The following is a 112,540-nucleotide window of genomic DNA, read 5'->3' on the forward strand; positions in this document are numbered from 1 at the left end:
GCCCCGCTTTTCGTTGCGGGGTCTACATGATCGCGCCGCTGCTCCGCTGCGCGGGCGTGCCGCGCTCGGCCCGCTCCGCCGCGGTCCACTTGTCGACGGCGGTCTGCCGCGACGCCGACGGCTCAGGCACGTCGATGTCCAGCCCGTCGATGGCGAACTCCTTGAGCCGCACCCGCTCGTAGGCGTAGGTCTTCGGGAACGGGTGGGTGGCGTTGAAGCCGATCTTCGCGCCGAAGTAGTCGGGGAAGGTCGGGTTCAGGCCGTGGCCGAACGCCTCCGGCACGGTGATCACGCCGGTGGTCGGGTTGAGCCGCGTGGTGAGCGCCCACTCGACGTCCGAGGCGTCCCGGATGTTCACGTCCTCGTCCACGACCGTGACCATCTTCAGCGGCGGGAACGCGGCGAACGCCGACATCACCGCGAGCTGCGCCCAGCCCGCCCGCTTCTGCTGGATCTGCACGACCGCGTGGTAGAAACCGCAGCCACCGTGCGGGAAGTAGACGTCGAGGATGCCCGGCACCTGCTTCTTCACCGACGACAGCACGGAAGCCTCGCCGAGCACGCCCGCCGAGTTCCACACCTCCTTGCCGCACAGGATGGTCTGGAAGACCGGGCTGGCGCGGTGGTGGACGGCCTTCACGTGCACGACCGGCCGCGGCGCGACCCGTGCGTAGTAGCCGGTGACCTCCGCGAACGGGCCCTCGTCGGCCACCTCGCCCGGGGTGATCTCGCACTCCAGCGAGTACATGGCGTGCGCGATCAGCTCGACGCCCGGCAGGTCACCTCGCACCAGCTCCACCGGGTCGCCGTGGAACACCGACGCGATGCCCAGTTCGTCGGTGTCCGGCGGCGCCGCCTCGGCCGGCGTGACCGCCGCGAAGTGCACGCCCGGGCCCACACCGATGTTCAGCGAGAACTTGAGGGTCTCGCCCCGGTCCTTCGCGTGCTCCAGCGCCAGCTGCAGGTGGCGGCCCGCGTCGATGTTGATGTGCAGCCGGTCCCGGTCCACCAGCATGAACCGCTGGATCGACGCGTTGCGCACACCCGTCTCCGGGTCGGTCACCACGACCACGCCCGCGTCGATGTACGGCCCGCCGTCAAGCTCGGCGTGCGTGGGGATCGGCAGCTTGAACAGGTCAACGACCGGCTGCGTGTACTCCTTCACCGGCCCGGTCTCGACGACCAGCGGCTCGACCGCCTTGTTGAACGGGTCGGCCTGCCACTGCTGCACCTTGCCGGCGATGTGGGAGGCGAGCTGCTTCTCCCGCGCGCCGATCAGCTCCGCCAGCAGCTCCCTCGACCAGTACAGGCCGGTGAACACCGGATGCTCCTGCCCGCGCACGTTCTCGAACAGCACAGCCTGCGCCTTGCCCTCGAAGTGGGACGCGACGCTGGCCAGCTGGTGCACCGGGTCGACCTCGGATCGCACCCTGATCAGCTGCCCGGCCTTGTCCAGCGTCTCGATGATGAGACCGAGGTCGTGCAGGGGGCTTACCGGCATTCTCAGTCTTCTCCCCATCTACGGACGAGGTCCGTCTCGATGTCGAAGTAGTCCAGCACCCGTCCAATGGTGTGGTCGATGATGTCGTCGAGCGACTCGGGTCGCGTGTAGAACGCGGGTACCGGCGGCATGATCAGCGCACCGTCCTCGGCCGCCGCCTGCATCGCCTTGAGGTGCGCGATCCGCAGCGGGGTCTCGCGGCACATCAGGACCACCTTGCGGCGTTCCTTCAACGCGACGTCGACGGCGCGGGTGAGCAGGCTGGTGGTGTTGCCGTACGCGATCTCCGACAGCGAGCGGATCGAGCACGGCGCGACGACCATGCCCAGGGTCCGGAAGGAGCCGGACGAGATGGCGGCGCCGATGTCGTCGCTGGGGTAGTACACGTCCGCCAGCGAGCGCACGTCCTCGAGCTTGAGGTTCGTCTCCTCGAAGATGGTCCGCTTGCCGCTGCGGCTGATCACCAGGTGCGTCTCGACGTCGACCTTCCGCAGCGCCTCCAGCAGCCGGATCCCGTAGACCGAACCGGACGCGCCGGAGATGCCGACGACCATGCGTCTCGAGGATATGGACATGGCTTACTCCGCTGCTGCTTCTACCGGCACCGCTCTTTCGGGCTCTTCGACCTGGTCGTGCTCGCCCGCGGTGCCGTAACGCAGGAGGCGTGCGACCTCACCGCGCAGGTGGACGAACTCGTCGGTCTCCTTGGTCGTGATCTGGTCGCGTTCGGTGCCGAGCGGCACGGGCAACGTGGACACGACGGTGCTCGGCGCCTTGGACAGCACCAGCACCCGGTCGGACAGGTAGACGCTCTCGTCGATGTCGTGCGTGACCAGCAGGACCGTGGTGTCGTACTCGCGGCGCACCCGCAGCAGCAGGTCCTCGAGCTCGGCCCTGGTCTGGGCGTCCACGGACGCGAACGGCTCGTCCATCATGAGCAGCGCCGGCTGGCAGACCAGCGCACGGGCGATCGCCACGCGCTGCTGCATGCCGCCCGACAGCTGCCAGGGGTACTTCTCGACCGCGTCGGCGAGGCCCACCCAGCCCAGGGCCTCGTCGACGACCTCGGCGCGCTTCTTGCGCGGCATGCCCATGGCCTTCAGCGGGAACGCCACGTTGCCGCGCACGGTGAGCCACGGGAACAGCGACTTGCTGTACTCCTGGAACACGAACGCCAGCTCCTGCGGCACGCCGTCGATGGCCTCGCCCTTGAACCGCGACTCGCCCTCGGTGGGCGCGAGCAGGCCGGACACGGCCCGCAGGAGGGTCGACTTCCCGCAGCCCGACGGCCCGACGATGCAGACGATCTCGCCCTTCTCGACGGAGAAGGTGATGCTGCCGAGCGCGGTGTGTGCCTTCGCGCCCGATCCGTACGTGTGGCTGATGCCGGTCACGTCCAGCATGGACGGTCTACCTCCCGGTGAGACTCTTCGATCTGGTGTGCCAGCCGATCACCCGGTTCTGCACGGCGAGCAGCAGTACATTCAGGACATACCCGAGTATGCCAAGCAGAACGATCGCGGCCCACATCTCGTCGTACGTGAAGTCGCGTTGATCGCCGATCATCTGGTATCCGATGCCGTTGGTCGAGCCGACCAGCTCCGAGATGACCATCAGGATCAGGGCGAGCGACAGGCTCACCCGTAGGCCGGCGAAGATCTTCGGCAACGCTGCCGGGAGCACCACGGTGGCGAGGAAACGGGGCTTCGACAGCCGCATGCTCCTGGTCGTCTCGACAACCGTCTCGTCCAGCGTATGCGCACCGTCAATGGTGTTGAGCAGCACCGGCCAGATCACGCCGAAGATGATCGTGGCGAGCTGCATGGGGGTGCCGATGGGGAACAGCACCAGGAACACCGGCAGCAGTGCCGGTGGTGGGATCGACCGCAGGAACGAGATGGTCGGCGAGAAGTAGTCGTGCAGCTTGTCCGACCGGCCAAGCACGAGGCCGAGCACGATGCCGACGATCCCGGCCGCCGCCCAGCCGCCGAGCAGGCGCAACAGGCTGGGCACGATGTCGCCGAACACCGCTTCGGACAGCCACAGCTGCGACGCGGGGCCGCTGAGCCACAGGTCGACCATGGTCTCGCCGATGGTCACGGGCGGCGGGAAGAACGGGTCCTCCGCGAGCACGGTGGCGACCTGCCACGCGGCGACGAAGCCGGCGAACACGACCCACTTGCCCAGCGCCCCGAACGCCCGGCGGCGTCGGCCGGTGCTCTTGCGCGTGACCTTCTTGTCCGTGGTTTCAGCTGTGAGGGTCATCGTGCGCGGTCCCCGTCCGACCAGTTGACCCAGCGGCGCTGGACCCACTCGAAGATCATGTTGATCACGAAACCGATCACGCCGGCGACGAAGGTGCCCGCGATCGCGAGATCCATCTGGGCGCCACCCGTGCCGGTCTCGGTGATGAAGCTGCCGAGGCCGCCCGCACTGCCCGCGAGCACCTCGGTGCTCACCACGAGGATCAGCGCGATGCCTGCCGAGATCCGTACGCCGGTGAGCACGAACGGCGTGATGGCAGGCAGCTTGACCTGCGTCAACATCTGCCGCCGCGTCAGGTTGAACGCCTTCGCCGTGTTGATCTGCACCGGGTCGATGTCACCTATCGCGTGCACGGTGTTGAACAGGATCGGCCACACCGCGCCGAACACGGCCAGCGCGATCTTCGCGTCCTCCGAGTCACCGAGCGCGATCAGTGCCAGTGGGATCAGCGCCACGGACGGAATCGGCCGCAGGAACTCGACGATCGCGCTGGTGGCGGAGCCGATGACTGGCACGCTCCCGAACAGCATGCCGAGCGGGACCGCGATGAGCGTCGCGATGACGATCGACACGGCCCAGCTCGAGACCGTCTCGACCACGTCGACGGAGAACTCGTAGTCGTTGAACATCTCGACCAGCCGGGCACCGATCACCGACGGTGGTGGGAGCTGGTTGGGGTCCACCAAGCCGGAACGGCCGACGAGCTCGCAGAACGCGAGCACGCCGACCGTTCCGAGGATGTTTCTGACCAGGCGTGACATTCGGATCGGTTACTAACCGTTCTCGGACGGCATCGTCACGACCAGCGGCTCGACGTCGAGCTTCTTGTCCAGCATGTCGTACGTCACCAGCAGGTCGGCGACGCGCTGAACGCGCTTCGGGTCGATCGTGGTCGGGAACTGGCCGATCTTGACGATCGCCGCGGTCTCCGGGTCCATCTTCGCGAACTTCGGCAGCGCCTCTTCGACGTTCTTGCGGTCGGCGGCCAGCTGCTGGCCCTTGAGCAGCGCACGCTGGAACGCGGCGATGGTGTTCGGGTTCTGCTCGGCGAACTCCCTCTTCGTGGCGAAGCCGGACAGCGGGAAGTTCTCGGTCGGGCCCGCGCCAGTCATGTCGAACACGATCTTCGCGCCGATCTCCTTCTGCGCGGCCGTCACGAACGGGTCGATCGTCGCCGCGGCGTCGATCTGGCCGTTCTTGATCGCGGCCGCCATGTTCGGGAACGGCATCTCGACCAGGTTGTCCTTGATCTTGTTGAAGTCCACGTCGTTCGCGTCGAGCACGGCGCGGAGCAGCAGCTCGTTGATGTTGCCCTTCGCGTTGACCGCGATCTTCTTGCCTTCGAGGTCCTTCGGGCTGTCGATCTGAGAGTCCTTGCCCGCGATGACGGAGAAGTTGCTGTTCGGTGTCGACAGGTACGACTCGCCGATGAACTTCATGTCGACGTTGCCGGCGGCCTGGGCCTTGATGAAGGAGACCCAGTTGCCGAAGGTGATGTCGAACTCGCCGGAGACCAGCGACGGGATCGCGAGCGCGCCACTCTGGATGGTGATGGGCTCGACCTCGAGCCCCTCGTCGGCGAAGGCGTCGTTGAGCAGTGCGAGCTGAGCACCCGCACAGTCGATGCCGATCATGACACCGACCTTGAGGGTGGTCTTCTCCAGTGGCCCGGAGGCCGCGGCCGCGTTGTCGCCGGAGCCCTCTGCCTCATCGGAACCACCGAAGAGGCCACAGCCCGCCGTGAGGGAGGCCGCGAGGAGGGTCGCCAACAGTCCGACCGCGCGGACGGACCCGCGCCTGGTCCGACCGACTCTGCCTGGACGATTCATTGTCTTGCCGTCTCCTGCCTTGAATTTGTGCGGCGATCGAGCGTTGGGAAATGTCCCTCGTCCACGGGCTGCCCCTGCACCGTGTTAAAGGGCGACCTGTTGTATACCCGCAGGGAGGTATAGCCACCCGTTCGGGTACTGTCAACAACTTGTGATCACAAAGAGTGACTACTTGGTCGCTGCGGCTCGGTAGTCTAGGAGCGGTGGCGAACATCTGGTGTGAGTGTGTCGTCTGCCACTTTGCAAGCGTCAAGAGTTTTGACTGGTCCAGTCCACCCAGGGCCAGGTGGCTGATCTTGGGTGAGGCCGGCACGCGGAACGGCACGAAAGCGCCTACCTGCAGGTTCGTTGTACGTCTGAGCAGTGGTCCGGAGCGAGGGGTTGTCGGGGCCCACCGCGCGGTGCTGAACGGTCGCCCGTGGTCCGTTCTGTGCGTCCGTGGTGGTACTCGTCCCCTTGACCGGTGCTGCCTATACGGGAAAGCTGTGCGCCGCAGTGTCAGCCACACGGGTGAGATTGCTACAGAAGTGTGCGATTGACTGACGGCGTCTTGGGAGTGTGTCCGGAGTGGCCAGGGACAGTGCGTTGGGCGGTGACAGTACGACCGACAGCGCCGTACGGCGAGCCAACGCAGCAATTCGCGCCGAGCAGGCGTCAGGTCGGCCGGGCAAGCGCAGGCGGTTCCGCCTGAGTGAGTGGCGGTTGCCCACGAAGCTGATGGTCGTGCTGCTGGTGCCGACGCTCGCGGCGCTCGCGTTCGCGGGTCTGCGGGTGTACACGCAGATCAAGCAGGCGAACGACCTCGACTACCTGCTTCAGCAGGTCGAGCTGCACTCGAAGGTCTACGTGGCGGCCGACCAGATCCAGAAGGAAGGTCAGGTCGTCGCCCGGTTCGCCGCGGCGGGCCAGGCGGGCGACCGGGCGCCCATCGACGCCCAGCAGCAGGCGACCGACGACGCGGTCGCCGACGTGCGCGACGCGGCCGAGGCCTTCTACGGCGAGTCCGAGCCGAACGTCCGCACCGAGTACGAGAAGATCTTCTTCCGGCTCGACAGCCTCCAGCCGCTGCGGGACGTGGCGACCTCGTCGGAGTTCGACGGCATCGCCGTCGCCTCCATCTATGCCGACATCGTGTCCAACATCCTGCAGGTCGGCCAGCTCGCCCGCTCCGACGTCGGTGGCGGCCAGCTGACCCCGCGCCTGAACGCGCTGAACGCGATCGCGACCGCCAAGGCGCAGATCGCCCAGCAGATCTCCTACCTCGCGGTCGCCGCCCAGCAGAACACGATCCAGACCAACGACCTGAACGAGATCCAGGCGGCCGTCGCCAGGCACGACTCGGCGCTCGCGACGTTCAACAACATCGCGACGTCCGCCGAGCTGCAGCGCCTGAACGACACGCTGGTGGGCCCGGCGGTCGACCAGCTGAAGCAGAACCGCCAGCAGATCCTCGTCCGCGGTGAGAACGGCCAGAGCCTCGGTGCCGACCCGAACACGGTCGTGCAGGCAGGCACGAGCACGCTCGGCCTGTACCGCACGATCGAGCTCGGCGAGCTGTCCGACCTGCGGGACTCGATCTCGACCCTGCGCAACGACCAGCAGGAGGCCACCCTCCGCGACGCGGCGATCGTCCTCGCGTTCCTGCTCCTCGCGGTCCTCCTGGCGCTGCTGGTGGCGCGGTCACTGCTCAAGCCGCTGCGCGTGCTGCGGTCCAACGCACTCGACGTCGCGTACTCGCGACTGCCGCAGACCGTCCGCCGGATCCTCGCCGACCCGGACCCGGTCGCCGCCTCCAAGAACGCCGTCGAGCCCGTGCCCGTGTTCACCAGGGAGGAGACGGGTCAGCTCGCCCGCTCCTTCGACGCGGTGCAGGAGCAGGCGGTCCTGATGGCGACCGAGCAGGCACTCCTCCGCGACAACATCAACTCGATCTTCGTCAACCTGTCGCGTCGGTCGCAGGCACTGGTCGAACGCCAGCTGGCGCTGATCGACCGGTTGGAGCAGGACGAGCAGGACCCGGACCAGTTGGCGTCGTTGTTCGAGCTGGACCACCTCGCGACCCGTATGCGGCGGAACTCGGAGTCCCTGCTGGTGCTCTCCGGCACCGGCCTGTCGCGGCAGCTGTCGCGGCCGGTGCCCGCCTCCGACGTGGTCGGCGCGGCCGTGTCCGAGGTCGAGCACTACGCCCGCATCGAGGTGGCCTCGGCACCGGACGTCGCCGTCCAGGGCCGCGCGGTCTCCGACCTCGTGCACGTCATCGCGGAACTTCTGGACAACGCCACCTTCTTCTCGCCGGCCGACAAGAAGGTCATCGTCCGGCTGGCCATGACCCGCAAGAAGGAACTCGCCATCCAGATCACCGACCAGGGCGTCGGCATGTCGGACGACGAGATCGCGGCCACCAACGCCCGTCTCGCCGACCCGCCGGACCTCGACGTCGCGGTGACCCGGCGAATGGGTCTGTACGTGGTCGCGCGCCTGGCCAAGCGACACAACGTCACCGTGCGGCTGCGGGACAACGAGGACATCGAGGGCGGCCTGATCGCCCGCATCAACGTCCCGGCCGACCTGGTGCAGCCGATCGGCGCCGCGCCGAGGTCCATGGCCGCGCCGTCCACCACCGGCTCGCTGGCCGCCATCGCCGAGCAGACCAGCACGGAGGCCCAGCTAAACCCGCCGACCAACGCCCCGACCCGCAACAGCGGCATCGCGGGCGCGTTCACCGGCGGCATGCCCCGGATCCGCCCAGAGGGGGCACAGGTCCCCGGTGACACGACGCAGGACCGCACACCGGCCGAGCTGTCGAGCTACCCGCCGTTCGACCCCGGGCTCGAGGGCGGCGCCGAGGCCACGGCCAACGGCATGCCGGCCGCGGAGCCGCACGCGCCGCAGAACGGCCGCCACGACATCGAGGACACCGGGACGGCTCTCTTCGGCGACCCGCTGCCGGAGCCCCCGACCGACGAGCCGACGGTCTACCAGCCGTACGTGGGCGGCGGCACGTCGCCGACCGAGGCGGAGCTGAACGTCGACGCGCCGACCGAGCGCCTGCCCATCTACGAGGCCGTCCTGTCGCAGTGGTTCGAGGCCGCCGACACCGGGTCCGCCCCGCCGCGAGAGCCCGAACCGGGCGCCGACACCGTCGTGAACGGCAACGGGCACAATGGGAGCGTCAACGGCAACGGTCATGCGCAGCGTGAGGCCGAGCCCGTCGAACCCACCCCGTGGACCTCGCCGGGTGACGACGGCTGGCTCGCCGCGCAGGCTCTGCTCGAGGACAAGGCTCCGGACACCACCACCAACGCCGGCCTGCCCAAGCGGGTGCCGAAGGCGCACCTGGTGCCCGGATCGGCCGCGCCGAGGCACGAGGCGAAGGAGACGACCGGGCCGCAGCACCCCACGGCGCCGCCCCTTCCACCACGTTCCGCTGACGCCGTGAGGGGCCGCATGTCAAGCTTCCAACAGGGCGTAAGGCGGGGGCGCCACGCGCTCATCGAGGCATACGCTGGTGACCAATCCGGTTCGGAGCAGAGCCGTCAAGACGAGGAGCAGGAGTGACGACCGCGTCCGCACAGCAGCCCGGCAGCTTCGGGTGGCTTATCACAGATTTCGTCCGTCAGGTTCCTGGCGTGGCGCACGCCGTGGTCGTGTCAGCAGACGGCCTGTTGCTGGCCGGGTCCCAGGGACTGCCACGTGACCGCGCCGAACAGCTGTCCGCCGTCTCGTCCGGCCTGGTCAGCCTCACGCAGGGCGCCGCGAGGTGCTTCGAGGCGGGTGGCGTCAACCAGACCGTGGTCGAGATGGACCGCGGGTACCTGTTCCTGATGTCGATCTCCGACGGTTCGTGTCTCTCCGTGCTGGCGGCGCCGAACTGCGACATCGGGCTGGTGGCGTACGAGATGACGTTGCTGGTCGAGAGGGTCGGCCAGCAGATGACCCCGGAGCTGCGAGCACAGCTTCAGGGCGCTCAGCGCAGGTAACGGGGAGTAGACATGCCGGAGAAAGGGTGGGAGGACCTCCCCGAGCACGACGTCGGCGAAGCGCCCAACAGGTTCGACGTCGACGGCTTCCGGGCCAGGCTTTTCGGTGGCCCGGGGGCGACGCTGTACGGGGACTCCGGGATTCCGGCGCAGTCGACATGGGACAGCAAGGAGATTCCCACGGTCGGCCGGGACGGGGTCTCCGACAGCGGGGTTCGCCACAGCGGTGCGCACAACAACGTCTACAACAGCGGTGTGCACAACAGCGGGGCGTGGGGTGCCGAGGAACTCCTCGGCGGCGACGCGAGGGGCGCCGGTGGCTCCGCGTCGCACGAGACCGGTTCACTGGTTCGTCCGTACACCAGGACGGGCGGCCGGACCCGGTCCGATTATGATCTTGCGATCGAGGCGCTGGTGTCGACCAGCGAGCGGGGGAAGTCGCCGGACGCGGCGGTGCTGCCGGAGCACAGGTCCATCTGTGGCCTGTGCCTGGACACCAGGTCCGTCGCGGAGGTGGCCGCCCACCTGCGGCTCCCGCTCGGCGTCGCCAGAGTGCTGATTGGAGACATGGCCGGTATGGGACTGGTCCTGATCCATCAGAGCGGCATGGTCGTCGGCGACCGGCCGTCGATCGAATTCATGGAAAGGGTGCTCAGTGGTCTCCGCAGGCTCTAGTCCCCTCGGCCAGCGTGGCGGGTCCGCACCGCAGCCGACGACTTCGGCGAAGATCGTGGTCGCTGGTGGTTTCGGGGTGGGTAAGACGACTTTGGTCGGTTCGGTGTCGGAGATTGTTCCGTTGACGACTGAGGCCGTGATGACCGAGGCCAGCGTGGACGTGGATGACCTGTCGAACACCCCGAACAAGGTCACTACCACGGTTGCGATGGATTTTGGTCGTGTGTCGTTGGACAGCGATCTGATTTTGTATTTGTTTGGTACGCCGGGTCAGCATCGGTTCTGGTTCATGTGGGATGACCTGGTCCGGGGTGCTATTGGTGCGGTGGTGTTGGTGGATACCCGTCGTCTGGCCGATGCGTTCGCGTCGATCGATTTCTTCGAGGACCGCGGGTTGCCCTACATCGTGGCCCTGAACTGTTTCGACCGGGTGCTCCACCACCGGATCGATGATGTGCGGGACGCGTTGACGATCGAGCAGACGGTGCCGATCGTGACGTGTGACGCCCGGGATCGGGAGTCCACGAAGGAAACCCTCATCACGCTGGTCGAACACGCCATGCACCAGCGGATGAGCGCCCGCGCGGGCTGACAGGACACGTAGCGAGTCTCGCTCTCGGCACACGGGAGCGAGACTTGTCAGTTTCAGGCCCCGCTACTCATTCGCCATGGGCCCGGCGCGCGTAGTACGCCATCGACCGTGTCGCCTCGTGCGCCGTCGCCAGGTCGCCGCGAGCCAGAGCGCGCAGCGCGTCCGCAGCGCGGCTCACACCCATCAACGCGTCCAGCATCCGCTCGTGCTCGTCGTCGGTGCGGGTGAGATCCAAGCGGGACAGCAGGGCGCGCACACCGCCGTCGATGGTGTCCGCCCGCGCCAACAGGTCCGTTGCCATGACGGGACGGTGCACCCGTCTGCTCGAACCCCGCTCGAGACCGGCTCAGCTCTCCACGAGCGACGCCGAGGTGATCCGGTGCAACGGGTACTGCCGCACCGCCCCGTGGGTCACGTCCCGCCCCTCGAGCACCCCGCCTCCGACGCGGAACGGGTCCACCACCCGCTGGCTCGCCACGCCGCGCGAGTCGACGAACCCGATCCACACCTGGCTGTTCTGCTCGATGGCCTCCCGCAGCAGCGCCAGTGTCGCGGCCGTGTCCGTCGCCCCCGTGCCCGCCGTGAGCGACACCGTCCGCCCGCGCTTGGTGCCCGCGGCCATGTCCCCGGAGCGCAGCTGCTCGACCATCGCCTGCAACCGTTCCGGCGAAGCCGGTGCCATGGCGCCGGGACGTCGTGACCTGGCCGGTGCGGGCAGCCGCAGTCCCGACGGCCGCAGGTCCAGCACCTGACCGTGCGCGTCCTCGGCCGCGGGCGCGAAGCCCGCTCCGCGCAGCTCCTCCAGCACGTCCGCCAGCGGCACCGGGCTGACCAGTACGGTCGGCGCGATCTTCCGCAGCTCCAGCCGGGCCGCGGCCGGGTGTGCGGAGACCTCGGCCAGCAGCACCGGGTCGTCGCAGCGCAGGAACGACGCGGCGGTGCCACCACGCAACCGGCCGTGCCGCCGCGCCACGTCGTCGATGAGGTAGGTCAGCGACTGCGGCACCGGCGTCCGCGACCGCGTGCCGAACAGTTCGTGCAGCTCCTCGGCCGTCCGCCCGGCGTCGAGGGCCCGCCGCACCGACGACTCCGTTACCCGGTACACCGTCGCGCTGCCCGCCGACTCGACGTCCGCCACCTGCCCGATGTCGACCGCCAGCGCGGGTTCCAGTGGTCCGGGCGCGACGACCGTCAGGTCGGCCTGCACCAGGACGTGGTCCAGCGGTTCCGGCATCGAGTCGGCCATCCGCTTCGCGGCCGCGGCCGGACCGTCGTCCAGCAGCGCCCGCCCGGCACCGGTCAGCGCGCCGAGCGCCACCAGCCCCATCGTGGTGGCCTCGGAGAGCGTCCACCGCACGATCTCGTCCCGCAGCCGCCCACCGCGCCGCGGCGCTCGCCACGCCAGCACGGCGGCGAGGTCGTCCGGTGCCGCGACGCCCGTTCCCGCCCGGAACTCGGCGAGCGCCGACAGAATCCGGCGGCGCTCCGCGGGCGCGGGCGGGCGCCGCAGGTCGTCGGACAGCGGTGCCAGCACCTTGTCCTTCGCGTCCCGCATGCCGGCGAGGCCCGGCAGCCGGGGCATGTCCAGCCACGCCGCGGCGAGCGTCGCCCACTGGTTCGCCGGGGTGGCGGTCAGCCACGGGTCGACCACCGTGGTCGGCATCCACTCCGGTGTCGTCGCCGACGCGCTGTCGGCGACCATGCCCGCCGCGAAGAGCACCTCCGCGATCAGCCCGACGCCCCGCTCGTCGGTGTCCAGCTCGCGGGCGAGCTTGCGCAGGTCCCGCACGCCGAGCCCGCCCGCCTTCAGCACCCCGGCCGGTTCGGCCGACCACAGGCGGACCAGCATCTCCGTGCGGCGCAGGAACTCCAGGGCCTCACCGGCGGCCGTGGCGTCCACAGTGGACGACTGGTGCTGTTTGGTGGCGGGCGCCGGTTCGTCCAGCTTCACGGTCCCGAGCGGGCTGTCGCCGCGGATGACGAGCGCCACCTGCCTCGGCAGCTCGACGGTCTCGGCGTCGCGCCGCAGCAGGAGCCCCATGGCCAGCAGCCGCTGCACCGGGGTGGTGGCCTCGTCGAGCGGCACCTCCACGCCCGCGTCCTTCGTACGGCCCAGCGGCGAGCCGTGCGCGAGCGTGGTCAGCAGCCGCCGCTCCGCCTCCGGCAGCTCCGCGAGCATGCCCGCGATGTTCACCCCGTCCAGCGGGGGCGACGGCCTGCCCAGGCCCGCGGGGAACAGCCCACCCGCCTCCCGTGCGGCGGGTGCCACCGACAGTTCGTCCGTGCCCCACGCCAGCGCGAGCCGCACCAGCGTGTCCAGCGCCTCCCGGACGCGCAGCGGGTCCACGTCCCGCCCGACGATCTCCCGGACCCGCTCCTCGGTCACCGGCGCCTTGTCCGCGTCCGCCACCACCAGGGCGTCCAGCACGGCGAGCGTGAAGGTGTCGAGTCCTTCGGCGGCCCTGGTCACCGAGGCCCTGGTCGCGGCCCGCGCCGCCAGGACCACGGAATCCGGCGGCGGGGGAGTGGCCAGGTCGGGGCGCGCGGACAGGAGGGCGGCCAGCGTGGCGTCGTCCTGGGCACGCAGCCAGTCGTTGAGCGTGAGACCGGGCACCGGACCACGGTATACGCGACGGATGGTGGACCGCGCTCCGGTAATCTCTGGACACCCGAGCTGAAGGAGGACGCGTGGCCAAGAAGGGCGCCAACGACCACCGCATCGACCCGCACTGGCCTGCGGACGACGACCACGGCAACCACCCCGTGAGCGAGCTCGCCGCGGACCGCCAGGGCGCGCTGGCTCCGTGGGGTGACCTGGTCTTCCCGCTCGATTCGGTGCCGTACACACACCCGCAGACCGAGATCAACAAGTAGGTCCCCGACATGCCGGTTCCAGGTCCTGGCTACTCCATCACCGTCCGCGTCGAGGCACCGCCGTCGGCGAGTGCCGCGGGCGACCTGACCGGCGCGGCCGGCCGGGCCGGCGCGGTGATCACCGCGTTCGACGTCGTCGAGTCCCACTCGGACCGCATCGTCGTCGACATCACCGCGAACGCACACTCGTCCGACCACGCCGAGGAGATCACCGCCGCGCTCGAGGAGCTGCCCGGTGTCTCCGTCCGCAAGGTGTCGGACCGGACCTTCCTCATCCACCTCGGCGGCAAGATCGAGATCGCGTCGAAGGTCCAGCTTCGCAACCGCGACGACCTGTCCCGCGCGTACACGCCGGGCGTGGCCCGGATCAGCCAGGCCATCGCGAAGAACCCGGCCGACGCCCGCCGCCTGACCATCAAGCGGAACACGGTCGCGGTCGTCACCGACGGTTCCGCGGTCCTCGGTCTCGGCAACATCGGCCCGTCCGCCGCGCTTCCGGTGATGGAGGGCAAGGCGGCGCTGTTCAAGAAGTTCGCCGGCGTCGACGCGTGGCCGATCTGCCTGGACACCCAGGACACCGAGGAGATCATCCGCACGGTACAGCTGATCGCGCCCGTGTACGGCGGCATCAACCTCGAGGACATCGCCGCGCCGCGCTGCTTCGAGATCGAGGCCCGGCTGCGTGAGCTGCTCGACATCCCCGTCTTCCACGACGACCAGCACGGCACCGCGATCGTGGTGGTTGGCGCGCTGCGCAACGCGCTGCGGGTGGTCGGCAAGGACATGGCGGACGCCAAGATCGTGGTGTGCGGCGCGGGTGCCGCGGGCTCGGCGATCATCCGGCTGCTGCTGCAGAAGGGCCCGCGCGACATCATCGCGGTCGACGTGAACGGCATCGTCCACCCGGACCGTGGCGACCTCGACCCGAACCTGACGTGGCTCGCCCAGAACACCAACCGCGACCTGGTGACCGGCAAGCTGACCGACGCGCTGGCCGACGCGGACGTGTTCATCGGCGTGTCCGCGCCGAACCTGTTCGGCGCCGAGGCGGTCGCCACCATGGCCAAGGACGCGATCGTGTTCGCGCTGGCCAACCCCGACCCGGAGATCGACCCGCTCGAGGCGCAGAAGCACGCCGCGGTGGTGGCGACGGGCCGCAGTGACTACCCGAACCAGATCAACAACGTCCTGGCGTTCCCCGGTGTGTTCCGCGGCCTGCTGGACGCCCAGGCCCGCGGCATCACCGACACGATGCTCCTGGCCGCGGCGGACGCCATCGCGGACGTGGTGGACGGCGACCGCCTGAACGCGTCGTTCATCGTGCCCAGCGTGTTCGACTCGGCGGTCGCCCCCGCGGTGGCCGAGGCCGTCGCCCGCGCCGCGGCTGGCTAGCATCGACTATGTGAGCGACCTGACGCACGTCGACGAGTCGGGTGCCGCGCGGATGGTGGACGTGACCGGCAAGTCGGTCACGTCGCGAGTCGCGGTGGCGTCCGGCCAGGTGCACACCACGGCCGAGGTCATCGGCCTGCTGGCGTCGAACGGCCTGAAGAAGGGCGACGCGCTGGCGGTGGCCCGCGTCGCCGGGATCATGGGCGCCAAGCGGACCCCGGACCTGGTCCCGCTGTGCCACCCGCTGGCGATCACCGGCGTGACCGTCGACTTCGACCTGGGTGCGGACTCGGTGGCCATCACCGCGACGGTCCGCACGAGCGGCCAGACCGGTGTCGAGATGGAGGCGCTGACCGCGGTGACGGTCGCCGGCCTCACGCTCCACGACATGATCAAGGCCGTCGACCCGGCCGCTGTGCTGTCCGAGGTGCGTGTCGAGCGCAAGGAGGGCGGCAAGACCGGGGTCTGGACCCGACCGGAGGGCCGATGAGCACCGCTGTCGTCATCGCTGCGTCGAACAGAGCCGCCGCCGGTGTGTACGAGGACACGACCGGACCCGTGATCGTCGCCTGGCTGCGTTCACGCGGGTTCGAGGTGCCCGATCCGGTGGTGGTCCCGGATGGTGAGCCCGTGCTGGCGGCGCTGCGGGACGCGGTCGGTGCCGACGTGGTCATCACGACCGGCGGCACGGGCATCAGCCCGACCGACGCGACCCCGGAAATGACCCGGCGCCTCCTCGACTACGAGATTCCCGGCCTCGCCGACGCCATCCGCGACGCCGGTTTGCCGAAGGTCCCGACGGCCGTGCTGTCCCGCGGCGTGGCCGGTGTCGTCGGCCGGACGCTGGTGATCAACCTGCCTGGCTCGTCCGGCGGCGTGAAAGACGGCCTCGGCGTCCTGGAGGGTGTGCTCTCGCACGCCGTCGACCAGCTGCGCGGCGGCGACCACAAGCCGGTCTCCTGGCCCGCCGCGCAGGTCATGCGTGCGGAGATCAGCGAGTCGCCCATCTCCGTGGAGGAGCACGCCGCCCTGGTCGGCGACGACGCCGCCGGTGCGGTGGTCACGTTCGCGGGCGTGGTCCGCGACCACGACGGCGGCAAGGGCGTCACCACTCTCGACTACGAGGGCCACCCGAGCGCGAAGTCCGTGATCGAGGCGGTGGCCGCCGACGTGGCCGCGCGCCACCGGGGTGTGCGGGCGGTCGCCGTCAGCCACCGCATCGGCCCTCTCGCGATCGGTGACGTGGCGCTGGCCTGCGCCGTGGCGGGCGAACACCGTGCGGAGGCGTTCGCCGCCTGCGCCGACCTCGTCGACGACGTGAAGGCCCGGCTGCCCATCTGGAAGCACCAGACCTTCACCGACGGCACCGACGAGTGGGTCAACTGCCCCTAGTGTCCCGAGTCGAAGGTTCGGCATCGCTGTCCCGACGGCCCAGCGGAAACCTGGATCCGCCGACAAGCGCACCGACTTCCGACTCGGGACACCACCCGGTCACTGACCGGGTGGCGAGTAGATGCCGACGTGGTTGCCTGCCGGGTCGAGCAGGTGCGCGAAGGTCAGACCGTTCGGTGTCGTCGTCGGCGGGTCGACCACCTTGCCGCCGAGTTCCTCGGCCTGCGCGGCGGTCGCGGCCACGTCCGACACGACCACGAAGAACGTGGCGCGGTTCCGAGTGCCCGCGGACACGCCGCCCTGCGGACCGTTCGCGTTCTTCGCCGTGACGACCCGGTAGCCGGGGCTGTCGGGGTCGTTGGCGAAGGTCCAGTCGAACAGCGCGCCGTAGAACTGTTCGGTGCCCTGGGTGTCGTCGGTGTCGATCTGGAACCAGTCGACGGTGCCGTGTGCCATGTGGTGCCTCCTCATTTCGTGTGTGGCACCACGATCGGACTCGTCGGCGACAACGTCCTGTCGGTGTTTCCCGGCCGAATCACGTGAATGCTGTGGCCTGCGTCACGTGGTAGGGCAGGTTGAGGTCCTCGGTAGGGCGGTCGGGCACGGACTCGCCGGTGTCGTGGACGGCGACCACCCGGTCGAGCCGGAAGGCTCGCAGCTGGTCCCGCAGACGGCACCAGCCGACCAGGTACCAGTACTCCTCATTGGCGACGAACATGACGGGCTCGACGAGCCGCTCGGTCGGCGTGCCGCGTTTGTCGACGTAGTCGAGCCGAAGCACGTGCCGTGCGGCCAGCGCGTCCTCGATGACGACGGGAATGGTCGGTGCCTCGGTCTCCGGGAACAGGAAGCCGACCCGGCCTGCCAACTCCCGCGTAGCCGATGCCTCGTTTGCCGGCATGGCCGCCATGATCTTGCGCAGCGCGCTGCCCGCGGCCCGCGCGAACGGGGAGCCCGCGGCCTGTTTCAACGCGACCGACACGGCGACCGCCTCGGCAGGGGTGAAGTTGAGCGGCGGCAGCGTACGCGCCGCGTCGATGGCGTAGCCCCCACGCCTACCGGTGTCGGCGTAGATCGGCACGCCGACCTGCTGCAACGCGCTGATGTCACGCTCGATGGTGCGGACGCTGACCTCGTACCGGTCGGCGAGTTGGCGGGCACTGCGCCGCAGCGGCGCGGCCGCCCGCAGGTCCTCGACGATCCCGTACAGCCGGTCCGTTCGGTTCATGGGCCGGACCGTAGCCCGCACCACCGACAAAGAAGGACTCCACCGCCGGGGGATCGCGGTGGAGTCCTTCTCCCGTGAACCAGCTAGCTCACTTGGTGGCGATCTTCTGACCGGGGACGATCAGGTTGGGGTCGCCGATGAACTGCTTGTTCTTCTCGTACAGCGCCTGCCAGCCGCCGGCCACCTTCTTCTCGGTGGCGATCTTCGACAGGGAGTCGCCCGCGACGACCGTGTAGTCGCCCTTCGGGTTCGACTTGACCAGCACCGGAGCCGCCGGGGCGGCGGCCGGGGCCGGAGCCTCTTCGCGCTGGGACTGGACCGGCGCGCTCTGCTGCTGCTGCTGCTGCGGAGCGGCACCGCCGCCACCGCCGCTGGCACCCGCGCGGGCGCCGCACACCGGCCACGCGCCAATGCCCTGCGTCTCCAGCACGTTGTTCGCGACCCGGATCTGCTCCTCACGCGACGCGTTCGCCGGGTTGCCGGTCCCGCCGTTGGCCTCCCACGTGCTCTGCTTGAACTGCAGACCGCCGTAGTAGCCGTTGCCGGTGTTGATGCTCCAGTTGCCGCCGCTCTCGCACTCGGCGATCGCGTCCCAGTTGACGGGGTCGGCAGACGCGAAGGCGGGAGCCACCGCCAGTGGCGCACCGACCGCGACGCCGGCAACGACGACGCGAGCGATGGTGCGACGAAGGGAGGTAGACGGCTTGCGGTGAATGCCTCGATACGCCATTTCTGTCTCTGCCCCTGCGTCCACCAAAGGGTCGGTAAGACCCTGTGTCCCGATCCGGAGGCTTTCTTTCAGTCGGGGGATATCTCCTTCGTGCCCGCCGGATCGGGATGACGCTCCGGGCACTTGGGTCCTGCCAGTTGGTCGGGGCCAACCAGAGAGCGACGGTACGTATCCAAAAGCATCTTGCAAAATTGTAAGGGCTGTGACCGTCGTCACAGTAACACTATTCGGGGTACTGCGATGAGACGAGTAATCGCAGGTCAGAGCCAGAATTGGGGCTGTTATAACCCCGTGATCACAGCTGGATAATTCACTCTTGCTGAGTGGTGTGTCACGTTGCGGAAGCATGTCTGAAGGCTAGGGCGACTGCGTGCTGAAATCACTCCGTTACCTGCTGCAAAGGCCGGGTCAATGTCCGCGCGGAATGATCTCCCATGAAGGAGGGCAGTAAGGGGCGCGACTATGGCGCCGTTCCCATGCCGTCGTCGGCTGGTAACCGTCCTTGTCGATCACCTTGATCGTGCCGCAAGTCACCATTCACCGCATCTTTTCGCTATCAGCGGACAGTTGTGCGGAACGTGAGAGTGTGCGCCCGCATTGCACGACGACGATCAATGGGCAGGCCACGGCGTGTCGGGGCCGCGTTCGGTGGGCCCGGCCGAGTGGCCGGGCGGTCGTCAGGTCAGTGTGCGGTGAGGTGCGTCAGCCGCCGGCGAACGGGGGCAGGATGTCCACTTCCGAGCCGGCCGGGATGGGCGTCGACAGGTCTCGGACCGCCACGCCGTCCAGCAGGAAGCTGCAGGCCGTCAGTACGCGGGTGAGTTTCTCGCCGTGCCTCGTGCCGAGGTCGGTCACCAGGGCCTGCACGGTGGCGTCTTCAGACACGGACACGGTCTCCTCGGAGAGGCCGACCGCGCCTCGGGCGCCCGCGAAGTAGCGCACTCGGACGGTGGTCACACCTCACAGGTTAGCCGCGCTTCGTGGTTCCGCGTTTGCGGATATATCCTCGCTCTCATGCCGCAGTTTCGGATGTCCGAGGCAGCTCGACTGCTCGGGGTCAGCGACGACACCGTTCGCAGGTGGGTGGACGGCGGGCAGTTGTCCGCCGGTGTCGACTCCGCCGGTCGGAAGGTCGTCGACGGTGCCGCGCTGGCCGCGTTCGCGCGGGACAACGCCGCCGACGTGCACGACCCGACGAGCGTGGGGCGATCCGCGCGCAACCGGTTCGTCGGGCTCGTCACCAACGTCGTCGCCGACACCGTGATGGCCCAGGTCGAGATCCAGTGCGGGCCCTACCGAGTCGTGTCACTCCTGAGCGCGGAAGCGGTCCGCGAGCTGGGGCTCGAGCCCGGCTCGCTGGCCGTCGCGGTCGTCAAGGCGACCTCCGTCGCCGTCGAGGTCCCCTGAGGAGGTTTCATGCGCAAGCTGGGTGCGACCGTCGTTGCCGCCGGGCTCCTGCTGGCCGGATGCTCGTCGTCCGACGCGGGGGCTGCCGACGGGACGGGCGCGCGGACGCTGACCGTGCTCGCCGCCGCCTCGCTCACCGACTCGTTCACCGCGCTGGAGGCGACGTTCGAGGCCGAGCACCCGGGGGTGGACGTGAAGATCAGCTTCGCCGGGTCGTCGGCGCTCGTCCAGCAGATCACCAACGGCGCGCCCGCGGACGTGTTCGCCTCCGCCGACGAGAAGAACATGAAGAAGGTGACCGACGCCGGGCTGGCCGCGGGGACGCCGGTGGTCTTCGCCACCAACGAGCTCGCCATCGCCGTGCCGCCGGACAACCCCGCGGGCATCGCCTCCTTCGCCGACCTCGCCAACGACGGTGTCGTCGTGGTCGTGTGCGCGCCGCAGGTGCCGTGCGGTGCGGCGACCGAGAAGATCGAGCAGGCCACCGGGAGCACGATCACACCCGTCAGCGAGGAACAGGACGTCAAGTCCGTGCTCAACAAGGTCCGGACCGGCGAGGCGGACGCCGGTCTCGTCTACGTCACCGACGTGAACTCCGCGGGCGACAAAGTGAAGGGCATCGCCTTCCCCGAGTCGCAGGCGGCGGTCAACGCCTACCCGATCACCGTGCTCGAGGACGCGCCACAGGCTGACCTCGCCAAGGAGTTCGTCGACCTGGTCACGAGCGAGACGGGCAAGGCCGAGTTGGAGAAGGTCGGGTTCGTCGTCCCGTGACTACCAGCACCAGCCGGAGGCGGACCAGCACCGCGGTTCCCGCGCTGCTCTGGGTTCCCGCCTGCCTGGCGCTGGCGTTGGTGGTGCTGCCGATCGTCGGGCTCGTCACCCGTACCGATCTCGCGGACTTCCCCGCGCTGGTGACCTCCCCGTCGGCGCTCGCCGCCCTTGAGCTGTCGTTGCGGACGGCGGCCGCGTCGACGGTGTTGTGCCTCGTGCTCGGTGGCCCGCTGGCCGTCGTGCTCGCCCGTGCGCACGTGCCCGGCATCCGACTGCTGCGGGCGGTCGTGCTGCTGCCGCTGGTGCTGCCGCCCGTCGTCGGCGGGCTCGCGTTGCTGTACCTGTTGGGGCGCAACGGGTTCGCCGGGCAGTTCTTCGACTTCCTGTTCGGCTGGCGCATCCCGTTCACCACCGCCGCGGTGGTGATCGCGCAGACGTTCGTCGCCATGCCGTTCCTCGTGGTGGCGCTGGAAGGTGCGTTGCGCACCGCGGGGGAGCGGTACGAGACGGTCGCCGCGACCCTGGGCGCGCGGCCATGGACGGTGTTCCGCCGTGTCACCGTGCCCCTGCTGTTGCCCGCGCTCGGGTCCGGTCTCGTGCTGTCGTTCGCCCGTGCGCTCGGCGAGTTCGGCGCCACCATCACGTTCGCCGGGTCGCTCGAGGGCGTGACCAGGACACTGCCGCTCGAGGTCTACACGCTCGGCGAGACCGATGTGGACGGCGCGGTCGCGCTGTCGTTGCTGCTCGTCATCGTCGCTGTCGTGGTCATCGCCGTGGCCCGGCCCCGAGCCGTGGAGGGCCGCCTGTGATCGACGTCGACGTCACCGTCACCCGCGGCGAGTTCCGGCTGGAGGTCGCGTTCGCCGCGGCACCGGGCGAGGTGGTCGCCGTGCTCGGGCCCAACGGTGCGGGCAAGTCCACGCTGCTCGACGTGCTCGCCGGGCTGATCAGGCCCGATCAGGGGCATCTCGTCGCCAACGGCAGGACACTTGTCGACAAATCGACGTTTGTCCGTCCCTGTGACCGCCGGGTCGGGCTCCTCTCACAGGACCCGCTGCTCTTCCCGCACCTGACCGCACTCGGCAACGTCGCTTTCGGTCCGCGTGCCCTCGGGGACAAACGCAACGCGGCGGACGAGAAAGCGCGAGCGCTGTTGACCGAAGTGGACGCGGCGCCGCTGGCGGACCGCCGACCGCGAGCCATGTCCGGCGGGCAGCAGCAGCGCGTCGCGCTCGCCCGGGCCCTCGCCGCCGACCCCGCGCTGCTGCTGCTCGACGAACCCTTCGCCGCCCTCGACGTCGACGCCGCGCCCGCCCTGCGCGGCCTGGTCCGTCGCGTGCTGCGCGCCAACCAGGACACCCAGGTCGTGCTCGTCACCCACGACCCGCTCGACGCGCTCGTGCTCGCCGACCGCGTGCTGGTCCTCGACCAGGGCCGCATCGTCGAGCAGGGCGCGGTGAAGACCGTCCTTTCCGCACCGCGCACCCCGTTCGCCGCACGCATCGCCGGACTGGACCTGATCGCCGGGGTCGCCACCGCGGACGGCCTCGTCACCGCCGACGGCACCCCGGTCGCGGGCGCGCACAGCGAGGACGTCGTCGAGGGTGAACCGGCTGTGGCCGTGTTCCGCCCAGCCGCGGTGGCCGTCCACACCGAACGGCCACAAGGCAGCCCCCGCAACGTCTTCCCCGCCACGGTCGGTGCCCTCGAACCACGCGGTGACGTCGTCCGCGTGCGTGCCGTCGGCCATCCCGCCAGCGGCCCCGCCGACGGACTCACCGCCGACCTCACCCCGGCCGCAGTCGCCGACCTCGCCCTGGCCCCCGGCGACCCGGTGTTTCTCGCCGTGAAGGCGGCCGAGGTGGATGTTCACGGCGTAGCCGCGACAATGGAGGCATGGCCGAACCGCGCAAGTGGACCTACCTGATGGACATGGACGGGGTGCTGGTGCACGAGGAGCACCTCATCCCGGGGGCGGACAAGCTGCTCGAAGAGCTGCGCGCCAAGGGCAACCAGTTCCTCGTACTCACCAACAACTCCATCTACACCCCGCGTGACCTGCGGGCGCGCCTGCACCGCACCGGCCTCGACGTGCCGGAGGAGTCGATCTGGACCTCCGCGCTCGCGACCGCGAAGTTCCTCGACTCGCAGCGCCCGGACGGTTCGGCGTTCGTCATCGGCGAGGCCGGCCTGACCACCGCGCTGCACGAGGTCGGCTATGTGCTCACCGACCGCGACCCCGACTACGTCGTGCTCGGCGAGACCCGCACGTACAGCTTCACGTCGATCACCACGGCGATCCGGCTGATCGAGCAGGGCGCCCGGTTCATCGCCACCAACCCGGACTCGACCGGCCCGTCCCGAGAGGGCTCGCTGCCCGCCACCGGCTCGGTCGCGGCACTGATCGAGAAGGCCACCGGCCACGCGCCGTACTTCGTCGGCAAGCCGAACCCGTTGATGATGCGGTCCGCGCTGAACGCCCTCGGTGCGCACTCGGAGTCCACCCTCATGATCGGCGACCGCCTCGACACCGACGTCCGGTCCGGACTCGAGGCCGGTTTGCGCACGATTCTCGTGCTCACCGGCATTTCGAACCCGGAAACGGCCGAGCGATTTCCCTACCGGCCCAGCCGGGTCATCGATTCGGTCGCTGACCTGGTCGGGAACGTGGACGACCCGTTCCCGGCCTGACGGCGGCAGCTTTTTGCCGACTGGGAAGCGGACGATTTCGGCCTGGCATAGTGTCGCGGTGTGCAGGAAGAAGGACCGTCGACCTACGTGGTCGGTGACGTGCACGGGCATCTCGACGAGTTGCTCGCCGCGCTCGCCGACGCCGGGTTGGTCGACGACGAGGCGAACTGGTCCGGCGGTGAGGACCACCTGTGGTTCCTCGGTGACTTCGTGGACCGTGGGCCAGACGGCATCGGCGTGATCGACCTGGTCATGCGCCTGTCCGAAGAGGCCGCCGAGGCGGGCGGCCAGGTGCAGGCGCTGCTCGGCAACCACGAGATCCTGCTGCTCGGCATGCACCGCTTCGGCGAGACCGAAGTCCCGTCCGACTTCGGTCCGCGCAGCTTCTCCCGGAGCTGGGAGATGAACGGCGGCCAGCTCACCGATCAGGAGGCGGTCACCGACGAGCACATCGAGTGGCTCACGTCCCGTCCCGCGGTCGAACTGGTCGGCGACCACCTGCTGATGCACTCCGACACCCTCGAGTACCTGGTGTGGGGCGGGGACATCGAGGAGATCAACGAGAACATCCAGGACGTGCTGGCGTCCGACGACATCGTGGAGTGGTGGGAGGTGTGGCGGCGCCTCACCACACGCCACGCGTTCCGCGGGCCGAACGGAGCCGATGTCGCGACGCGGCTGTTGACCGTGCTCGGCGGTGAGCAGGTCGTGCACGGGCACTCGGTGATCGCGGACCAGCTCGGCATCGCCCCGTCGATGGTCGACAGCCCCTACGAGTACGCCGGCGGCAAGGCGCTCGGAGTAGACGGTGGCGTGTTCGTCGGCGGGCCGTGTCTCGTGGTCGAGCTGCCGTGGTCACCGCCCGAGTTCGGTGACGAGACTCCTTAGCCAGCTCTCCCTGAGGGCGGGTTCGCCCGCGGTGGCCCGGGCCACCGCACGACGCCCCTCCCGGCCGCGCCCGTACCGCACGAGCGCGACGGCCTCGGCGAGCGCCCAGCCGGACCGCTCGCCCCTGCCCGGCCCTTCGTCGTCGGCGTACCAGGTCGCGGGACGGAACGACCTCGTCAGCTTCGTCTGGTGGTCGCCGAAGTAGGACCAGACGACGTACGGCAGCGACACGTTCTGGACCGCGCGGGCCGGCAGCCGCGCGGTCCACTCGGCGTGCTGCTGCCAGCGCCAGGTGTTGGGGCTCGTCTTCCCCTGGACGGTGACGCCGACGAACCGCAGCTGTCGCCGGATCACGTCCCATGGTTCGCGAAAATCCACTATCCAGTTGTCAAGCAGCGTGAACAGGTCTCTGAAGGTGTTGCCTCGGTGCACCACGTCCACGAACGTCACCGCCTCGCGGGCGAGGGATGCCGGGGTGATGCCGTGCTCGGCCAGCACCTCGCGAGCCCGGGAAGCGTGCGCCTGGGTGAAACCCGGCGAACGACAGCGGCAGGCGGGTCACCCGGTTCGGCACGGCACCGCTCAGCAGGTCGAACATCGAGTCCAGTGACCTGCCGACGAACACCAGCCGTGCGTCGCCGCCGCGGGCGAGCACCTTGCCGGCACAGGTCACCAGGTCGTCGAGGAACCACAGGGAGGGTTCGCCGACGCCGTCGAGCAGTGACCCGAGCTGGTCGGGAGTCACGAGATCCCAGCGGAACGGGGGCATGGGCGCATTGTGTACGGCGCGGTGCGCCTACGGCGGGTGCATTTCGCTCACCTCCTCGGAACGGTCGTTCTTCGAGCTGGTTTCGAACATACGCACGCCACGAGCCTCGCGCCTCAGTTGCGCGACACGAGCCCGAGCGAATGGGACTTTCGCGCGAGAATCTCTGCCGACGGGCAGGTCAGGCCAGGTTGAGCAGCAGGTCCAGGCCGGTGATGTTGAGCATGCGCGCCACGTGATCGGGGAGACCGGTCAGCGTCAGGCGGGCATCCTTGGCCGCCGCCAGGCGGTGGGCGCGGACCAGCGTGGACAGTCCGGTGGAGTCCAGCACCGAGACCTCGCCGAGGTCGACGCTCAACTCCGTGCCCGGGCCCGCGGCGTTGATCAACTCGGTCAGCTCGGAACGCAGCGCGGGCGCGGTCTGCACGTCCACCGCGCCCGCCAGCCGCACGTTCGACCCGTGCACGGTGATGGCGAGGCTCATCGCCACCCATCTTTGTCGACCGAGGCGAACCTGTGTTGACGAACGTTGAGCGAGACGTGCCACAGATGTAGACATACCGTGGTGCCAGTCACTCCCGGGAGGCTCACATGACCACGCCAGCGGTGCCGAGCTACGTGTCCGGTCCGTCCGAGAAACCGCTGCTCGGCGACACCATCGGTGACAACCTCGACCGCGCCGTCGCGGCCTGGCCGGACCGGGAGGCGCTGGTCGAACACTCGACCGGGCGCCGGTGGACGTACCGGCAGTTCGCCGACGAGGTCAACGCCGTCGCGCTCGGGCTGGTGGACCTCGGGGTCGGCAAGGGCGACCGGGTCGGCATGTGGGCACCGAACTGTGCCGAGTGGACGTTCACGCAGTACGCCACCGCCAAGATCGGCGCCATCCTGGTCAACATCAACCCCGCCTACCGGGTGCACGAGCTGAAGTACGTGCTGAACCAGGCGGGCATCCGCACGCTGGTCGCCGCGCCGAGCTTCAAGACCTCCGACTACGCGGCCATGATCGACGAGGTCCGCGGCGACTGCCCGGAGCTGCGGGACGTGCTGCTCATCGGACGTGAGGAGTGGACGTCCCTCGTCGCGATCGGGCGCGGTGGCTCGGTCGCGCACCTCGCCGAACTGCAGGCCGCGCTGTCCGCCGACGACCCGATCAACATCCAGTACACGTCCGGTACCACGGGGTTCCCGAAGGGTGCGACCCTCTCGCACCACAACATCCTCAACAACGGGTTCTTCGTCGGCGAGATGTGCTCGTACACCGAAGAGGACCGCATCTGCATCGTTCCGCCGCTGTACCACTGCTTCGGCATGGTCATGGGCAACCTCGCCGCCACCTCGCACGGCGCGTGCATGGTCTACCCCGGGCCCGGCTTCGAACCGAAGCTCACGCTCGAGGCCGTGGCCGCCGAGCGGTGCACCTCGCTGTACGGCGTCCCGACGATGTTCATCGCCGAGCTGGCCGAGCCGGGGTTCGAGTCGTACGACCTGTCATCGCTGCGGACCGGGATCATGGCCGGTTCGCCGTGCCCGGTCGAGGTGATGAAGCAGGTCATCGAGCGGATGGGCATGGCGGAGGTGACGATCGCCTACGGCATGACCGAGACGTCGCCGGTGTCCACGCAGACCCGCAAGGACGACTCGCTCGACCGCCGTGTGTCCACTGTGGGCCGGGTGCTGCCGCACCTCGAGGTGAAGGTCGTCGACCCGGAGACCGGGCTGACCGTGCCCCGTGGCACGCCCGGTGAGCTGTGCACCCGCGGCTACTCGGTGATGCTTGGCTACTGGGAGCAGCCGGACAAAACGGCCGAAGCCATCGACAAGGCGCGCTGGATGCACACCGGCGACCTCGCGGTGATGGACGACGATGGCTACCTCAACATCACCGGTCGCATCAAGGACATGGTCATCCGCGGCGGTGAGAACGTGTACCCGCGTGAGATCGAGGAGTTCCTCTACACGCACCCCGACATCCTCGACGCCCAGGTCATCGGCGTGCCGGACGAGAAGTACGGCGAGGAGCTGATGGCGTGGGTCCGCATGAAGGAAGGCGCGGCGCCGTTGACCGCCGAGGCCGTCCGCGAGTTCTGCACCGGCAAGCTCGCGCACTACAAGATCCCCCGTTACGTGCGGGTGGTCGACGAGTTCCCCATGACCGTCACCGGAAAGATCCGCAAGGTGGAAATGCGCGAGGTTTCCGTCGAGTTGCTCGGGTTGCGGAAGGCGGCCGCCACGAAACATGCGTGATCCAGGTCACATCGCACAACGTGGTCTGACCGGCCGCGTCTCCTTTGCTGTGGGAGGGCCGCGAGGGGAATTCCCCGCGGCCGGTTGCGATTAATTCTGGGGAGAATCACGTGTTCAATTTCGTTGCGTCCGCGCTTGCCCTCTCGTCGGCGGTTTTCGGCCTGGCTCCCGCGAATTCGGGGGCCGCGCCCGCGGACCTCGGTGAGCGGCAGCAGGTCGTGCACGCGGACCTCGGCGGTGACGCGCAGAGTGCCTACGCGGACCTCGACGGTGACGGCCGAGCGGACCGGGTCACGCTGCGGACCGTCGACGGCGACCTGGACGAGCAGATCCTGACCGCCAGGGTCGGCGGCGAGCGACTGACCGCGACGGTGCCGTCGGGGCTGATCGCCGGGCCGCAGCCGATGCGGGTCGTGGACGTCGACGCGGACGGCCGCGACGAGGTGATCGTGACGGAGCTCGTGGGCGCCAACACGAACCACTACGGCGTGTGGGGGCTGTACGGCAACGCGTTGGCGCCGGTCAAGCTCGCCGACGGCACACAGCTGCGGCTCATGGAGGGCGGCGGCCTCGCCGCGATCGTCCGCTACGGCTGCACGGACGACCACGACGGCCGCCAGCTGATCCAGACCAGCGGCCAGGCGGTCGACATCGACTACACCCTCTACGAGGGGGAGTACGTCGTGTACGTGGTGGACGGCGGCGTCGCCAACGAGGTCGCGCGCGTGCCCGTGAGCGGGCCGAGGGACACGCCCGGCTTCTACGCGGACCCGACGCTCTGTCGCTGACTTTCCGACATCGCCGCCTGCGCGAGCTCGACGAATTCGCGCAGGACGGCGGTGTGGCACACGAACTCCATCCCGTCGGCGGGAGTGCCGAACTGGAACTCGATCTCGTCGCCGTTGACGCGGTACGAGATCGAGCACCCGGGTCTGATCGAGACCCATGAGCTGACGCGCACATCCTGGCTCATTTACACTCCCGCTTCACTATTTTGTCGTTTCCGTGTCGGTTGTTCTTCCCTGTTTTCCGAACGGTAGTTTCGGGTCCGGCGGTAGGCCTGGAATTGCGATTGCGGAAAGAGCTGGGACATGGGTGGGGATCGGAAAGCGCCGCGGGCGCGGGACCGGATCATCGGGGCGCGTCTGCGGGCGATCAGGAAAGAGCGGACGGACCTTTCCCTGGAGCAGGCGGCGGCGCTGGCGCAGTGGTCGCCGAGCACGATGTCGCGGATCGAGACTGGGAAGCGGCACATCTCGTCGGAGGACGTCGCGACGATCTCGACGATCTACAAGTTGCCGTTGGCGCTACGGGAAGAGCTGGTCGAGACGGCTCGGGCGGGTCACGGGTCGGGGTGGTGGGACCTGCCGTTGCCCGGGGTGCCCATGGACATGGGGGCCATCGCCAGCTACGAGGCGGAGGCGATGCGGCTGACCGACTGGTCGGTGAACCTGGTGCCCGGGCTGCTGCAGACCTACCGGTACGCGGTGGGTCTGATGCGATCAGGTGGGGTGGCGGCGGAGGTCATCGAGGCGCGGTGGATGGCTCGCCTGCGCCGACAGCAGATTCTCGGGACCGTGGACTACGTCGCCTACATCGGCGAGGCCGCGTTGCGGACTCCTTTCGGCGGGCCCGAGGCGCTGCGCGAGCAGCTGCGGCACCTGATGGGGGCGCGGGATCGGGGAATCGGAGTCCGGGTCGTGCGAGAGCATCAGCCTCACTCGCTGGTGCTCCACTCCTGGTTGCTCATGGAGTTCGCGAACACCAGCCCTGTCGTCAACGTAGAAGCCAGGAACGGCAGCCTCTACCTGCACGACGAGATCGCCGAGACTTATCTCGACCTGGTTGGCAAGCTGGAGAGGATCGCGCTGTCCGCACCTGCAAGCGTGGCGATGCTGCGGCAGGTTCTCGAGGAGGTATGAGCATGTGGCGTAGGTCCTCGCGGTCCGGGGAGACTGGCAACTGCGTCGAACTGCGTGGTGATCTGGCTGCCGTCAGGGACAGCAAGTCGCCGCGGGTGGTTCTGGCGATCTCGGCGGGGGCCGCGCGAAAACTGGTCGGCTTCCTTCGCGCGCGTCCCTAGACTCCGCGATGTGAGTTTGATCAACATCGTCGACGTGGAGGCGACCTGCTGGGAGGGACAACCACCGCCCGGGCAGGTGAGCGAGATCATCGAGATCGGCCTGACCGTCGTCGACCTCGCCGAGGGCACGCGCCTGGGCAAGCACCGCATCCTGGTCCGTCCGCAACGCTCACAGGTCAGTGCGTTCTGCACCGAGCTGACCTCGTTGACGCAGGAGGAAGTGGACTCGGGCATCACCTTCGGCGAGGCGTGCCGTCTGCTGGCGACAGCGCACGAGAGCAACCGGCGGGCATGGGCGAGCTGGGGTGACTACGACCGCAACCAGTTCACGCGCCAGTGCCGGCACGGCGGCACCGAGTACCCGTTCAGCGCCGACCACACGAACGCCAAGCTCCGGTTCACCGAGGCGCATGGCCTGCGCAAACGTCCCGGCATGGCGCGGGCGCTGGAGGTCGCCGGGCTGCCGCTGGAAGGCCGTCACCACCGCGGTGACGACGACTCCTGGAACATCGCCGCACTGGTCCTCCACCTGCGGAGCAGGAACGCCTGGTGACTGCTGGTCACCACGCTTCCCAAGGCCCTGACCAGCGGCGCAGCATGAATCCATGCTCACGAAATCCGCTACCACGACCATGCTCCCCGTCTCCGACATGGACCGCGCCGCTCACTTCTACGGCACGACCCTCGGCCTGGAAGCACGCGACACCACGCCCGACGGCGGTCGCGTGTTCGCCGCCGGTGGCGACGCGATCGGCCTGCTGCCCGCCGAACCCGGCGCGCAGAGCGGCCACACCGTCCTCAGCTTCGAGGTCGACGACATCGAAGCCGAGATCCACGACCTGGAAGGCCGCGGCGTCACGTTCGCCGACTACGACCTGCCCGACCTGAAGACCGTCGACCACATCGCCGAGATGGGCGGCGAGAAGGCCGCCTGGTTCGCTGACAGCGAAGGGAACATCCTCTGCCTCCATCAGCGGGCATAACCGGCTACCCCCTTCACCGCGAAGTGGCATAGGCTGGAATGACGCGTCCTGGGTACGCCCTGGGGCGCGTTCATTTGTGTGTGGAGGTGACCGTTGTGCCGACCGGAAAGGTCAAGTGGTACGACTCGGAGAAGGGCTTCGGGTTCGTCACACAGGACGGGGGCGAAGACGTCTACGTCCGTTCTTCCGCCCTGCCGGCCGGGGTGCCCGGCCTGAAAGCCGGTCAACGCATCGAGTTCGGCGTCGCCGACGGTCGTCGGGGTCCGCAGGCACTGTCCGTGCGGCTGCTCGACCCACCGCCGTCGGTCGCCGAGGCACGGCGTCGCCCGGCCGAGGAACTGCACGGCCTCGTCGAGGACATGATCAAACTGCTGGAGGCGAAGGTCCAGCCGGACCTGCGCCGTGGCCGCTACCCCGACCGCAAGATGACCAAGCGCATCGCGGACGTGGTCCGTGCGGTCGCGCGCGAGCTGGATCCCTAACCAGTCACCTGCAGCGACCACGCCGTCCTGGTGACGGCTTCCGGACCCGCTTCGCCCTCAACCAGAACACCGCCCGCCTGCTTGACCTCCACGGTCTGCAGCTGGTCGCCCGCGCCCGGCGGGAGCGCCTCGAAGGAGGTCTCCTTGCCGGGCGCGAACGTGGCGACGGTGACCGGGGCCCGCTGCTCACCTGCCGCGGTCCGGTACTGGATGACCACAGACCACGGGGTGTCGGACACGTCCTTGGGGACGGTCACCTTCACCGGTGTGCCCGGGGGTACCGGGAGCTTGAGCATGGCGGTGTTGTCGCGCTTGCAGTTCTCGACCTTCACGTCGCAGTACAGGAACGGCTTCGCGGTCGTCTTCTTGCCCGCGATGAGAAAGTCGATCGTCGGCGGTGGCGGCTCCGCTTCGGGCGCGGACGTGCAGCCCGCGAGCACCAGCACCACCAGGACCAGCAGCTTGCGCACGTCGTGAAGCCTACGTGCGGTCCTTCGGCGGTGGCGGCGGCCCCTCCGAGAACGCGGCCTGCTGCGGTCCCGTCGGCGTCCGCCACGGGCGCACCGGGCGCTGCCCGCCGAACCACGGCAACAGCGACTGGCCCTTGCGCGTCAACATCGTCTGGACCAGGCCGAACGCCAGAAGCAGCGAGATCACCAGGAAGCCGAGCCAGAACGTCGGCGGCAGCAGCACGCCCAGCGCGCCACCGAACACCCACGCCAGCTGCAACACGGTCTCCGACCGGCCGAACGCGGACGCGCGGGACTCCTCCGGCAGGTCGTCCTGGATGACCGCGTCGAGGCTGTTCTTCGCCAGCGCGCTGGCGGTCGCACCGACCAGGCCCACGATCGCGGCCGTCGCGATGCCCTCCATCAGCATCGCGACCACCGTCGACGCGAGGCTGCCGCCGATGCACGCGAGCACGATCTGGTCAGGGTGACCGAGGTGCAGACGTGCGCCGACGCCGTTGCCGACGAAGCTGCCCGCACCCGCCGCACCGGCGATGACACCGAGCAGGAGCAGCTGTTTGAACGGCTCACCCTCCGTCTGCGCACGTACCGCGAACGCGGAGAACATCATGAGGAAGCCGGTGAGCACGCGGATGGTGGCGTTGCCGGAGAGGGCCACCACAACGTTGCGGCCCATGGGTTGTCGTCTCGGCTTCTCCGGGTGGGCCGACAGGGAGGCGGGCACCTCGCCTTCCGTCACCTCGACCCAGGCCGGGATCCGCATGGCCTGCGCCGCGCCGACCACACAGATGATCGCGGTGAACCACAGCGCGCCCGCCGAGCCGAAGAGCTGCAGCACGAGCGTCGCGACCGCGCCGAACGCGGCGCCGCCGACCAGGCCGAACGTGGTTAGCCGCGCGTTGGTCTTGGCGAGGGTGATGTCCGGTGGCACCACTCTCGGGGTGACCGCGGCCTTGAGCACCGTGAACGACTTGGACAGCACCATCTTCGCGAGCGCCGCCGGGTAGAGCAGCCAGCCGTCGAAGTTGGTGGCCATCACGAGGCACGCCAGCGCCTGGCCGACCGACGTGACGCACATGGCGAGGCGGCGACCGCGCTGGATGCGGTCCAGCATCGGGCCGATCACCGGCGCGACCAGCGCGAACGGCGCGATCGTGATCAGCAGGTAGAGCGCGACCTTGCCCTTGGACGAGTCGGCGCTCGCCGCGGAGAAGAACAGGGTGTTGGCGAGCGCGACGGCCATGGCCGCGTCGCTCGCGTAGTTGAGCATCGTCGCGTAGGTGAGCGCGGTGAGACCGGACTTGTCGGCGCCGTCGGCGTTCACCGCCCTGCGGAACGCGGCCGCCGCGTTGCTCGTGAGCTGCTTGCCGCGGATCGCGGCGACACGGGTGACCGTCAGCTTCTTCGGGTAGCCGGGGGCGGCGGCGGACGGCGGGGCCACGGCGGTCGGCTGCGGGCCCGCCTGCGGCGGCTGTTCACGGGGAACCTGCTGGCCGGGGGCGTAGCCGTCGGGGCCGTAGGTCTCCGGAGGGCTGCCGTCGTAGTCGTAGTCCATCGGCCGCGTCGGCGGCGTGGGCGGCAGCATACGGCGCGGTGGCGGCACGTCCCGCCAGTCCCGCCGCGCCGGTGGCTGCTGCGGCGGGGGCGGCGGCTCACGGCGGACCGGGCGCGTCTTGCGCAGGTCCTCCGGCTGCGGGTAGTGGGTCGGCGCCGGGATCGCGCTGGTCAGCGGCTCCTGACGGGGCTGGTCCTGGCGCGGCGGTGGTTCGTAGGCGCGTGTGGGTTGCGGTGGCTGGTGCGGTTGCCAGCTCGGCGCCTGCTGCCTGGTCCAGCTACGGCGACGCTTCTTCCCGGAGCCGCGGCCACGGCCGTCCTGCTCCTCCTGCGCGTCTCCCGAACCGGAACGAATCACACCGTCCATCCTGCCGTATCCGTGGGCCTGTCACAGACAAGACGGAACCACCCGCGCAGGGGATCCCATCACCAGGTTACGGACCCGGGGTGACAAACCTCACCCGGAACATCGTGGGCCACAACTTTCCCGTGACCAGGAACTCGTCGGTACCCGGGACGGCGGCGATGCCGTTGAGGACGTCGGTGCCGTCGCGGTCCGCCTCGGGCAGTAGACCGGTGAGGTCGACGTCCGCCGTGACCTGGCCGGACGCGGGGTCGATGCGGACGATCCGGTCGGTCTGCCACACGTTCGCGTAGACCTGGCCGTCCACGCACTCCAGTTCGTTGAGGTTGGTCAGCGGTTGGTCGTTCGTGTCGCGGACGCGGACCTCGCCCAGCTCAGCGAACGTCGTCACGTCGCGGAAGGAGAGGCGGTCGGTGCCGTCGCTCATGACCAGCCGGTCGCCGTCGTGGCACAGGCCCCAGCCCTCGCCGTCGTAGGAGGCGCGGCCCACCTCGGCGAGCGTGTGCCGGTCGCGGCGGATCGCCACGCCGTCCCGCCAGGTGATCTGCCAGATCGTGTCGCCGGCGACCGTGATGCCCTCGCCGAACAGGTCGGCGGGCAGGTCGACCTTCTTCTCGACCTCGCCGGTCTCGGGATCGACGGTGCGGATGCTCGACGCGCCTTCGAGGCCGGTGCCTTCGTAGAGGACCCCGTCGACCAGCTCCAGGCCCTGCGTGAAGGCCTGAGGGTCGTGCGGGATCGTCGCCAGCACGTCGACGGTGAGCGTGTCGTCGGCCGGCGCGGCCGGGGTTCCGGCGGAGCAGCCGGCGATGAGGAGAACGCCTGCGACGGCGAGTGGAGCCCGCACATCGCCAGCCTTGCACGACCGGCGTCGGGCGCGATCGGGCGGTGGGGCACAATCGGAGGTGATGAACGTGCAGCAGTCTGACCTGATCGACCCCGCCCTGGTGGCGGAGGTCGACCTCGCGCGTGCCGCCGCGCAGGAAGAGGCGGGCGACGAGCGCGTAGGGGACTACGTCGAGTACCAGATCGAGGACTCGGCCGCGGTCACCCACCTCTTCGAAGCCGGCAAGCCCGGTTACCACGGCTGGCGGTGGGCCGTGACCATCACGTCCGCCGGGCCCACCAGCGACGTGACCGTCAGCGAGGTGGTCCTGCTGCCGGGGCCGACCGCGCTGGTGGCGCCGGAGTGGATCCCGTGGCAGCAGCGCGTCCAGGCCGGTGACCTCGGGGTCGGCGACCTGCTCCCGACGTCGCCGGACGACCCTCGGCTCGTGCCCGCCTACGTGGCGTCCGACGATCCGGCGGTCGAGGAGGTCGCCGCGGAGGCCGGGCTCGGGCGGGTCCGGGTCATGTCGCGGCCTGCCCGGCTCGACGCGGCCGACCGGTGGCTGCAGAGCGACTTCGGGCCTCGGTCGGACATGGCGCGTTCGGCGCCCGCGCACTGCGGCACGTGCGGGTTCTACCTGCCGTTGGCCGGGTCCATGCGGGCTGCTTTCGGGACGTGCGGGAACGAGTTCTCCCCGGCGGACGGGCACGTGGTGCACGCCGAGTACGGGTGCGGGGCGCACTCCGAGGCCGAGGTGGAGCAGGTCAGTCCGGTTCTGGTGGCCGACCTCATCTACGACGACGCTCAGCTGGACGTCGAGCCGTTGGCTGTCGTCGACGAGGTGCCTTCCTCGGACGCGGTTCTCGAGGCCGTCGATGCGTCGACCGTGACTCCGGAGGGGGCCGCGGACGAGTCGGACTCCGGGGTTTCCGGTGGGGCCGTGGGTGCCGCTGAAGTGGTGTCCGCGGAGCCGGATGACGTGCGAGCCGGTGATACGGCCGCTGGTTCGGACTCCGTGGCCGGTGATGCTTCGGGTGAGCGGGAGTCTGGTGGTTCGGCTGCGGTTCCGGTGGAGCCGGTGGTTGCTGCTGTGGCTCCGGTCGTGGACGAGTCTGGTGCTGAGGAGGCCTCCGGTGAGCCGGAGGCTGCTCCGGTGGTGGACGAGTCGGCTGGTGCTGTTTCGGACTCTGCGGCCGGTGATGCCTTGGGTGAGTCGGAGTCTGGTGGTTCGGCTGCGGTTCTGGAGGAGCCGGAGGCGCCTGCCATAGCTTCGGTCGCGGACGAGTCGGCTGGTGCTGTTTCGGACTCTGCGGCCGGTGATGCTTCGGGTGAGCTGGAGTCTGGTGGTTCGGCTGCGGTTCCGGTGGAGCCGGTGGAGCCTGACGTGGCTCCGGTTGCGGACGAGTCTGGTGCTGAGGAGGCCTCCGGGGAGCCGGAGCCTGGTCCGGTGGTGGACGAGTCGGGTGCTCCCTCGCCAACCGTGGATGAGTCGGGCGTGACAGCTGAGGCTCTGGCTGACGAGGTGCCGGTTGTCGGTTCCGCGGCGGTCGAGGACGCCGCGCCCGCCGCGATCGAGCCAGTGGTCACCGACGAGACGGCCGGGAACGACGAGTCGGCCTCCCGCGAGTGACCGATCCCTTCGACACCGCCGGGTTGCGGGAGTCGGTGCTCGGGGCATGGCGGTCCTCACCCACTCGCCTTCGTGAGGACGCCAACGCCGAGGAGGACCTCGTCCTCGGCGGGTACCGGGATCGGCTGCTCATCGAACTCGCGCAGAACGCCGCCGACGCCGCCGGGAACGACGGTGTCATGCGTGTGTCGCTCGTGGACGGTGAGTTGCGTGTCGCCAACACCGGGCAAGCCCTTACCCGGCAAGGAGTCGAGGCGCTCGCGTCGTTGCGGGCTTCCGCCAAGGAGCACGGGGTCGGGCGGTTCGGTGTCGGCTTCGCCGCTGTGCTCACGGTGTGTGATGCGCCGCGGATCGTGTCCACCTCCGGTGGGGTGGCGTTCGATGTCGAGCGCACTCGGCGTGAGGCCGGGGCCGACCGGGTTCCTGTGCTGCGTCTTCCTTGGCCTGTCGACGAAACGCCGCCCGGCGGCTTCACCACCGAGGTGCGGCTGCCGCTGCGTGACGGCGTCGGCATCGACCTCGACGAGTTCCGGCGTCAGGCCCTCGACGTCCTGCTGTCACTCGACGGGCTTGCCCGCATCGAGATCGGCGGCGACGTCTGGTGGCGGGACGGCTCGGACATCCACGGGCCCGACGGAGTCACGCGATGGGTCGTCGTCCGTGATCGTGGGGAGTTGCCCTCGGATCCGTCGCTCGGCGCCGAGGCTCGTCCACAGTGGACGATTTGCTGGGCGCTCCAGGGCGGGGCCGACGGTGCGCCCGTGCCACGGGAAAGCGACGTTCTCCACGCGCCCACGCCCACCGATGAGCGTCTTTCCCTGCCTGCTCGGCTGATCGCGACGTTGCCCATCGAGCCGTCGCGTCGGCGGGTCCGGCCCGGTGATGCCACCGATCACGTGCTCGCCGCCGCCGCGCGGGCGTATCCGCGGTTGCTCGACCACCTCGAACCGGTCCAGCGGCCGAAGATCGTACCGCTGCCCCGTTTTCCGTTGTCCGAAGTGGACGAGAAGTTGCGGGACGCGGTGCTGGAGCAGTTGCGGGTGTCGCCGTGGCTGCCGTCCGCGCTCGACGACAAGCTGCTCGCGCCAGCCGAGGCGCGGCTGCTTCCCGTGCCCAGCAAGGAACTCGCCGACTCCGTCGCCTCGTTCGTGCCGGGGCTGGTGCGCGCCGAGTTCGTCGAGCAGGCGGCCGCGCTCGCCGCGGTCGACGTCGTGCGGTTACGACTGTCCGATGTGGTCGATGCGCTGACGGGGGTAGGCCGTCCCGCCGCCGAGTGGCGGATGCTCTACGAGGCGCTCGACAAGATCGTCGACAACGATCGTTCCGCCGTCGATGACCTGGGCGGGTTGCCGGTGCCGCTGGCGGACGGACGCACTGTGCCCGGGCCGCGCGGTGTTCTGATCGCCGACCTCGATCTGTCCACTTTGGAGGGTGTGCACGTTGTGCACCCCGACGCCGTGCACCCGCTGCTCGAACGGCTCGGCGCCCGGCACGGTGGTGCGGACGAGTTGCTCGCCGCCATGGTCACCGAGGTCGAGCACAGCATCGAGGACGCCGAGTCCGGATTGGACACGAGCGGTCTCGCGAACACCGTGCTGCGACTGGTGAACGAGGCCGGCCTGCGTCCCGGGGACGAGCCGTGGCTCGGCGCGCTCGCGTTGCGTGACGCGTCCGGCGAGCCCCGCCGTGCCGACGAGCTGGCGCTCCCTGGCACGGCGTTTCTCACCGTTCTTGCCGAGGATTCACCCGTCGGTGTGCTCGCGGAAGACATCGCCGCGCTGTGGTCACCGCATGTGCTCGCCGCGGTCGGGGTGCTGGACGGTTTCACGGTCGTCGTCGACGAGGCGCCGTCCGGGCCCGACCACGACCTCGCCGACGAGGCCGACTGGTGGGACGACCAGCCGGAACCACCCGAACGGCTGGAGGCGATCCGGGACCTCGACCTGGTCGCCGACGATGCGTGGCCGGCCGCGATCCGGCTGCTCGCGAGCGAGCCCGAAACGTGGCGGGTGCTGCGTGGTGGTTACACGGCGTGGTGGATCGCGCATCACGCGCTCCTGGCCGGGCAGCCGCCCGCGCACTGGCGCCTGCCGGACGCGACGTCGCTCGCCGGTCTGTACGACGTGGCGCCAACGGACCTGGAGCCGCGGCTCCAGGAGCTGATGGGCGTGCGCGCCGAGTTGGTCGTCGAGTCCATTGAGGACGCTGAGGACCTGCTCGTGCGGCTCGCGGACCCGGCCCGGACGATCACGCGCGGGGCCGTCCGGCGGGCGTACACGGCGCTGGCCGAGGCGGTCCGCGACGGCGTGGTCGACCCGGCCGACCTCGACCCGCCCGCGGAGGTGCGCACGGCCGACGGCGAGGTGACCGACAACGGCGCGGTGCTCGACGTGCCGTGGCTCGCGCCGGTGACCGACGGTTACGTGCCGGTCGACGCGGACCTGGCCGCGTCGTTGGCCGAGTTGCTCGACATCCCGCTGGCGTCCGAGGGCGCGCCGGCCGGGCCGGACACCGTGGGGTCGCCGGTGCTGTGGGCGGACCTCGGTGCGGTGGTGGACGCGTGCGACCTGGTCGGCATGCCGGTGCCGGAGGGCGGGCCGGTCGTCCACGAGGGGCTCGCCGTGGCGGGGCGGCCGGTGGCGTGGTGGGTGGCGGACGGGGCCGTCCACTGTGCGGACTCGACGGCCGGGCTGGGGCGCGCGCTGGCCTGGGTGACGCAGCGGTGGGAGGAGCGGCACCTGCTGGTGGCGCTGCTGGAGGACCCCGAGAACCACGACGTGTGACGGCCTCCGGCCCCCGATTTCCAGCGTAGCGGGCGGGACCGACAGGCGGCGGCGCCGAGACGGTGGTTGTCCACAGGTCACCCGGTTATCCACAGGTGGCCGTTGCGGGCCCGGTTTTGTCGGTGGGTGCCGGTAGGCTGGCATGGCGGGTGGCCCCCGGGATCGGGTGGGGGTTGAGGTTACGTACTGGGGGCTTGTTTTCGCTGGTCAGCGTGGGTTTGGGTTGCCCCTGCGTGGGTGGTGTCCTCGCCGGACGGGCTGATCTCGGGGACGGCTGGCAGGCCGTCTTTGTGTGCTTGCGCCCGGCATTGCGCGACGCTTCGCTCGGTCCTACCGGATGCGTTGCGCGCCTCGGCTGCCTCGGCGGTTGGCTCGGCGTTGCCATGCCATGATCGGGAAGCCGATGAGGCCCAGGATCGTCCCCGCGAGCGCCGTCCACAGCCAGATCGGCGGGAACACGTCGAACACGTACCGCCCGACGAGCAGTGCGCACAGCGCCACCAACCATGCCGCCGTCCCCACGTACACCAGCGGCGGCAGTGCCAGCAGCCGGTCGGGGAGCGGGGGAGGTGACTTCTGTGTTTCGATTCCCGGGTCGGGTTTCCCTACGTCGGACACATGCGCGAGGCTACCGGGCCATGGCAACCAGGACAGCTGCCCTCGATCGGTTCTTCAAGATCACCGAGCGGAACTCCACCGTGGGCCGGGAGGTCCGCGGCGGGCTGGTCACGTTCGTCACGATGGCGTACATCGTCGTGCTGAACCCGCTGATCATCGGGTCCTTCCCCGACGCTCCGGCGCACACCGACAAGTTCGGCGGTTTTCTCCCGATCGACCAGGTGGCCGCGGTCACCGCCTTCGTCGCCGGGATCATGACGATCCTCTTCGGACTCGTCGCCAACTACCCGTTCGCGATGGCCACCGGCCTGGGCATCAACGCCTTCGTCGCCGTCTCCATCGCACCGCAGATGTCCTGGCCCGCCGCGATGGGGCTTGTCCTCGTCAACGGTGTGATCGTGCTCATCCTCGTGGTCACCGGCGTCCGGACGGCCGTGTTCAACGCGGTGCCGCCGTCCCTCAAGGCCGCGATCGCCGTCGGCATCGGCCTGTTCATCACGCTCATCGGTCTCGTCGACGCCGGGTTCGTGCGCCGCCTGCCCGACGCCGCCGACACGACCGTGCCCGTCGGTCTCGGGATCAACGGCTCGATCGCGTCCTGGCCGACGCTCGTGTTCGTCGTCGGGCTGATCCTCACCGGCATCCTCGTCGCGCGGCGGATCAAGGGCGCGATCCTCATCGGCGTGATCGCCACCACCGTGTTCGCGATCGTCCTCGAGGCCATTGTGGACGCCGGGCCGTCGATGGGCACCAACCCCAAGGGCTGGAACCTCGGCTACCCGGGCGTGCCCGACCAGGTCGTCGACACCCCGAACCTGTCGCTGCTCGGCGACGTGAACTTCGACGCCTGGGTGCAGGTGCCGATCATCACCGCCGTCCTGCTGGTCTTCACGCTCGTCCTCACCGACTTCTTCGACACCATCGGCACCATGACCGGCCTCGGCAAGGAGGCGGGCCTCGTCGACAAGGACGGCAAGCTGCCCAACACCGGCAAGGCGCTGTTCGTCGACGGGCTCGGCGCGGTCGCGGGCGGTGCGGCGTCGTCGTCCTCGAACACGGTCTACATCGAGTCCGCGTCCGGCATCGCCGAGGGCGCACGGACCGGCCTGGCGAACGTCGTCACCGGTCTGCTGTTCATCGCCGCGATGTTCTTCACGCCGCTGTACAACTCGGTGCCGGTCGAGGCGGCCGCGCCCGCGCTGGTGATCGTCGGCGTGCTGATGATGGCGCAGATCAAGGAGATCGACTTCTCCGACTTCACGATCGCGCTGCCCGCGTTCCTGACGATCGTGGTCATGCCGTTCACGTACTCGATCGCCAACGGCATCGGCGCCGGGTTCGTGAGCTACGTGCTGATCCGCGCGGCGACCGGCCGTGTTCGCGGCATCCACCCGCTGATGTGGATCGTGGCCGCCGCCTTCGTGGTTTACTTCGCGATCGGGCCGATCAGGGCAGCCTTCGGCTGAACGTGAGTGACTGGGGTCAATTCGTGAGGTATGCTAACGAAGTGTCGAACAAGGAGCACGACGTAGCCGAGAGCTCCCTGACCAGCCGGTTACGGCTGGCGGTAGTGCGGCTCAACCGCAGGCTTCGCGCCCAGCGGACCAGCTCCTCGGTCACGCTCACCCAGCTTTCCGCACTGTTCTGCCTGTACAAATGCGGCCCGCTCACCCCAGGTGAGCTCGCGGCCAAGGAGGTTGTCCAGCCCCCTTCCATGACCAGGGTGATCGCTGCACTCGAGGAGCTCGGCTACGTCAGCCGTCGACCGCATCCCAGTGACGGCCGGCAGGCCATCGTAGAGATCACCGAGGAGGGGAGCGCGCACATCCAAGCGGACATCTCCGCGCGCGAGGCCTGGCTGGACAAGCGGCTCGCGGAACTCACCGACGCGGAACGGGAACTGCTCTCCCGCGCGGCGGAGATCATCGACCGGATGGCGAGCCAACAGGATTAGTGGCGGAAAAGAGAGAACTAACTACAGACTCGTCAACCTCTCGAGCCGGACTCGCCGAGGACTCGAAGACGCCCACCGAGCATCGGAGCATGTTCGCGGCACTGCGAGTACGCAACTACCGGCTCTTCGCGTCCGGGCAGGCCGTGTCGAACATCGGCACCTGGATGCAACGCATCGCACAGGACTGGCTCGTGCTCGAGCTGTCCGGCTACGACCCCGTCGCGCTCGGGGTCGCGGCGTCGCTGCAGTTCCTGCCGACGCTGTTCCTCACGCTGTGGGCCGGGGTGCTGGCCGACCGCGTCGACAAGCGCAAGCTGCTGGTGCTCATCCAGGCCGGGATGGCGCTGAGCGCGCTGGCGCTGGGACTGCTCGACGTCAGCGGGATCGTGCAGCTCTGGCAGGTGTACCTGCTGTGCCTGGTGTTCGGCGTGTTCACCGCGTTCGACCCGCCGGTGCGGCAGAGCTTCGTCGGTGAGATGGTCGGCCGTGAGCACCTGGCGAACGCGGTGGCGCTGAACTCGTCCACGTTCAACCTGGCGCGCATCCTGGGCCCGGCGATCGCGGGCGTGATGATCATCTGGACCGGCACGGGCTGGGTGTTCCTGGTCAACGCGGTCACGACGCTCGCGGTGATCTACGGACTGATCCGGATGAACCCTGGCGAGCTGCACCGCGTGGCGGCGCCCTCGTCGCGGCGCGGTCAGCTGATGGCCGGGCTGCGGTACGTGCGCGGGCGGCCGGACATCATGGCCGTGCTGGTGCTGGTGTTCTGCGTGAGCACGTTCGCGTTCACGTTCTTCACGACGCTGGCGATCGCGGCGGCGAACGTGTTCCACCGGGAGGCGGACGGGTACGGACTGCTGTCGACGCTGCTCGCGGTGGGCAGTTTCGCGGGCGCGCTGCTGGCGGTGCGGCGGAGCACGCGGCGCAAGCCCGGGCTGGCGCTGCTCGTCGGCGCCGGGTTCGTGTTCGGCGTGTTCGAGATCGTGGTGGGCGTGATGCCGACGTACCTGGCGTTCGGGCTGGCGCTGATCCCGTGTGGGCTCGCGATGATGACGTTCATGAACACGGCGAACAGCACGATCCAGCTGTCGACCGCGCCGGAGATGCGCGGGCGCGTGATGGCGCTGTACATGCTGGTGTTCATCGGCGGCAACCCGATCGGTGCGCCGATGACCGGGTGGATGGCCGCGGAGTTCGGCGGGCGCTCGCCGTTCATCATCGGCGGGGCGGTCGCCGTGCTGTCGACGGTGGTGTGCGGGTGGATCCTCGCACGTCGGGGCGGCATTCAGGTGCGGTCACGGCTGCCGTGGGTCCGTCGTCCCGCGGTGGCCCGCACGCCTGAGCTTGCGCGCGTTGATTAAGTTAGGCTAACCTTAGCTCGTCGCTTCGTGGTGGGAGCGGCAGTCAGTTCGGGAACAGCGAGACCCCCGCTCCGGTTCGGCAGACGGCACTGCTCGGAGTGGGGGTCTCGTCTATGAATGGCCAGGTCAAGCACACATTTCGCGCAACGACCTGAACCCAGGACCGTCACGTAAGCAGCCCCCACCCGATCCCGGGGGCCACCCGCCATGCCAGTCTACCTGGTGGGGGTGACAATCGGGGCGCTGTCGATCTTGCCTGTGGACAACTCGCTGATTGCGGCTCCGGGCTAAAGCCAGCCTGCTAGATGACTGCCCAGGTGTGGACCGGCTGGTTCGTGTCCGACAGTTCCACGTAGCGGTGCAGCATGCCGACCAGTGCCGCGTCGCGGTCCAGGCCGCGCGCTTCCAGGCTCGCGACCGTCTCGCGTTGCCAGGTCGAGCCGGTTCGCTGCGCCAGGCAGCGCTGTTCGATCACGCCGAGGTACCGCTCCCGCACGGCGTCCGAGACGCCGCAGTCACGCAGCCCCTCGTGCGCCATCGGCAGCAGGCGGCGCAGCACCAACTCGTCCGGCGGTACCCAGCCGATGCCCGGCCAGTACAGCTGCGCGTCGAACGCGTGCCGCGCACCGGCGTAGAGGTTCTCCTCCGCCGCCTGGAACGACATCTGCGTCCACACCGGACGTTCCGCGGTCGCCAGCGCGCGCTGTGCGCCGTAGAAGAACGCCGCGTTCGCGATCAGGTCGACCACCGTCGGGCCCGCGGGCAGCACCCGGTTCTCCACGCGCAGGTGCGGGACGCCGTCCATCAGGTCGTACACCGGGCGGTTCCACCGCCAGATCGTGCCGTTGTGCAGGCGCAGTTCCGCGAGCTTGGGCGCCGTGCCGTTGTCGAGTGCCTCGACAGGGTCCTCGTCGTCGATTTCCGGTAGCAGGCCGGGGAAGTAGCGCACGTTCTCCTCGAACAGATCGAAGATCGACGTGATCCACCGCTCCCCGAACCACACGCGCGGGCGCACACCCTGGTTCTTCAGTTCCTCGGGGCGGGTGTCAGTTGCCTGCTGGAACAAGGGAATCCGGGTCTCGTGCCACAGTGCCTTCCCCAACAGGAACGGGGAATTGGCGGCAATTGCCACCTGGACACCCGCGAGGCACTGCGCCGCGTTCCAGTGGGACGCGAACTCCTCCGGCGGCACCTGAAGGTGCAACTGCGCGGACGTGCACGCCGCCTCCGGCAGGATCGAGTCCGCGGAACTGCGCAGCCGTTCGCCGCGCTGGCCGGGAATCGCCGGGCCGTCCATGGACAGCACCATGTCCTCGCCGCGCGCGGCGAAGATCTGGTCGTTCAGCAGCGAATAGCGCGCGTTGGCCGACAGCCAGCGCGCCTTGAAGTGTTCGCTCCGCAACGTCGGCAGCATGCCGATCATCACCAGCGTCGCGCCCGCGTCCTGTGCCTTGAGGTTCGCGTCGGTCAGCGACGTGCAGAGCTCCGTCTCCAACTGGCTCGCCTCGTCGCCGGACAGCGGCCGGGGCAGCACGTTCAGCTCCAGGTTGTGCTGGCCCAGCTCCGTCGTGAACGACGGGTCGTCGAGCTTCTCCAGCACCACCGTGTTCGCCATCGCGGGCTGCAGCGCGTCGTCCACCAGGTTCAGCTCGATCTCGAGCCCTATTCGCGGTGGTGACGTGGAGAAACCGCCCTCCGTGAGCATTCTCGCGAGGGCGTCCAGACAACGCTGAACCTTCAAGCGGTAACGCTGGCGAGCCGATCGATCGAACGTGCCGGCCCCGACATCCTGTCCCATACCGCCCCTCCCAGCCGATCCGAGCAGTCGGCGTGTGCGCGGGAAGTTCAACCGTTACACACGGTGGAAGCTGTTACTAGGGGCCAAAACGGTGCATCGTTTCACCTCGGTTGTTACGCAGAGCAAGACATGCGTGTGCCTCACGTAACACATTCTCACCGTGTGGAACCATGATTGCGTGATTGAGGTGACCGACCCGGACGACCCGCGGCTCGACGAGTACCGCTTCCTGCGCACCGCCGACCGCAGGCCCGACCGGCCCGGCGGGCTGGGGCTCGTGATCGCCGAGGGCACGATCGCCGTGAGCCGCATGCTCGCGTCGCGCTACCCGCTGCGGTCGATGCTCGGCGTCCGGCGGAAGCTCGAGACCCTCCCGCCGGTCGACGCGCCGGTGTACGTGACGACCGCCGAGGTGATGGCCGAGGTGATCGGCTTCCACCTGAACCGCGGCGTGCTCGCGATGGCCGACCGGCCAGAGCCGCTGCCCGTCTCGTCCGTGATAGACGGTGCCCGGCGGCTCGCCGTGCTGGAGGGCGTCGGTGACCACGAGAACCTCGGCGCGCTGTTCCGGAACGCCGCCGCGCTTGGCGTGGACGGCGTCCTGCTCGGGGCGGGCTGCAGCGACCCGCTCTACCGGCGCAGTGTCCGCGTCTCCATGGGACACGTGCTCGCCGTCCCGTTCACGACGCTGTCACCGTGGCCGGACGGGTTGAAGCTGTTGCAGGACAACGGCTTCACTGTGATGGCCCTCACGCCGGACGGCGCGGCCGACCTGTCGTCGGTCGAGCCGCCTGCGAAGGCAGCGGTGATGCTCGGGTCGGAGGGGCCCGGGCTCACGCCGGAGGCGATCGCGGCGGCGGACGTGGCGGTGAAGATCCCCATGGTGGGTGGCGTCGACTCACTCAATGTGGCGACCGCGGGCGCGGTCACCTTCTACGCTCTCGGGGCGGGCCGATAGTTTCGGAAGGTGTCGATGTCGGGGATACAGCTGCGCGCGAACGGCGAGCGTGCGGTCCTGGTCGGTGACGACGGTGTCGCGGTCACCGAGCCGGACCGCCTGCCGCTGGGCACCGAGCTGACCGACGCGCTCCACGAGTGGGCCAAGGTCGCCGCGGCGGTCCGGCGCGCCGAGCCGGGCACGGCAGCGGGCGCCGTCGTGTCGCGACGGGGGCTGCAGCTGGCGGGCCGGGTGGCGACGTCGTTGGGGGTCGTCGTCCGGTACGTCGATCCGTTGTCGGGCGCGGAGGCGGTGGTCGAGCCGTCACCCGGGCCCACGCCCGTGGCCCGGCCGCGACCCGCGGAGCCGACGCCGTGGCTGCCGGGACTGGTGGTGTCGGCCGCGAGCGCGGTGCTGGTCGTCGTGATGGTGGTGACGCTGGCGGTCACGCTGGCGGAGACGTACTCGCTGCTCGCGCTGGCGTCGAACGTGGTCGTGACGGCCGGGCTCCTGCCGTCGCTGTGGCTCGTCCACCGGCAGCCGATCTGGCGGTGGGTCGCCTACGGGGTGGCGGCGGGCATCGGCGTCGCGTGGGTCGCGCTGCCGTTCGTGATCTTCTAGGCCGGGGGCAACGTCTTCAGCACGAGGTCCAGGCGTTCGTACGCGTCGTCGAACCACGAGTCGGGCATGGGAACGGTCACCGTCACCGCGGTGGCGGCGCCCTCGTCGTCCTTGATGGTGATGAGGGCGAGGTCCCGGTCCGTGAAGCGTTCGACGAACACCGAGGCGCCGCGGGCGTCCGCGCGCCAGGCGACGTCCTCACCCACGTCGAGGGCGTCCAGCGCGTCACGCCATTCCCACAGGTCGTCGCGGGAGAACCACGCGTGCAGGCGGCCTCGGACGAACGGCGTCTCGATCAGGAACTCGCCGGTCAGCGACGAGAACAGCTCACCCGGTTCGACGCCGGTGATGCGGAGGACGACCTTGTTGCCGTGTCCTTCCAGGTGGATGAGGTCGATCGGGTCGGCCATCTGTGCTCCCCAGGGTGGATGTGCGGTGGGGAAACAGTCTCACGACGGCTGTCGCCCGGCCTCCGGCCCCGGTTCGCTGGAGGTTGTCCACAGGTCACCTGGTTGTCCACAGGCAAGATCCACATCACCGGTTCTGTCGGTGTGTACCGGTAGACTGGCATGGCGGGTGGCCCCCGGGATCGGGTGGGGGTTGGGCACCGGGCGGTTTCGCGGTTTGCGCTGGTCAGTTGAGGGTCACGGCATTGTGTGTGGTGGCAGGGTGAAGGTGCCGCTGGTCGACCGGGGTGCGTGGCCGCACCTCGCGGCGGCCGGACGCCGAGCGGATCACCGCCCGCCACGTCAATGTCCGGCCGTCCCGCGTCCTGCTCAGGCCAGCGACTCCAGCCACGTGCGGTGCAGTGCCGCGAACCGACCGCCCCGGCCCTCGATCAGCTCCTCCGGGGAACCGTCCTCCACGATCCTGCCCCCCTCCACCACCAGGACGCGGTCCGCGATCAGGACCGTCGACAGGCGGTGCGCGATGATCAACGCGGTCCGGTCCGCCAGCACGGACTCCAGGGCCTGCTGCACCGCCCGCTCGGTCGGCACGTCCAGGCTCGACGTCGCCTCGTCCAGCACCAGCACCGACGGGTCCGCCAGGAACGCCCGCGCGAACGCCACCATCTGCCGTTGCCCCGCCGACAGCCTGCCGCCGCGTTTGCGGACGTCGGTGTCGTAGCCGTCGGGGAGCGCCGCGATGAACTCGTGCGCGCCCACCGCCGCCGCGGCCGACTCGACCTCCGCGCGGGACGCGGTCGGGCGGCCCAGCGCGATGTTGTCCGCGACCGAGCCCGCGAACAGGAAGTTCTCCTGCGTCACGGTCACCACCTCGTGGCGCAGCGCCTCGTCCGCCACGTCACACAGCGGGATGCCGTCGATCTTCACGGCACCCTCGGACGGGTCGTAGAAGCGGCCGACCAGCTTCGCGAGCGTCGACTTGCCCGCACCGGTCGCGCCGACCAGTGCGACCGTCTGACCGGCTGGGATGCGCAGGTCGAACGTCGGCAGCACCACCGGCGTCGTCGCGGAGTAGCGGAACTCGACCCGGTCGAAGTCGATCTCGCGGCCCGTGGTCCTCGCCGGGAGCGGCTTCGGGTCCGCCGGTTCGACGACCGTCGGTTCCTCCTCCAGGACGCCCGAGATCTTCTCCAGCGCCGCGATCGCCGACGTGTACGAGTTCGCGAACATCGCCAGCTCGTCCAGCGGGTCGTAGAAGCGGCGCAGGTACAGCATGAACGCCGTCAGCACGCCCAACTCCAGCCCGCCGTCGACGACCCGCACCGCGCCGATCGCCAGCACGATCGCCAGCGTCACGTTGCCCACCCAGCGCACGGTCATCGTGAAGCGGGCGACGACGATCAGGGCTTCCTTGTTGGCCGCCCGGAAGCGGTCGTTCAGCGCCGCCATGATCGTCTCGTTGCGGTCCTCGCGGCGGAACGCCTGCACCGCGCGCACGCCGTTCATGGTCTCCACGAACTGCACGATGATCTTCGCGATGGCGCCTCGGGTGTCGCGGTACGCGTGCCGTGACCGCAGGTAGAACCAGCGCGTCACCCAGATCAGCGGCACCAGGCCCGCCAGGACGATCAGCGCGAGCGGCACGTCCAGCACCAGCAGCATGATCGCGATGCCGACCACCGACAGGACCGCCGTGAGCAGGCCGTCCAGGCCGTCCTCCAGCAGGTCGTGCAGCGAGTCGATGTCGCTGGTCATGCGGGAGATGACCTTGCCGGACGTGTACTTCTCGTGGAACGAGATCGACAGCCGCTGCGCGTGGCGGAAGATCCGCTGCCGCAGGTCGAGCAGCACGTCCTGGCCGAACCGGCCCGCGACCTTCAGGAACGCGAACCTGGTGCCCGCAGCGCCGATACCTGACAGCAGGTAGGTACCGACGCACCAGGCGAGCACGGTCGTGTCGCCGTCGACCGCGTCCGGGATGCCGGTGTCGATGGCGATCGCGATCACCAGCGGGCCGACCAGCGTCAGGACGTTCTCGAACACGACCAGGCCGAACGCCAGCAGCGCGATGCCGAGCCGGGGTCGCACGAGCGACGTCAGCAGCCGCCGGGACCGCGCCTGCAGGCGGGCGCCGACGAGCGCGTCGATCTCCTCGTTGTCCTCGGCCGCGACGCCGCGCCACTCCTCCTCGGTCGTGGTACTCACGCGACCACCTCGCTCGGTTCTTCGTCCATCGTGGACAGCAGTGCGCGGTACTCCCGGTTCGTGGCAAGGAGTTCCGAGTGCCTGCCCACCGCGGTGATGCGGCCGTCGGCGAGCATTGCGACCCGGTCGGCGAGCTGCACGGTGCTCGGGCGGTGCGCCACCACGAGCGCGGTGACGTCGGTCAGGACACTGCGCAACGCGTGCTCGACCTCGGCTTCCGTGTGAACGTCCAATGCGGACAGTGGGTCGTCCAGCACGAGCACCGACGGTTTGCCGACGACCGCGCGCGCCAGCGCCAGGCGCTGCCGCTGGCCACCGGACAGGGACAGGCCCTGCTCGCCGATGCGCGTGTCCAGGCCCCACGGCAGGTCGTCGACGAAGTCCGCCGACGCGACCCGCAGCGCCTGACGCACGTCAGCTTCCGTCGCGTCGGTCGCGCCGAGCGCCACGTTCTCGCGCACGCTCGCCGAGAACAGCACCGGCTCCTCGAACGCGGTCGCGACGGTCGCGCGCAGGTCGGCGATGGCCAGGTCGCGGACGTCGACGCCGTCGATGGTGACCTTGCCGCCGGTGACGTCCGCGAGCCTACCGACCAGGGCGGTCAACGTCGTCTTGCCGGTGCCGGTGGCGCCGACCAGCGCGATCGTCTCCCCGGGGCGCAGGTCGAGCGTGATGCCGCGGAGCACCTCCTCGTCGCTGCCCGGGTAGGCGAAGCGGACGTTCTCGAACCGCACGTGGCCGCGTGCGGGCGTCGGCAGCGGGCGCGGAGCGGGCGGGTCGGTGATCGTCACCTCGGCGTCGCGCACCTCCCAGTAGCGGGCGGCGGCGGTCGCGGCCTGGTTGGTCTCGGCGAGCAGCCAGCCGATCGAGTCGGTCGGCCAACGCAGGTAGGTGGCCACGGTGACGCCCGCGACCAGGGTGCCGACCGTCATCGTGCCGTCGACGATCGCGAACGTGCCGAACAACAGCTGACCGCCGATCGCGATCTCCGGGAGCACGATGATCGCCGCCCACAGCAGGCCGATGACGTGGACCTTGCGCAGCTCGGTCGCGCGGAGCGCCCTGGCGTCGGCGGCGAACCGGTCGGCGAGGTGTCGGCCGCGGCCGAACGCCTTGAGCACGCGGACACCCAGCACCGACTCCTCGACCGTGGTGGCGAGGTCGCCGTTCTGGTCCTGCGCGCGGCGGGCCAGCACGGCGTACTTCGACTCGTACAGCGTCGAGATCAGGACCAGCGGCGCCGTGCACGCGAGCGAGATGATCCCGAGGACCGGCGACAGGACGAAGAGGACGACCAGCCCGACCACCAGCGTCACCGTGTTCACGATCAGGAAGATGAACGCGAACGCGATGAACCGGCGCAACGTCGACAGGTCCGACACGGCGCGCGACAGCAACTGGCCGGACTGCCACCGGTCATGGAACGCGATCGGCAGGCGCTGTAGGTGGTGGTACAGGTCGTCCCGGAGCTCCGCCTCCACGGACGTACTGGGACCGGCGATCAGGCGTCGCCGGGTGTAGAACAGAACCGCTTCGCCGGTGCCCAGTACGGCGATGGCGATGATCAGCCAGGTGAGTTGGGTGGTGTCCCGGTCGGCGACCGGGCCGTCCAGGATCCGCTGGATCAGCAGCGGGATGGTGAGCCCGCAGAGCATCGAGCCGAAGACCGCCGCGCCGGAGCCGATCATGCGGCCGCGGACCGGTCGGAGGTAGGCGCCGAGACGCCGCAGAGCTGCGATGTTGGTGCTGCGGGCAGGTTGATGTGACTGAGTTGTGCTCATGATCTCCCCACGGTGCCGCTTCGACGGTATGCGAGGCGCCCCGTGCGCGGCATCCGGTTTTCTGGTGCCAGCGTGCGACCTCCAGTGCGGTGGAGGTCAAGGCTGCGGGATCATTCGGACATGACGCGACCGGAAGAGGTGCGGTTCCTGCGCACCCAGTCGACGATGGCGTTCCCGGAGGGGCGGTTGCTGGCGCTGCGGGAGGGAGCGCTGCACGTGCTCGCGCCCGACGGGTGGTCCCGCCTGCGCACAGAACGTCCCCGCGGCACGACGTGGCTCACCCGCGAGGAGGCCGAGGACTGGTGCGAGCACCAGGGCTGGCCCCTACACCTGCTGAACGAGGTCCCCCGCACAAACCGCGTCTGACCCCAACCCCGCGAGTCGCGCGCCAGAACACCGCGAGTCGCGCGCCAGGACACACCGAGTTGTCGGTTTCGTGTAGGAGGTTCTGCACGAAACCGACAACTCGGCATGTGTGAGAGCGCGACTCGCCATGTTCTGGCGCGCGACTCGCGGTGTTCCTGAGCGCGACTCGCGGTTTGGTCAGCGGTTGCTGCGGGTGCCCAGTAGGACGTCTTCCCAGCTGGGGACGCTTGGGCGGGCCTTGCGGCCCTTCTTTCGTGGTGGGGCTGCCGGGGCCGGGGGCGGGGTTGGTTCCGCCTTCGCGGCTGGGGTTTCTTCTGCTGTTTCTTCGGTCGCGGGCATGGTTGAGCGCGCGGGCTCCTCTTCTTCTGCTGGTGCGGCCGGGGCCGGCGTTTCCGCCGGGCGCGAAGAGGTGCGCGCGGCGGGAGCGGCCTGCTCCTCGGGAATGGCTGGCATGGTCGGGCGCGCTGAGCGCGGCTGGGCGGGTTGCTTCACCGGTGGGGACGGCGGGGAAGCAGGGGTGGCCGGGGCTGTTGTCGCCGCGGCCGGTGAGGGCTCGGTCGACGGCTCGGTGGCCGGGGCGGGGTCGCTCTGGCGGGCGGGTTCTGCCTGGTGGACGGGTTCGGGCGAGCTGGCGGGTTCCGCTTCGAGACTGGGTTCTGCCTGGGGGGTCGGGTCCGCTTGGCGAGTGGGTTCTGCCTGGGTCGATTCCGTTTGGCTGGTGGGCTCGGCCTCGTGGACGGGTTCCGTTCGGTGGGCGGTCTCGGGCTCGTGGGTTGGCTCGGCCTGGCTTGATGCCGCCGCGGGGCGCTCTTCCTGGTGAGATGCAGTGGCGGAGCGCTCTGCCTCGTGAGTCGGAACCGCGGGGCGCTCTTCCTGGCGAGGCGCAGCGGCGGGGCGCTCTGCCTGGTGTGGTGCGGTGGTTGGGCGTTCCTGCTGGTGTGATGCCGCTGCGGGGCGTTCTGCCTGGCGAGGTGCGGTTGCGAGGTGCTCCGGCTGGCGGGGCGCGGTGGTTGGGCGTTCCTGCTGGTGTGATGCCGCTGCGGGGCGCTCTGCCTGGCGAGGTGCGGGGCGGCGGTCGGTCTGCGTTGGCTCCTCGGTCCAGCGCTCGGTGGGGGGTTCGGCCGGGCGGTACCGCTCGGGCTCCTGGCGGTAGCGCTCCTCCCGGTACGGCTCGGGTCGGTAGTCGCGCGGGTAGCCGCGGTCGTACGGGTCCTCGACCGGCAGTTCCTGCTGCTCGACCAGGCCGACCGGGGCCGCGGCGTCGTCGGTCAGTTCGAAGTCCTGGACGTAGTCCGGCTCCTCGACGCGGCGCGGAGGCTCGCCGCCGTTGACGGCCTGGCGCCTCGGCTCCGCCACCTGCAGTGCCTGCGCGGCCAGTTCCGTCACCGGGCGGACGGTGCGCAGGCCGCGGTTCGGGTTCGGGTCCAGGAGGTCCAGGGCGTGGTCGTCGAGGGGAGTGGCCGTGCCGCCGTGGGCGCCGGGGTGAAACGACCAGTGGGCGTGGTTGTTCGAGCGGCCCGCCGTCCACGTGAGCTGGACGACCCACTTGCCGTCCTCGCCCTTCCACGAGTCCCAGACGGCCGCGGTGTAGTCCTGGCCACGGGCGGCGAACGCCTGCGCGACGACCTCACCGAGTTCCTGGACGTCCGGTCCGTCCTCGCGGACGGGGTGCGCCCGCTGGGCCAGCTCAGCAGTGCGGGATCGCTCGAGCAGCACCGGGTACGCGAACCGCTCGACCCGCTCGGGCGGCACGCCGGCCGCTGCCGCGACCTGCTCAACTGACTCTCCCGCACGGATGCGGGACTGGATCTCACGAGGACGCATCTGGCTCTCCAGCTCGATGGCGATCTGGCCGAGTCGGGTGATGTCTCCTCTGGCCGCCGCACGCAAACGCTCGTCCGCGGGGATCTGAAAGCGTTCGCCGCGGTCGGACTCGAGGATGACGATCTTGCCATCCTCTCCGAGTCCGACGACCCGCAGCGCACGCATCGCGGCCTCCTCGAGCGCCAGAACAGACTTCACCTCGCCAGCTGCCCACGTTAGATCGGCGGGTCGCCTTGACGGGCTAGGCGCGCCGAGTAACGTGCCCCTGTTCCCACCGATCTTGCCGGTTCGGGTTCACGCACGCCAGGTCAAGCCGGTGATCTTCTGGTAGGCGTCGACGTACCGCGCGCGGGTGGCCTCGACCACGTCAGCGGGGATTTCCGGGGCCGGCGGGTTCTTGTCCCAGCCGGTGCCCGCCGCCCAGTCGCGCACGAACTGCTTGTCGTAGGCGTGTTGCGGACGGCCGGGCTCCCATTCGGACTCGGGCCAGAAACGGGACGAGTCCGGGGTCAGCACCTCGTCGGCCAGCGTCAGCTCGCCGTCGGCGGCCGTGCCGAACTCCAGCTTCGTGTCCGCGACGATGATCCCGTTCGCGGCCGCCCGCGCCGCCCCGCGCTCGTAGACCTCCAGCGTCAGGTCCCGCAGGCGGGTCGCCGTGGACAGGCCGACGGCCGCGGCCACGTCGTCGAACGTGGCCGGGGCGTCGTGACCGCCGTCGGAGACCTTGGTGGTCGGGGTGAAGATCGGCTCGGGCAGGCGGGAGCCCTCGACGAGGCCGCGCGGCAGCTCCACACCCGAGATCGCGCCCGTGGCCTGATACTCCTTCAGGCCGGAACCCGCAAGGTAGCCGCGGGCGATGCACTCGAACGGGACCATCTCCAGGCGACGGCACCGGATGGCGCGGCCCGCGAACTCGGCCGGCACGTCCGTCGCCGACACCAGGTGGTTGGGCACGATGTCGGCGAGCTGGCCGAACCACCACACGGACAGCTGCGTGAGCAGCGCGCCCTTGTCCGGGATCGGGGTCGGCAGCACGACGTCGTACACCGACACCCGGTCCGAGGCCACCAGCAGCAGGTCGTCGCCGTCCGTGTAGATCTCGCGGACCTTGCCGCTGTAAACGTGCTGCACCTAGACCCGCTCCACCAGCCAGTCGATGCACTTGGTCAGCGCGGTGACGTCGTCCGGCTCGACCGCCGGGTACATGGCGACGCGCAGCTGGTTGCGGCCCAGCTTGCGGTACGGCTCCACGTCCACGACGCCGTTGGCGCGCAGGACCTTGGCGATGGCTGCCGCGTCCGTGCCCTCGGCGAAGTCGATCGTGCCGACCACGTTGGACCGGTGCGCCGGGTCGGCCACGTACGGCGACGCGAACTCGGCCTTCTCCGCCCACTCGTACAGCCGGCGCGCCGACTCGGCGGAACGGCCGGTCGTCCACTCCAGACCGCCGCTCGCCAGCATCCAGTCGATCTGCTCGGCCATCAGGAACAGGGTCGCGATGGCGGGCGTGTTGTACGTCTGGTCCTTCAGCGAGTTGTCCAGCGCGGTCGGCAGCGACAGGAACTCCGGCACCCAGCGGCCGCTGCCGCCGATCTCGCCGATCCGCTCCAGCGCGGCCGGGCTCATCAGCGCGAGCCACAGACCACCGTCGGACGCGAAGCCCTTCTGCGGGGCGAAGTAGTAGACGTCGTAGTCCTCGGCCTTGGCCGGCAGCCCGGCCGCGGCGGAGGTCGCGTCGATCGCGACCAGCGCGCCGTCCGACCCCGCGGGGCGGGCCACCGGCACGGCGACACCCGTCGAGGTCTCGTTGTGGGCCCAGCCGACCACGTCGGCGCCCGCGCTGTACTCGATGGAGGGCGCGGTGCCCGGCTCGGCCTTCACGACCACCGGCTCGGACAGGAACGGCGTGGTCACGGCCTTGGCGAACTTCGAGGAGAACTCACCGAACGTGAACGCCTGAGCCTGCTCGCGGACCAGGCCGAACGCCAGCGCGTCCCAGAACGCCGTGGTGCCGCCGTTGCCGAGCACGACCTCGTAGCCGTCCGGCAGCGAGAACAGGTCCCGCAGCCCGGAGCGGACGCGGCCGACCAGGGACTTCACCGGCTTCTGGCGGTGGGACGTGCCCATGATGGCCGCACCGTCGGCGGCCAGGCGGGCGAGCTGCTCGGGGCGCACCTTGGAGGGGCCGGAACCGAAGCGGCCGTCGGCGGGCTTGAGGTCGGCGGGAAGCACGAGGTCGGTCGAGGTCTGCGTCATCGGGACGGCTTCTCTCCACGTGGTGAGGGGTGTCTGCAGGCGCCGTTGCCGCGTTCAGTCTCCTCCATGCGTGCTGAGCGCGACTGGGGGGTCGCTTACTCCCACCTGCTGGAACGGCAACTTCACACTCACGCGCAGACCACCGGAGGGATTCGGCACCGCCGTCACCTCGCCGTCGTGGGCGTGCGCGACCGAGCGGACGATCGACAGGCCCAGCCCCGCGCCCGCTCGGTGCGACGTGCGGTCGGCGTCGAGCCTGCGGAACGGCTCGAACAGGCCCGCGACCGTCTCCGGCGGCACGTGCGGACCGGTGTTGGTGACCACCAGCGCCGGCCATTCGCCGACCTCCACCAGCAGGGAACCGCCCGGCTCGTTGTAGTGGACGCCGTTGTGCACGAGGTTCGTGGCCAGGCGTTCCAGCAGCACCGGGTCGCCGTCGACGACCCTCGGCGCGAGCCGCGACGCGACGAGCACGCCTGCCTCGTCGGTCAGTCTGCGCACGCCGTCGAGCACGGACGCCACGACGTGGTCGAGCCGGACGGGCTGCCGACCGGTCAGGCCGCGGTCACTGCGCGCGAGCACCAGGAGTCCTTCGATCAGGCGTTCAGTTCGCTCGTTGGTGTGGAGCAGATGCGCGCCGAGTCGCATGAGGTCGGGGCTCGCGGTCGGATCGGCCATCGCGACCTCCACGATCGTGCGCTGCACGGCGAGTGGGGTGCGCAGTTCGTGGGAGGCGTTGGCGACGAACCGGCGCTGGCTGTCGAACGACGCGGCGAGCCGGTCGAGCATGCCGTCGAACGTGTCGGCCAGCTCCTTCAGCTCGTCGTGGGGGCCGTCGAGGTTGATCCGCCGGTCCAGCCGCTCTGCCTCGAGCCGCCGGGCGGTCGCGGTGATCCGTTCGACCGGGCGCATGGCACGGCCGGCCATCAGCCAGCCGAGCAGCGCGGCCAACGCCCCCACCAGCAGCAACGCGATGCCGGAGATCCACAGCACGGTCTCGAGCGCCGACTCGCGGTAGCCGCTGACCGACCCTTCCACCTGCTGGTAGCTGATGGTCATGCCCTTCTCGCCGGGCGGGGAGACCACACTCTGCGCGTAGGAGGCCGGTTGCGGCAGCGCCTGGCTGACCAGCACGTAGTTGAGGAGCAGCAGGACCACGCCCGCCAGCAGGAACAGCCCGCCGAAGGTCAGTGCGAGGCGGGTCCGCACGGACAGCTTCACGACGACGTCCCGGGCATCCGGTAGCCCGCGCCGGGCACGGTCTCGATGACCGGCGGGTCGCCGAGCTTGCGGCGCAACGTCATGACCGCGACCCGGACGGCGTTGGTGAACGGGTCGGCGTGCTCGTCCCACGCCTTCTCGAGGAGGTCCTCGGCGCTGACCACCGCGCCCTCGGCCCGCATGAGCACCTCGAGCACGGCGAACTCCTTCCGCGACAGCGGCAGGTGCCGCCCGTCCCGCGACGCCTGGTGCCGTGGCCGGTCGAGCACCACCCCGGCACGCTCCAGCACGGGCGGCAGCGCGGGCATGGCCCGCCGGCCCAGCGCCTGCACCCGCGCGACCAGCTCGGCGAACGCGAACGGTTTGCCGAGGTAGTCGTCGGCGCCGAGCTGCAGGCCCGCGACCCGGTCGATGACCTCGGTGGCCGCGGTCAGCATCAGGACCTTCGCCTCGCCGCCCGCCCGCACCAGCGCACGGCACACGTCGTCGCCGTGCGTGCCGGGTAGGTCCCGGTCGAGCACGACCACGTCGTAGGCGTGCACACCGACCCGCTCCAGCGCGGCGTCGCCGTCGTAGCAGACGTCGACGGCCATCGACAGCCTGCGCAGACCCTCGGCGACGGAGTCCGCGAGGAGCCGCTCGTCCTCCACGACCAGCACCCGCATGCGCACAGTGTGCGCCGCCGGGGGATAAGGCCCGGATAAGCGAATTCGCTTAGCGCCGCCGAATCCGCCGCTCCGTAGAACTTCGGCCATCGAGCGAAGGGAGGCCCGAGATGGGCGCACGATGGCGGCTCGCGCTGCTGGCCGGTCTGTGCACGCTGGCCACGGCGTGTGCGAGCGGAGGGGACGACGGCACGGACGGGGTCGCGTCGCTGTCGGAGGGGAACACACCGTCCTCCTCCGTGAACGCGAACGGCCCGGACGACGACCCGGACGACGATGTGGACCAGATGCGGGCGTACGCGAAGTGCATGCGTGAGCACGGCGTCGACATGCCGGACCCGGAGGTGTCGCAGGACGGCGGCATCGGCATCTCGATCAACGGCGGCGACAAGGCGAAGGTCGACAAGGCCGACAAGGAGTGCAGGCACCTGATGCCCAACGGCGGCGAGCCGCCGAAGCCGTCGCCGGAGGACCTGGACCGGATGCGCGAGGAGGCGCAGTGCCTGCGTGACCACGGCATCGACGTGAAGGACCCGACCATGGACAACCCCGGCATCCAGATCGAGGGCGCCGGGCCGGAGGACGAGAAGTTCCGCAAGGCCATGGAGGAGTGCTCCGACGGCAAGGGCACGTTCGACTCCAAGGACGAGGGCTCCGGGGCCGTCGGCGGCGGCAAGTGAGCGGCCCGCAGACGTTGCGGCGCAGGCGGCGGGTGCGCTGGGTGGTGACGGGCCTGACCGTGCTGGCGGTGCTGGGGGTCGGCACGGCGGTCGCGGTGACCAGGCTGGGCAACCGGCCCGCCGCCGCCACCGAGCCACCGGACCCGCCCGCGACCGCGACCGTCACCAGGACGGACCTGGTCGAGCGGGAGATCCTGACCGGCGAGCTGGGCTACGGCACGGCACAGACCCTGAACGGCCGCCGCCCTGGCACGGTCACAGAACTGCCGAAACGCGGCGCTGTGCTGGATCGCGGTGACGTCGCCTACGAGGTCGACGCGAGACCGGTCGTGCTGTTCCGGGGCACGCTGCCGCTGTACCGGGCGGTCAGGGCGGGCATGACCGACGGCCCGGACGTGCGACTGGTCGAGGAGAACCTGCGTGACCTGGGCTTCTCCGGGTTCGGCGCGCCGGACGAGGACTTCACGTCCGCCACCGCCGAGGCGATCGAGGACTGGCAGGACTCGCTCGGCGTCGACGAGACCGGGGCCATCGAGCTGGGTGACGTCGTGGTGATGCCGGGCAAGATCCGCGTGGCCACGCTGACCGCCACCCTCGGCGGCGAGGCGACCGGGCCGATCCTCGACTACACGAGCACGCTCCGGTACGTCACCGCCGACCTCGAGTCGTCGCAGCAGGACCTCGCGCCGGTCGGCACGAAGGTCACGCTCACCGTCGGCGGCAAGCAGGTCCCCGGCACGGTCACGGCGCTCGCGGCCGCGCCCGCGTCGGACGAGCCGGGCGCCGAAGCGGGCTTCACGGCGACCATCGCGATCGGCGACCTGAAGGCCGTGGGCAAGGCGGACTCCGGCTCGGTCGAGGTCGTCGTCACCACCGGCTCACGGAAGGGCGTGCTGGCCGTGCCGGTCGGGGCGCTGCTCGCGCTCGCCGAGGGCGGGTACGCGGTCGAGGCGCCGTCGGGGAAGTTGGTCGCGGTCACCACGGGGTTGTTCGCGGACGGGCTGGTCGAGGTGTCCGGCGACGGCCTGACCGAAGGCATGAAGGTGGTGACGACGTCGTGATCGCGTTGCGGGAGGTGACGCGGACGTACCCGGGCGGGGTACGGGCGCTGCGCGAGGTGACGCTGTCGATCGGCGCGGGGGAGCTGGTCGCGGTCGTCGGGCCGTCCGGGTCGGGGAAGTCGACGCTGCTGCACCTGATGGGCACGTTGGACCGGCCGTCGTCGGGTTCGGTGGAGATCAACGGGCACGACGTGAGCCGGTTGTCCGACCGCCGCCTGTCGGCGCTGCGGTCGGAGTGGATCGGGTTCGTGTTCCAGCAGTTCTTCCTCACCCCCGGGCAGCCGGCCGTGGACAACGTGGCCACCGGGCTGACGTACGCGGGCGTGCCCGGCCGGGAGCGCCGGGAGCTCGCGTTGGCGGCCCTGGACAAGGTGGGGCTGTCGCACCGGGCGTGGCACCTGCCGTCGGAGCTGTCGGGCGGGGAACGGCAGCGGGTCGCGATCGCGCGGGCCGTCGTGAACGAACCCGCGCTGGTGCTGGCGGACGAGCCGACGGGCAACCTGGACAGCCGGACAGGAACGGAGATCCTGCGTCTCTTGCTGGACCTACGGGACGCCGGATCGACGGTTGTCATCGTCACCCATGACCGCGAGGTGGCGGCGTCCTTGCCGCGGCGCATCGAGGTGCTGGACGGCACGGTCCGCCTGGACACGGGGCTGGTGCCGTTGTGACGACGCTCCTTCCGAAGCCCCGACGGCTCGGGCCCGCGGACGTCGGCAGGCTCGGCGCGCACGGGATGCGGACCAGGCCGCTGCGTGCGGTGCTGTCCGCGCTCGGCATCGGGATCGGCATCGCGGCGATGGTGGCGGTCGTGTCGATCCCCGCGTCCAGCCAGCAGGCGCTGCGCGACCAGCTCGCGACGCTCGGCACGAACCTGCTGACCGCCGCTCCCGGCCAGACGCTCATGGGCGAGGACGCGTCACTGCCGCCGACCGCGGTGCCGATGGTCGCGCGGATCGACCCGGTCACCGCGGTGTCGGCGACGGGGGCCGTCGACGCGACGGTCCGGCGCACCGACAAGGTGGACGAGGCGGAGACGTCCGGCGTGGCGGTACTGGCGGCGCGGACCGACCTCTTGCGGGTGTTGCGGGGCAGCCTCCACGAAGGCCGGTTCCTGTCACCGGTCACGGAGAACTTCCCGACCGTCGTCCTGGGGTCGGTGGCCGCGACCCGGCTCGGCGTCGGCGCCGGTGACACGGTGTGGCTTGGTGGCCGCTGGTTCACCGTGGCGGGGGTGCTCTCGGCCGTGCCGCTGGCGCCGGAGATCGAACGGGCCGCGCTCATCGGGTGGCCGGTGGCGCGTGACCTCGGGTTCGACGGGCACCCGACGACGATCTACGTGCGGGCCGACGAGGCGTACGTGGAGGAGGTGCGCGACGTGCTGGGCGCGACGATCAACCCGGCCGCGCCGGGTGAGGTGCAGGTGTCGCGGCCCTCGGACGCGCTGGCCGCCAAGCGCTACACCGAGTCGTCGTTCAGCGCGCTGTTTCTCGGGCTCGGCGGGGTGGCGCTGCTGGTCGGCGGCGTCGGGGTCGCCAACACGATGGTGATCTCGGTGCTGGAACGGCGCCGCGAGATCGGGCTGCGGCGGGCGCTGGGCGCGTCCCGGCGGCAGGTGCGCGGGCAGTTCCTCGCCGAGTCGGTGCTGTTGTCGCTGCTCGGCGGGATCGTCGGGGTGGTCGTCGGGGTCGGCGTGACCGCCGGGTACGCCCTGACCAGGGACTGGCCCGCGGTGTTCCCGCCGGTGGCGTTGCTGGGCGGGGTGGCGGTGGCGGCCGTGGTCGGCGCGCTCGCGGGCGCGTACCCGGCGATGCGGGCGGCGCGGCTGTCCCCGACGGAGGCTTTGGCGTAGCCATGCCGGCGCTGGTGGCTGGGGATACGGGGCCCCAGCCACCAGCGCACCACGTCAGGCCTTCCTGCGGCGGCGGACGACGAGCATCGCGCCGAGGCCCGCGCCCACCAGGACCAGGCCGATCAGGACCGGCGCGAGGATCGACGCACCCGTCTGGGCGAGGTCGTCGTCGTTCTTCGGCTGCGGGGCCGGGGTGTCCTCGGTCGTCGTCGTGGCCGGCGGGGCCGTCGTGGTGGTGGTCGTCGTGGTGGTGGTCGACGTCGGCGGAGTGGTCGGCGCGGCGGTCCACTCGACGCTCGCGCCCGCGGTGAGCGTGGTCTTCTCCGCCTTCGCCACGATCAGCGACTGCGTCGCCTTCTCGTCGTAGTTCTCGCCGACGAACAGCCTGCCGGTGTCGACGGCCGCCGAGGCGGTCAGCTCGAAGTCACCGGCGCCGTCGGCGGCGCCCTCCGGCACGTCGACGTACAGCTCCGTGCCGTCGGCGATCGTGTCCTCGGTCAGCTCGGTGCCCTCCGCGTCGGTGATCTTCACGCCGTCGGGCAGGTCCGCGGCGAGGCCCTCGACGGTGCCGGACGTGGTGACCGTGAAGGGACCGATCCGCTCACCCGCGCCGCCGGACAGCGTGTCGGGGCTGACGGACAGGGTCGGGGTCGGCTGCTCGCCGATGCCCGTGTTGTCGTCGCCGGTCAGGTAGTCGTAGAGCGCTCGCGCGTCGGCCGCGTCCTCGTCGTCGGAACCGTCGCCCGACAACGGGTCGTCCTCGTCGAGTTCGACGCCGTCACTGAAGTGCCAGACCGCGGCCTGTGTCGCGGCGATGGCCTCGAGCGCGTCGATGCCGTCGTGCGCGTCGGGGAACTGGGCGGTCAGCGCGTCGAGGCTCTTGGCCGGGTACCCGTGGTGCAGGACCCAGTTGATCTTCGCGCGGTTCTCGTGGAACGGGGACTCGTCGTTCGGGTAGTCGTCCCACGGGCGCTCGACCATGTCGTGCGTCTCGTCGATGGGCGTGTGGATCTCGACGCAGTACATGCCGAGCTGGGTGCCGTCGGAGAGCGTGAAGCCGAGCAGGTTCGTGGGGATCGTGGCGAGCCAGTCGTCGCCGACGTTCACCTGGTACCCGATGACGTGCGCGTCCGGATCGACCTTGCCGGTGACCGGATCGGCGGAGGCGGGCGCGGCGCCGGCGACGAGAAGGGCCGCCGCCCCGACGAGAGCGGCTCTGATTCTGTTGGGCATGACACTCCTATGAGTCCATCCCCGACAGACGATCAGCGGCACTCTACAAGCTCGATCAACGATCTTGAGGCCGGGTTCGAATGGAAACGGCGAGTTGTCCACAGCCGTTCCGGTTATCCACAGTTTCCCGCCGCGCCCCGGATTTGTCGGCCCCCTCCGGTAGACTGGCATGGCGGGTGGCCCCCGGGATCGGGTGGGGGTTCGAGTACGTACTGAGTGGGGCGTTTTCGCAGGTCAGAGGCTGGCGTGAGGCGTGCGGACGTCCTGAAAGACGCTTTCGGGACGGTTTCGCCTCGAAAGCGTCTTTCAGGACATTGAATTGCTGACCCGGGTGCTGCCCGTCCGGCGAAACACCGCCTTTCAGTCGCCCGGGTGCCAGCCTCGGGCGTCGACGCCACCCGGAATCGGGGCCTTCGGGTCGTACGGGGTGCGGGTGAAGATGAACGTCGCCAGGTCGAGGTGGCTCACCGTGCCGTCCTCGTGGTGGTGCAGGCGCAGCGTTTCGCCCGCGTAGTAACCGTCCAGGCCGATCCACGTCCCCTGCCCGGTCGGGCGGAAGCGGGAGCCGCGGCCGCTGCCCGACGCCGGTCGCAGATCCACCCATCCGCCCGCCATCAGCCGCAGCACGAACGCCATCGGGCCCCAGTACCACTGGCCCGTCAGCGCCAGCAGGTCCTGCGACACCTCCGGGAGCGGGCGCCACTCCGCGGGCAGCGCGGGCTCGTAGTCGTCCACGAGCTTCAGCATGTCCGTGGTCAGCGCCGACACGCCCACGCCGGACGTCGCGTTCGTCAGTGCCAGCGCGCCGGTCGTCGTCGCCGGGTCCACCACCACGCTCGCCAGGAAGCCCGGCATCGAACCGCCGTGGCCCGCCAGCCTGCGGCCGTTGTCGCGCCACGTCTGGAAGCCCAGGCCGTAGCCCGTCGTCCACGCGGCACCGTCCTCCACCGCGGCGGGGGCGCGCATTTCCTCCACTGTGTCCGGGTGCAGCACGGTGCCCGAGTCACCCACGATGAACCGCAGCCAGCGGGACAGGTCCGTCGCCGTCGACCACAGTTGGCCTGCTGGGGCCATCGCACCGGCGTCCGGGGTCGGTTCCGGCAGCAGCACGTCCGCGTACGGGTGCACCGCCCAGCCCAGCGCGTGCGGCGCCTCGGGCATGGGGGTGGTGCGGCTCATCTCCAGCGGGGCGAGGATCTCCGTGTTGAGTGCGTCCACCCAGGACATGCCGCGCAGTTCCGCGACCAGCTGTCCCAACGTGCCGTAGCCGATGTTCGAGTAGTGGAACCGTTCCCCGGCGCGGTGCTTGAGCACGTCCTCGTCCACCCGGTCCAGCAACGTCGGCCAGTCACCGCCCAGGCTGCGCTCCCACCAGGGGCCGGGCGACTCGGACATGAGGCCGCCCGTGTGCGACAGCAGCTGTGCGATCGTCAGGTGCCCGAACGGCGTCCCGGCTACGTGCTTGTCGAGCGCGTCGTTCAGGTCCAGCCTGCCCTCGTCCCGCAACCGCATCACCAGCACCGCGATGAACGTCTTCGTGATGGAGCCGATGCGGTACTGGGTGTCGGTGGTCGGCGTGGCCCCGTCGACCTCGCCCCGCGCGCCGCTCCACAGCACTTCGCCGCCCCGCACGACCGCGGTGACGAGCGACGGTGCCCGGTTCTCCGCCTGTTCGGCGGCGACACGTCGGAGCAGTGCGAACTCGGTGGTCTGCAGCATGGCTCGCATTCTTACCGAACGAGCGTCAGGTTCGCGCCTCCGTGAGGTCGTTACCATTTGCCGCTGCCGCCCGGCCGCTGGTCATGGGAGCAGGCCGAGTGACATGGCCGTCGTCACGGCGGCGGTCCGGTCGGACACGTCGAGCTTGGCGAACGCGCGCAGCAGGTGGGTTTTCACCGTCGCCTCGGAGATGTGCAGCGTCCGGCCTATGTCGGCGTTCGTCAGGCCTTTCGCGACGAACCGGAGCACCTCGACTTCCCGTGCCGACAACGTTTGCCGCACCGGCCTGCGCACGCGGTCGACCAGCCGGCCCGCTACCGACGGTGCCAGCACGGTCTCTCCCCGTGCCGCCGCACGGATCGCGTTCGCGAGGTCCGTACGGGTCGCGTCCTTCAACAGGTATCCGGCCGCGCCTGCCTCCACCGCGCGCAGGATGTCCGCGTCGGTCTCGTAGGTGGTCAGCACGACGACCTTGGTTGACGGGTGTTCGGTAAGGATCCGTTCCGTCGCCCCGACGCCATCGAGGTCGCGCATCCGCAGGTCCATAAGGATCACATCCGCCTCGGCGGTCCGCGCGACCGCGACGGCCTCCTCGCCGGAACCCGCTTCGCTGACAACTGTGAGGTCCGGCTCGGCCTCCAGCATGCCGCGCAGTCCCTCCCGTACCACCGGGTGGTCGTCCACCAGCATCACCCGGATCACCGGGGCACCTCCAGTTCCACCTTCGTACCGTCAGGTCCACTGTGGACTGACAGTGTGCCCTCGACCTGTGCGGCGCGGGTTCGCATGCCGCGCAGGCCGAAACCGTCCGATGGCACGTCCGGGTCGAACCCGGCGCCGTCGTCGGCGACGGTCAGGTTCGCGCTCTCGTCGTTGACCCGCAACGAAACCGTCACGTTCCGCGCCTTCGCGTGCTTGCGGATGTTGGTGAGCGACTCCTGCACCATGCGCAGCAGCACCACCTCGAGCGTGGTCGGCAGTTCGACGCTGGAACCTGACGCCTGGTAGGTAACGGGAGTCCCGGTCTCCTCGGTGAACCGTTCGCACTGCCGCCGGATCGCCTGGTCGACCGAACCGGTGCCGAGTGCGGTCGGCATCAGGCCCGCGACGAGCGACCTGGCCTCCGTCAGGTTCTCCCGCGCGGTGCGGGCGGCGAGCGTGAGGTGCTTGCGCGCCTTCTCCGTGTCACTGTCCAGTTCGGACTCCGCGGCCTGCACCAGCGTCACCAGGCTCGTGAACCCCTGTGCGAGCGTGTCGTGGATCTCGGCGGCGAGGCGGGCCCGTTCCGCCGCGACCCCGGCCTCGCGGGAGAGCCGCCCGATCTCCTCACGGCTGTCCTCCAGTTCCTGGATCAGCTCCGCCCGTTCCTGGCTCTGCGTCACGACCCGCACGATCCACGTACCCATCAGCACCGAGAACAGGATCAGGAACAGGGTGCCGGGCACCAGCTGGCGGACGGCCGCGTCGACGCCAGCTTCCGCCAGCGCCGACACGACCGGCACCAGGTTGGCGCCGACGACGAAGGCGATGGCCTCGGCGAGGCACATCGACATGAACGCCATCGGGCACACCGCGAACAACGCGAACGACATCGTGGGCTCGAACGCGACGCCCAGCACGAGCAGCGCCAGGTTGACGCCCATGAAGATCCGCCCGCGCACGGGGGACTGGACCGCCGCGACGATGTTCGGCCTGCCGTAGCACAGGTACCAGACGGCCATGGCGGCCAGCGCGCCGACTGTGGCGACCTTGTCGGCGGCCGTCGCTCCCGGCTGCTGGACCAGCGCCACGACCAGCGCGATGGAGCCGATCGCGAAGAACACGTCCCACAGCCAGAACAAGCCGTCCCACGCGTCTAGCCCGCGCGCCGGTTGGTCCACCGGAACGTCAGCAGGCACAGCACCAGCCCGATCACGCACCAGCCGCCCAGCACCAGCGCCGTCTTCCCGAGTTCCCATGAGCCAGCAGCCTCCTGAACCATCATGCTGTCGGGTAGGAAGACCGAGCGAAAGCCCTGGGCCGCCCACTTGATGGGAAAGAGCGCGCCGACGGTGATCATCCAGTCCGGCAGCTCGCTGACCGGGATGTACACACCGGACATGAACTGCAGGCCGACGTAGGGCAGGTTGGTGACCGCCGCGGCGCTCTGCGCCGACTTCGCGACCGAGCTGGTCGCGATGCCCAGCAACGAACAGCTCACGATGCCGAGCACGAACACCCACGCGAACGTGAACCAGCGCCGCGGTTCCGTCGGCAGCGAGAGGTCGAACAGCAGCATGCCGACGGCCAGCAGCAGCACCACCTCGGCGATGCTCGCGACCGCGACCAGCACGACCTTGCCGACGAAGTACGCGGCGGCGGGCATCGGTGTGCCGCGCAGGCGCTTGAGCGTGCCGTCGTCGCGGTCCAGCGCCACTCCGATGCCGAGGTTGAGGAACGACGTGGCCACGATGCCCGCGCCGATCATGCTGGCGGAGAAGACCTGGCCGACGCTGACGCCGCCCGGGTACGCCTCGTCGAAGATCGAGCCGAGCAGGACGAGGATGAACGCCGGGAAGGTGAAGGTGAAGATCACCTGCTCCTTCGCCCGGAAGAACTGCCTGAGCTCGACCCCGCCCCTCGCGAGGCCGAGCCCGGCAGCGGACGGCAGGGCGACGGTGGTCATCGCGGTTCTCCGATCAGGCTCAGGTACGTGTCCTCCAGGCTGGGGCGGGTCACGGTCAGCTCCGGCAGCTCACGGCCCGCGGAGAGCTCGCGGACCAGCGCGGTCGGCGTGTCGGTCAGCCTTACCTGACGCCCGTCAGGTCCGAGCCAGCTCACCGTCGCCTTGGCGGTCGACCGGCCGGCGAGCGTGGCGGGGGTGCCCTCGGCGACGATCCGCCCACCGGCGATGACGGCGACGCGGTGCGCGAGCGCCTCGGCCTCGTCGAGGTAGTGGGTGGTGAGCAGGATCGTGGTGCCGTTGTCGGCCAGGTTCCTGATCAGCTCCCAGAACTGTCGCCGCGCCTCCGGGTCGAACCCGGTCGTCGGCTCGTCGAGGAACACCAGCTCCGGCCGGCCGATCACACCGAGCGCCACGTCCAGCCTGCGCCGTTGCCCGCCGGAGAGCGCTTTGACACGTGCGCCGGCCTTGGCGGCGAGCCCGACCTGCTCGATGACGTCGTCGACGTCGGCGGGGGCGGGGTAGTAACCGGCGAAGTGCCGGACGCTCTCGCGGACGGTCAGCTCGGCGGCGTCATTTGCCGTCTGCAGGACGATGCCCAGCCGTGCGCGCCAGGCCCGCCCGGCCGTGTCCGGGTCGGCGCCGAGCACCGCGACGTCGCCCGCGTCGCGTTTGCGGTGGCCCTCCAGGATCTCCACCGTCGTGGTCTTGCCTGCCCCGTTGGGGCCGAGCAGGGCGAACACCTCGCCCCGCCGAATGTCGAGGTCGACGCCGTCCACCGCGGTGACGCCGCGGTAGGACTTGCGCAACCCCCGAACCTTGATGGCCGTCATGGGGAAATCGTGTCCCCGCGACCGGGGCCGCCGGGACGTCCGCGCGACTGATTCCGGTTGTCAACCGATCGGTGGACGTCGCCCTCGATCGCGTCCGCCGAGTTGTCCACAGGTGCGTCAGTTGTCCACAGCTGACCGTTCGCGCCCTGGGTTTGTCGGTGGGCACCGGTAGACTGGCATGGCGGGTGGCCCCCGGGATCGGGTGGGGGTTGAGGTTACGTACTGGGGGCCGGGCTTTCGCGGTTTTCGCAGGTCGGCGAGGGTGGCACCGTTCCGGCTGCTGGGGATTTGGCCCGCCGTCCCGTCGACGGGACGGCAGGCGGGCGCCCCGCATGCATGGAACAGCGCCCAGGCTCGGAGGTCAGCGCGCCTTCGAGATCGCTTCCGGTCAGTAGTGGTTGACCGTGTCCCAGCCCTCGACCTCGTCGGGGCGGCGCGGGCCCGGGCCGATGTACTTCGCCGACGGGCGGACCAGACGGCCCGTCTGCTTCTGCTCCAGGATGTGGGCGCACCAGCCTGCCGTGCGCGCGCACGTGAACATCGCGGGCATCATGTGCGGCGGGACCTGCGCGAAGTCCAGGATCACGGCCGCCCAGAACTCGACGTTCGTCTCGATCGCGCGGTCGGGGCGGCGTTCGCGCAGTTCGGCCAGCGCGGCCTTCTCCAGCTCCGCCGCCACCTCGTAGCGGGCGGCGCCGAGTTCCTGGCACGTGCGCCGGAGCACCCGGGCGCGCGGGTCCTCCGCCCGGTACACGCGGTGGCCGAAGCCCATGAGCCGGTCGCCGCGGTCGAGGATGTTCGAGACCACCTTGCGGGCGTCGCCGACGGTCTCGACCTCCTCGATCATCGGCAGCACGCGGGCCGGGGCGCCGCCGTGCAGCGGGCCGGACATGGCGCCGATCGCGCCGGACATGGCGGCCGCGACGTCGGCGCCCGTGGACGCGATCACGCGGGCGGTGAAGGTCGACGCGTTGAGGCCGTGCTCGGCGGCGGACACCCAGTACGCGTCAACCGCGCGTACGTGTGCCGGGTCCGGTTCGCCGCGCCAGCGGGTCATGAAGCGCTCGGTGATCGTGGCGCACTCGTCGATGCGCTTCTGGGGGACGGCCGGGCGGCCGATGCCGCGGGCCGACTGGGCCACGTACGACAGCGCCATGACCGACGCGCGCGCCAGCTGCTCGCGCGCCTCGGCGTCGCTGATGTCCAGCAGCGGCTTGTAGTCCCAGATCGGGGCGAGCATCGCGAGCGCGGCCTGCACGTCCACCCGCACGTCACCGGTGTGCACCGGGATCGGGAACGGCTCCGCGGGCGGGAGGCCCTGGCCGAAACGGCCGTCGACCAGCAGGGACCACACGTCGCCGAAGGTGACCTTGCCTGCCAGGTCCTCGATGTTCACGCCCCGGTACCGCAACGCGCCGCCGTCCCGGTCGGGTTCGGCGATCTCCGTGCGGAAGGCGACGACGCCCTCCAGACCCGGGCGAAAGCCGTCGTCTGGCTCGGCCTTCCCGGGGGTGTCCTCGACCTGCCGCACCGCGCTGTGCATCGTTTATCCAGCCTCTCCGCCAGTCCCCGACCTGCCTCGCGCGGCCCTGCGCACAACGCCTTGACACCGCGCGGTCATCCAAGGTTCCTCCTATTTCCACCGCCGTGGCAATTGTCCCGGCCGGTGGTTTCGGTCACGATTAAGGAGAACGATTCAGAACGACGGCGTCTCCAGAGCGTGACGTTCGCGTTTCCAGAAGGGGTCGCCCGTCACGGGCGAAGACCTCGTCGGCCCCACGCCGGGTAGCCGCCGGGCATGCGCTCGCGGACCCGCCGCGGCCGCCACTCCGGCAGCACGCTCACCACCACGTGCACGTCCGGGAACCCGCCGCCAGTCGCCGTCGCGCGCGCACGCCACGAACGACAGGGCCGCCGCCGTCCACCGCCGCGTCCAGCCGGGCGCCGGTCCGCTCGACGCGCGCGAGGCGCGTCGGGATCGTCCGCCGCACCCACGAGCTGACCTCCTCGGCCGGCACCGCGACGGCCACGCGCCTGCCGCTCACCGCCTCGATCGTGTACGTGCTGCCGGTCAGGTCACGCCGGACTCGCGCCGGGCCAGATCGACGAGCCGCCGGATCTCGTGCCGCCGGGACCGGTCCCACGGCGCCTGCGGCCCGGGCATCGTCGCTGCTCACGGGTGTGGCGCGCAGGCGTGACGGAATCGGCCGGGACGCAATTGCCCCAACGATGTTTCATCGCGTCACCGGCACCCCTCGCGGCCGGTGAACGCGGTGGGTGTAAAACGGGGCGTCTCGGACGAGTCGCTCCGAGAGAAACGATCATACTGGTAATTACCGATTTCAGAATCTGGACCTGTTTGGAACAAGGGCCGAGGAGAGGTTCGATGGCTCAGGGCGCGGGAGCGCACGGCCGGATGTACCGCGGTGTGGATACCGAGCAGCGACGTGCGGAACGCCGGGAACGGCTCCTCGAAGCGGCACTCGACGAGTTCACCACCCGCGGTTATCACAAGACGAAGATCGCCGATCTGTGTGCGAAGGCCGGCGTTTCCACCAGGAATTTCTACGAGAAGTTCGCGAGCAAGGAAGCACTGCTCCTGGAACTTCACGCGCACATCAACACGGTCGCGATGAAGCGGATGCTTCCCGTACTGGAATCGCTCGCCGACACTGACGCACTGACTCGAATCACGACATTGGTTGACGTATTCGTCTCGGCTGTCACATCCGATCCCCGTTATCCTCGACTGAACTACGTCGAAGCGCCGGGAATCAGTCAAGCGATGGAGCGTCAGCACCAGGACTGGTTCACGCGCTACGTCGACTTCATCGCAGCGGAGTGTGATCGCGCCGCGACCGCCGGACTCGCGCCCGTGCGGGACTACCGGCTGACCGCGATCGCGTTGGTCGGTGCCGTCACCGGTCTCGTCCGCGAGTGGCAGGCACACGAGCCACCCCTGCCCGCGGACGCCGTGGCCAACGAGATCAGGGAGATCTTCATCGCCGCCATCACCCGTCCGGCGTAGCCTTCGGCGAGCACTGTGTTTCCAGATCGATTCAAGTGCGCCCCGTCACCCGGCGTGTGGTTTCGCCGCCGGTCGGGAACCCGTACCGTCGAAACGTGAGGTGACCCCTACGCGTCGAGGAGTTCAAGGATGGCGGACGCCGACATTGCCACGCCCGACATCGCCGTCGCCCTGCCGACGATGCGCGTGTCCTACGAAGAGGGCACCCTGAGCGAGGGTGAGCTGGCCGAAAACTGGCACCAGCAGCTTCAGGCGTGGCTGGACGACGCCATCAGGGCGGGCGCCCCCGAGCCCAACGCCATGGTGCTGGCGACGGCGAACGCCGAAGGCATCCCGTCGTCACGGACCGTGCTCATGAAGGGCCTCGACGCGCGCGGGGTCGTGTTCTTCACCAACTACACGTCCGCCAAGAGCCACGACCTGATGGCGACGCGGTTCGCCTCGGCGACGTTCCCCTGGTACTCGCTGCACCGCCAGGCCACCGTCCGCGGCACGGTCGAGAAGGTCAGCCAGGCGGAGACCAAGACCTACTGGGCGTCCCGGCCGCGTGGCTCGCAGCTCGGTGCGTGGGCGTCGCCGCAGTCCATCGTGGTCCGTGACCGCGGCACGCTGGAGAACGCGCTGGCCAACGTGGAGCGCCGCTTCGCCGACGCCGAGGAGGTGCCGGTACCGCCGCACTGGGGTGGCTGGCGCATCCGCCCCGAGGTCGTGGAGTTCTGGCAGGGCCGCCGCGACCGCATGCACGACCGCCTCCGTTTCAAGCTGACCCGCGACGGCTGGACCCTCGAGCGCGTCGGCCCGTAGGCACCGCGTACGAAAGGCGCGTTCGGCTGGTCCCGAACGCGCCTTTCGTCGTGTTCGGGCGTCGGGAAACTCACGCGCGACGAGGTCGTTAGCGCGCCTAAGCTTTGACGTGTGGGGGTAGCTACAACCAAACGGTCCAGGGTCGCCATCGACACGAGGCCGTTGCGCATACCCGCGTTCCGGCGGCTCTGGGTCTCCACGGCGATCGTCGCCGTCGGGTCGCAGTTCACCGTCGTCGCGGTGCCCAAGCAGATCTACGACCTGACCGGTTCGTCGGGGTTCGTGGGGCTCGCCGGTGCGTTCGGGCTGGTGCCGCTGCTGATCTTCGGTCTGTGGGGCGGCGCGCTCGCCGACGCGTTCGACCGGCGCACGGTCATCCTCGTGACCAACGTCGGCGTGGCGGCCACCTCGGTCGCGTTCTGGGTGCAGGCGGTCGTCGGCGCCAACGTGTGGTTGGTGCTGACCCTCCTCGCGGTCCAGCAGGCGTTCGTCGCGATCAACATGCCCACCCGCACCGCGGCCGTCGCCCGGCTCGTGTCGGCCGACCTGATCGCGCCCGCGACCGCGCTCACCGCCACCGTCGGCTCGTTCGGCATGGTGTTCGGGCCGCTGCTCGCCGGCGCGCTGATGCCGTTGGCCGGACTGCCGGTGCTCTACCTCGTCGACGCGATCGTGCTCGTCGCCGCCACCCTGATCGTCTCCGGCCTGCCGAAGATGGCGCCACTCGACGGGGTCAAGCGGCGGGCGGGTATCCGTGACATCGTCGACGGATTCCGGTATGTCGCCGCGAAAAACGTCCTGTTGGCAAGTTTCCTGCTGGACATCATCGCCATGGTCGCCGGCATGCCGCGTGCGCTCTTCCCCGAGATGGCCGAGCGCACCTTCGGCGACCCGCACGGCGGCGGGCTCGCGCTCGGCCTGCTCTACGCGGCCATCCCGGTCGGCGCGGTGATCTTCGGGCTGTTCTCCGGATGGCTGTCCAACATCGCCCGCCACGGCGTCGGCGTGACCGTCGCGGTCATCGTGTGGGGGCTCGCGATCATCGGGTTCGGCCTGGCCGGGCAGCTGTGGGTCGCGGTGACGTGCATGGTCGTCGCGGGCGCGGCCGACATGGTCAGCATGGTCTACCGCAGCGCCATCCTGCAGACCGCCGCGACCGACGAGATGCGCGGCCGCATGCAGGGCGTGTTCACGGTCGTCGTCGCGGGCGGGCCGAGGATCGCCGACGTCGCGCACGGCTGGGCGGCCGCGGGGGTCGGCACGGCGGTGGCGGCGTCGGGCGGCGGCGTGCTCGTGATCGTGCTGACGGTGATCGCCGTGGCGTGCCTCCCGGCGTTCTGGCGTTACCGCGCCACAACCGGATAGTTGGTGAAGAAGTAACCCCGGCATCTGGTCGAACCGGTGAAGATCGGGCATGCTCAAGGGTTATGGTGACCGAGAACACAGCTGCGCCCGAGGAGCAGTCGACCCTCAAGCGGGTCATGGGCTCGAAGCTCCTGTACTTCTTCGTGATCGGCGACATCCTCGGCACGGGCATCTACGCCCTGACCGGCACGGTCGCCGGCAAGGTCGGCGGTGCGCTGTGGCTGCCGTTCCTGCTCGCGTTCGTCGTGGCCTTCCTGACCGCGTTCGCCTATCTGGAGCTGGTCGGGAAGTACCCGAAGGCCGCGGGCGCCGCCCTGTACACGAACAAGGCGTTCAAGAAACCGTTCGTGACCTTCCTCGTCGCGTTCGCGGTGATGTGCTCGGGCATCACGTCGGCGTCGGCCGCCGCCATGGCGTTCGGCGGCACCTACCTGCCCGCCGCGTTCGACTTCGAGGTCACCGACACGACGAAGATCGTCGTCGCGGTGATCTTCATCGGGCTGCTCGCGGTCGTGAACTTCGTCGGCGTCGCGCACTCGGTGAAGGCCAACGTGGTGCTCACGATCATCGAGCTGTCCGGTCTCGCGATCATCATCTGCGTCGGCCTGTTCGCCGTCGGCGGTGGCGACGGCGAACCGGGCAGGCTGCTGGAGATCAACACCGCGGACCAGAGCTGGCTGCTCGCGATCACGGCGGCCACCTCGATCGCCTTCTTCGCGATGGTCGGCTTCGAGGACTCGGTCAACATGGCCGAGGAGTGCACCGACCCGCCACGGGTGTTCCCGAAGGCGCTGCTCGGCGGGCTCGCCACCGCCGCGGTGATCTACGTGCTGGTCGCGCTCACGTCGTCGCTGCTGCTCACGTCGAGTGAGCTCGCGGCCGCCGAGTCCGGCGCGCTGCTCAAGGTGATCGACGTCGGCGCGCCCGGCTTCCCGAGGTGGATCTTCGAGTGGATCGGCGTGTTCGCCGTCATCAACTCGGCCCTGATCAACATGCTGATGGCCAGCCGCCTGCTGTACGGCATGGCGAACGAACGGATCCTGCCGCGCGTGTTCGGCACCGTGCACCCGTTCCGCCGCACGCCGTGGGTGTCGATCATCGTCACCAGCGGCATCGCGGTCCTGCTGCTGATCTTCGCGGGCACGGACGGCGTCAGCGCGCTCGGCGGCACCACCGCGTTGCTGCTGCTGTGCGTGTTCACCGTGGTCAACATCGCGGTGCTGGTGCTGCGCAAGGACACCGTCGAGCACAACCACTTCCGCGCGCCGACGTTCGCGCCGGTGCTCGGTGCGATCCTGTGCCTGTACCTGGTGCTGCCGGGGCTGTCCGGCAAGACCGCCCGCGACTACTACATCGGGCTCGGGCTGATCGGCCTCGGCATCGTGCTGTGGGCCGTCAACTGGCTGGTGCTGCGGTCACGCGGCGAGCAGGACGCGGTGAAGCAGTTCGACCCGCAGGCGCTCAAGGACTGACCGTAGGCTCTCCTGGCATGACAGGAGAGCAGCTGGAGATCACGCACGGCCCCGCCCGGGCGGTCGTCACGACCGCGGGTGCGGGGCTGCGCGCGTTCGAGGTGGCCGGGGTGCCGTACGTCGAGACCTACGACGAGGAACCACCGATGGGGGCCGGTGCCGTGCTGGTGCCGTGGCCCAACCGGGTGGCGGCGGCGACGTGGACCCGTGACGGCGAGACGCACCACCTCGAGGCGACGGAAGCCGCGCGCGGCAACGCGATCCACGGCCTGGTGCGGCGCGCGCCGTGGACCGTGGTCGAGCACACGACGGCGTCGGTCACGTTGCGGGTGGCGGTCGACGGGGCACCGGGATGGCCGTTTCCCTTTCGCACCAGCATTTCCTACGAACTGACCGACGACGGGCTCACGGTGACCCACCACGTGGAGAACCGCGGCGAACGGGACATGCCGTTCGGCGTCGGCACGCACCCGTACCCGCGGCCGGGCACCACCGACGTCGACGACTGCGTGCTCACACTGGCCGCCCGCACCGTCCTGCCGGTCGACGTCGACACGATGATCCCCAACGGCGACCCGATCGACGTCACCGGCACGGACTACGACTTCAGCACGGGCAAACCGTTGCGGGAGGTCGAGCTGGACACCGCGTTCGGCGGCTGCGAGCCCGGCGACGACGGCCTGGTCCGGCACTCGGTGACCCACGCGGGTGGCGGCGTCGAGGTGTGGGCCGAGCCGGTGTTCGGCTGGGTGCAGGTGTTCACGCCGTCGGAGTTCCCCGGCAAGGGCGCGCGTGCGGTGGCGATCGAGCCGATGACGTGCCCGCCGAACGCGCTCAACACCGGCGTGGACCTGCTGTGGCTGTCGGCCGACGAGTCGTGGACGGGCCGCTGGGGCATCACCCCGCGGAACGCGTAGGTTGGTTGATCGTGAGCATCGCGATAACTGGTGGATACGTCGTTCCCGTCGACGGTGAGCCCATCGACGGCGGGACGGTGCTGGTCGACGACGGCGTCATCGTCGCGGTCGGGGCGCAGGCCGACGTGGACGTGCCCGACGACGCGGAGATCGTCGACGCGGCGGGCACGTGGGTCCTGCCCGGCTTCGTCGAGGCACACGGCCACGTCGGCGTCTATGAGGAGGGCGACGGCTGGGCGGGCGTCGACGTCAACGAGATGACCGACCCGAACGGCGCGCGGCTGCGTGCGCTCGACGGCATCAACCCGGCGGACGAGGGCTTCCGCGACGCGCTCGCGGGCGGCGTCACGACCGTCGTCGTGAAGCCGGGGTCCGGCAACCCCATCGGCGGTCAGACGGTGGCCGTCAAGTCGTGGGGCCGCACGGCCGACGACATGCTGGTCCGCCAGCCCGTCAGCGTGAAGAGCGCGCTGGGGGAGAACCCGAAGCGGATCTACGGCGACAAGGACAAGCTGCCGTCCACCCGGCTCGGCGTCGCCGCGGTGATCCGCGACGCGTTCACCAAGGCCCAGGACTACCGCGAGGCCCGCGAGTGGGCGATCCGCGAGGGCAAGCCGTTCGAGCGGGACACCACGTCGGAGATCCTCGTCCGCGTGCTCGAGGGCGAGCTGCCGTGGTGCCAGCACAGCCACCGCGCCGACGACATCGCGACGGCCATCCGGCTGTCGGAGGAGTTCGGCTACAAGCTGATCGTCAACCACGGCACCGAGGGCCACCTGATCGCGGACCTGTTGGCGGAGAAGGACATCCCGGTGATCATCGGCCCGCTGATCGTGGGCCGGTCCAAGGTGGAGGTGCGCAACCGGGCGCTGCGCAACCCGGGCATCCTCGCGCGGGCTGGCGTGGAGATCGCGCTGACCACCGACCACCCGGTGGTGCCGATCGACTTCCTCGTGCACCAGGCCACGTTCGCCGTGAAGGAAGGCCTCGACTCGGACACGGCACTGCGGTCGATCACCGTGAACCCGGCACGGATCATGTCGCTCGACGACCGCGTCGGCGCGCTCAAGCCCGGCCTGGACGCGGACATCGTGCTGTGGTCGGGCGACCCGCTCGACGTGATGAGCCGCGCGGTGCGGGTGTTCGTCAACGGCCGCCCGGTCTACCACTTCGACGAAACCACCAACCGAGGCGTAACAGCCTCCCCATACCACGAAGACCAGCACTAACCCCCGCGAGTCACGCCCTCAAACACCGCGAGTCACGCCCCCAAACACCGCGAGTCGCGCGCCCAAACACCGCGAGTCGCGCGCTCGCACATGCCGAGTTGTCGGTTTCGTGCACATCGCCGAGCTTGGCGTCTGCTGAAACTGACAACTCAGTGTGTTCGAGCGCGCGACTCGCGGTGTTCTGGAGCGCGACTCGCCGGGAAGTGTTGTGCGCTCGGACTCCGCGAGTCGCGTGCTCGGGCATGGCGAGTTGTCGGTTTCGTGCACGTCGCCGGGGCTTGGTGTCTGCATGAAACCGACAACTCGGTGTGTTCGAGAGCGTGACTCGCGGTGTTCTGGGGCGTGACTCGCGGGGTCAGGAGTTGCGTAGTTCGCGGGCGATGACCAGGCGTTGGATCTGGTTCGTGCCCTCGAAGATCTGCGGGACCTTCGCCTCGCGCAGGTAGCGCTCGACGGGGAAGTCGCGGGTGTAGCCGGCGCCGCCGAGGACCTGGACCGCGTCCGTGGTGACCTTCATCGCGGCGTCCGTGGAGACCAGCTTCGCGATCGACGCCTGGCGCTGGAACGGCAGCCCCCGGTCACGGCGGCGGGCGGCCTCCAGGTACGTCGCCCTGGCCGACTCGACCGCGGCCGCCATGTCGGCCAGCAGGAACTCCAGGCCCTGGAACTCGATGATCGGCTTGCCGAACTGCGAGCGGCCCCGCGCGTAGGTGACGGCCTCGTCCAGCGCCGCCTGCGCCAGCCCGACCGCGCACGCGGCGATGCCCAGCCTGCCCGAGTTCAGCGACGACAGCGCGATCCGCAGGCCCGCGCCCTCCGCACCGAGCAGGCGCGACGCGGGCACCTCGGCGTCGTCGAAGAGCATCTGCGTGGTCGGTGAGCCGGTCAGGCCCATCTTGCGCTCCGGTGGGGCCGCGGTCAGGCCCGGCGCGTCGGCCGGGACCAGCAGGCACGAGATGCCGCGGCCACCATCGGGGGACGTGCGGACCATGGTGGTGTAGAAGTCGGCCTGACCACCGTGTGTTATCCACGCCTTCACGCCGTTGACCACATACTTGTCACCCGTGAGCACCGCGCGACACGCCAGCGCCGCCGCGTCCGAGCCCGCCTGGGGCTCCGACAGCGCGTACGCACCCAGCAGTTCGCCGCCCAGCATGGTCGGGAGCCACTCCGCGCGCTGCTCGTCCGTGCCGTACTCGGCCAGCGCGAAGCACGACATCACGTGGACCGAGAGGCCGACGCCCATCGACATCCACGCGGTCGCGATCTCCTCGAGGACCTGCAGGTACACCTCGTACGACAGGCCACCGCCGCCCCACTGCTCCGGGTACGGCAGGCCGAGCAGCCCGCTGCGCCCGAGGAGCCGGAACTGTTCCCTCGGGAAACGTCCCTCCTCCTCGTACTTCGACGCCAGCGGTGACAGTTCGTCCCTGGCGATCTCCCTGGTCAGCTTGATGAGGTCGTCCGCGTCCCGGTTGGGGAGCAGTCGCTCGGCCGGCATGCCGTCTCCTCCGCAGGTCCATGCGTTGTGTGAGGCCGTAAAACAGTATGACGTCCTACTGTCGGGTAGTGAGGGAAAAGGTTCATGATCGTTGTCGGTGGTGAGGCTCTCGTCGACCTCGTGCCCGCGCCGGAGACGGTGCCCGGTGAGCTCGGGCCGCTCCTGCCGCTGCCCGGCGGCGGGCCGTACAACGTCGCGATCACGGTCGGGCGGCTCGGTGCGCCGGTCCGGTTCTTGTCGCGGCTGTCGACGGATTCCTTCGGGGACGCGCTACTCCGCAGACTTCAATTGTCCAATGTGGACACCTTGATGGTCCAACGTGGACCGGAGCCGACGACGCTCGCGGTCGCGGGAATCGCGGCGGACGGGTCGGCGCGCTACTCCTTCCACGTCGAGGGCACGGCCGACCGTGAGGTCGCTCACCCCGGCCCGTTGCCCCCCGACGTCAAGATCGTGTCCTTGGGCACACTCTCCCTCCTCCTCGAGCCCGGCGCGAGCCGCTACGAGCGGCTGATGCGTGAACACAGCGACCGCGGCGGGCTCACGGTCGTCGACCCCAACATCCGTCCGGCGATGGTGACGGACGCCACTGCCTACCGGGCGCGGGTCGCGTCGTGGCTGCCGGACATCGGGTTGCTGAAACTGTCCATCGAGGACGCGGAATGGCTGGCCCAGGGGAACGCCGACGAGGCCGTGACCGACTGGCTGGGTCGCGGGCCGGCGGCGGTGGTCCTGACCAGGGGCGGGGACGGCATCGTGGTGCGCACGGCCGCGGGCGTCGAGGTCGAGGTGCCCACGGTGCCCGCGACGGTGGTCGACACCATCGGGGCGGGCGACACCGTGCACGGAGCGTTGTTGGCATGGCTGCACAACAACGGCACAACGACTCCGGAAACACTTCACGCGGTGGACGCGGCGGCGTGGCGTGAAGCACTGACGTTCGCCGCGAGAGCCGCGTCGATCACCGTTTCCCGGGCCGGCGCGGAGCCGCCTTACGCTGCTGAGCTGGCTGTTCAGCCGTAAAGTGCGGTGTCCCACACCGTTCGGCCTTACCCACCGGCGCTGGGCGCACTAGCGTTAAGAACACAAGACGATTTTGTTGAGAGGGACACGCATGCCTGACGGGCAGAAAGACAACGGCGCGGCGGAATCCGTCGCCCTGCGCTATCCGGGCGGCGAGTACGAGATGACAGTCGCGCGCGCCACCGAGGGGTCGGACGGGATCAACGTCAGCAAACTGCTGTCGACCACCGGGCTCGTCACGCTCGATCCTGGGTTCGTCAACACCGCGTCGTGCTCGTCGGAGATCTGCTACATCGACGGCGACGCGGGCATCCTGCGGTACCGCGGGTACCCGATCGAGCAGCTGGCCGAGAAGTCGACCTTCATCGAGGTGAGCTACCTGCTCATCTACGGCGAGTTGCCGACGCAGACCCAGCTGGACGAGTTCACCTCGAAGATCAGCCGCCACACGCTGCTGCACGAGGACCTGAAGCGCTTCTTCGACGGCTTCCCCCGCGACGCGCACCCGATGCCCGTGCTGTCGTCCGCGGTCTCCGCACTGTCCACCTTCTACCAGGACAGCCTGCGGCCGTTCGACCAGGAGCAGGTCGAGATCTCCACGATCCGACTGCTGGCGAAGCTGCCCACGATCGCGGCGTACGCCTACAAGAAGAGCGTCGGCCAGCCGTTCCTGTACCCGGACAACTCGCTGGGGCTGGTGGAGAACTTCCTCCGCATGACATTCGGCTTCCCGGCCGAGCCGTACGAGGTCGACCCGGACCTCGCCCGTGCGCTGGACCTGCTGTTCATCCTGCACGCCGACCACGAGCAGAACTGCTCGACGTCGACCGTGCGCCTGGTCGGCTCGTCCGAGGCGAACCTGTTCGCGAGCATCTCGGCGGGCATCAACGCCCTGTTCGGCCCGCTGCACGGCGGCGCGAACAGCGCGGTCCTGGAAATGCTCGAGCGCATCCGCGACGACGGCGGTGACGTCGGCGATTTCGTCAAGCGCGTCAAGAACAAGGACCAGGGCGTCAAGCTGATGGGCTTCGGCCACCGGGTCTACAAGAACTACGACCCGCGCGCCGCCATCATCAAGAAGACGGCCGACGACATCCTGACCCGCCTCGGCGGCGACGACAGCCTCCTCGACCTGGCGAAGCAGCTGGAGGAGCACGCGCTGGCGGACGAGTACTTCGTCGAGCGCAAGCTGTACCCGAACGTGGACTTCTACACCGGCCTCATCTACCGCGCGATGGGCTTCCCGACGAAGTTCTTCACGGTGCTCTTCGCGCTGGGTCGCCTGCCGGGCTGGATCGCCCACTGGCGCGAGATGATGAACGACCCGGCCACGAAGATCGGCCGCCCGCGGCAGGTCTACACCGGACACACGGAACGCGACTACGTCCCGGTGTCGGGCCGCTAGAACGGAATGTGCTGAAGGACCCCTTCGGAACGCGTGAGCTGTTCCGAAGGGGTCCTTCAGCACTTCGAGCGCCCGGCCAAGCCACCCGAAAGCGCCGTTCGGAACATCGGCGCAATTCCGTCGCGCTTGCCCGCGCCCAGTACGTAACCTCAGGCCCCACCCATTCCCGGGGGCCACCCGCCATGCCAGTCTACCAGTGGGGGCCGACATTTTCGGGCCGCGGCGGGGAACTGTGGACAACCGGACCACCTGTGGACAACTCTCCCGACGAGGTCGCGACGTCAGTTCGTCAGGGCCTTCCGGTACAACCGCGTCGAGATCCGCACCAGTACCGCGATCACCGCCACGGTGGCCACGAGTGACAGCAGCACCTGCCACACCGGCACCGCCCCGAGCGCCAACCGCCCCGGCATGATCAACGGCGACAACGGTGGCACCAGCGACAACACCACCGTCAACAACCCGGACGGGTCCTGCGACAACAACGCGAACCCGAACGCGAACGCCACCAGCAACACCACGGTCACCGGCGTCAACGCGGCCTGCACGTCCTCCTGCCGCGAAACCCGCACCCCGACGGCGGCGAACACCGTGGCGTACAACAGAAAGCCGAGCAGGTACCACACCAGGCCCCAGACGAACGCGGCCACGGCGACACCGGTCGACACCAACACCTTCGTCGCCAGCGCGACCAGAAGCCCGACCGCCCCGACGACGAGCAGCTGGACCAACCCGGCCAGCCCCAGCCCGGCCACCTTCCCGCCCAACTGCTGGCCGGGCCGCACCACCGGCCACAGGAACTCCGCGACTCCGCCGAACCGCTCCGCCACGACGCCCTGCGCCACCAGCGACCCGTACAGCAGGAACCCCAGGTACAGCAACGCGACGACGACCAACGCGACCGCGTGCCGTTCGTCCCGGTGCGGGTCGGGCGACGACAACGTCCGCACGGTCACGTGCGCCTCGGCGACGTTGCGCAGCAGGCCGTCGACGTCCAGGCCCGTCGGGTCCTCCAGCGCGGCCAGCTGCCCGCGCAGCACCTGCTGCCGCACCAACCCGTTGAGCACGCCACGCAGCTCGTCGTCCAGCCCGCTGGACACCAGCACGGTCAACGCGGCGGGCGCACCGCTGACCAGAGCGTCGAGCCTGCCGTCGGCGACGCGGGCACGTCCGTCGGCGAGGTCGGTGACCTCCACGGTCCGCACGTCCCGCCCCACCTGCCGCGCTTCCTCGACGAGCTGCGCGGACACGGCGATCGCCTGGCCGTTCAACCCGATGGTCTCGCGGTGCCGGTCGTCGAACACCGCGCTCTGCGTCAGCACGAAACCGGCCAGCACCAGCGCGGACAGCACGGTGCCGAACACGAACGACCTGGTGCGCAGCCGCGCGGCGAGCTCCCGGCGGGCCACCAGCGACACGGTCCTGGCGGCGGTCATCCTGCCGTCACCACGTCGAACAGGTCGGCGAGCCGGGGCGGTATCCGGGTGAAACCGTGCACCGGGCCGGTCGCGAGCGCCGCGGTGAGCACCGCCTGGTCGTCGGTGCCGGGGGCGAGCGCGAGCCGGAACAGTCCGTTGTGGACCGCGAGCACGGTCACGCCGGGCAGCACCGCCGCCCAGTCCGGTGGCGCCGACGGCACGTCGACGAGCAGCTCCTGCCGTGCCGCGGCCAGGAGCTCACCGACCGCACCCTCCGCCACCACGCGTCCATTGTGGAGCACGACGGCACGGTCGCACAGCCGCGCCACCACATCGAGATCGGCACAGGCCACCAGTACCTTCGCACCGCCCGCCGCCCGTTCGCGAAGCATGGAGGTGAGCAGGTCGGCGGTGGCCTGGTCGAGGCCAGCGTACGGGTCGTCGAGCACCAGCAGGTCCGGGTTGGGGGTGAGCACGGCCGCGAGCCGCAGCCGGGCGCGCTCCCGCGGGGCGAGCTGCCGCACCCGGTCGCCGCGGCGGTCCCGCAGCCCGAACCGGGCCGCCCACAACTCCGCGTCACGCAGCGCCTCGTAGACGTCGGCGCCGTGCAGCCGGGCGACGTAGACGAGCTGGTCGAGCACCCGCATGCGCGGGTACAGGCCGCCTTCGGCCGGCAGGTAACCGACGCGGGCGCCGCTCCTGCGAACCTGACCGGCGTCAGGTTCGAGCAACCCGGCGGCGAGTCGCAGCACGGCGGTGGTCCCGGTCCCGGCCAGTCCCACAACCTCGCCGTGCCGAACCGTGAACGTGACGTCCTGGCAGGTCCCCTGCTCGCCGGAGCGCCTGGCGACCCGGTCCAGCTCCAGCACGCCGCGCCTCCCTCGACTGGTGTCCGTTACCAGTATCCAGGCCCGGCGACCACGGAAGATTACGGGCCGTCCCCGCGGGATTACCTTTGAAAATTGTTCGCGGAACTACGTCCTTCGGCGGAGTCGAAACGCGTAGGTTCTGGCGAGGATGCAGATGATCCACGAAGGACCATTGGAGTAACGACGCATGGACCCGGACAAGTGGTTCGCGCAGTACGACGAGAAGTTGAAGGCGGCTGCGGCCAGCGCGGACAAGGCGGAGAAGGCATTACGCACGGTTGGTGGGTCCGCCACCTCGCAGGACGGCGAGGTGACGGTCAGGGTGACCGCCAGCGGTGCGCTTTCCGACCTGGTGCTGCGTTCTGGAGCGCGTGACTTCGAGCCGGAGCACCTCGCGCGGGTCATCCTCGAGACCAGCCGGGCGGCGCAGCGGGACGTCGGCCAGCAGGTCGTGGACGTGATGACCAAGTTCGTCGGCGAGGGCGCGGCGTTGGAGGCGGTGAAGGAGTACCTGCCCGAGGGCTACACGGGTGACGGCAAGGACCAGCCGATGGACCTGACCGCCCACCGTGACACGAGGTCGGACGACGAGTACTTCGACAACCCGCCAGAAGTGATCAAGTAGAGCAGTCCACAGAGCGATCGGCGGATCCCATGGGTGATTTCAACGTACATGTAGGCGAGGTGCGAACACACGCGGAGACGGTCGGCTCGGTCGCCGCCAACGTGCGTTCGGTCGCCGGCGCGGCGCAGGACAACGTGTCCGGCGGCGCGTTCGGCCAGATCGCGGAGTTCTTCGCGTCGGCCATCACGAGCGCGGCGGGTGACGTGCGGCAGGCCATGAACGGCGCGAGCCAGACGGTCGACCAGGTGCAGTCCGGCCTCGTGCAGGTCGCGGACGACTACCAGGCGACCGAGGACCACCACACGCACGTGTTCACCGTGCAGGAGGCCGGGGAGGAAGTAGCCAGGTGAGCGAGACCCTTACCCAGCCGCGTACGACCGGCGGGACCACCAGCCAGGCGGAGAACCTGTTCACGCACATCAAGTCGACCGCCGACGCCATGGAGAAGGGCGACGTCCTCGGCTCCGCGATGGGCGTGACCAACGTGGCGATGGACGTGCTCAACATCGCGGGCGACCCGCTCGGCGCGATCAGCTCGGCCGGTCTCGGCTGGGTGCTCGGCGCGGTGTCGTTCCTGCGGGAGCCGTTCGACATCCTCAAGGGCAACTCCGGCGCGATCACCGGCTCGGCGCGGTCGTGGGGCGCCGCGTCGTCGAACCTGACGCAGGTGGCGGGCCACTACCGGTCCTCGTCGACGACGCAGACGCGGTCGTGGACCGGTGGCGCCGGTGAGGGCTACCGCAGGGCGAGCGGCAACCAGGCGAGCGGCCTCGAGGCGCTCGCGCAGGCCAGCAGGGCCGTGTCGGGGGCCATCACGCAGGCGGGGCAGGCCGTCGCGCAGGCCCGCCAGGTCGTGATGGACCTGATCAGCGAGGCCGTGCAGAAGATCATCCAGATCTGCATCGAGGCGCTGTCGAAGTCGTGGCTGTCGTTCGGCGCGTCGGTCGCGCTGGGCATCGCGCAGTCGACGCAGAAGGCCGTGCAGACCGGCATGAAGCTGGTCCAGCAGATCCAGAAGGTCGTCCAGACGCTGCAGAAGATCATCCAGGTCGTGCAGCAGATCATGCAGGTCGTCCAGCAGGTCAAGCAGTTGGTGGAGATGATCGGCGGCAAGGCCAGCGGCCAGCAGCAGGTCACGCCGAGCGCGCACCAGGTCCAGTACAACCCGAACGGGCAGTACTACCAGCCGAACGACGTCGGTCAGCGGCAGGACGCGCAGGCACAGACACTGCCGCAGAACGTGCCGATCCCGCAGGTGCGCCCGGCGGTGGAGACCGACCACCAGCACGACGGCCCCCGGTCGCAGAACGGGTGGCCGGTGAACCCGCCGCTCGTCACGCGCACCGTCCCGGGCACGGACGTGCGGCTGCGGGTCGCCGAGGGCCCGGCGGGTGACGTGCTCATCCACGTCGCCAGCCAGGTCAGCGCGCGGGTCGAGGACATCTCGATGAACTCCGAGGCGGGCGAGCGGGACGACTGGGCCTACGCGCACCGCAACGTCCGCGGCTCCGAGGCCGTCTCCAACCACGCGAGCGGCACCGCGATCGACCTCAACGCGACCCGGCACCCGCTCGCCGTGCGGGACACGTTCACCCCGGAGCAGAGCGCGGAGATCCGCCGCATCCTGGCCGAGGTCGACAACGTGGTCCGCTGGGGCGGCGACTACCGCGGCCGCGCCGACGAGATGCACTTCGAGATCGTCGGCAGCCAGGAGCAGGTCGCCGCGGTAGCGGCCCGCCTCCGCAACGCCCAGCAGTAACCCCGCGAGTCGCGCGCCAGAACACCGCGAGTCGCGTTCTCGGACATACCGAGTTGTACGTTTCGTGCAGACAGCCCGCCTTGGGCACCTGCACGAAACGTACAACTCATACTGTCCGGGAGCGCGACTCGCGGGTGTTGGTGACCAACGCGGTTACTTTGGGTTGGACTGTTTCCAGGTGGGTGGCCACCAGGCCTATTCGGGTGCGGCGGTGTAGTACGTCGTCGGCGTCCATGGCGCCTTCCACGCGGACCGCCCACTCGACCTCGCCCGCGGTGATCGGCAGGTCCGGGGCCAGTGGCGTCGGGTCGATGGCCGCGACCTGCTCGGCTTCCGTGCCGTACTTGGCGACCAGCCGCGCCGGTGCGTCCACTGTGGACAAAGTGGTGCGCGGGGCGGCGCCGACCAGCGGTAGTCGCCGGGTGCGGGACCTGCCGGTTGTCAGGTTTCCCTTCTCCGCCGCCGCGTCCACGGCGTCCTCCGCCATGCGGCGGTAGGTGGTGAGCTTGCCGCCCACGATCGTCAGCACACCCTCCGGCGACGTCAGCACGGCGTGCTTGCGGGACAGGTCCGCGCTGCGGCCCGGCGCGTCGAGCAGCGGGCGCAGGCCCGCGTAGCTGCCGAGCACGTCGGCCTTCGTCAGCGGGCGCGCCAGCACCGACGACGCCACGTCGAGCAGGAAGTCCACATCGGACTCCGGGGCCACCGGTTCGTCCGGGATGTCGCCGTCGAACGGCTCGTCCGTCAGGCCCAGGTACACCAGGCCGTCCTGCTGGGGCAGCAGCAGCACGAACCGCGACCGCGCGCCGGGAATCGGCACGGTCAGCGCCGCGCCGCCCAGCCCGACCGCCTCGGCCGACACCACCAGGTGCGTGCCGAGCGAGGGCCGCAACCGCACCGACGGCACCAGCTTGCCCGCCCACACGCCGGTCGCGTTGATCACCGTCCGCGCGCGCACCTCGACGAGCCGCTCGCCGTCCCGCACCTCCGCCGACGTGCCGGTCAGCGCGGTCACGGGCGCCCGCGTGATGATCTTCGCGCCCAGCCCGGCCGCTGTCCTCGCGAGCGCCACCACCAGCCGCGCGTCGTCGGTCAGCTGCCCGTCGAACGACAGCAGCCCGCCACGCAGGTCCGACGACCGCAGGCCCGGCGCCAGCGCGAGAGCCTCCGGCGCCGACACCCGGCGCGGCGGCGGCAGCAGCGCCGACGGGGTGCGTGCCGCCCGCCGCAACGCGTCACCGGCGCGCAGCCCGGTCGCGATGAAGGCGGCGTTGCCGCGGGAAACCCTGCTCTGCAAGGGGATCAGCTGCGGCAGCGGCCGCGACAGGTGCGGGGCGGTGGACGTCATGAGGATGCCGCGCTCGACCGCGCTCTCGTGCGCGAGCGCCACGTCGCCCTTCGCGAGGTACCGCAGCCCGCCGTGCACCAGCTTGCTCGACCACCGAGACGTGCCGAACGCGAGGTCGTGTGCCTCCAGCAGCGCCACCGACAACCCGCGTGCCGCCGCGTCGAGCGCGATGCCCGCGCCGGTCACGCCGCCGCCGACCACCAGCACGTCGACCACCTCGCCCGCCGCCAGCGCGGCCAGTTCCTCGGTGCGGCGTGCCGCGTTGAGCGCGGTGTTCACGGGCGCAGCGCCACGTCGAGCAACCTGGTCAGCTCGGCGAGCAGGTCCTCGAGGTCGAGGTCGGACGTCGACGGGCGGATGGTGAACACGTACGGCTGCAGCAGCAGGAAGATCGTGCGGGCTTGGATCGCGAGGTCGGCCTCGCGGATCGAGCCGTCGGCCTGCCCGGCCGCGAGCTGCGCGCGCAGGTACTCCTCGGTCATGTGCTGGCTCGTGCCGACGCGCTCCATGATGTACGGCAGGAGCAACTCCGCGTCACGCTCGATCACCGCGTGCATCAGCGGGTTCGTGGCCAGCGCGCGGATGGTGTGCACCGACGCGACCACGAGGCCGTCCCGCGCGGTCGGTTCGTCGCGCGCGACGTCGTTCGCCTCGGCCAGGACCTTGCCGAACTCGCGGGTGATCAGCGCCGACAGCATTCCGCGCACGTCGGGGAAACGGCGGTAGAGCGTCATCCTGCTCACGCCGGCGGTCCGCGCGACATCGCTCAACGTGGTTCTGCGTACACCGACGGCGAGTACGCACTCCATGGCCGCGTCGAGCAACAGATCGTCAGCGACACGGTTGGGTGACGGAGTGTGACGGATGGACGTCATGTGTCACACTATACTCCGTGACCAACAACAGTGACCACCTCGTTCGCGGTGGGTGGACGTCGGCCGGCGGGCAGGACGTCATCCTGCCCCCTCATGCCACCCGCTGGCTAGCGGCGCGCACAGGTCTTGACGCTCGTCCGACGCCCGCCGCGCCGGACTCCGCGCTCACCGTCGCCGAGTCGGCGTTGCCGGAGCAGGTGCACAAGGCGCTCCGCGCGGTGGTCGGGGAACGGCACGTGCTGACCGGGCGGGACGACCGCCTCGGTCGCTCCGGTGGACTGTCCTATCTGGACCTGTTGCGGCACAGGGGATCCGGTCCGCTCGCGGTGCCGGACGCGGTCGTGGTGCCCGCGGACCCGGCCGAGGTGCAGCAGGTCGTCGAGGTGTGCGCCACGCACGGCATCGGGCTCGTGCCGTTCGGTGGCGGCACGTCGGTGGTCGGCGGTGTCGCCGCGTTGCGCGGTGACAAGCCCGCGGTCGTCGTGCTCGACCTGGTGCGGCTGGACAAGCTGGTGTCCGTGGACCCGGTTTCGCGGCTCGCGGTGTTCCAGGCCGGGGTCGTCGCGCCGGAGGCGGAGCGGTTGCTCGCCGTGCACGGGCTCACGCTCGGCCACGTGCCGCAGTCGTTCGAACGCGCCACGATCGGCGGGTTCGCCGCCACGCGGTCGTCCGGGCAGGCCTCGTCCGGGTACGGGCGGTTCGAGGACATGGTCGAGGGTGTGCGGGTCGCGACGCCCCGCGGCGAGTGGCGGCTCGGGGTCGCACCGGCGTCGGCGGCCGGACCTGACCTGCGTCAGGTTGTCGTCGGCAGCGAGGGCGCGTTCGGCGTGATCACCGAGGTGACCGTGCGGGTGCGGGAACTGCCGACCGTGCGCCGCTACGAGGGTTTCGTGGTCGACGGCTGGGAAGCCGGTGCCGCCGCGGTACGCCGGCTCGCGCAGGCGCGGGTACTCGCCGACGTCACCCGGCTCTCCGACCCGCAGGAGACCGAGGTCGGGCTCACGCTCTCCGGTGGCTGGAAGACCGCGGTGGTGCGGAAGTACCTGCGGGCACGGGGAATTCTCGAACCCTGCCTGCTGATCCTGGGCTGGGAGGCGACGTCCACAGAGGACCTTGCGCACCGGCGCCGTGCCACGTTGCGGGTGCTGCGCCAGGGACGTGTGGTGTCGCTCGGCACGCCGGCTGGGGAGACGTGGCGGCACGGCCGGTTCGCCGGTCCCCGGCAGCGGGACGCCTTGATGGACAAGGGAGTCTGCGTCGAGACACTCGAGACCGCCACCTACTGGTCCAAGCTGAGCACGTTGCGCACCGAGGTCCGCGCGGCGCTCGTCGGGGCACTGTCCGCGCCCGGCCGCACGCCGATCGTGGCGTGCCACATCTCGCACGCCTACGAGACCGGCGCGTCGCTGTACTTCACGACGATCGTGCCGCGCGACACCGGAGACCCGGAAGGCCAGTGGCAGCGCGCGAAAGCGGCCGCCTGCGAGGCCATTTCGGACGGTGCGCTCGGGACGATCTCGCACCACCACGCGGTCGGCGTCGACCACGCGCCGTACCTGGGCAGGGAGGTCGGCGAGCTGGGACTCGACGTGCTCGCCGGCGTCAAACGTACGCTCGACCCCGACGGCGTGCTCAATCCCGGGAAACTGGTGCGGTAGGCCTGCGCACGACCCCGGACCACACGATCGCGAGCGCCCCGGCGAAGAACATCGGCCACGAGTAGGCGAGCCGGGTCGCGATCGCGCTCTCGCACGTGTTCACGTACGTGGCGAGCACCTCGTCGCCCGGTTCGTCCAGCTGTGCGGCCAGTGGCCCGGTCTCGACACCGCCGATGGTGTTGCCGCACGTAACCTGACCGGCGTCAACCGGGTTCGCGTTCGCCACCCGCACGGGCAGCAACGCGAGCAGCAGGCCGAGCAGCAGCGCCGCGAGCGCGAGGATCGCCCAGAACGTGCGTGGCGTGATCATGATCTTCGCGAGCGGGTCGGCCGGTTCCGGCGGCACGGGCTCGATCACGGTGGGCACCGGTTGCCGCACCGTCTGCTGGGTTGCGAGGTCGGGCTCGGTGTTCATGGCGCAAGCCTGCCTGTTCGACGTGCGTGTGAACAGGGAAACGGCGAAAAAGGTCGCTCCAGGGAGCGAACCGGCGCTACCGCGGGTAGTACGCGCTCGTGTCGAGGCGGCCGTGGTCGCACACGGGGCCGAACTCGAAGTCCACCTCGAACGACGCTTCCTCGTCCGGCGGGGACACCTTGATGCTCGACGCCGCGGGCTGGCACTGGCCGTCGGTGGGCTCGTCCTCGGCCGCGACCACGCTCCAGCGCAGGATTTTCGCGGCCGCCGCGTCCGGTCGGAGCCGCACAAGCGTCGGCACCGGGTTGAGATTGCGTTCCGCGTTGGTCGGCAGGGAGTTCTTCTCGACGTCCAGCAGGTCGAGGCGGCCGTAGCCCCACAGCGTGCACACCTGCTGACTCTTGTTGCGCACCACCAGGGTCGCGCGTCTGCTGCCCGCGTCCGCGTCCTTCGGTTCGACGCTGCCCGTCAACATCGCCGCCGTACAGCGGTTGTCCTGCGCGGGCGGGGTCGAGGCGCCTCCGGTGAACCGCGGTGGCGGCGACGGCGACGACGTGGTCGGTGCCGCCGATTCGGTGGTGGTGCTCGTCAAACTCGTCGACGAGTCACCCGCCGCGGTCGGCCGAGCACCGCATCCGCTCAGCAGCACGGTCGCGAGTACCGCGATCGCACAGAGTCGGTCATGCCGGGCCACGCCCTCACCTCCGAGACGGATCCGCGGTCGCCCACGGGGCCGTTAGCATACGCAATCCCTCGAAACCGCCCGCCCACACATACGTCCAGCAGAGTTGCCCGCCCGGTAACGCAACGCGCACACGGTGGTACTCCGCACCTTCGTAATCGTCCACAAGGGACAGTGCGGCGGTGGGTCTTGCCAGGTCGATCACCCAGCCGGACACCCCGGGTCCCTCGCCGAGCCGTAGCGCGGGGTAGCCGAGCCCGGTGTCGAACAACGTGCCCGGGAGCGCCGCCGCGCGGGGTTCTCCCGCCGCGTGGGGTTCGAGCCGCCACCAGTCCGACGCGCCAGGTTGGAGCGTGCCGTAGACGAACAGGCGGCCGGGGAAGTCCGCCGGTTCCGGCGCACCCGTAACCTGACGCACGTCAAGTAGGTCGGTGTCCGCGGGTTCGCCGACGAGCGCGGCGGCGCCGGACTGCGGAACGTCGAGGCAGCGCACGGGTTTCCCGGCCACCAGCAGCGGCATCCTGCGGGGCGCCGCGGCGACGTACGCGAGCGGGCCGTCGACGATCGTCCCGTCCGCCAGCCTGACCTCGCCGGTGTCCACGCGTGCGAGCCGGTACCGCTCGCCGCGTCCCTCACACCTGTCAAGTACGGCGACCTGCTCCTGGGTGGCCAGCCAGATCGAGTGGTCCTCCACGTTGCCGGGCATCGCGGTGAGCGTGGCAGGCCGCTGGTCGTCGACCACCCGCAGGCCGCTGGCCCACACCGCGGCGACGTCCGTGCAGCGCGCGTTCAGCAGGACGGCCGGGCCCGGGAGACCGAGCGCGTCGCGAAGCCAGGTGATCTTGGACGGGCAGACGTTCGAGCCGTAGCAGAGCACGGGCACGCGCTCGGCGAGCGGCCGCGCGCCCCGGTCGGCGAGCCATGCGTCGAGGTCGGTGCCGTCGACGCGCCAGCACGACGGCGCCACCGGGTCGGGGCGGAGTGCCCACCCGGTGGCGTCGTCGTGCACGTAGGAGAACGGTGGGCGGCGGCCCGGGTAGGGCACCGCCGGGTACTCCTCGTCGGCGAAGCTCACGCCCCTACCGTGTCAGAGACGCGGCAGCTTCTTCCACGGCGGCGCGATGATGTAAGCGACGCCACCCGGGCCGCTGGAGATCCCACCTGACGCGTTGTAGCGCTTCGTGCGCAGCCAGATGTTGGCGAACTGGTCACGCTTGTAGACGTTGCGGACCGCTTCGTTGCTGCTGGAGGCCGGGTCGTTCGCGATCACGTCGCCGTTCTCCGTGAAGCCGACGACCACCATGATGTGGCCCGCCGTGCCGTAGCCGGCGCCGTCCAACTCGCTCGCGAGGAACGACTGCGACGTGATCACTGGGATGCCCGCCTTGATGAACTTCTCGAGGTCGGTCATGGACGACAGGCGCGTGATGTGCCCGTTCAGCCCGAACGACGCGGCGTAGGCGGTGTTGAACGGCCAGTTGCCGGTGCCGTCGTAGTCGTGGTCGTAGGTGAAGCGGGCGGCGTGCGGGATCGTCGGGTCGGCGATCTCCGGGTCGACCCACTCCAGGTCCTCGTCGCTGGGCCGCTTGCCCCAGTACTCGACCACCATCTCCGTCGAGGTGGGGCTGCACCAGGCCTCGCCACCGCCGCCGTACTCCGGGTACTCGCCCGCGTGGACGTTCTGCGAGTAGCGCGGGACCCGCAGCTCGACGCCCCACGCGCCCGCGGACGGGCCTGCGGGAACGGTGAACCGGTCGGGGATGTTCGAGGTCATGGCGCCGACCATGGACAGCTTCGGCGTCGCCCGCGTGCCGCGTTCGCGGTAGAGGGTCACGCGGAGCTGGTAGCTCGCGATGGCCTGCTCGGCGACGAACGTGTCGACGTCGACGTACCCGACGGCGTCCTCCTGGTCGGGGATCGTCGTGCGGACGATGTCGCTGTCGCCGAGCGCCCAGCGGGCCATCGTGTACCAGCGGCTCGTGGTGCCGTCGCCGGTGGTGCCCTGCATCTCGACCGTCAGCCAGGTGTTCTTGGGCGTCTTCGCGTTCCACGAGGCGACGAGCTGGGTGGCGTCGAAGCCCTGCCTCCGCACGGGAGAGGTCCAGCGGCCGTACTCGTAGGTGCGGGTGGTGCCGAGGTCGGGTTCGGTGTGCTCGATCGTGCCGACGGGTCGGGAGATGACCAGGCCACCCGGGGTGGGGAGGAGGCCTTCGGCACGGCCCTTCATGAAGTCGGAGGTGGACCGCCACTGGTGGAAGTCGACGGGCGCGTCGTCCGCGACCGGCTCGGCCATCGCCGGAACAGAGGACAACGACATGACCAGAGCGACTCCAAGCCCGGCGGCAAGACGTATCGGGTGTACGCGCATGCGAACGATTTTCCAGTGCCGCACACGCCATGTAAATGCCCCACTCAGCCGCGAACCAAGCCCCCACCCCGCGAGTCGCGTTCTCAGACACCGCGAGTCGCGCGCCCAGACACATCGAGTTGTGCGTTTCGTGCATGCGGATGTGCTGGGCGTGTGCACGAAACGTACAACTCGGTATGTGCGGGAGCGCGACTCGCGGTGTTCTTGCGCGCGACTCGCTGTGTGCGGGAGCGCGACTCGCGGTGTCCTTGCGCGTGACTCGCTGTGTGGGCGGGCGCGACTCGCGGGGTTCTGGGGGTTAGGTCTGGTCTTCTTCTTCTAGTTCTTTCAGGAAGTCGGACCAGAACTGTTCTACGCAGCGTTCGTAGCGGATGCCCAGTTCGATGGTTTTGACCTGCCAGCGGTCCGCGTAGTCGACGATCTCCGCTCGTTGGTCCTCGTACGCGTCGGCGCGCAGGCGGTGGGACTCGTGGCGGTCGCGGGCCAGTTGTAGCAGGTCCTTGCGGGTGCCGAAGTTCAGGAAGAAGAGTTTCAGCAGGCCCAGGTCGCGCACCTCGGTCTGGTCCACCGTCGGCGCCGACAGCCATTCGCGCAGTGCCTCACGGCCCGCGGGGAGGATCGAGTAGGTGCGGCGGCGCCTGCCGCCCTCCTCGACCTCCTCCGCCACGTAGCCGTCCGCGACCAGCCGTGCGGGCTCGTCGTACAGCTGGGAGTGGGCGAACGCCCAGAAGTTGCCGATCGTGTTCGCGACCCACTGTTTCAGGTCGTAGCTCGTCGCCGGCGAGTAGCTCAGCATGCCGAGCACGACGTACGACGTCGCGGTCAACTTCCTTGTACGAGGTTCCGGCACGCGGCCGACCATACCCACCCCGCACGGTCGATGCCGACCATATGGCCTACCCCATAGGGGGCGTCACAGCACCGCCTGGCTCTGGGTGACCCTCGCTACCAGGCGTTTCTCGTCATCGACAACGTCGGATTCGACTACGATGATGCGCCGCCCGACGTGGAGCGGACGGGCTATCGCGGTCGCGTGACCCGATCGCACCGCGCGCAGGAAGTTGGTCTTGGACTCGATCGTCGTCGTGCCCTCCGCGCCCGACGGCAGGTTGAGGAACGCGCACAGGGCGCCGACGTTGTCCGCCAGCGCCATGAGCACCCCGCCGTTCAACGCGCCGCCCGAGGTGCACAGCTCGGGGGCGTACGCCACCCGGCCGCGCACCTCCGCCGCGTCCGCGGCGAGCACCTCGATGCCGAGGTGCGCCGCGAACGGGACCACCTTGCCCAGGTCGACAGCGGTCATGACAGGTGCGTGATGTCCAGCGAGCCGTCCGAGGCCGACGCGCGCAGCCGCTTCTTGTCGAACTTGCCGACCGACGTCTTCGGCACCTCGTCGATGAACGTCCAGTTCTCCGGCAGCTGCCACTTCGCGACCTTGTCCGCCAGGAACTCCTGCAGCTCAGCCGGGGTGGTCGTCTCGCCGGCACGCAGCACCACCGCCACCAGCGGGCGCTCCGACCACTTCTCGTCCGGCACGCCGATCACCGCGGCCTCGGCGACCGCCGGGTGCGCCATCACGGCGTTCTCCAGGTCCACCGACGAGATCCACTCGCCGCCGGACTTGATGATGTCCTTCGACCGGTCCGTGAGCCGCAGGAACCCGTCCGGTGTGATCGCGCCGACGTCGCCGGTACGCAGCCAGCCGTCCGGCGAGAACTTCTCCGAACCCTCCTCACCGGCGGAAACGCGGTAGTACGACGCCGCGACCCACGGGCCGGCGACCTCCAGCTCACCGACGGCCTCGTTGTCCCACGGCAGCTCGTTGCCGTCGTCGTCCATCAGCCGCGCACGCACCGACGCCGGGAAGCGGCCCTGCAGGACCCGGTACTCCCACGCGTCCTCCGGCGACAGGCCGGCGGGCGCCCGCGACACCGAACCGAGCGGTGAGGTCTCCGTCATGCCCCACGCGTGGATGATCGTCACCCCGAGCTTGTCGAACGCCGCCATCAGCGACGGCGGGCACGCCGACCCGCCCACCACGGCCCGCTCCAGCGGCGCCAGGTCCTGCGGCTTCTGGTCCAGGAGCGCGAGCAGGCCCTGCCAGATCGTCGGCACGGCACCGGCCATCGTCGGCTTCTCGGCGGCGATCATCGCGGCCAGCGGCTCGGGCTGCAGGAACCGGTCGGGCATGATCAGCGACGCACCCACCATGAGCGCCGCGTACGGCAGGCCCCACGACATCGCGTGGAACTGCGGAACGATCACCAGGGCCCGGTCTGCCTGCGACAACGCCATCGAGTCGGTCATGCAGACCTGCATCGAGTGCAGCCAGATCGACCGGTGCGTGTAGACGACGCCCTTCGGGTCACCGGTCGTGCCGGACGTGTAGCACATCGCGGCCGCCGCGTTCTCGTCCACGGACGGCCAGTCGAACTCGTCCGGCTGGCCGGCGAGCAACTCCGCGTACGAGTGGACGGTCACGCCCTCGGGTGCTCGCAGCGACGACGCGTCACCGTTGACGACCACGACGTGCCTGACCGTGTCGAAGGTCGGCAGCACCTTCGCCAGCAGCGGCACCAGGGTGCCGTCGACCAGCACGACGTGGTCCTCGGCGTGGTTCGCGACGTACGTCAGCTGCTCGGGGAACAGGCGGATGTTGAGCGTGTGCAGCACGGCCCCCATCGCGGGCACCGCCAGGTAGGCGACGAGGTGCTCGGTGTTGTTCCACATGAACGTGCCGACCCGCTGGTCGGACGTGACGCCGAGACCGCGCAGCGCGTGCGCGAGCCTCGCCGCCTCCCGCCCGACCTCGGCGAACGTGCTTCGGCGCGCCTCGGTGCCGGTCCACGTCACTACCTCGGCGTTCGCGTGGACGCGACTGCCGTGGCGAAGAAGGTTCGCGATGGACAGTCGACCGTCCTGCATGGTGCCCAACATCGCTGTTCAGCTCCCGTGTACTGGTGGGTACGTTATGGCGCACATTAGTGCCGAAACGGGCCCTGTGAATACGGGTAACCGTGTGTGTCGGACCCCCAGAAGGTGGGTTACCTGCGGTTTCAGCGAGAACTCTTAGCGTGTCGCGCGTATGTTGCGAGACGTAGATGTGTTTACTGGCAGCGGCGCCGCGGGGGAGCGGTCCAGGAAAGCTCCTGGTCGTCGGCCTGCGCGGGACCCGCCAGCAGTCGGATTAGGAAGGAACACCACGGTGGCTCTGCCCACGTTGACTCCAGAGCAGCGCGCTGAGGCGCTGGCCAAGGCGGCGGAGGCGCGCAAGGCGCGCTCCGAGCTGTTGGCGTCGATCAAGTCCGGCGAGCGGACCATCGCGTCGGTGCTCGGCAAGGCCAAGGAAGACAAGACGATCGGCAAGACGAAGGTCGCTGCCCTGCTCAAGGCCGTTCCGGGCCTCGGTGCCGTCAAGGTCGCCGCGCTGCTCGAGCAGACCGGTATCGACCCGGACCGCCGCGCCGCCGGACTCGGCGAGCGCCAGCGCTCCGCGCTCATCGAAGCGCTCAACTGACACAGGTTTCATCAGGGCCCGCGGGTACCGTGCCCGCGGGCCCTGAACGTGTTCAAAATCCTACCCGAGGGGGAGTTTGGCGGCCGTTCACGCGGGCATGATGATGGGGTGATCGAGGACTACCGCCCCGGCTCGTTCCTGCTGACGTCCCCACATCGGGCTCTGCTCGCGACCGGCGAGCGGCAGGTCGTCACCGAGAGCGACCCGGACGAGCTCGCCAAGCGGGTCACGAAGCTCCTCGTCGACTCGGACGTCCCGGTCGCGGTCGGCGCGCTCCCCTTCGACACCGGCCCGGACAGCGCCGCCGCCCCGCACGTGGTCCTGCCGGACGCGGCCCGCTGGTCCGGCCCGCTGCCCGCCCGGCCACGACGGCCCGTCGGCGCCGCCGCCTCGGTCGAGCCGGTGCCCTCGCGCGCGGGCTACGCGCAGGCGGTGGCCGCCGCCGTCGAGTCGCTGCAGGCCGGTGACCTGCGCAAAGTGGTGTTGGCGCGGGCGCTGCGGCTGACCATGGCCGCCCCGGTCGACCTGCGCACCCTGCTCGGCAACCTCGTCTCCGACAACGCCGCGGGCTTCACCTACGCCGTCGACCTGCCGTGTGCGTCCGGGCGCAGGACGCTCGTGGGCGCGACGCCCGAGATGCTGCTGTCCCGCACCGGCACGAGCGTCGTCGCGAACCCCCTCGCCGGGTCGATCCCCCGCGAACAGGACCCCGAGGCCGACCGCGCCGCCGGTGCTTCCCTGCTCGCGTCGGCGAAGGACCGTGACGAGCACCGCGTCGTCGTGGAGGCCGTGGCCGACGGGTTGCGCCCGTTCTGCCGCGCCCTCGACGTGCCCGCCGAGCCGTCGCTGATCAGGACGAACGCGGTGTGGCACCTGTCCACCCGCGTCGAGGGCGAGCTGCGCGACCCCGGTATCACGTCGTTACGGCTGGCCAGCGCCCTGCACCCGACCCCGGCCGTCTGCGGGACGCCGTCCGACGTGGCCCGCTCGACGATCACCGCGCTGGAGCCGTTCGACCGCGGCTTCTACGCGGGCGCGATCGGCTGGTGCGACGCCGACGGCGACGGGGAATGGGTGGTCGGGATCCGCTGCGGCGAGCTGACCGAGCCGGTGTCCGGGCCGCCGGTCATGACCCTGTACTCGGGGGCCGGGATCATGCCCGCGTCCGTGCCGGAGCTGGAGGTCACGGAGACCTCGGCGAAGTTCCGGACGCTGCTGCGCGCGATGGGCCTGCACCTGGAGGGTTAGCCGAGTGCGCCGATCAGCGCGGCCGCGTCCCGCTCGGTGACCTTGGGTTCGTCGGTGCCGAAGACGGCCACGCACGCCCGGTAGCCGTCGCCCACGTCGAGGTCGGCCATGTGCACGGCCGCGACGTCGACCTCGGGTGCGTTGGACGCCACCACACGGGGCGGCTCGTCGTACGCGCTGAGCGTCAGCTTGCTCATGGCGACCGACATGCCCTTGCCGGTCGCCTTGACGACGGCCTCCTTGCGGGCCCAGTACGTGAAGAACGCCGCCTTCTTCCTCGCGGGCGGAACCTTCTCGAACGCGGTCAGCTCCGCGGGGGAGAACGCGATCCCGGCGAGCCCGTCGACCTCGGCGTCCCGCACCTCCTCGACGTCCACACCGACCGGGGTGGCGTCGGTGAGCGCGAGCGCGACCCAGTCACCGGAGTGCGAGATCGACACCTCGAGCCCCGCGACCTTCGGTTTGCCGTGCGGCTTCCCGCAGTCGAAACACGACGCGTCGATGACGACGTCCTTGGCCGCGACCCCCAGCTCAGCGGCGGCCACGCCACGGATGAGCGCGCGGCCGGTCAGAAACCGCTGCTTGTCGATCTCCCGGCGGTAGCCGTCGAAGCGGGTCTGCTCGACGTCGTCGAGGAGGTTCAACAGGCCGGGCGTCACCGCGGCCGGGCGCGCCCACCACACGTCGCATCGCATACCCCGATCATGCCGCAACGGCACTGGACATCCGCTCGTATCGGGTCAGCCGCCCGCGTTCGGGTCGCAGGACGGCGGCTGGCAGAGCACCTTCGACAGCGCCGCGTAGAAGATGTCGCCGATCTTGGTCGGGTCCGGGGTGGTGAAGGCCTGGCCGCCGGTGGCGCCCGCGATGGCCTGGAGCTCGCCGACGTCGATGTCCGGGCCGATGCCGATGCCGACGATGCGGATCGGGCGCTGGGGGTCCTGGAGCTTTGCCAGCTCGGTGAGGAGCTCGTCGCGGCTGATGCTGTTCGCGTCCTCGTTGCGGCCGTCGGTCATGACGATCACGGTGTTGATGCGGCCGGGTTCGAAGTTCTGGCGGGCCGCCTGGTAGATGGCCAACGTGCTGTCGTACAGGCCCGTCGCGCCGTTCTCGAGTGCCTTGACCTGGCGCAGTTTCCCGAGCTCGCCCGACCGCACCTGCTCGCTGATCGGCGCCACGGGCAGCAGCTCGCGGAAGTCCTTCTCGCCGTCGAGGTTCGTCGAGAACAGCCAGATGCCGAGCTTCGTGGTCGGCCGCATCAGGCCGATGCCCAGCTCGGCGGCCTGCAAGGTCACCTGCATCCGGTTGCGGCCGGTGCCCGGCACCGGCTCGTTCATCGACCCCGACACGTCCAGCAGCACCTGCACCCGGCCGCTCAGGTTCACGCCGGACCACTCGTTGAGCAGCTTGTCCACCTCGGCGGGCGGCGGCAGCTCGGCGGGCGTCACCTTCTTCACCGTGGTGCGTTCTTCGTTGCCGCGCGTGCGCAGCATCTCGCCGTCCGGGGTGCGGAAACCGGCGTCGGACAAGGCGTCCGCGGTCTTCTGCGTCATGAGCACGGTCAGGAACTTCTCCGCCGCGTCCTGCCGCTCCGGGGACGTGTCCGGCAGCACGACGTACGGGTAGTCCAGCGCGGGCACCGCGGGTTGCGCGTACACCGCCACCAGCGGCAACCCGTTGGGCTTGGCGTTCTGGCGCAGCACCCCGGCCTCGGACACGGCGAACCCGTCGAGCGGCTTGTCGTCCGACGCGCTGCCCGGCAGCCTGCCGAACAGGTCGTTCACCGACGGCAGCGTGTTCGGCGACAACCTGCGCAGCTGCGTGGTGATCGCGGCGGCCGGGTCCGGCTCCGCCTTCAGCAGCTCGTGCACCCCGTGCAGGACCGAGATGCCGATCGGTTCGAGGCCGGGATCGGGCATGCCGAGCCGCAGCGACTGCGAGCCCAGCACGTCCGCCCAGGTCAACGGTTTTCCCGGCCAGTTGAGCCGCTTCGCGGCGTCCTCGGTCACCGCAAGCACCACCGGGGAGCTCGCGATCGACGTGCCGCTGACCGGTTCGGCGAACGCGCCGCTGGTCTGCGCGCGCTGCAACCACACCGTCGAGTCCGGGATCCACACGTCCGGCTGCTCGGTGCCGTCGGACACCACCAGCGACTCCGCCGTCGCCGACGACTCGCGGTTGGACACCCGCACCGAGTAACAGGTCTCCTCCGACGACAGTTCGCGGGCGGTGCGGACGATCACCGGTGCGATGTCCGGGGACGCGGTCACGTTCACGACCGTGGTGGTGTCACAGCTCGACGCCTGCAGCCGCTGCGACAGGAAGTCGTAGGTGAACCAGCCGAGCAGACCTAGCACGACCAGTGCCACCACCGCGATCAGAGGTGACCTGCCACGCCAGCCACGGGACTTGGCGGAGGAGTGTCGCCCCATGTCCGTCGACCTCCAAGCTGGCGAGCTGATTCACCCGGGTGGGTGAACCTTACCGAGAACCACGGGGTGTTCAAGGGATCGAAAAGGTCAGGAGTAAAGCGCGTCGACCTCGTTCGAGAAGTCCTTCATGATGATGTTCCGCTTGAGCTTCAGCGACGGGGTCAGATAACCGTTCTCCGGATTGAACTCGGTGTCGAGAATCCGGAACTTCCGGACCGACTCGGCTTTCGACACGGCGAGGTTTCCCTCGTCGACGGCCTTCTGGATCTCCGCGTGCAGCTCGGGGTCGTCGATCAGGTCGCCGACCGAGGCCTGCTCGTCCTTGCCCGCGGTCGTCTTCCAGTAACCGAAGTACTCCTGGTCGATCGTGATCAGCGCGGCGATGTACTTCTGCCCGTCGCCGACCACCAGCGCCTGCCCGACCAGCGGGTGCGCGGCGATGCGGTCCTCGATCACCGACGGCGCGACGTTCTTGCCGCCGCTCGTGACGAGGATTTCCTTTTTCCGGCCCGTGATCTTCAGGAATCCGTCGTCGTCGAGCTCACCGAGGTCGCCGGTGGCGAACCAGCCGTCGTCGTCGATGGACTCGCTCGTCGCGGTCTCGTTCTGCCAGTACCGCGTGAAAACACCGTCGCCGCGCAGCTGGATCTCGCCGTCGTCGGTGATCCGCACGGCCGTGCCCGGCAGCGGCCGCCCGACCGTGCCCGGCTTCGCGCCGAACGGCGAGTTCACGAACGACGCCGCGGTCGACTCGGTGAGCCCGTAGCCCTCGAACACGGTGATGCCGACGCCGCGGAAGAAGTGCGTGAGCCGCAGGCCCAGCGCGGCGCCGCCGGAGATCGCGTACTTGACCTGCCCGCCGAGCGCGGCCCGCAGCTTCGAGTACACGAGCCGGTCGAACACGGCGTGCTTGATCTTCAGGCCCAGCCCGGCCTTGCCGTCCGCCTCGCTGTAGGCGATCGCGGTGGCCGCGGCCGCGTCGAAGATCTTGCCCTTGCCGCCGGCGTGCGCCTTCTGCCGCGCACCGTTGTAGACCTTCTCCAGCACGTACGGCACCGACAGGATGAACGTCGGCTTGAACGCGGCCAGGTTGTCGGTCAGCGTCTTCACGTCCGCCCAGTGGCCGAGCGTCGCGCGCGCGATCACGGCACCGACCTCGACCATCCGCCCGAACACGTGCGCGAGCGGCAGGAACAGCAGCGTGGACGGGTTGTCGACGGACCCGTCGCCCTTGAACAGCGCGGCGAGGTACTCGACGGCGTTGTTGCAGGACGCGAACAGGTTGCGGTGCGTCAGCGCGACGCCTTTGGGCTTGCCGGTGGTGCCGGACGTGTAGATCAGCGTCGCCAGGTCGTCGACCGCGACGGCTTCCCTGCGCTCCTTGACCGCGGTGTCCGAGACGTCCTTGCCCGCCTCGACCAGCGTCTCGACCGCCTTGTCGTCGATCCGCCAGACGTGCGTGAGCGCGGGGAGCTTCTCGCGCACCCCCTCGACCCGCTGCGCCAGCGCCGCGTTCTCCGCGACCACGGCGACCGCGCCCGAGTCGGACATGATCCACTCGATCTGCTCGGCAGAGGAGGTGACGTAGATCGGCACCGACGCCGCGCCCGCCGCCCAGACGGCGAAGTCGAACAGCGTCCACTCGTAGCAGTTCGCGGACAGGATCCCGACCCTGTCACCGGGGTTGACACCCGACGCGATCAGGCCCTTCGCGACCTCGACGACCTCGCTCGCGAACTGCGCGGCGGTGACGTCCCGCCAGGCGCCGCCGACCTTGCGGCGGAAGGACACCGCGTTGGGGGCCTCGTCGGCGTTGGTGAACACCACGTCGGCCAGGCCACCGCTGTCCGGCACGGTCACCAACGGGGGGACAGCGAGTTCGCGCATGGTCTGCTCCTCGGTACGAACACAGTGCGCCGCCCCGTCACCAGCGACGCTACCTCACAGTAACTTGGAGTATCTTGCCCCCGCACGCGGCTGAGGGCCACCCCCGGATGATCTCCGGAGGTGGCCCTCAGTACATCGGACCGGTCGGACCAGCGGTTCAGGGCGTCAGAAGGTCAGCCGCCACAGGTCGATGTAGCCGGTGTCGTAGCGGTACAGGTCGCGGACCTGCAGGCGCCACGTGCCGTTCGCGACCTCGCTGGACGCGTTCACCGAGTAGGTGGCGAGCACGTTGTCGCCCGAGTCGCCCGAGACACTCTTCAACCGGTAGGCCGTGCCGTCCGGCGCGATCAGGTCGATCTGCAGGTCACCCCGGTAGGTGTGCTTGATGTCGACGTGCACCTGCAGGTCCGACGGCGCGTTGCCGCTGACCCCGGTGACCGCGATCGAGCTGGACACCGCGGCGCCCGCGTCCGGGATGTTGACGTTGGTCGGGTTCTCGAACGACGGCCCCGTCGGCGGCGGCGTCGTCCCGTCGCAGGTCGCGCCGATCACGCGCGGCGGGCAGTCCGAGTAGTCGAGCAGCGTCAGCACGGCGTTGCGGTTGCGCGACGTCTCCCGGCCGATCACCTCGTCGGGCGGGTAGAAGCCGGACAGGCCGCCGCCGCTTGAGGGGTACATCTCGAACGTGTACGCGTAGATCTTGTGGGCGCCCCACAGCCAGTCGTCGATGGAGCCGTCCGTGATGTACAGGTCGGAGGCCTGCTCCGGCGTGTAGCCGTTGGTCTGCGCCATCTGGCGGCCCAGCGTGGAGAAGACCTGGTAGTCCTCGGCCGTCATGCCGGGCGCGGTGTTGCTGTAGGTGTAGCCGTACGGCCACAGCACCAGCTCGCTGTAGGTGTGGAAGTCGATGTTGGTCTTGATCTGCTGCACACCGCCGACCACGCGGCTGTTCACGAAGTTGATGACGTTGCGCACCTCGGGCGCCGACCCGGCCGACGAGCCGCGGTAGGTCTCGCTGGAGGTGCTGCCGGACGAGCCGCCGCAGCAGCCCCACTGGTAGGGCCAGTTGCGGTTCAGGTCGGTGCCGACGTACGAGCTGCCCGAGTTCGGCTGCCGGTTCTTCCGCCAGCCCGAGTACGAGCCGGTGCGGATGTCCCACTCGCCGCCGTCCGGGTTCAGGTCGGGGATGATCCAGATCTCCCGCGAGTTGACCAGGTTCGTGACGCGGCTGTCGGAGCCGTACTTGTCGGTGAACTCGGACAGGATGTAGAGCGCCATCTCGACCGTGAGGTGCTCACGGGCGTGCTGGTGGGCGGTGAAGAGGACTTCCGGTTCGTTCTCGTCGGTGGCGGCGTTGTCGGAGATCTTCAACGCGACCATCTGCCGGCCCTCGTACGAGTTGCCGATCGCGACCCGGCTGAGGATGTTCGGGTGGTCCGCGACGGCCTGGTTGATGACGGCCGTCATCTCGGAGTAGTTGTGGTAGTTGGAGTCGGCGGACGGGAAGTCCAGTGGGGTCGCGTCGTGTGAGTGGGCGAGGCTGTCCTCCTTCTGGGGACGCAGCCCGAGCTTCTCGATGGCGGCGACCTCGTCGGCCGTGGCGGTGATGTTCAGCCCGCCGTGCTCGAAGGAGTTGATGACGGCCCCGGTGGCCGCGATCTGGTTCCGTACGTCGGAGGTCTTGACCCCGTCGACGAAGTACTCGGCGGAGTCCCGGCCCTGTGGGTCGGACGTCGCGTTGCTGGTCGTGGACAGAACGAGGGTCAGGGCGGCGAGCGCCCCGACCACCATGGACGGGCGTGTGAGTCTCACGCGTTCCTCCCGCAGGGGACGCCGGTGTGGTGGCCGGCGCTGGAGGGTGGTGTTCAGTTGTGTGGCGCGCACCGGCCGAACCCCTCGCGGGGTGCCCTCACGGTCAGCGAACGCCCGATAGCTGATGGTTCCCTTGGCAAGCCCGCCTTCACAAGGGGGTCGCCTTCCCAGTTCACAGTCATACGGGCGGCCTCCGGCCCCCGGATTCCAGCGTAGGCGGCAGCACCGACGATCCCGGGCGGTCGAAGCGGAGTTGTCCACAGCACGCCCGGTTGTCCACAGTCCGGGCCTCGGACGCCGGCGATGTCAGCCCTGTCCGGTAGCGTGGTTCGAGGGGGCCGGAGGCCGCCCGGCTACCGCAGCCGGGCCTTCTTCATCAACCGCAGCGACGCCGCCATGAACCGCGCATAAGCCTTGTGCGGCAACCACTTCGGCGGCGTCAGCACGTCGAACCGCTGCGTCGCCACGGACTGCACCTCCGTGTACCGCAGCAACCCCTCCGCGCCGTGCCGCCGCCCCAGCCCCGACCTGCCCATGCCGCCCATCGGCGCGTCCGTCGACCCGAACGCCGCCGCGTACCCGTCGTTCACGTTCACCGTGCCCGTCCGCAGCCGCGCAGCGACCTGCCTGGCGCGCACCGGATCACGGCTGTACACACTCGCGTTCAACCCGTAGTCGGTGTCGTTCGCGAGCGCGACCGCCTCGTCCTCGGTCGCGTACGGGTACAGCGTCACCACCGGCCCGAACGTCTCCGACGCGTGGCACAGCATGTCCGGCGTGACGTCCGTCAGCACCGTCGGCTCGTAGAAGAACGGCCCCAGGTCCGGCCGCGGCCGCCCGCCCGTCAGCACCGTCGCGCCCTTCGACCGTGCGTCGTCCACGTGCTCCGACACCGTCTTCAGCGCGCGCTGCGACGTCAGCGACCCGACGTCGACCCCGTAGCGGTACCCCGCCGCCTGGCGCAGCTGCCCGACCGCGGTCACGAACGCGTCCGCGAACCGGTCGAAGATCGCGTCCGGCACGTAGATCCGTTCCAGCGAAAGGCACAGCTGACCGGAGTTTGCGAAACACCCGCGCACCGCCGACCGCGCCGTCGCCTCGATGTTCGCGTCGTCCAGCACGATCATCGGGTTCTTGCCGCCGAGCTCCAGCGAGCACCCGATCAGCCGCTCGCCGGCCCGTGCCGCGATCAGCGCGCCGGTGCGCGTCGAACCCGTGAACCCGATGTAGTCACAGGTGTCCACCACCGCGCCACCGATCGTGGGACCGTCGCCCAGCACCACCTGCAGCAGGTCCGCGGGCAGCCCCGCCCGGTACAGCAGGTCGGCGCCGAACAGCGGGCTCAGCGCGGTCTGGCTGTCCGGCTTCAGCACCACCCCGTTGCCCGCGATCAGCGCCGGGATCAGGTCGCCGAGCGCCAGCGCGAACGGGTAGTTCCACGGCGAGATGATGCCGACGACACCCTTGGGCTGCCGCAGCTCTGTGACCCCGATGGCGCCCGGCATGAGGCCCGCCCTTTTCTTGGGGCGCAACAGTTTCCGTGCGGTGCGCAGGTAGTAGCTCGTCACCAGCGCCGGCTCGCACAGCTCCTCGAACGCGTCGCGGCGCGCCTTGCCCGTCTCGCCTTGCAGCAGGTCGACGACGGTTTCGCGGTCCTTGAGCAGCAGTTGGTGGAACCGGTGGAACACCGCCAGCCGCTCGTCGACCGGCCGCTCCGCCCACGCCTGCCGCGCCCGCGCCGCGCGTTCGTACGCGGTCCGCACGTCGGCGACCGCCGACGCGGGCAGCAGCGCCAGCTCACCGCCGGTGAACACCTCCGTCGACGTGTAGGCGTCCGAAGTGGACGCACAGACGCGGCCGCGGAGCGTGTCGAGGAGAGCGTCGGTCAGCGCGGGTGGGCGGCTCATCCGCTGATCTCCCGGTCGGTCGCCGGGGCGCTCGCGGCGGCACGGGCCTCGTACGCGCGCCGCGCCTCCGGTGACGCTCCGAGCAGAACCTGGTCACCCTTGAGTGTTCGGGACACCCATTCGGCGGCCGCGCGGGGGAGCAGGCGCGTGAAGCGGAACGTGGCGTCGAGCGACTTCGGCACGAACACGTCGAACCTGGGGTGCCGCAAGGTCCTCACGATCGCCTCGGCGACCTCCGACGCCTCGACCGACTTGACGAACCGCGCGTCGGTCAAACCCGACGCCAGCTCGGTACGCACGATCGCGGGCATCACGACGGAGATCTCGACGCCGGAGCCGCGCAGCTCGGCGCGGACCGCCTCGGACAGCCCGACGACGCCGTGCTTGGTCGCGCAGTACGTCGCGCCTCCGGGGAAACCGGCCTTGCCGGCGGCCGAGGCGATGTTGACGATGTGCCCGGTGCGCCGGGGCCGCATCCGGCGGACTGCCTCGCGGGTGCCGTGGATGACGGCGTGCAGGTTGATCGCGAGCTGGTGCGCGGTGGTGCGGTCGTCCTCGTCCTCGAACGGGCCGAGCGCCATGATCCCCGCGTTGTTGATCAGCACGTCGATGGGCCCGAGCTGCTTCTCGACGTCGTCGAGGAACCGCGAGAACCCGTCGCGGTCGGTCACGTCGAGCGGCAGTGCGACGGCGTCCCCGCCGATCTCGTCCGCGGTCCCCTTGGCGACGTCGAGATCAAGGTCACCGATGGCGACGGACGCCCCGGCGCGGACCAGCGCGGAGGCCGTGGCAGCCCCGATCCCGCGCCCGCCCCCGGTGACCACGACAACCTTCCCGGCCAGTGAACGAGGACGCCGCGTCATCAAAACTCCCGACATACAATCCAGCAGGAATGTTTCCCCGAGCATCCCAGCCCCCCAACAACAACGCAAGACCACCGCGAGTCGCGCGCCCAGACATAGCGAGTCGCGCGCCCAGTCACCGCGAGTCGCGCGCTCGTGCACACCGAGTTGGTCGTTTCGTGCAGTTATCCACAGCCGGGTGAGTTGTCCACAGATGCGGGTCGGCCGCCGGTCGATTGTCGGAGCATGCGTCACGGTGTGGACGTGAACGTTCCATCGCCGGGTCTCCACGGTGCTCACCGCGTGACAGACCTACGTCGTGACCTGGGCCGATACCGGCTCGAAGCGCTGATCGGAGAGGGTCGTCTCGTACGTGTCACCCGGCACGTGCTCGTCGACCGCGACCGCCAGCTGGACCTGTGGACACGCGCCGCGGCGGCCCTGCTCGTGGCAGGGCGCGGTGCGCTGCTCAACAACTACACCGCGGCCGCGCTGTTGGGGTGCGAGGCGGCCGACCGCGGACAGGTCCACGTGATGGTCAACTACCACCGACGTCTGTCGAGGATGCGGGGAGTGGTCGTGCACAACGGCTCGTTCGACGAACGGGAGGTCGTCGAACTGAGCGGACTGCGGGTGCTGGCGCTGGAGAGCACCATGGCGGAGCTGCTCTGCCGTGCGCCTCGTCGTGATGCCATCGCCTGCCTGGACCAGGCGATCGCGCTGACCCCGCTGGACCTGCGGAACGAGTTCTGTGACGAAGTCCGGCACCGCATCGTCCGCCGGCCCGATCCGCGTGGCTGCCGCCGGTCGCAGGTCCTGCTGGACCTCGCGACCGGGCTGGCCGAGTCACCTGCGGAGAGTTGGCTGTTGCTCGCCCTGTTCGACGCGGGGTTTCCGGTGCCCGCACAGCAGGTGCCGGTGCTGGACCTGAGCGGAAGAGAGCGTTACCGGCTCGACTTCGCGTGGGACGAGCCGCGCATCGCGATCGAGTACGACGGTCACGCGGCGCACGCGGACCGGGTCGCGCGGGACCTCGCGCGCGACGAGGACCTGCGGCGTCGTGGGTGGACGGTCATCCACGCGAACGCCGATGACATCAGGGACCCGTCCCGGCTGCACGCCGCTGTCTGGAACGCGTTCTGGCGGCGGCGCTTCTTCGCGGCGTGACAGCCGGGAATGTGCACGAACCTGACAACTCGTTGTGCCTGGGGGCGCGACTCGCGGTGTCTGGGGGCGCGACTCGCGGGGTTAGGCACGGGTCAGCAGGTCGGTGCTCAGGCGTTCCATGTCGCGGTTCTGAACGTCGGTGCTGCCGTGCAGATGGGGGTGTTCGGGGGTGTGGCGGTTGTTGCGTTCGAGGCCGATGACGACGAGGGCGACGATGACGGTGATGACCAGAAGTTCCATGGCACTAAGTTTGCGCTCGACGTATTGCTGCCACCAGTGGCAGAACGGACCTTGTGCGACAAAATCCTGCCATCTACTCTGGCGGCATGCTGAAGACCGTCGCCGCAGTCGTGATCGACAAGGTCGCACCGTTCGAGTTCGGGGTCGTCTGCGAGGTGTTCGGGATCGACCGGACCGAGGAGGGCGTGCCCGCCTTCGAGTTCCTCGTCTGCGGTGAGCGGCCCGGCGAACCGCTGCCGACCAGCGTGGGCGCCCAGCTCATCCCCGGTCACGGGCTCGACGCCATCGAGCGGGCCGACCTCGTCGCCGTGCCCGCGGCCACCCTGCGCGACGAGTACCCGCCCGCCGTGCTCGCCGCCCTCCGCGAGGCCAACGAGCGGGGCGCCACCCTGTTGTCGGTGTGCAGCGGCGCGTTCGTTCTCGGCGCCGCCGGCCTGCTCGACGACCGGCACTGCACCACCCACTGGCGGTACGGCAAGCAGCTCCTCGACCGCTTCCCGTCGATCAAGCTCGACCCCGACGTCCTGTTCGTCGACGACGGCGACATCATCACCAGCGCGGGCACGGCCGCGGGCATCGACGCGTGCCTGCACCTCGTCCGCCGCGAGCTGGGCTCGAACGTCGCCAACCTGATCGCGCGCCGCATGGTCGTGCCGCCCCAGCGCGACGGCGGCCAGCGCCAGTACGTCGAGCTGCCGGTCCCCGAGTGCACCGCCGACAGCCTCTCGCCGTTGCTCACGTGGATGCTCGACAACCTGCGTACCGACCACACGGTCGCGGAGCTGGCCCGCCAAGCCCGGATGTCCGAGCGCACGTTCGCCCGCCGCTTCGTCGCGGAGACGGGCACGACGCCGAACAAGTGGCTGACCATGCAGCGCGTGCTGCGGGCGCGGCAGCTCCTCGAGGACACCTCGCTGAGCGTGGAGGAGGTCGCCGAGGAGTGCGGGTTCGGCTCCGCCGCGCTCATGCGCCACCACTTCAACAAGATCGTGGGCGTCGCGCCGAAGGACTACCGGCGCACGTTCGGCGCCCCGGCCGTCTGAGAACCGCTCGAGCGCGGGTCGCGAATCCTGTACCTGACGGGTGTCAGCTTGTACAACTGAAAGGTGAATCCCCAGAAAGGCTGGAACGGTGACAGACCGCCAGGCACAGGTTGACGCCTACGTCGCGTCCTGGAACGAGTCCGATGTGGACAAGCGGTGGACGCTCATCGTGGAGGCGTGGACCGAGGACGGCCGGTACGTCGCGGAAAGCTCCGACGTCACCGGGTACAGCGCCATCAACGACAACGTGGCGCGCATCCAGGAGAAGTACCCGAACCGGATCTTCTTCCGCACCAGCGACATCTTCACCCACAAGGACCGTGCTCGCTTCACCTGGGCCATGCTCGACCCGGCGGGCACGGCCACGATCGGCGGCGTCGACTACGCCCTGTTCGCCGAGGACGGCAGGCTTCGGCGCATCACCTGTGTGTACGACCGCAAGCCACGCCTGGGTGAGCTGGACTAGGCCGCCATCGCCGCCGAGCGCACCGCCAGCACGCGCGCCGCGGCGGGTACGACGTCCACTGTGTACTCGCCGCGGTCGAGCGGCAACACCTCGCCGTCGTGTTCGAACCACAGCGGACGGCCGTCCGTGCGCTCGATCCGCACCGACCGGCCACGCTCGTACACCACGCCCGGGCGGCCCAGGTGGGCGCCGGTTCGGGTCAGCTCCATCATCTCCGCGGGTGAGTGCGCGCCGTCGAGCACGCACACGTCGAGCAGCCCGTCGTCCTGCACCGAACGGGGGAGCAACTCGAAGTAACCACCGCGGAACCGGCTGCCGCCGACGTTCGCGAGCAGCGTCGGTCCGCTGTGGACGGTTCGTCCGTCGACCACCACCCGCCCCGGATACGGCTGGTGGCGCGGGATGAGGTTGACCAGCGCGGCGTGGTACCGCGCGGGGCCCGCGTGGGAGGTGAACGCACGCGCCTCATGGATGGCCCGTGCCGAGAACCCCGCGCTGGCGCCCGCGAACACCAGCCGGTCGTCGATCCTGGCCAGGTCGAGCAGGCGCGCCGACGGCGACCGCAACGCATCCGCCACAGTGGACTGCCACGGTGTCGTGCCGAAGAGCGTGTGGTAGCAGGAGTTGGCGGTACCGGCGGGCACGATCAGCATGGCGGCCCGGGACCAGCCCGACGCCAGTCCGGCGGCCACGTCCCGCGCCGTGCCGTCACCGCCGACCGCGATCAGCACGTCGTCCACACAGGACTCGGCGATGCGGAACGCGTCACCCGGCCCGGTCGTCCACCGGACCGACACGCGGCTTACCTGACGCCTGGTAACCCGCACCAGCTCCCATACCAGCGCGGGCGTCACGGCGCCCGCGGCCGGGTTGGCGACGATCAGGACGCGAGCGGCACCCATTTCTCCGGCACCTCCTCCTGGTACAGCAGCCGCAGAGCGGCCGTGCACGCCGGCCACTGCTCGCCCTCGACCTCGACGGCCACCCCCACCACGGCCTCGGTGAACCCGCGCGCCCTCGGCTTGACGGTCGTCAGGTCCGCCACGACCCGCACCTTCGCGCCGACCGGTACCGGCGAGGCGAACCGCACCCGGTCGAACCCCTTGTGCACGACCACGGACGCGCCCGCCACCGTGTACACCTGGGACAGCAGGGGGACGATGAGTGACAGCGTGTACATCCCGTGGGCGACCGGCCCGCCGAACGGTCCCGACCGCGCACGCTCGGGATCGATGTGGATCCACTGCAGGTCGCCGGTCAGCGCCGCGAAGACGTCGACGTCGTGCTGCGTCACGGTCTGGTAGGGCGACACACCCAGCCTCGTGCCCGCCGCGTCGACCAGTTCACCCGGTGTGGAGAACGTCCTCATGATCTCGCCGCCTCGCTGACCTCGCCGAGGTAGCGCGCCACCTCCCGGTAGGAGGCGAGCACGCCGACCTCGCAGTACGGAATCCCGTGCTCGTCGCAGTACCTTCGCACGATAGGCCGCACCGATCGCAAGTTCGCTCGAGCCATGCTAGGAAACAGGTGGTGCTCGATCTGGTAGTTGAGCCCGCCGAACGCGAAGTCGGTGAACCACCCCGGCCGGATGTTGCGGGACGTGAGCACCTGCCGGTGCAGCCAGTCGAGCGACGTGGTCGACCGGTACACCGGCATGCCCTTGTGGTTCGGCGCGAACACCGCACCGAGGTAGAACCCGAACACGGTCTGGCTGACCAGCACGAACACGACCGCCTGCCAGAACGACAACACCAAGCTGACAGCTGTCAGGTACGCGGCGGCGTGCACCAGGACGAGGCCCAGTTCGAGCCACGGCCTGCGCAGCGCCCCTGCGCGTGCGGTCTGGAAGCCCGCCATGTGCACCCGCCACGACTCCTGGGCGAGCAGCACGAAGAACATCACCGACTGGTAGCGGATCACGAACCGGCGGAACGGCGTCCGTGCCTTCACCGGCAGCTCGGACGGGTCGAAGATGACCTGCCTGCGCACGGTGTCCGGGTCGCGGTCGAGGTTGTTCGGGTCGCTGTGGTGCCGGTTGTGGTGCCCGACCCACCACCCGTACGAGGCGCCGATCAGCAGGTTCAGGTGGATCAGCCCGAGCACGTACCGCGGCCCGCGCCGCCGCGACACCTGCTGGTGCCCGACGTCGTGGCCGAGGAACCCGGACTGCACGAACGACAGCCCGAGCGCCACCGCGACGAGCACCTGCCACCACGAGTCCCCGACCAGGAAGAACGTCGTCCAGACCGCGGCGGTCAGCAGCAGGTTCGAGGCGATCTTCCACGCGTAGTAGTCCGGTCGCGGCGCCATCAGCCCGGCGTCGTCGACCAGCTCGGACAGCTCACGGTACGTGCCCGTCGGCGAGATCGTGATCATGCCGCGGTCAGCACCAGCACCGCGTTCTGGCCGCCGAAGCCGAACGAGTTGCTCGTCGCCGCGTTCACCGGCATGCGGCGTGGCTTGTCGCGGACCACGTCCACGTCGACGCTGTTGTCCTGGCTGTCCAGGTTGGCGGTCGGCGGCACCATGTTCTGCTCGATCGACAGCACCGCGCACGCCGCCTCGATCGCGCCCGCCGCGCCCAGCGAGTGTCCGGTGACACCCTTCACCGACGTCACCGCGGGTTTGTCACCGAACATCCGCCGCAGCACCTTCGCCTCGACGGCGTCGTTCAGCGGTGTCGACGTGCCGTGCGCGTTCACGTGGTCCACATCGGACGGACCGAGCCCGGCGTCCGCGAGCGCCGCGCCGATCGCGGCCGACACCCCGGCGCCGGTCGGGTCCGGCGCGGTCGCGTGGTGTGCGTCGGCCGACGCGCCGTACCCGCTGACCCGCGCGCGGATCCGCGCCCCGCGTGCCTCCGCGTGCTCGACCCGCTCCAGCACGAGGATGCCCGCGCCCTCCGCCGCGACGAACCCGTCCCGGTCCGCGTCGAACGGCCGCGACGCGGTCCGCGGGTCGTCGACGCGGCCGGAGAGCGCTCCCATCCGCGTGAACCCGGCGAGGACCGGCCTGGTCAGGCCCGCCTCCGTGCCACCGGCGATCACGATGTCGCACCGGCCGGTCCGCAGCAGGTCGCGGGCGGTGCCGATGGCGGTCGTGGCCGACGCGCACGCGGTGGTGGTGACCAGGTTCGGGCCCTGCGCACCGCAGTCGATCGCGATGTACCCGGCGACCATGTTCACCCCCATCATCGGGATGAGCATCGACGACATCCGGCCGGTTCCCTCGGCCAGCATCGTGTTGTGCTGCCGCTCGAACGTGCCGATGCCGCCGAGCGCGTTGCCCATCACGACCCCGACGCGGCTGCCGTCCCACTCCTCCGGGTCGAGGTCGGCGTCGGCGACGGCCTCGCGCGCGGCGACGAGCGCCAGGTGGACGTACCGGTCCAGCCGCCACGCCGTGCGCCTGCCGAGCAGCTTGTCGGCGTCGAAACCCGGCACCCGGCAGGTGAAGTCGACGGGCATGCCCTCGAGTTCCTCGTCGTACGCGGCGGTGGACTCGCCCTTGCAGATCCGGCGCCAGCTCTCGTCGACGCCGATCCCGGCCGGGGTCACCAGGCCGAGCCCGGTGACCGCGGCGTGGAAGTCGTCAGACATCACGATGTTCGCTCCGCAACCCCGGCTCAGCGCCGGGCACGCCCTTGGCGCCCAGCAAGGAGAGCGCGTCCTCGATCGTCGCGTGCGGGGAGACTTCGTCCTCGCCGATCGCGACGCCGAACTCCTTCTCGGCGACCAACGCGAACTCCACGATCGCGAGCGAGTCGAGGTCCAGCTCCGCGAACGTGACGTCCGGTCGCACCTCGCCCTCCTCGACGCCGAAGTAGGTGACCAGGATCGTCGAGAGCCGGGAAAACGCGGACATGGCGGACCCTCCTTTCCTTACATGGCCTCGATGTCGGGCCAGCGCAGTAACGTCGCCCCCCAGGTGAGCCCGCCGCCGAAGGCGCCGAGCAGCACCCGCTGCCCGGCGCGCAGCTCGCCGCTCTCGCACGCCGACGCCATCGCGAGCGGCACGGACGCGGCGGCGGTGTTGCCGACCTCGCCGATGTTGCGGACGAACTTGGCGACCGGCTGGCCGAGCATGTCGGCGACTCCGTTGACGATCCGGATGTTCGCCTGGTGGATCACGAACCTGTCCACGTCCCGCAGCCCGAGCCCGGCCTTGCGCAGCACGTTCTGCGCGGAACCTGACATCTGGTAGATGGCCTTGCGGAACACGGTCCTGCCTTCCATCTGGAAGAACTCCGAGCCCGGCTCGGGCGGCTCGTGGGTGGACCGCTGCCGCGAACCGCCGGAGGGCACCGTGATCAGGTCGGCGTCCTGACCGTCGCTGCCGAGGTCGAACGGGCCCAGCGCGCCCAGTTCGTGCGGCGCGCCCGCCCGCAGCACGACCGCACCCGCGCCGTCGCCGAAGATCGCCGCGGTGGTGCGCGAGGCGGGGTCGACGATCGTGGAGAACGTGTCGGCGCCGATCACCAGCACCCGCTCCGCGACACCGGTCGCGATGAGCCCGGCGCCGGACGCGAGCCCGTACAGGAAGCCGGTGCACACGGCGTTGACGTCGAACGCGGCCGCCCGCTCCAGCCCGATCCGGTGCGCGACCTCGGGTGCCGTGGCCGGGCACGGGTGGTCGGGAGTGGTGGTGGCGAGCACGACCGCGTCGACGTGGTCGAGGTCGGCCGACTTCAGCGCCCGTTGCCCGGCCTCCACCGCGAGGTCCGATGTGGACACACCGGGGTCGACGACCCGC

111 protein-coding genes (1 of these 111 running past the window's edge) are annotated in these 112,540 nt (G+C 69.9%); 50 read left to right on the top strand and 61 right to left on the bottom strand.

From position 1 onward, the window contains the following. Positions 1-22: 22 nt before the first annotated feature. The 6 genes from ACIBVP_RS20685 to ACIBVP_RS20710 are packed head-to-tail and all read right to left on the bottom strand — an operon-like array spanning position 23 to position 5,535. Positions 23-1,501 carry a UbiD family decarboxylase gene (locus ACIBVP_RS20685; protein WP_396107803.1) on the bottom strand — a complete coding sequence of 493 codons (1,479 nt, stop codon included), beginning with the start codon at positions 1,499-1,501 and terminating at the stop codon, positions 23-25. A 2-nt stretch (positions 1,502-1,503) separates the two neighbouring features. After that, positions 1,504-2,055 (bottom strand): UbiX family flavin prenyltransferase, encoded by a 552-nt coding sequence (locus ACIBVP_RS20690; RefSeq protein WP_396107804.1) that lies wholly within the window; start codon positions 2,053-2,055, stop codon positions 1,504-1,506. A gap of 24 nt (positions 2,056-2,079) precedes the next feature. Continuing rightward, positions 2,080-2,904 (bottom strand): ABC transporter ATP-binding protein, encoded by an 825-nt coding sequence (locus ACIBVP_RS20695; protein ID WP_396107805.1) that lies wholly within the window; start codon positions 2,902-2,904, stop codon positions 2,080-2,082. Positions 2,905-2,911: 7 nt separating this feature from the next. Continuing rightward, positions 2,912-3,766 carry an ABC transporter permease gene (locus ACIBVP_RS20700; protein ID WP_396107806.1) on the bottom strand — a complete coding sequence of 285 codons (855 nt, stop codon included), beginning with the start codon at positions 3,764-3,766 and terminating at the stop codon, positions 2,912-2,914. Then, entirely contained in the window at positions 3,763-4,527 is a 765-nt protein-coding gene (locus ACIBVP_RS20705; protein ID WP_396107807.1) for an ABC transporter permease, read from the bottom strand. Before ACIBVP_RS20705 ends, ACIBVP_RS20700 begins: the two co-directional genes overlap by 4 nt. A 12-nt stretch (positions 4,528-4,539) precedes the next feature. Further along, positions 4,540-5,535 (bottom strand): ABC transporter substrate-binding protein, encoded by a 996-nt coding sequence (locus ACIBVP_RS20710; protein ID WP_396107808.1) that lies wholly within the window; start codon positions 5,533-5,535, stop codon positions 4,540-4,542. Positions 5,536-6,297: 762 nt separating this feature from the next. On the opposite strand from ACIBVP_RS20710, the gene ACIBVP_RS20715 reads away from it, so the two are divergent. From ACIBVP_RS20715 to ACIBVP_RS20730, 4 genes are read left to right on the top strand one after another with little or no spacing between them, the layout of a single operon-like run. Further along, positions 6,298-9,153, top strand: coding sequence for a nitrate- and nitrite sensing domain-containing protein (locus ACIBVP_RS20715; protein WP_396107809.1), 2,856 nt, complete (start codon positions 6,298-6,300; stop codon positions 9,151-9,153). After that, positions 9,150-9,575 (top strand): roadblock/LC7 domain-containing protein, encoded by a 426-nt coding sequence (locus ACIBVP_RS20720; RefSeq protein WP_324918553.1) that lies wholly within the window; start codon positions 9,150-9,152, stop codon positions 9,573-9,575. The genes ACIBVP_RS20715 and ACIBVP_RS20720 overlap by 4 nt, the downstream gene beginning before the upstream one ends. Positions 9,576-9,587: 12 nt before the next feature. Next, complete coding sequence (locus ACIBVP_RS20725; protein ID WP_396107810.1) at positions 9,588-10,250, top strand: DUF742 domain-containing protein; 663 nt, start codon at positions 9,588-9,590, stop codon at positions 10,248-10,250. Next, positions 10,231-10,842, top strand: a complete 612-nt coding sequence (locus ACIBVP_RS20730) for a GTP-binding protein (protein WP_396107812.1) — start codon at positions 10,231-10,233, stop codon at positions 10,840-10,842. Before ACIBVP_RS20725 ends, ACIBVP_RS20730 begins: the two co-directional genes overlap by 20 nt. A 67-nt stretch (positions 10,843-10,909) precedes the next feature. Here ACIBVP_RS20730 and ACIBVP_RS20735 read toward each other — a convergent pair whose 3' ends face one another. After that, on the bottom strand, positions 10,910-11,143 hold the full coding sequence (locus ACIBVP_RS20735; protein WP_396107813.1) for a hypothetical protein: 234 nt from the start codon (positions 11,141-11,143) through the stop codon (positions 10,910-10,912). A 45-nt stretch (positions 11,144-11,188) separates the two neighbouring features. Next, on the bottom strand, positions 11,189-13,456 hold the full coding sequence (locus tag ACIBVP_RS20740; RefSeq protein WP_396107814.1) for a helicase-associated domain-containing protein: 2,268 nt from the start codon (positions 13,454-13,456) through the stop codon (positions 11,189-11,191). Between the two features lie 74 nt (positions 13,457-13,530). On the opposite strand from ACIBVP_RS20740, the gene ACIBVP_RS20745 reads away from it, so the two are divergent. The 4 genes from ACIBVP_RS20745 to ACIBVP_RS20760 are packed head-to-tail and all read left to right on the top strand — an operon-like array spanning position 13,531 to position 16,500. Then, positions 13,531-13,716: a hypothetical protein gene (locus ACIBVP_RS20745; protein ID WP_396107815.1), complete on the top strand. Its 186-nt coding sequence runs from the start codon at positions 13,531-13,533 to the stop codon at positions 13,714-13,716. Between the two features lie 9 nt (positions 13,717-13,725). Further along, a complete protein-coding gene (locus ACIBVP_RS20750; protein ID WP_396107816.1) occupies positions 13,726-15,108 on the top strand; it encodes an NAD-dependent malic enzyme in 1,383 nt (460 codons plus the stop codon). 10 nt (positions 15,109-15,118) lie between these two features. After that, complete coding sequence (moaC, locus tag ACIBVP_RS20755) at positions 15,119-15,598, top strand: cyclic pyranopterin monophosphate synthase MoaC (protein WP_396107817.1); 480 nt, start codon at positions 15,119-15,121, stop codon at positions 15,596-15,598. Further along, positions 15,595-16,500, top strand: coding sequence for a molybdenum cofactor biosynthesis protein MoaE (locus ACIBVP_RS20760; protein WP_396107818.1), 906 nt, complete (start codon positions 15,595-15,597; stop codon positions 16,498-16,500). Before moaC ends, ACIBVP_RS20760 begins: the two co-directional genes overlap by 4 nt. Positions 16,501-16,599: 99 nt before the next feature. Here ACIBVP_RS20760 and ACIBVP_RS20765 read toward each other — a convergent pair whose 3' ends face one another. From ACIBVP_RS20765 to ACIBVP_RS20780, 4 genes are all read right to left on the bottom strand, one after another. Next, positions 16,600-16,956 (bottom strand): VOC family protein, encoded by a 357-nt coding sequence (locus tag ACIBVP_RS20765; RefSeq protein ID WP_396107819.1) that lies wholly within the window; start codon positions 16,954-16,956, stop codon positions 16,600-16,602. 79 nt (positions 16,957-17,035) lie between these two features. Further along, positions 17,036-17,728, bottom strand: a complete 693-nt coding sequence (locus ACIBVP_RS20770; RefSeq protein WP_396107820.1) for a helix-turn-helix transcriptional regulator — start codon at positions 17,726-17,728, stop codon at positions 17,036-17,038. A gap of 88 nt (positions 17,729-17,816) precedes the next feature. Beyond that, positions 17,817-18,458: a transglycosylase family protein gene (locus tag ACIBVP_RS20775; RefSeq protein ID WP_396107821.1), complete on the bottom strand. Its 642-nt coding sequence runs from the start codon at positions 18,456-18,458 to the stop codon at positions 17,817-17,819. A 702-nt stretch (positions 18,459-19,160) separates the two neighbouring features. Further along, positions 19,161-19,415, bottom strand: coding sequence for a MoaD/ThiS family protein (locus ACIBVP_RS20780; protein WP_396107822.1), 255 nt, complete (start codon positions 19,413-19,415; stop codon positions 19,161-19,163). A 57-nt stretch (positions 19,416-19,472) separates the two neighbouring features. On the opposite strand from ACIBVP_RS20780, the gene ACIBVP_RS20785 reads away from it, so the two are divergent. From ACIBVP_RS20785 to ACIBVP_RS20810, 6 genes are read left to right on the top strand one after another with little or no spacing between them, the layout of a single operon-like run. Next, complete coding sequence (locus ACIBVP_RS20785) at positions 19,473-19,865, top strand: molybdopterin-binding protein (RefSeq protein ID WP_396107823.1); 393 nt, start codon at positions 19,473-19,475, stop codon at positions 19,863-19,865. Positions 19,866-19,874: 9 nt separating this feature from the next. Beyond that, positions 19,875-20,639, top strand: coding sequence for a molybdate ABC transporter substrate-binding protein (gene modA, locus ACIBVP_RS20790; RefSeq protein ID WP_396107824.1), 765 nt, complete (start codon positions 19,875-19,877; stop codon positions 20,637-20,639). Next, a complete protein-coding gene (locus ACIBVP_RS20795) occupies positions 20,636-21,448 on the top strand; it encodes an ABC transporter permease (RefSeq protein WP_396107825.1) in 813 nt (270 codons plus the stop codon). Before modA ends, ACIBVP_RS20795 begins: the two co-directional genes overlap by 4 nt. Continuing rightward, a complete protein-coding gene (locus ACIBVP_RS20800) occupies positions 21,445-22,566 on the top strand; it encodes a sulfate/molybdate ABC transporter ATP-binding protein (protein ID WP_396107826.1) in 1,122 nt (373 codons plus the stop codon). The genes ACIBVP_RS20795 and ACIBVP_RS20800 overlap by 4 nt, the downstream gene beginning before the upstream one ends. Next, positions 22,536-23,330 carry an HAD-IIA family hydrolase gene (locus tag ACIBVP_RS20805; RefSeq protein ID WP_396107827.1) on the top strand — a complete coding sequence of 265 codons (795 nt, stop codon included), beginning with the start codon at positions 22,536-22,538 and terminating at the stop codon, positions 23,328-23,330. The genes ACIBVP_RS20800 and ACIBVP_RS20805 overlap by 31 nt, the downstream gene beginning before the upstream one ends. Before the next feature lie 60 nt (positions 23,331-23,390). Further along, positions 23,391-24,218, top strand: a complete 828-nt coding sequence (locus ACIBVP_RS20810) for a metallophosphoesterase (protein WP_396107828.1) — start codon at positions 23,391-23,393, stop codon at positions 24,216-24,218. Here ACIBVP_RS20810 and ACIBVP_RS20815 read toward each other — a convergent pair. Together ACIBVP_RS20815 and ACIBVP_RS20820 are read right to left on the bottom strand one after the other, a co-directional pair. Beyond that, complete coding sequence (locus ACIBVP_RS20815; protein WP_396107829.1) at positions 24,186-24,716, bottom strand: hypothetical protein; 531 nt, start codon at positions 24,714-24,716, stop codon at positions 24,186-24,188. The genes ACIBVP_RS20810 and ACIBVP_RS20815 overlap by 33 nt on opposite strands. Positions 24,717-25,165: 449 nt before the next feature. Continuing rightward, positions 25,166-25,468, bottom strand: a complete 303-nt coding sequence (locus tag ACIBVP_RS20820; RefSeq protein WP_396107830.1) for an STAS domain-containing protein — start codon at positions 25,466-25,468, stop codon at positions 25,166-25,168. 107 nt (positions 25,469-25,575) lie between these two features. On the opposite strand from ACIBVP_RS20820, the gene ACIBVP_RS20825 reads away from it, so the two are divergent. Further along, positions 25,576-27,231 (top strand): AMP-binding protein, encoded by a 1,656-nt coding sequence (locus ACIBVP_RS20825; protein ID WP_396107831.1) that lies wholly within the window; start codon positions 25,576-25,578, stop codon positions 27,229-27,231. A gap of 110 nt (positions 27,232-27,341) precedes the next feature. Further along, a complete protein-coding gene (locus tag ACIBVP_RS20830) occupies positions 27,342-28,019 on the top strand; it encodes a hypothetical protein (RefSeq protein WP_396107832.1) in 678 nt (225 codons plus the stop codon). Here ACIBVP_RS20830 and ACIBVP_RS20835 read toward each other — a convergent pair. Continuing rightward, the gene (locus tag ACIBVP_RS20835; RefSeq protein ID WP_396107833.1) at positions 27,992-28,204 is read right to left on the bottom strand and encodes a hypothetical protein; all 213 of its coding nucleotides are present in this window, start codon (positions 28,202-28,204) and stop codon (positions 27,992-27,994) included. The two genes, ACIBVP_RS20830 and ACIBVP_RS20835, sit on opposite strands and share 28 nt — an antisense overlap. A gap of 118 nt (positions 28,205-28,322) precedes the next feature. Between ACIBVP_RS20835 and ACIBVP_RS20840 the strand changes: the two genes are divergently transcribed. From ACIBVP_RS20840 to ACIBVP_RS20860, 5 genes are all read left to right on the top strand, one after another. Then, entirely contained in the window at positions 28,323-29,153 is an 831-nt protein-coding gene (locus ACIBVP_RS20840) for a helix-turn-helix domain-containing protein (RefSeq protein ID WP_396107834.1), read from the top strand. A gap of 2 nt (positions 29,154-29,155) precedes the next feature. Beyond that, complete coding sequence (locus ACIBVP_RS20845; RefSeq protein ID WP_396107835.1) at positions 29,156-29,314, top strand: DUF397 domain-containing protein; 159 nt, start codon at positions 29,156-29,158, stop codon at positions 29,312-29,314. A 10-nt stretch (positions 29,315-29,324) separates the two neighbouring features. Next, entirely contained in the window at positions 29,325-29,867 is a 543-nt protein-coding gene (locus ACIBVP_RS20850; protein ID WP_396107836.1) for an exonuclease domain-containing protein, read from the top strand. Between the two features lie 52 nt (positions 29,868-29,919). Beyond that, positions 29,920-30,297 (top strand): VOC family protein, encoded by a 378-nt coding sequence (locus ACIBVP_RS20855; protein ID WP_396107837.1) that lies wholly within the window; start codon positions 29,920-29,922, stop codon positions 30,295-30,297. A gap of 95 nt (positions 30,298-30,392) precedes the next feature. Beyond that, positions 30,393-30,779 carry a cold-shock protein gene (locus ACIBVP_RS20860; RefSeq protein WP_396107838.1) on the top strand — a complete coding sequence of 129 codons (387 nt, stop codon included), beginning with the start codon at positions 30,393-30,395 and terminating at the stop codon, positions 30,777-30,779. On the opposite strand, the gene ACIBVP_RS20865 is transcribed toward ACIBVP_RS20860, so the two are convergent. The 3 genes from ACIBVP_RS20865 to ACIBVP_RS20875 form a co-directional block, all read right to left on the bottom strand. Then, a complete protein-coding gene (locus ACIBVP_RS20865) occupies positions 30,776-31,249 on the bottom strand; it encodes a DUF2771 family protein (protein WP_396107839.1) in 474 nt (157 codons plus the stop codon). The two genes, ACIBVP_RS20860 and ACIBVP_RS20865, sit on opposite strands and share 4 nt — an antisense overlap. A 10-nt stretch (positions 31,250-31,259) precedes the next feature. Further along, positions 31,260-33,170, bottom strand: coding sequence for an MFS transporter (locus tag ACIBVP_RS20870; protein ID WP_396107840.1), 1,911 nt, complete (start codon positions 33,168-33,170; stop codon positions 31,260-31,262). A gap of 67 nt (positions 33,171-33,237) precedes the next feature. Continuing rightward, positions 33,238-34,014: a glutaminyl-peptide cyclotransferase gene (locus ACIBVP_RS20875; protein ID WP_396107841.1), complete on the bottom strand. Its 777-nt coding sequence runs from the start codon at positions 34,012-34,014 to the stop codon at positions 33,238-33,240. Positions 34,015-34,081: 67 nt separating this feature from the next. Between ACIBVP_RS20875 and ACIBVP_RS20880 the strand changes: the two genes are divergently transcribed. Both ACIBVP_RS20880 and ACIBVP_RS20885 read left to right on the top strand, forming a co-directional pair. Then, a complete protein-coding gene (locus ACIBVP_RS20880) occupies positions 34,082-35,626 on the top strand; it encodes a DUF3027 domain-containing protein (protein WP_396107842.1) in 1,545 nt (514 codons plus the stop codon). Continuing rightward, positions 35,623-38,409: a sacsin N-terminal ATP-binding-like domain-containing protein gene (locus ACIBVP_RS20885; protein WP_396107843.1), complete on the top strand. Its 2,787-nt coding sequence runs from the start codon at positions 35,623-35,625 to the stop codon at positions 38,407-38,409. Before ACIBVP_RS20880 ends, ACIBVP_RS20885 begins: the two co-directional genes overlap by 4 nt. A 330-nt stretch (positions 38,410-38,739) precedes the next feature. Here the strand turns inward: ACIBVP_RS20885 and ACIBVP_RS20890 are convergent, their stop codons facing one another. Then, positions 38,740-39,027, bottom strand: coding sequence for a DUF2530 domain-containing protein (locus ACIBVP_RS20890; RefSeq protein WP_396107844.1), 288 nt, complete (start codon positions 39,025-39,027; stop codon positions 38,740-38,742). A 20-nt stretch (positions 39,028-39,047) separates the two neighbouring features. Here ACIBVP_RS20890 and ACIBVP_RS20895 point away from each other — a divergent pair, with 20 nt between their 5' ends. The 3 genes from ACIBVP_RS20895 to ACIBVP_RS20905 all read left to right on the top strand — a co-directional run bounded on the left by ACIBVP_RS20895 (position 39,048) and on the right by ACIBVP_RS20905 (position 42,345). Further along, positions 39,048-40,493 carry an NCS2 family permease gene (locus ACIBVP_RS20895; protein ID WP_396107845.1) on the top strand — a complete coding sequence of 482 codons (1,446 nt, stop codon included), beginning with the start codon at positions 39,048-39,050 and terminating at the stop codon, positions 40,491-40,493. A gap of 41 nt (positions 40,494-40,534) precedes the next feature. Next, a complete protein-coding gene (locus ACIBVP_RS20900; RefSeq protein WP_396107846.1) occupies positions 40,535-40,981 on the top strand; it encodes a MarR family winged helix-turn-helix transcriptional regulator in 447 nt (148 codons plus the stop codon). A gap of 89 nt (positions 40,982-41,070) precedes the next feature. After that, entirely contained in the window at positions 41,071-42,345 is a 1,275-nt protein-coding gene (locus ACIBVP_RS20905; protein ID WP_396107847.1) for an MFS transporter, read from the top strand. A 301-nt stretch (positions 42,346-42,646) separates the two neighbouring features. Here ACIBVP_RS20905 and ACIBVP_RS20910 read toward each other — a convergent pair whose 3' ends face one another. Beyond that, the gene (locus ACIBVP_RS20910) at positions 42,647-44,143 is read right to left on the bottom strand and encodes a glutamate-cysteine ligase family protein (RefSeq protein ID WP_396107848.1); all 1,497 of its coding nucleotides are present in this window, start codon (positions 44,141-44,143) and stop codon (positions 42,647-42,649) included. A 178-nt stretch (positions 44,144-44,321) separates the two neighbouring features. Between ACIBVP_RS20910 and ACIBVP_RS20915 the strand changes: the two genes are divergently transcribed. Beyond that, positions 44,322-45,101, top strand: coding sequence for a TrmH family RNA methyltransferase (locus ACIBVP_RS20915; protein ID WP_396107849.1), 780 nt, complete (start codon positions 44,322-44,324; stop codon positions 45,099-45,101). Positions 45,102-45,125: 24 nt separating this feature from the next. Continuing rightward, complete coding sequence (locus tag ACIBVP_RS20920; protein WP_396108157.1) at positions 45,126-45,701, top strand: DUF2537 domain-containing protein; 576 nt, start codon at positions 45,126-45,128, stop codon at positions 45,699-45,701. Here ACIBVP_RS20920 and ACIBVP_RS20925 read toward each other — a convergent pair. The 3 genes from ACIBVP_RS20925 to ACIBVP_RS20935 all read right to left on the bottom strand — a co-directional run bounded on the left by ACIBVP_RS20925 (position 45,698) and on the right by ACIBVP_RS20935 (position 50,094). Continuing rightward, entirely contained in the window at positions 45,698-46,111 is a 414-nt protein-coding gene (locus ACIBVP_RS20925; RefSeq protein WP_396107850.1) for a DUF5959 family protein, read from the bottom strand. The two genes, ACIBVP_RS20920 and ACIBVP_RS20925, sit on opposite strands and share 4 nt — an antisense overlap. Positions 46,112-46,477: 366 nt before the next feature. After that, positions 46,478-48,313 (bottom strand): ABC transporter ATP-binding protein, encoded by a 1,836-nt coding sequence (locus ACIBVP_RS20930; protein ID WP_396107851.1) that lies wholly within the window; start codon positions 48,311-48,313, stop codon positions 46,478-46,480. Next, positions 48,310-50,094, bottom strand: coding sequence for an ABC transporter ATP-binding protein (locus tag ACIBVP_RS20935; protein ID WP_396107852.1), 1,785 nt, complete (start codon positions 50,092-50,094; stop codon positions 48,310-48,312). The genes ACIBVP_RS20930 and ACIBVP_RS20935 overlap by 4 nt, the downstream gene beginning before the upstream one ends. A gap of 120 nt (positions 50,095-50,214) precedes the next feature. Here ACIBVP_RS20935 and ACIBVP_RS20940 point away from each other — a divergent pair, with 120 nt between their 5' ends. Beyond that, the gene (locus ACIBVP_RS20940) at positions 50,215-50,460 is read left to right on the top strand and encodes a hypothetical protein (RefSeq protein WP_396107853.1); all 246 of its coding nucleotides are present in this window, start codon (positions 50,215-50,217) and stop codon (positions 50,458-50,460) included. 177 nt (positions 50,461-50,637) lie between these two features. On the opposite strand, the gene sepH is transcribed toward ACIBVP_RS20940, so the two are convergent. From sepH to ACIBVP_RS20965, 5 genes are all read right to left on the bottom strand, one after another. After that, a complete protein-coding gene (gene sepH / locus ACIBVP_RS20945) occupies positions 50,638-52,449 on the bottom strand; it encodes a septation protein SepH (RefSeq protein ID WP_396108158.1) in 1,812 nt (603 codons plus the stop codon). Between the two features lie 129 nt (positions 52,450-52,578). Continuing rightward, positions 52,579-53,415: a phosphoribosylaminoimidazolesuccinocarboxamide synthase gene (locus ACIBVP_RS20950; RefSeq protein WP_396107854.1), complete on the bottom strand. Its 837-nt coding sequence runs from the start codon at positions 53,413-53,415 to the stop codon at positions 52,579-52,581. Beyond that, the gene (serC, locus tag ACIBVP_RS20955) at positions 53,416-54,540 is read right to left on the bottom strand and encodes a phosphoserine transaminase (RefSeq protein WP_396107856.1); all 1,125 of its coding nucleotides are present in this window, start codon (positions 54,538-54,540) and stop codon (positions 53,416-53,418) included. A 54-nt stretch (positions 54,541-54,594) separates the two neighbouring features. After that, on the bottom strand, positions 54,595-55,761 hold the full coding sequence (locus ACIBVP_RS20960; RefSeq protein WP_396107857.1) for a sensor histidine kinase: 1,167 nt from the start codon (positions 55,759-55,761) through the stop codon (positions 54,595-54,597). Next, complete coding sequence (locus tag ACIBVP_RS20965) at positions 55,758-56,426, bottom strand: response regulator transcription factor (RefSeq protein WP_396107858.1); 669 nt, start codon at positions 56,424-56,426, stop codon at positions 55,758-55,760. The genes ACIBVP_RS20960 and ACIBVP_RS20965 overlap by 4 nt, the downstream gene beginning before the upstream one ends. Before the next feature lie 110 nt (positions 56,427-56,536). On the opposite strand from ACIBVP_RS20965, the gene ACIBVP_RS20970 reads away from it, so the two are divergent. The 4 genes from ACIBVP_RS20970 (at position 56,537) to ACIBVP_RS20985 (ending at position 60,019) form a co-directional block, all read left to right on the top strand. After that, positions 56,537-57,106, top strand: coding sequence for a hypothetical protein (locus ACIBVP_RS20970; RefSeq protein ID WP_396107859.1), 570 nt, complete (start codon positions 56,537-56,539; stop codon positions 57,104-57,106). After that, entirely contained in the window at positions 57,103-58,167 is a 1,065-nt protein-coding gene (locus tag ACIBVP_RS20975; protein ID WP_396107860.1) for a peptidoglycan-binding protein, read from the top strand. Before ACIBVP_RS20970 ends, ACIBVP_RS20975 begins: the two co-directional genes overlap by 4 nt. Next, positions 58,164-58,838: an ABC transporter ATP-binding protein gene (locus ACIBVP_RS20980; protein WP_396107861.1), complete on the top strand. Its 675-nt coding sequence runs from the start codon at positions 58,164-58,166 to the stop codon at positions 58,836-58,838. The genes ACIBVP_RS20975 and ACIBVP_RS20980 overlap by 4 nt, the downstream gene beginning before the upstream one ends. A gap of 65 nt (positions 58,839-58,903) precedes the next feature. Continuing rightward, a complete protein-coding gene (locus ACIBVP_RS20985) occupies positions 58,904-60,019 on the top strand; it encodes an ABC transporter permease (RefSeq protein WP_396108159.1) in 1,116 nt (371 codons plus the stop codon). Between the two features lie 54 nt (positions 60,020-60,073). On the opposite strand, the gene ACIBVP_RS20990 is transcribed toward ACIBVP_RS20985, so the two are convergent. The 8 genes from ACIBVP_RS20990 to ACIBVP_RS21025 form a co-directional block, all read right to left on the bottom strand. Further along, entirely contained in the window at positions 60,074-61,252 is a 1,179-nt protein-coding gene (locus ACIBVP_RS20990) for a Cys-Gln thioester bond-forming surface protein (protein WP_396107862.1), read from the bottom strand. Between the two features lie 360 nt (positions 61,253-61,612). Further along, positions 61,613-62,971: a serine hydrolase domain-containing protein gene (locus ACIBVP_RS20995; protein ID WP_396107863.1), complete on the bottom strand. Its 1,359-nt coding sequence runs from the start codon at positions 62,969-62,971 to the stop codon at positions 61,613-61,615. Positions 62,972-63,052: 81 nt separating this feature from the next. Beyond that, positions 63,053-63,673, bottom strand: coding sequence for a response regulator (locus ACIBVP_RS21000; protein ID WP_396107864.1), 621 nt, complete (start codon positions 63,671-63,673; stop codon positions 63,053-63,055). Then, positions 63,670-64,869, bottom strand: coding sequence for a sensor histidine kinase (locus ACIBVP_RS21005; protein WP_396107865.1), 1,200 nt, complete (start codon positions 64,867-64,869; stop codon positions 63,670-63,672). The genes ACIBVP_RS21000 and ACIBVP_RS21005 overlap by 4 nt, the downstream gene beginning before the upstream one ends. After that, a complete protein-coding gene (locus ACIBVP_RS21010; protein WP_396107866.1) occupies positions 64,827-65,636 on the bottom strand; it encodes an ABC transporter permease in 810 nt (269 codons plus the stop codon). The genes ACIBVP_RS21005 and ACIBVP_RS21010 overlap by 43 nt, the downstream gene beginning before the upstream one ends. Beyond that, on the bottom strand, positions 65,633-66,466 hold the full coding sequence (locus tag ACIBVP_RS21015) for an ABC transporter ATP-binding protein (protein WP_396107867.1): 834 nt from the start codon (positions 66,464-66,466) through the stop codon (positions 65,633-65,635). Before ACIBVP_RS21015 ends, ACIBVP_RS21010 begins: the two co-directional genes overlap by 4 nt. A gap of 388 nt (positions 66,467-66,854) precedes the next feature. Next, complete coding sequence (locus tag ACIBVP_RS21020) at positions 66,855-68,009, bottom strand: citrate synthase 2 (protein ID WP_396107868.1); 1,155 nt, start codon at positions 68,007-68,009, stop codon at positions 66,855-66,857. 298 nt (positions 68,010-68,307) lie between these two features. Next, positions 68,308-68,511 (bottom strand): hypothetical protein, encoded by a 204-nt coding sequence (locus tag ACIBVP_RS21025; RefSeq protein WP_396107869.1) that lies wholly within the window; start codon positions 68,509-68,511, stop codon positions 68,308-68,310. A gap of 341 nt (positions 68,512-68,852) precedes the next feature. Between ACIBVP_RS21025 and ACIBVP_RS21030 the strand changes: the two genes are divergently transcribed. The 6 genes from ACIBVP_RS21030 to ACIBVP_RS21055 all read left to right on the top strand — a co-directional run bounded on the left by ACIBVP_RS21030 (position 68,853) and on the right by ACIBVP_RS21055 (position 75,281). Next, on the top strand, positions 68,853-69,494 hold the full coding sequence (locus ACIBVP_RS21030) for a TetR/AcrR family transcriptional regulator (protein WP_396107870.1): 642 nt from the start codon (positions 68,853-68,855) through the stop codon (positions 69,492-69,494). A 129-nt stretch (positions 69,495-69,623) separates the two neighbouring features. Next, entirely contained in the window at positions 69,624-70,298 is a 675-nt protein-coding gene (gene pdxH, locus ACIBVP_RS21035) for a pyridoxamine 5'-phosphate oxidase (RefSeq protein ID WP_396107871.1), read from the top strand. A 111-nt stretch (positions 70,299-70,409) separates the two neighbouring features. Next, the gene (locus ACIBVP_RS21040) at positions 70,410-71,663 is read left to right on the top strand and encodes an MFS transporter (protein WP_396107873.1); all 1,254 of its coding nucleotides are present in this window, start codon (positions 70,410-70,412) and stop codon (positions 71,661-71,663) included. 62 nt (positions 71,664-71,725) lie between these two features. After that, a complete protein-coding gene (locus ACIBVP_RS21045; protein WP_396107874.1) occupies positions 71,726-73,135 on the top strand; it encodes an APC family permease in 1,410 nt (469 codons plus the stop codon). A 17-nt stretch (positions 73,136-73,152) separates the two neighbouring features. Continuing rightward, on the top strand, positions 73,153-74,052 hold the full coding sequence (locus tag ACIBVP_RS21050; protein ID WP_396107875.1) for an aldose 1-epimerase family protein: 900 nt from the start codon (positions 73,153-73,155) through the stop codon (positions 74,050-74,052). A gap of 11 nt (positions 74,053-74,063) precedes the next feature. Continuing rightward, positions 74,064-75,281 (top strand): amidohydrolase, encoded by a 1,218-nt coding sequence (locus ACIBVP_RS21055; protein WP_396107876.1) that lies wholly within the window; start codon positions 74,064-74,066, stop codon positions 75,279-75,281. A 355-nt stretch (positions 75,282-75,636) separates the two neighbouring features. Here ACIBVP_RS21055 and ACIBVP_RS21060 read toward each other — a convergent pair whose 3' ends face one another. Continuing rightward, positions 75,637-76,782, bottom strand: coding sequence for an acyl-CoA dehydrogenase family protein (locus ACIBVP_RS21060; RefSeq protein ID WP_396107877.1), 1,146 nt, complete (start codon positions 76,780-76,782; stop codon positions 75,637-75,639). An 84-nt stretch (positions 76,783-76,866) separates the two neighbouring features. On the opposite strand from ACIBVP_RS21060, the gene ACIBVP_RS21065 reads away from it, so the two are divergent. Further along, positions 76,867-77,805 carry a carbohydrate kinase gene (locus ACIBVP_RS21065; RefSeq protein WP_396107878.1) on the top strand — a complete coding sequence of 313 codons (939 nt, stop codon included), beginning with the start codon at positions 76,867-76,869 and terminating at the stop codon, positions 77,803-77,805. 91 nt (positions 77,806-77,896) lie between these two features. Beyond that, positions 77,897-79,210 carry a citrate synthase gene (locus ACIBVP_RS21070; protein ID WP_396107879.1) on the top strand — a complete coding sequence of 438 codons (1,314 nt, stop codon included), beginning with the start codon at positions 77,897-77,899 and terminating at the stop codon, positions 79,208-79,210. A 281-nt stretch (positions 79,211-79,491) separates the two neighbouring features. On the opposite strand, the gene ACIBVP_RS21075 is transcribed toward ACIBVP_RS21070, so the two are convergent. Then, a complete protein-coding gene (locus ACIBVP_RS21075) occupies positions 79,492-80,646 on the bottom strand; it encodes an ABC transporter permease (RefSeq protein ID WP_396107880.1) in 1,155 nt (384 codons plus the stop codon). After that, positions 80,643-81,497: an ABC transporter ATP-binding protein gene (locus ACIBVP_RS21080; RefSeq protein ID WP_396107881.1), complete on the bottom strand. Its 855-nt coding sequence runs from the start codon at positions 81,495-81,497 to the stop codon at positions 80,643-80,645. The genes ACIBVP_RS21075 and ACIBVP_RS21080 overlap by 4 nt, the downstream gene beginning before the upstream one ends. A 187-nt stretch (positions 81,498-81,684) precedes the next feature. Between ACIBVP_RS21080 and ACIBVP_RS21085 the strand changes: the two genes are divergently transcribed. Genes ACIBVP_RS21085 through ACIBVP_RS21095 form a run of 3 tightly spaced genes read left to right on the top strand, consistent with a single transcriptional unit; the run spans position 81,685 to position 83,881 of the window. Next, on the top strand, positions 81,685-82,122 hold the full coding sequence (locus ACIBVP_RS21085; RefSeq protein WP_396107882.1) for a YbaB/EbfC family nucleoid-associated protein: 438 nt from the start codon (positions 81,685-81,687) through the stop codon (positions 82,120-82,122). Between the two features lie 29 nt (positions 82,123-82,151). Further along, positions 82,152-82,472 carry a type VII secretion target gene (locus tag ACIBVP_RS21090; RefSeq protein ID WP_396107883.1) on the top strand — a complete coding sequence of 107 codons (321 nt, stop codon included), beginning with the start codon at positions 82,152-82,154 and terminating at the stop codon, positions 82,470-82,472. Beyond that, the gene (locus tag ACIBVP_RS21095; RefSeq protein WP_396107885.1) at positions 82,469-83,881 is read left to right on the top strand and encodes a M15 family metallopeptidase; all 1,413 of its coding nucleotides are present in this window, start codon (positions 82,469-82,471) and stop codon (positions 83,879-83,881) included. The genes ACIBVP_RS21090 and ACIBVP_RS21095 overlap by 4 nt, the downstream gene beginning before the upstream one ends. Positions 83,882-83,987: 106 nt before the next feature. Here the strand turns inward: ACIBVP_RS21095 and ACIBVP_RS21100 are convergent, their stop codons facing one another. Both ACIBVP_RS21100 and ACIBVP_RS21105 read right to left on the bottom strand, forming a co-directional pair. Then, a complete protein-coding gene (locus ACIBVP_RS21100) occupies positions 83,988-85,508 on the bottom strand; it encodes a glycerol-3-phosphate dehydrogenase/oxidase (RefSeq protein ID WP_396107887.1) in 1,521 nt (506 codons plus the stop codon). Beyond that, entirely contained in the window at positions 85,505-86,104 is a 600-nt protein-coding gene (locus tag ACIBVP_RS21105; protein ID WP_396107889.1) for a TetR/AcrR family transcriptional regulator, read from the bottom strand. Before ACIBVP_RS21105 ends, ACIBVP_RS21100 begins: the two co-directional genes overlap by 4 nt. Positions 86,105-86,121: 17 nt before the next feature. Here ACIBVP_RS21105 and ACIBVP_RS21110 point away from each other — a divergent pair, with 17 nt between their 5' ends. Further along, positions 86,122-87,762 carry an FAD-binding oxidoreductase gene (locus ACIBVP_RS21110; protein ID WP_396107890.1) on the top strand — a complete coding sequence of 547 codons (1,641 nt, stop codon included), beginning with the start codon at positions 86,122-86,124 and terminating at the stop codon, positions 87,760-87,762. Here ACIBVP_RS21110 and ACIBVP_RS21115 read toward each other — a convergent pair. From ACIBVP_RS21115 to ACIBVP_RS21145, 7 genes are all read right to left on the bottom strand, one after another. After that, complete coding sequence (locus ACIBVP_RS21115) at positions 87,737-88,177, bottom strand: hypothetical protein (RefSeq protein WP_396107892.1); 441 nt, start codon at positions 88,175-88,177, stop codon at positions 87,737-87,739. The two genes, ACIBVP_RS21110 and ACIBVP_RS21115, sit on opposite strands and share 26 nt — an antisense overlap. Before the next feature lie 76 nt (positions 88,178-88,253). Beyond that, positions 88,254-88,871, bottom strand: coding sequence for a DUF4232 domain-containing protein (locus ACIBVP_RS21120; RefSeq protein ID WP_396107893.1), 618 nt, complete (start codon positions 88,869-88,871; stop codon positions 88,254-88,256). 4 nt (positions 88,872-88,875) lie between these two features. Then, complete coding sequence (locus tag ACIBVP_RS21125; protein WP_396107894.1) at positions 88,876-89,934, bottom strand: gamma-glutamylcyclotransferase; 1,059 nt, start codon at positions 89,932-89,934, stop codon at positions 88,876-88,878. A 12-nt stretch (positions 89,935-89,946) separates the two neighbouring features. Next, the gene (locus ACIBVP_RS21130) at positions 89,947-91,152 is read right to left on the bottom strand and encodes a C39 family peptidase (RefSeq protein WP_396107895.1); all 1,206 of its coding nucleotides are present in this window, start codon (positions 91,150-91,152) and stop codon (positions 89,947-89,949) included. Between the two features lie 373 nt (positions 91,153-91,525). Then, positions 91,526-92,077, bottom strand: a complete 552-nt coding sequence (locus ACIBVP_RS21135; protein ID WP_396107896.1) for a PadR family transcriptional regulator — start codon at positions 92,075-92,077, stop codon at positions 91,526-91,528. 63 nt (positions 92,078-92,140) lie between these two features. Then, positions 92,141-92,530 (bottom strand): PaaI family thioesterase, encoded by a 390-nt coding sequence (locus ACIBVP_RS21140; RefSeq protein ID WP_396107897.1) that lies wholly within the window; start codon positions 92,528-92,530, stop codon positions 92,141-92,143. Further along, positions 92,527-94,164 carry a long-chain fatty acid--CoA ligase gene (locus ACIBVP_RS21145; RefSeq protein ID WP_396107898.1) on the bottom strand — a complete coding sequence of 546 codons (1,638 nt, stop codon included), beginning with the start codon at positions 94,162-94,164 and terminating at the stop codon, positions 92,527-92,529. Before ACIBVP_RS21145 ends, ACIBVP_RS21140 begins: the two co-directional genes overlap by 4 nt. A gap of 268 nt (positions 94,165-94,432) precedes the next feature. Between ACIBVP_RS21145 and mihF the strand changes: the two genes are divergently transcribed. Together mihF and ACIBVP_RS21155 are read left to right on the top strand one after the other, a co-directional pair. Next, positions 94,433-94,744, top strand: a complete 312-nt coding sequence (gene mihF / locus ACIBVP_RS21150) for an integration host factor, actinobacterial type (protein WP_396107899.1) — start codon at positions 94,433-94,435, stop codon at positions 94,742-94,744. A 108-nt stretch (positions 94,745-94,852) separates the two neighbouring features. After that, positions 94,853-95,992, top strand: coding sequence for an isochorismate synthase (locus ACIBVP_RS21155; RefSeq protein ID WP_396107900.1), 1,140 nt, complete (start codon positions 94,853-94,855; stop codon positions 95,990-95,992). Here the strand turns inward: ACIBVP_RS21155 and ACIBVP_RS21160 are convergent. The 6 genes from ACIBVP_RS21160 to ACIBVP_RS21185 all read right to left on the bottom strand — a co-directional run bounded on the left by ACIBVP_RS21160 (position 95,989) and on the right by ACIBVP_RS21185 (position 104,893). Beyond that, entirely contained in the window at positions 95,989-96,687 is a 699-nt protein-coding gene (locus ACIBVP_RS21160; protein ID WP_396107901.1) for a 4'-phosphopantetheinyl transferase family protein, read from the bottom strand. The two genes, ACIBVP_RS21155 and ACIBVP_RS21160, sit on opposite strands and share 4 nt — an antisense overlap. Positions 96,688-96,732: 45 nt before the next feature. Further along, positions 96,733-98,424, bottom strand: coding sequence for a substrate-binding and VWA domain-containing protein (locus ACIBVP_RS21165; protein WP_396107902.1), 1,692 nt, complete (start codon positions 98,422-98,424; stop codon positions 96,733-96,735). Positions 98,425-98,511: 87 nt separating this feature from the next. Then, positions 98,512-100,311 (bottom strand): AMP-dependent synthetase/ligase, encoded by a 1,800-nt coding sequence (locus tag ACIBVP_RS21170; RefSeq protein ID WP_396107903.1) that lies wholly within the window; start codon positions 100,309-100,311, stop codon positions 98,512-98,514. Positions 100,312-100,476: 165 nt separating this feature from the next. Beyond that, a complete protein-coding gene (locus ACIBVP_RS21175) occupies positions 100,477-102,123 on the bottom strand; it encodes a M14 family zinc carboxypeptidase (RefSeq protein ID WP_396107904.1) in 1,647 nt (548 codons plus the stop codon). A 353-nt stretch (positions 102,124-102,476) separates the two neighbouring features. After that, positions 102,477-104,030: a succinic semialdehyde dehydrogenase gene (locus tag ACIBVP_RS21180; protein WP_396107905.1), complete on the bottom strand. Its 1,554-nt coding sequence runs from the start codon at positions 104,028-104,030 to the stop codon at positions 102,477-102,479. Continuing rightward, positions 104,027-104,893: an SDR family oxidoreductase gene (locus ACIBVP_RS21185; RefSeq protein WP_396107906.1), complete on the bottom strand. Its 867-nt coding sequence runs from the start codon at positions 104,891-104,893 to the stop codon at positions 104,027-104,029. Before ACIBVP_RS21185 ends, ACIBVP_RS21180 begins: the two co-directional genes overlap by 4 nt. Before the next feature lie 282 nt (positions 104,894-105,175). Between ACIBVP_RS21185 and ACIBVP_RS21190 the strand changes: the two genes are divergently transcribed. Further along, positions 105,176-106,039, top strand: a complete 864-nt coding sequence (locus tag ACIBVP_RS21190; protein ID WP_396107907.1) for an endonuclease domain-containing protein — start codon at positions 105,176-105,178, stop codon at positions 106,037-106,039. Positions 106,040-106,120: 81 nt separating this feature from the next. Here the strand turns inward: ACIBVP_RS21190 and ACIBVP_RS21195 are convergent, their stop codons facing one another. Continuing rightward, positions 106,121-106,279, bottom strand: coding sequence for a hypothetical protein (locus ACIBVP_RS21195; RefSeq protein WP_396107908.1), 159 nt, complete (start codon positions 106,277-106,279; stop codon positions 106,121-106,123). A gap of 86 nt (positions 106,280-106,365) precedes the next feature. Between ACIBVP_RS21195 and ACIBVP_RS21200 the strand changes: the two genes are divergently transcribed. After that, on the top strand, positions 106,366-107,322 hold the full coding sequence (locus ACIBVP_RS21200) for a helix-turn-helix domain-containing protein (protein WP_396107909.1): 957 nt from the start codon (positions 106,366-106,368) through the stop codon (positions 107,320-107,322). A gap of 88 nt (positions 107,323-107,410) precedes the next feature. Continuing rightward, on the top strand, positions 107,411-107,788 hold the full coding sequence (locus tag ACIBVP_RS21205) for a hypothetical protein (RefSeq protein ID WP_396107910.1): 378 nt from the start codon (positions 107,411-107,413) through the stop codon (positions 107,786-107,788). On the opposite strand, the gene ACIBVP_RS21210 is transcribed toward ACIBVP_RS21205, so the two are convergent. The 6 genes in view from ACIBVP_RS21210 to ACIBVP_RS21235 are tightly spaced (at most 17 nt apart) and all read right to left on the bottom strand, a layout consistent with a single transcriptional unit that may run on beyond the window. Beyond that, positions 107,785-108,690: a diacylglycerol/lipid kinase family protein gene (locus tag ACIBVP_RS21210; protein WP_396107911.1), complete on the bottom strand. Its 906-nt coding sequence runs from the start codon at positions 108,688-108,690 to the stop codon at positions 107,785-107,787. The genes ACIBVP_RS21205 and ACIBVP_RS21210 overlap by 4 nt on opposite strands. Next, positions 108,669-109,157, bottom strand: a complete 489-nt coding sequence (locus tag ACIBVP_RS21215; RefSeq protein WP_396107912.1) for a MaoC family dehydratase — start codon at positions 109,155-109,157, stop codon at positions 108,669-108,671. The genes ACIBVP_RS21210 and ACIBVP_RS21215 overlap by 22 nt, the downstream gene beginning before the upstream one ends. Further along, positions 109,154-110,164, bottom strand: coding sequence for a fatty acid desaturase family protein (locus ACIBVP_RS21220; RefSeq protein ID WP_396107913.1), 1,011 nt, complete (start codon positions 110,162-110,164; stop codon positions 109,154-109,156). The genes ACIBVP_RS21215 and ACIBVP_RS21220 overlap by 4 nt, the downstream gene beginning before the upstream one ends. Then, complete coding sequence (locus ACIBVP_RS21225; protein ID WP_396107914.1) at positions 110,161-111,387, bottom strand: beta-ketoacyl-[acyl-carrier-protein] synthase family protein; 1,227 nt, start codon at positions 111,385-111,387, stop codon at positions 110,161-110,163. The genes ACIBVP_RS21220 and ACIBVP_RS21225 overlap by 4 nt, the downstream gene beginning before the upstream one ends. Further along, the gene (locus ACIBVP_RS21230) at positions 111,380-111,652 is read right to left on the bottom strand and encodes a phosphopantetheine-binding protein (protein WP_396107915.1); all 273 of its coding nucleotides are present in this window, start codon (positions 111,650-111,652) and stop codon (positions 111,380-111,382) included. Before ACIBVP_RS21230 ends, ACIBVP_RS21225 begins: the two co-directional genes overlap by 8 nt. Before the next feature lie 17 nt (positions 111,653-111,669). Beyond that, a protein-coding gene (locus tag ACIBVP_RS21235; protein ID WP_396107916.1) for a beta-ketoacyl-ACP synthase III crosses the window boundary here: on the bottom strand, positions 111,670-112,540 show its 3' portion. The gene runs 182 nt beyond the window's last position; only the last 871 of its 1,053 coding nucleotides appear in the window; its start codon lies off the right edge, out of view; its stop codon occupies positions 111,670-111,672.

It is taken from the genome of Actinophytocola sp. NPDC049390 (genome assembly GCF_044466355.1).
Lineage (GTDB): Bacteria > Actinomycetota > Actinomycetes > Mycobacteriales > Pseudonocardiaceae > Actinophytocola.

Bases quoted from the DNA above. Each gene is read 5' to 3' on its own strand.
- ACIBVP_RS20775 (WP_396107821.1), bottom strand. From the start codon at position 18,458: ATGGCGTATCGAGGCATTCACCGCAAGCCGTCTACCTCCCTTCGTCGC.
- ACIBVP_RS20870 (WP_396107840.1), bottom strand. From the start codon at position 33,170: ATGGACGGTGTGATTCGTTCCGGTTCGGGAGACGCGCAGGAGGAGCAG.
- ACIBVP_RS20840 (WP_396107834.1), top strand. From the start codon at position 28,323: ATGGGTGGGGATCGGAAAGCGCCGCGGGCGCGGGACCGGATCATCGGG.
- ACIBVP_RS21210 (WP_396107911.1), bottom strand. From the start codon at position 108,690: ATGGGTGCCGCTCGCGTCCTGATCGTCGCCAACCCGGCCGCGGGCGCC.
- ACIBVP_RS20825 (WP_396107831.1), top strand. From the start codon at position 25,576: ATGACCACGCCAGCGGTGCCGAGCTACGTGTCCGGTCCGTCCGAGAAA.
- ACIBVP_RS20690 (WP_396107804.1), bottom strand. From the start codon at position 2,055: ATGGTCGTCGGCATCTCCGGCGCGTCCGGTTCGGTCTACGGGATCCGG.
- ACIBVP_RS21230 (WP_396107915.1), bottom strand. From the start codon at position 111,652: ATGTCCGCGTTTTCCCGGCTCTCGACGATCCTGGTCACCTACTTCGGC.
- ACIBVP_RS21140 (WP_396107897.1), bottom strand. From the start codon at position 92,530: ATGACCGCTGTCGACCTGGGCAAGGTGGTCCCGTTCGCGGCGCACCTC.
- ACIBVP_RS20965 (WP_396107858.1), bottom strand. From the start codon at position 56,426: ATGCGGGTGCTGGTCGTGGAGGACGAGCGGCTCCTCGCGGACTCCGTC.
- ACIBVP_RS21195 (WP_396107908.1), bottom strand. From the start codon at position 106,279: ATGGAACTTCTGGTCATCACCGTCATCGTCGCCCTCGTCGTCATCGGC.
- ACIBVP_RS21065 (WP_396107878.1), top strand. From the start codon at position 76,867: ATGATCGTTGTCGGTGGTGAGGCTCTCGTCGACCTCGTGCCCGCGCCG.
- ACIBVP_RS20700 (WP_396107806.1), bottom strand. From the start codon at position 3,766: ATGACCCTCACAGCTGAAACCACGGACAAGAAGGTCACGCGCAAGAGC.
- ACIBVP_RS21105 (WP_396107889.1), bottom strand. From the start codon at position 86,104: ATGACGTCCATCCGTCACACTCCGTCACCCAACCGTGTCGCTGACGAT.
- ACIBVP_RS20765 (WP_396107819.1), bottom strand. From the start codon at position 16,956: ATGGCACACGGCACCGTCGACTGGTTCCAGATCGACACCGACGACACC.
- ACIBVP_RS20935 (WP_396107852.1), bottom strand. From the start codon at position 50,094: ATGAGCACAACTCAGTCACATCAACCTGCCCGCAGCACCAACATCGCA.
- ACIBVP_RS20820 (WP_396107830.1), bottom strand. From the start codon at position 25,468: ATGAGCCTCGCCATCACCGTGCACGGGTCGAACGTGCGGCTGGCGGGC.
- ACIBVP_RS21115 (WP_396107892.1), bottom strand. From the start codon at position 88,177: ATGAACACCGAGCCCGACCTCGCAACCCAGCAGACGGTGCGGCAACCG.
- ACIBVP_RS20845 (WP_396107835.1), top strand. From the start codon at position 29,156: ATGTGGCGTAGGTCCTCGCGGTCCGGGGAGACTGGCAACTGCGTCGAA.
- sepH (WP_396108158.1), bottom strand. From the start codon at position 52,449: ATGCGTGCGCTGCGGGTCGTCGGACTCGGAGAGGATGGCAAGATCGTC.
- ACIBVP_RS21045 (WP_396107874.1), top strand. From the start codon at position 71,726: ATGGTGACCGAGAACACAGCTGCGCCCGAGGAGCAGTCGACCCTCAAG.
- ACIBVP_RS20705 (WP_396107807.1), bottom strand. From the start codon at position 4,527: ATGTCACGCCTGGTCAGAAACATCCTCGGAACGGTCGGCGTGCTCGCG.
- ACIBVP_RS21130 (WP_396107895.1), bottom strand. From the start codon at position 91,152: ATGGCCGAGCCGGTCGCGGACGACGCGCCCGTCGACTTCCACCAGTGG.
- ACIBVP_RS20725 (WP_396107810.1), top strand. From the start codon at position 9,588: ATGCCGGAGAAAGGGTGGGAGGACCTCCCCGAGCACGACGTCGGCGAA.
- ACIBVP_RS21010 (WP_396107866.1), bottom strand. From the start codon at position 65,636: ATGACCACCGTCGCCCTGCCGTCCGCTGCCGGGCTCGGCCTCGCGAGG.
- ACIBVP_RS21215 (WP_396107912.1), bottom strand. From the start codon at position 109,157: ATGAGGACGTTCTCCACACCGGGTGAACTGGTCGACGCGGCGGGCACG.
- ACIBVP_RS20895 (WP_396107845.1), top strand. From the start codon at position 39,048: ATGGCAACCAGGACAGCTGCCCTCGATCGGTTCTTCAAGATCACCGAG.
- ACIBVP_RS21200 (WP_396107909.1), top strand. From the start codon at position 106,366: ATGCTGAAGACCGTCGCCGCAGTCGTGATCGACAAGGTCGCACCGTTC.
- ACIBVP_RS20905 (WP_396107847.1), top strand. From the start codon at position 41,071: ATGTTCGCGGCACTGCGAGTACGCAACTACCGGCTCTTCGCGTCCGGG.
- ACIBVP_RS21050 (WP_396107875.1), top strand. From the start codon at position 73,153: ATGACAGGAGAGCAGCTGGAGATCACGCACGGCCCCGCCCGGGCGGTC.
- ACIBVP_RS20685 (WP_396107803.1), bottom strand. From the start codon at position 1,501: ATGCCGGTAAGCCCCCTGCACGACCTCGGTCTCATCATCGAGACGCTG.
- ACIBVP_RS20770 (WP_396107820.1), bottom strand. From the start codon at position 17,728: ATGAACCGAACGGACCGGCTGTACGGGATCGTCGAGGACCTGCGGGCG.
- ACIBVP_RS21145 (WP_396107898.1), bottom strand. From the start codon at position 94,164: ATGTTGGGCACCATGCAGGACGGTCGACTGTCCATCGCGAACCTTCTT.
- ACIBVP_RS20750 (WP_396107816.1), top strand. From the start codon at position 13,726: ATGCCGGTTCCAGGTCCTGGCTACTCCATCACCGTCCGCGTCGAGGCA.
- ACIBVP_RS21060 (WP_396107877.1), bottom strand. From the start codon at position 76,782: ATGCCGGCCGAGCGACTGCTCCCCAACCGGGACGCGGACGACCTCATC.
- ACIBVP_RS21160 (WP_396107901.1), bottom strand. From the start codon at position 96,687: ATGCGATGCGACGTGTGGTGGGCGCGCCCGGCCGCGGTGACGCCCGGC.
- ACIBVP_RS21225 (WP_396107914.1), bottom strand. From the start codon at position 111,387: ATGTCTGACGACTTCCACGCCGCGGTCACCGGGCTCGGCCTGGTGACC.
- modA (WP_396107824.1), top strand. From the start codon at position 19,875: ATGCGCAAGCTGGGTGCGACCGTCGTTGCCGCCGGGCTCCTGCTGGCC.
- ACIBVP_RS21185 (WP_396107906.1), bottom strand. From the start codon at position 104,893: ATGACGCGGCGTCCTCGTTCACTGGCCGGGAAGGTTGTCGTGGTCACC.
- ACIBVP_RS20940 (WP_396107853.1), top strand. From the start codon at position 50,215: ATGACGCGACCGGAAGAGGTGCGGTTCCTGCGCACCCAGTCGACGATG.
- ACIBVP_RS20805 (WP_396107827.1), top strand. From the start codon at position 22,536: ATGGCCGAACCGCGCAAGTGGACCTACCTGATGGACATGGACGGGGTG.
- ACIBVP_RS20735 (WP_396107813.1), bottom strand. From the start codon at position 11,143: ATGGCAACGGACCTGTTGGCGCGGGCGGACACCATCGACGGCGGTGTG.
- ACIBVP_RS21180 (WP_396107905.1), bottom strand. From the start codon at position 104,030: ATGAGCCGCCCACCCGCGCTGACCGACGCTCTCCTCGACACGCTCCGC.
- ACIBVP_RS20925 (WP_396107850.1), bottom strand. From the start codon at position 46,111: ATGGCCGACCCGATCGACCTCATCCACCTGGAAGGACACGGCAACAAG.
- ACIBVP_RS21085 (WP_396107882.1), top strand. From the start codon at position 81,685: ATGGACCCGGACAAGTGGTTCGCGCAGTACGACGAGAAGTTGAAGGCG.
- ACIBVP_RS20990 (WP_396107862.1), bottom strand. From the start codon at position 61,252: ATGCCCAACAGAATCAGAGCCGCTCTCGTCGGGGCGGCGGCCCTTCTC.
- ACIBVP_RS20970 (WP_396107859.1), top strand. From the start codon at position 56,537: ATGGGCGCACGATGGCGGCTCGCGCTGCTGGCCGGTCTGTGCACGCTG.
- ACIBVP_RS20695 (WP_396107805.1), bottom strand. From the start codon at position 2,904: ATGCTGGACGTGACCGGCATCAGCCACACGTACGGATCGGGCGCGAAG.
- pdxH (WP_396107871.1), top strand. From the start codon at position 69,624: ATGGCGGACGCCGACATTGCCACGCCCGACATCGCCGTCGCCCTGCCG.
- ACIBVP_RS20835 (WP_396107833.1), bottom strand. From the start codon at position 28,204: ATGAGCCAGGATGTGCGCGTCAGCTCATGGGTCTCGATCAGACCCGGG.
- ACIBVP_RS21090 (WP_396107883.1), top strand. From the start codon at position 82,152: ATGGGTGATTTCAACGTACATGTAGGCGAGGTGCGAACACACGCGGAG.
- ACIBVP_RS20995 (WP_396107863.1), bottom strand. From the start codon at position 62,971: ATGCTGCAGACCACCGAGTTCGCACTGCTCCGACGTGTCGCCGCCGAA.
- ACIBVP_RS21220 (WP_396107913.1), bottom strand. From the start codon at position 110,164: ATGATCACGATCTCGCCGACGGGCACGTACCGTGAGCTGTCCGAGCTG.
- ACIBVP_RS20785 (WP_396107823.1), top strand. From the start codon at position 19,473: ATGCCGCAGTTTCGGATGTCCGAGGCAGCTCGACTGCTCGGGGTCAGC.
- ACIBVP_RS21020 (WP_396107868.1), bottom strand. From the start codon at position 68,009: ATGCACAGCGCGGTGCGGCAGGTCGAGGACACCCCCGGGAAGGCCGAG.
- ACIBVP_RS20985 (WP_396108159.1), top strand. From the start codon at position 58,904: ATGCGGACCAGGCCGCTGCGTGCGGTGCTGTCCGCGCTCGGCATCGGG.
- ACIBVP_RS21030 (WP_396107870.1), top strand. From the start codon at position 68,853: ATGGCTCAGGGCGCGGGAGCGCACGGCCGGATGTACCGCGGTGTGGAT.
- ACIBVP_RS21165 (WP_396107902.1), bottom strand. From the start codon at position 98,424: ATGGGGCGACACTCCTCCGCCAAGTCCCGTGGCTGGCGTGGCAGGTCA.
- ACIBVP_RS21170 (WP_396107903.1), bottom strand. From the start codon at position 100,311: ATGCGCGAACTCGCTGTCCCCCCGTTGGTGACCGTGCCGGACAGCGGT.
- ACIBVP_RS21015 (WP_396107867.1), bottom strand. From the start codon at position 66,466: ATGACGGCCATCAAGGTTCGGGGGTTGCGCAAGTCCTACCGCGGCGTC.
- ACIBVP_RS20910 (WP_396107848.1), bottom strand. From the start codon at position 44,143: ATGGGACAGGATGTCGGGGCCGGCACGTTCGATCGATCGGCTCGCCAG.
- serC (WP_396107856.1), bottom strand. From the start codon at position 54,540: ATGACGCAGACCTCGACCGACCTCGTGCTTCCCGCCGACCTCAAGCCC.
- ACIBVP_RS20760 (WP_396107818.1), top strand. From the start codon at position 15,595: ATGAGCACCGCTGTCGTCATCGCTGCGTCGAACAGAGCCGCCGCCGGT.
- ACIBVP_RS20855 (WP_396107837.1), top strand. From the start codon at position 29,920: ATGCTCACGAAATCCGCTACCACGACCATGCTCCCCGTCTCCGACATG.
- ACIBVP_RS21070 (WP_396107879.1), top strand. From the start codon at position 77,897: ATGCCTGACGGGCAGAAAGACAACGGCGCGGCGGAATCCGTCGCCCTG.
- ACIBVP_RS21075 (WP_396107880.1), bottom strand. From the start codon at position 80,646: ATGACCGCCGCCAGGACCGTGTCGCTGGTGGCCCGCCGGGAGCTCGCC.